The organism is Metabacillus mesotrionivorans, assembly GCF_052171315.1.
Classification (GTDB): domain Bacteria; phylum Bacillota; class Bacilli; order Bacillales; family Bacillaceae; genus Bacillus_P.
On the sequence record NZ_JBQMFF010000002.1, the window covers coordinates 457930 to 573272 of the forward strand.

Sequence of the window (115343 nt, forward strand, 5' to 3'; positions counted from 1 at the left end):
TTGTGAAAGGTATGCCGGCAGCGTCCTCTATTACGAGCTGTATAATGCAGTAACCTGCGTCTGAATAGCTGAAGTCGCTCCAAGGTTCATACTTCAGTTCAATTGGAGCTTTACAATAGGGAGTCCTTCCTGCCAATAGCTCTGCTGTCTCAGGGCTGCCTGTCATCGAATTTCGTTCGTAAAAACTATCCGGAGGATCAATTACGCCAGACTGGTGACAAAGTAAATTTCTTAATGTCACTTTTTTCTTACTATTAAATTCATTTCCAGGAACTTTCCATGAAGCGAGTTTTTCATTCACATCTTCATCTAAATCAAGTATGCCTTGTTCTGTAAGTAACATCGCAATTATTGATGTCACAAATTTACTGATCGAACAAGCACTGAAGATCGTATTCCTATTGACCATTTTATCTGTTCCGGCTTCAAGCAAACCGAAACATTCGGTGCTGCTTATTCGGCCTTGATCAATAGATGCCAAGCTTAATCCAGTTATCTGATAATCAGCCATACGTTTTTGAATGTTGACACTTAACGGCTTCACAATAATCCCCCCATAGAAAATACCTCTAATTCCCAATTATACAATACTATCGTAAATACATGTCCTTACCGTGCTGTAAAATGGTTCTTTCCTTGTCCGGGAGACATGCAATCGATGCCAATATCACAGCAGGCACCTCCTTTGCATGGAGATGCCCTTTTTTGACCTTGAAAAGAAAAAATTCATTCTTCTAATAATTAACAATATTTAACCTTGAAAACCGTTTAAAGCTCTGGCTCACGGGTATAAGGTTACCGTAATAAAAATACCGCATTTGCGAGGAGGAATGTGTCCATGACAAATCAAAATGACGGGAAGATGAGCCGCGAGGAAGCCGGAAGAAAAGGCGGGAAGGCAACCGCTGATGCACACGGGAAAGAATTTTTTCAGGAGATCGGCCAAAATGCTTCCGGCCAGCACGGGAATTCAGCAGAGAATCAGGGCAGCTCGAACGGTGATAACAGCACGATGAGCCGAGAAGAAGCAGGTCGTATGGGTGGACAGGCAACCGCAAATTCGCATGACAGTGACTTCTATCAGGAAATTGGCCGTAAGGGCGGTCAAGCCTCTTCGGCACAGAACAGCAATGAAAACCGTGACGAAAAAATGAGCAAAGCAGAAGCAGGACGCATGGGTGGAGAAAAAAGCAGACGGTAAAATATCAGGCACCTCCACTTTCATGGAGATGCCTTTTTTTGACCATTATCAGTCCGTAAGTTTTACATACCCAACCTCTTCAACCAGTTCCTGTCCCTGCGGCCCCTGCATCCACTCAAGGAATGGCTCAATCTGTTTGTTCTGATTGGATTTAAGAGTAATGGCATAAAGAGAAGCGGTAAATGGATAGGTTTCATTGCTGATGTTTTCAGGATCCGGCTTGATCCCGTTTACTCCAAGCAGCTTGATGCCTTCATCTTTCCTCATCCCTGTCGCAAAATAGCGGAAGGAAAAGCCGATGGCATTTTCAACATTTCTGTAATCTGCCACTTGTTCAATAATTCCCCCCATCCCCTGTACCACTTCTTCTTTCAGCGGTTTTTGAATGGGAGTGTTGCCCATAATTTTCTCAAGCAGCGTTTGGCTTCCTGAATTTTTCGGGCGCTGAAAGGGCATGATTTCTTCCTTATTGCCTCCTGCGTCTTCCCAATTGTTGATTTCACCTGAGTAGATTTTCTTTATTTGTTCAACATCCAGGTTTTCCACCGGATTGTCCGGATGAACAAAGAAAACAAATGCTTCTTTCCCAATTGGTGTCATGACAAGCTCTTTGCCGGCCTTTTCAGCCATCATCTGCTGTTCTTTAGAAGGCTCGGCACCAAAGTAAATATCAGCTTCACCGGAAAGCAGCCGCTCATATGCATAGATCGTGTTCGTAAAGCTGACAACCTCTTTCTCAGATGTCATGACGCTGCTGACATTTTTGTAGACTGCGTTCGCAAAAGCAGAATAAACCGGAAAAGCTGCCTCAGCTCCGTCAAGAACTGGCATTTCATCTGAGTTCTCAATGATGAACGTTGATTTACCTTTTAAAGTCGGCAGCTTGTGATAAGGATTGGTTACTTCATAAGGCGTCAAATCTGTAGTCGAATAGCCCCCTCCATGTTCATACCCGTATGTAGGAAGCACTGTTTTGCTTCTTTCAGCATCTATGTAAGTGCCTGCACTTAAGCTGATTACAATAACGGCAAACAGAGTAAATGCTTTCTTTGCAGCAGGAAACAAATGGTTTCGATGATTCCTCAGCATCAAAAGAATGCATGGGATGCTGAATGCCGATCCATATGCAATTGGAGCCCAAAAAAGCGTACTCAGTTCACCAGCGAAAGCTGACATGAAAAATCCCGGTGCATACGGCAAGTGCAAAATCCCATAGATTACCCAGCTGTCGTGTCCGTAAAAGCCTCCGCTGATCCACATAAAGATTGCCCAAAGCATCGCTGTGTACGCAAGCGGAACAAAGGCGAGAAATTCTTGTCCCTGAACACGATTTTTAAACCACCTATACCCAAAAACGAGTCCTCCAAAAGAAAATACTGCTATGGACGAATATAAAATGAAGTGAACACCCGCCATCATAGAAATGACCACCAGCAATGATAAACTAAATGGGATAAGCCCAAAATACAAAATCAGCTTTGCAGCTTTCAATCTTCTTCTCCTCACCTTCCTTTATTTAGTGTAATTTTACACTTTAATCCTATTTTTTACAATATATTTTTTCAGAATTTAAAAAATGCCCTTCATTTCGAAGGACACCGTCATAGTATTTCAGCTTTGTTTTTTTGCGAGTTCTTCTTTGCTGATTAATTCCGAAGCCGGTACATCCAGCACGGTAGAGAGTTTTAAGATGGTCTGCGTGTCAGGGATTTTTTCTCCTGCTTCATACTTTTCAATAGTCTGACGCCCAAGTCTCGCTTTAAAAGCAAGCTCCTCCTGACTCATATTCTTCTGTTCGCGGTAATGCTTTAATTGCTGGTGAAAAGCAGCCATCATCCATTCCTCCCTAAAATCATCCAATTTTATACTTTTAGTGTATCACTGCTGCAGCCATTTGCACCATTGTAAACGTGAACATTATGTTACTAAAATGCACTAATAATATTCCGCTTTAGGGGCAATCTAATTGGGAATAACCAATACAGGAGGTTTACGATGAATAATAAATGGCTAATTCTCATCATGGGTGTCCTTTTTTCAGCGTTTATGATGGCAGGCTGCAATGCAAATGACGACCAGGATCCGGCACCGCCAGAAAACCAGCAGGAAGAAGAGCAGGATCAAATGGATAAAAACAACGAAGATGAACCTGCACCAGGCATGGAAGAAGACGACACAATGATGAAAGACGATGAAAAAGACGCAGATCCGGATCCGGAAGATCCAATTGAAGATCCGGAAGATATGAACGATAAAGACCGTAAAGACGACTGAGTCTGGGAAAAGCCTTCTGCTGAAGGCTTTTTTTGACGGCTGATTTTGGGATGATCAAATGTGGTAATGCTCTTTTGGTGCCCTTTAGTTTGGTCCGGTGGATTTATACGGCAGCATTTTCTCTTTTTGGTGCCCTGTATTTTGGTCCGGTGAATTTACAGGGCAGCATTTTCTCTTTTTGGTACCCTGTATTTTGGTCCGGTGGATTTATAGGGCAGCTTTTCACCTTTTTGATGCCCTGTATTTTGGTCCGGCGGATTTATAGGGCAGCATTTTACCTTTTTGGTGACCTGTACTTTGGTCCGGCTCATTTATAGGACAGCATTTCTCCTTTTTGGTAACATGTATTTTGCTCCGGTCGATTTATACGGCAGCATTTTACCTTTTTGGTGACCTGTACTTTGGTCCGGCTCATTTATAGGACAGCATTTCTCCTTTTTGGTACCATGTATTTTACTCCGGTCGATTTATACGGCAGCATTTCTCCTTTTTGGTGCCCTGTATTTTGGTTCGGCGGATTTATAGGGCAGCATTTTACCTTTTTGGTTACCTGTATTTCCGTCCAGCTGATTTAAAGGGTCCCATTTTCAATTTTTGTGTCTCTGCCAAAACTCTCTCCTCCATCCTCATCCACGCAAAAAAGACAGGGTCTCCCCTGTCTTTTCATCAATCGTGAAAATTGGTTCCGTCTGTTACTGCTTTTACCGTCCCGGTCCGGACAACAAAATCTCCAAAGTGTTCTCCCGGCTCCCGCTCTTTTGCAAATTGGGCAATCAGGACGCGAAGCTCGCTGAGAATTTCTTCTTCTCCGATGTTTTCCCGGTATAATTTGCTCAGGCGGCTGCCGTCGAATGCGGCACCGAGATACATATTGTATTTTCCTGGCGCTTTTCCGATAAAGGCAATTTCGCCGAGGGCGTGGCGGGCGCATCCATTTGGGCAGCCTGTCATGCGAATCGTAATTTCCTCGTTGCGCAGTCCGTTTTCATCCACGATTTCTTCAATTTTATCAATCAGCCTCGGCAAATATCTCTCTGCTTCTGCCATCGCAAGGCCGCATGTTGGAAGAGCCACGCAGGCAATGGAGCTGCGGCGCAGTGCAGAATAGTGTTTGCCGTCTGTTAAGCTGTACTTCTCCATCAGATCATTTATTTTTTTCTTTTGCTGAGAAGAAACGTTTGAAATGATCAGGTTTTGATTTGGCGTCAGACGAATGTCGCCTTTCAGCACCTTTGCAATTTCGCGCAGGCCAGTCATCAGCGGGTACCCGTCGTAGTCAGCGATGCGGCCCCCTTCTACAAACAGCGTGAAATGCCATTTGCTATTCCCGCCTTTTACCCAGCCATAGCTGTCGCCATTGCTGTCAAAACGGAAGTCTTTTGCTGCGCCGAGACTGTAGCCAAGACGGCTCTCAAGTTCTTCTTTCACATTTTGAAGACCTAAGCGGTCGACCGTATATTTGAAACGGGCATATTTCCTGACAGACCTGTTTCCGTAATCACGCTGAATGGTAATAATCTTTTCAGCCACATCAACAATTTTGTCCGGTGCGACAAAACCGATTACTTTTCCAAGCTGCGGGTAGGTAGCCTTGTCACCGTGGGACATCCCCATGCCGCCGCCAATGACAACATTGAAGCCTGAGAGCTTATTATCTTCAACAATAGCGATAAACCCAAGGTCCTGCGAGTAGACATCAATATCATTTGACGGAGGTACAGCAATCCCGATTTTAAATTTTCTCGGCAGATAAAGCGGGCCGTACATTGGCTCGAGTTCTTCTGCATCGGGTGTGCCTGCCACCTTTTCTTCATCAAGCCAGATCTCATGATAGGCTCTAGTGCGCGGAAGAAGGTCATCGCTCAGTTTTCTTGAGAGTTCATACACCTCGGCATGAAGCTCAGATTGATAAGGGTTGACATTGCACATGACGTTTCTGTTTACATCTCCGCAGGCTGCAATCGTATCCAGCATGGAAGAATGGATTTCCTGAATCGTCTTTTTCATGTTCCATTTCAGAATCCCGTGCATCTGGAATGTCTGGCGGGTTGTCAGCTTAAGCGTTCCGTTTCCGTATTTTTGGGCAAGCTCATCCATGACCAGCCATTGGTCGGGTTTTGCTACTCCTCCCGCCATGCGTACGCGGAGCATAAACTGATAGGCAGGCTCAAGCTTTTGCTTCTGGCGTTCGTTCCGAAGATCCCGGTCATCCTGAAGATAACTGCCGTGGTGCTTCATCAGGCGATTATCATCGTCAGGGATGCCGGCGGAAATGCGTTCCTGCATCACTTCTGAAAGTGTCCCGCGCAGATAATTGCTTCGCTGTTTAATATCTTCTACATCACTAGGAGGGCCTTCAGGCGCACTCAGTACTTTATTTGACATGATGGTATCCCCTTTCAATCGTTCTCAATAGACGTCGCGCTGATAGCGTTTTTGCTGCTGCATGCCGGCAAGAACTTCTTCCGCTGCCGCGCGGCTCATGCCGCCCTCATTTTCAATAATGCTGATAAGCGTGCTGTGAACATCATGGGCCATGTGTTTTTCATCTCCGCAGATGTAAACATAAGCCCCTTCTTTCATCCATGCGTACAGCTCTCTGCTTTGCTCAAGCATACGGTGCTGAACATACACTTTTTCTGCTGTATCCCTTGAAAAAGCGACATCCATCCGTGTCAAATTTCCATTCTCAAGAGCCTTCTGCCATTCCGTCTGATAAAGGAAGTCTGTGACGAAGTGCTGATCGCCAAAGAACAGCCATGACTTCCCGCCTGCTCCTGTTTCTTCTCTTTCCTGAATGAAAGAACGGAACGGGGCGATGCCTGTTCCGGGTCCAACCATAATAATCGGGACGTCAGGATTTTCAGGCAGCTTAAAATTCTGGTTCTTCTGTATGTAAACAGGCAGGGTGTCGCCGGGCTGAAGCCGCTCGGCTGTTAAAATGGAGCAAACCCCGCTGCGCTTTCGTCCGTGTGTTTCATATCTGACTGCACCGATGGTCAAGTGCACTTCATCGGGATTTGCCTTCAGACTGCTCGCAATAGAATAAAGGCGCGCCGGCATTTTGCGAAGGTTTTGAACAAACTCCTCTGCAGATGCACTCCAAGGACCAAAATCTTCAATCAGATCAACAAGATCGCGGCCTTCAATGTACGCTTTCAGCTGATCTTCATTTCCTGGTGAAACAAGCTCCTTTAGCCCGCTGTGTTCCGAAATGCCCGCCAGTTTTTCTAAAAGCGGCTTTGAAAGCACGGTAATTTCAAAATGAGTCAAAAGGGCGTTCCGCAAAGACAGACGATTTCCATGTTTATTGATCGTCACACTGATTTCTGGATCCCAGTTCGTTTTTTCAAGCAAAAGATCAACAAGCACCGGATCATTCTCAGGAAAAATGCCAAGGCTGTCACCCGGTTCATATGTAAGACCTGAGCCTTCAAGGTACAATTCAAGGTGGCGGGTTTCTTTATTTGACCCGCGGCCATTTAAATTAATGTTTTCAAGTACTTCAGCACGGAAAGGATTTGTGCGCGAGTAGGAAGACGGCTGCGCTGACTCAGCAGACACTTCAGCAGCAGGAGCCGTATTGTCCCCCTGCGTTTCTTTTAAACTAGTAATCACACCACTGATCCATTCTGCAGCCGGCTCATCAAAATCAAGATCGCAATCGGTACGCGGATAGATTCTCGTCCCGCCCAGTTCTTCAAGCTTCTGATCAAAATCTTTGCCGGTCTGGCAGAAAAATTCATACGAACTGTCACCCAGGGACAGGACGGAAAAATTCATGCCCTCAAGCTTAGGTGCCCTTCTTCCATGTAAAAACTCATAGAATGAGAGGGCATTGTCAGGAGGTGTCCCCTCACCGTGGGTGCTGACGACAATCAAGAGGTTTTTTTCTTTTTTCAGCTGATTCGGTTTATAATCGTTCATAGAAGAAATGGTTACCTGAAAGCCTTGTTCGGACAGTGTTTTTGCTGCGTTTTCAGCAAGACTCTGAGCATTTCCCGTCTGTGAGCCGTAGAGAACCGTTATTTCTTTTGAAGCGGATGCGCTTTGAACAGGTGAAGCCTCTCCTGCATTAGGCGCCAAAACGCCAATAGGTCCAGCAGCCTGTGCGGCTGTCAAATATCCCGTCAGCCAGATCTTCTGGGTTTCTGATAATGTTGGCAGAAGGCGGTTAAGAAGCTCTGCCTGCTCCTGATTAAACGGACTGTTACTTACCTGAAGTTGCAACGATACCCACCTCGCAAACGTATTTAGAACTGCCAATATAATTAACCCTATACGCAAAGTCGGTTTTATGACTCTGCTTTAATAAACCTATAGATAAAAATACTATTTCTACTTTACCTGAAAACAGAAAATTAGTAAAATACATTTAATTTATGAAGATTATTAAGATTTCTAATGATAAGGTGGCTTTCTATTTTGTCCTATGATGCTTTGAAAACGTTTGTCACTCTTGCAGAGGTGAAAAACTTTACGAAAACGGCAGAAACGCTCCGCATGTCCCAGCCGAGCGTCAGTCTTCATATCAAAAATCTTGAAAAAGAATTTCAGACAAAGCTTTTTCTTCGGTCTCCCAAGTTTCTGCAGATTACTCCAACCGGTGAAATCCTGTATGACCGTGCAAAACGACTGATTTCTTTATATGAACAATCCAAACAGGATATTCTCGAACACCAGAATGCCATCCGCGGGGAATTGAAGATTGGCGCAAGCTTTACAATTGGAGAGTATATCCTCCCTTCCCTGCTGCTTGATCTGCAAAAAGATTATCCGGAACTTGAACTGGAGGTCCTGATCGGCAACACAGAGGAAATTGTACAGAGTGTGCGCATGCATGGTGTCGATATTGGTCTCATTGAAGGTCAAACGAACGAGAGTGAGCTTTCCGTCCACCCGTTTATGCAGGATGAGCTTTTTATCGTTGCCTCCCTGGATCATGAGCTGGCTTCAAAGAAAGAGGTCACTTTTGCTGATTTGCACAACCAGCCGTGGGTTACCCGCGAAGTCGGTTCCGGTACACGGGAGTATTTAAACCATGTGATACGGACGAACGGCCTCAAAGTAAAATCACTGCTTACCATCAGCAGCAATCAGGGAATAAAAGAAACGCTCATGAACGGAACGGGCCTGTCCTTTCTTTCAAGAAGCGTCATTGAACGGGATGTTGCCAATAAGGACCTTTCGATTATTCATATGAAAAATCAGCGGTTTACAAGGACCCTTTCCTACCTGTACTCGCCGGTCATTGAAGATAAGAAGATTGTAAAAACGTTTATTGATTCACTTAAGAAAAAGTGGCCGGATGAGATCAGTCTGGCAAAAGAATAACGGGGAATTAAAAGGACAGGAATTCGAGTTTTACGCCATACAAAAAGGCCCAGCATGTCTGGGCCTTTTTTGCTACTTCTTCTTTTTCTTGAAAAACAAAGCAGCTATAAGACTCAGCACACAGCTGAGCATAAGTGTCATTGTAAAATAAAGCGTCAGCAGCACATCATTCAGATCTTTGTCATTTCCCTGCAAAAAGGTTGGAATGACGTATACAAGAGCTGCTAAAATGGCGAGTGTCACAGGCGGTATAAACCTTCTGGTATAAGGCAGTTTCATTGTAAGAAAGACCGAAGCCGCCATCACCAGAAGCGGAAGGCCTATGCGTATAAAATTTGACATGAGTTCAGAATCCACTTGTACACCCTCCTTTCTGTTAATTAGGTTCAACGTGTACATGTACATTGTACACTTCATGCTTCTTCATTAAAATCGTTTCGACTTTAGTTGAAATATCATGGGCATCACGGATATCAAGGTTGGAATTCACCAGGATCACAATGTCTACTACTGTATTGTTTCCATAATTTCTTGCCTTAATTTCCTTTACCCCCTTTACCCCATACAGAGAGAGAGCCGTTTCTTTAAAAGCTTCTATTTCCTCTTCGTCAAATCCATCCGTCAAATGGTGCGAAGCTTCCCTGAAAATATCCCATGCCGTTTTGCAGATCAGTAATCCGACGATGACGGCTGCAGCCGGATCCAGCCATGGAAGGGAGAATTGAGAGCCGATAATGCCAACCGCAATCCCGATACTGACCCATGCATCTGACAAATTATCTTTCGCAGCCGCATTTACTGCCTGGCTGTTAATTTTTTCTCCAAGGCGTTTATTGTAGCGGTAAACAAGATACATAACAGCAGCACAGAATAAACCGGTCCATGCCGAGATCATGTCCGGTGATTCCTGTTTTCCTTCAAACACAGACAAAACAGCCCCGTACAATACTTGAAGTCCGACAGCCATCATGATGAAGGATGCCACAAGCGAAGCAACGGTCTCTGCTTTCCAGTGGCCGTAAGGATGATCCTTGTCGGCAGGCTTCTGTGACAGCCGCAGCCCTATCAGCACAGCGACTGAAGCCACGATGTCTGTTGCATTGTTTAACCCGTCCGCTTTAAGTGCTTCGGAGTCCGCTGAATATCCAATCAGCAATTTCAGAGCCGATAAGCACAGGTATGCAGCAATGCTGATGATTGCTCCCCGCTCGCCTCTTTTTAAGTCCGCATATTTTTGTTGTTCCATCTATTGAACCTCCGCGTTTTCATTCCTTGAACATCTTACCAGTCAAGGTTTGAGTGAGTCTACAGCAACCTTTTTTCGCGGTTCAACAAGAGTAACAAATGTCTAAAAAAGTTTGCTCAGACAAACTTTTCTTCTTGTACGCATCTATTTATTTCGTAAGCCGAAAGAACTTTCTCAAATCTAGGCAAAAGGTTGTCAATCCTTTTTAATTCCAATATTTTTCTGAACCTATAGCGCCATTTCTGTCAAAAAACAAGGAATCCCCTCTTTTATTGCAGAAAATTCTGATTGTTGAATCAAAAAAATGAAGAGGTGAGCGTATTTGAAGAAGAGAACATTCGTTAAAGCAGCAGGTACAGCATTGATGGCGGCTGCACTCGTATTTCCGCAGCCAGGCAGTTTCGCACCGCCTTCACCAGCTGCAGCAGAAACGCTTGAGACACAAGGATTTATAAGCTATGCAGAGCTCCAGAAAAAACTGAGACAGTTAGAACAGACAAGCGGAGGAAAAATTTCAGTTGATGTTGCCGGATATACCAACCAGGGACGGGAAATCTACACAGCCAGGGTTGGCACCGGAGAGAAAGTGCTTCTTGTTCAAAGTGAAATTCACGGCAATGAAAAGACCGGTACAGTGGCGCTTTTGAACATCCTTCAAAAAATCGGCTCAAGCAATTCGGAGGCAGCTAAGAAAATACGTGAAGAGATGACGATTGTTGCCATTCCGATGATGAATGCAGATGCATCTGAGCTCGACCGCCGCGGAAATGACCTGAGCTGGTCGGAGGTGACGGAGCGCTTCCCGCAATTAAGCTCAGCAACCCCTTCCTGGAATTACTATACAAGGGTTCTCCAGGGTGATGACTATGGAGCGAATCCGGGATTCGATGTAAACCGGGACTTCCACCCGGATTTAGATTATGTACCTGCTGCTTCAGACTTTCCCGGAGCTTCCAACAAACCCGGCTGGTACATCACGCCAGAGGCTCAGACTGTCAGAGACGTATATAAAGATCTGATGGCGGAATTCGGAAAAGTGGATGTCTTTATGGACATGCATCATCAGGGCTTCCCGTATGTCGGGGATACAGGTGAAGTCGCTACTATGTCCATTTCCGCGCAATTTGTACCAGATCCGGCAACTCCTGAAGGAGAAAAATATGCCCAATATGCTAATGGGTACGATTATGATTTTTCAAGACAGCTGAATGTTGCCGTCTATGATGCCCTGCAGGCAAAAGGAGATTCCGTATTTACAAACATTTCACTTTACCAGCAGGATCTCGACCTTCCTGGAACAGCACTTGGCTCCTTTGCATTAAACGGAAGCGGAACCGTTCTTTTTGAAGTCAAAGGCCAAACACAGAACTTTGGTCAAAAACAAAAAGGCATGCTAGTTAAAACAGTTGAAACCGGATTAATGGGTGTAATTAACGGCGTAACTGACGGCAGCGTTTACTCTCTCGATCCTGAAAAATATGAAGAAATTCCGGAATCCACTTATTAATATATAAAAAAGAAAAATCCGAACTTTTCGTTATGAAGTTCGGATTTTTTTATTTGTAAACGGGATTTGATTCCCGCGTTGTATGTTTATGACCCTTTAGCTCACTCAGCCCTGCATGAAGGGCTATTTCATGGCTTCTTATGACCCTTCAGCTCACTCAGTCCTGCATGAAGGGTTATTTCATGGCTTCTTATGACCCTTCAACTCTCTCAGCCCTGCATGAAGGGTTATTTCATGGCTTCTTATGACCCTTCAGCTCGCACAAACTTGTATGAAGGGTTATTTCACGCCTGCTTATGACCCTTCAGCTCGCACAAACTTGTATGAAGGGTTATTTCACGCCTGCTTATAACCCTTCAGCTCACTCAGCCCTGCATGAAGGGTTAAATCATGGCTTCTTATGACCCTTCAGCTCGCACAGCCCTTCATGAAGGGTTAAATCGTGGCTTCTTATGACACTTCAGCTCACTCAGCCCTGCGTGAAAGGTTATTTTACGCCTGCTTATGACCCTTCAGCTCTCACAGCCCTGCATGAAGGGTTAAATCATGGCTTCTTATGACCCTTCAGCTCGCACAGCCCTTCATGAAGGGTTAAATCGTGGCTTCTTATGACACTTCAGCTCACTCAGTCCCTGCATGAATGGTACTTTCTCAGCACCCATGCCCTGCAGCCAGCAATCAGACCCTGACAGTCTCCTGATTCTCAAAGTCAAACTCCACTTCAAACCCGAGGTCTTTCAGCATGTCATGGTCACTCGTGCTTTCTTGTCCCCTGGTCGTTAAATAGTCTCCCACAAAGATCGAGTTGGCTGCATAGAGCCCGAGCGGCTGCAGGGATCTTAAATTGACCTCTCTGCCGCCTGAAATACGGATTTCTTTAGTCGGATTGATGTAGCGGAAGAGTGCAAGCACCTTCAGGCAATACCTTGGATCAAGTTCATCCGTTCCTTCAAGCGGAGTACCGTCAATGGCGTGAAGAAAATTTACAGGAATACTGTCTGCGTCAAGTGCGCGGAGGCTGAATGCCATATTGACGACATCTTTTTTTGTTTCTCTCATGCCGATAATCACGCCAGAACATGGAGAAATGCCGGAAGCCTTTACAGCTTCGATGGTATGTACGCGGTTATCATATGTATGCGATGTTGTAATCGATTCGTGGTGCTCTTTTGATGTATTAATGTTGTGGTTATAGCGGTCGACTCCGGCTTCTTTGAGCCGTTCAGCCTGTCCCGGCTTCAACAGCCCAAGGCACGCACACACCTTCAGACCGAATTGATCTTTAATGTCTTTTACGGCTGATACAACTGTGTCCAGTTCTTTTTCAGAAGGCCCTCTTCCGCTTGCTACAATACAGTACGTCCCTACCTTCAGGTTATAGGCGCGTTCAGCTCCTTCTAAAATGCTTTCCTTATTCATCATCCGGTATTTTTCTATAGGGGCGGTTGAAATGCTTGACTGAGAGCAATAGCCGCAGTTTTCAGGACAAAGTCCTGATTTTGTGTTTACGATCATGTTCAGTTTTACTTTTTTCCCGTAATAATGCTTTCTGATCAAAAATGCTCCATGAAGAAGACTCAGAATCTCATCATCTTCGCTTGTTAAAATTTCAAGTGACTCTTGCTCTGTTAATACCTTGCCGTTTATGACTTCATTTGCCAGTGCGGACCATTTCATTGCATTCCCTCCATCTCGTTCTTCTCTTCCATGGTAAAGAATAGCAAGGATTTATGTCAACTTATTTTTGTTTAAGTTGACATAAATGTGTAAACGTTCTCAAATTGTTCACTTCATACAAATTATTACATTTATTTAAATGGTACGATAAAATCAGCCAATTATTGGGAGGGAAAAATCATGCTAAAAAGAATGATGAATACCCCAAAGAAAAAAACAGCCGTTTTTTTCGCTCTATACGCAGCTCTAATGGCATGGCTGATTTTTATGGCCGTAAATTTCACAACGGTTAAAGAACAGAGGACTGAATTTGCAGGAGAATTTGCAGAGCAAGTCAAGGCACAAGAAGCCAAAAGAGAAGAAGAAAAAAAGCGAGAGGAAAAGCCGCTTTGGGAAGTCTCAGACCGAACAGCCATTATCGCCGTTACAGCTGGAGCAATCGCAGATATCCTGGTTGTTTTATGGTGGGCTAGAAGAGAAAACAGACGAATGGATGAGAATAAGGATGTTTCGACTAAAAAAAGATGGCGGGACAGTAAATGGTTTTGGTACATTGCAGCAATGGGTGTTATTCAGCCCTCAGGGAGCCGCTACATCATTAATTGGAAAAACATGATCGCCTCGGCTGTGCTTATTCATGTACTGCTTTATTTCCTTATAAAAAATGCGTAAAAAAAGAGAGGTTTCCCCCCTCTCTTTCAGCTCTCCATTGAATTCTCAATTTCATATTCTTCTTTTTTCTCTTCCAACCATCCGGTATAGGCTGTCTGCATTTTCTGATCAAAAAGAGCTTCCTTGATTTCCTCTTTTTTCTCAGCATATACAGCCGGAACTGCCGCTTTTTTGTCTTCGAATTTGATAATGTGATATCCAAATTCTGTTTTTACGGGATCGCTGATTTCCCCTTCTTTCATTGAGAACGCTTTTTCTTCAAATGCGGCCGTCATCTCGCCTTTTCCAAAGTAGCCAAGCTCTCCGCCGTTTCCGCTGTTAGATGTATCTGTTGAATATTCTTTGGCAAGCTCTGCAAAATCAGCTCCTCCATCAAGCTTTCCTTTGACTTCTTTTGCCGTCGCCTCATCCTCCACTAAGATATGGCTGGCCTTAACCTGTTCCGGCTCAGAAAGACTCTCTTTGTTTTCTTCAAAATAGGTTTTCATCTCTTCTTCTGTCATGTCAATCTCAGGTTCCAGCAGCTTTTCAATTTTTAAATTTGTTTTTAATTCTTCTCTGACTGCCTCAGCGGAACCGCCGGAAGCTTCAATCTGCTGGATAAAAGCCTCTTCCCCTCCATATGATTCCGCAATAGATTGATACTCGTTGTCAACATCTGCATCAGATACTGTTATTTTCTTTTTTTCCGACTCCTGATTAATGATTTCTTCTGTAATTAAATAGTCTACAAGCTCCGTTCCGCCCTGATCTGCAAGCAGGCCGAAAAGCCTGTCCTGGCTGATTTTTTCGCCATTCACACTGGCCACTGCCCCGTCATTTTCTGCAGAACCGACAGCCCAGCCGATTCCGCCGCTGAGCAGGCCCGTCATTAAGAATGCGTACGTAAGTTTATTTGCAAGTATGTTTTTCATATTTATAACTCCTTACTATTTTCATCATGTCTTTTGCTGAACACATTCCAGTATAGCGGGCAGATATGAATAAACTATGAACAAAGAGAGAAGAAGATATGAAAGTGATCTTCCAAGGATTCCCTTCGTTAATTAACAGGTGATTATCAAACCCTAAAAAATAACAACGTTCCGGGAGTTTTACTATGCTGAAAAAAATGATCATTTTGCTTGGATTATGCACGACACTTATGATCTGCACGTTTTTGGTTCTGCAGTGGGATGTAAAAAGCGGATATAAAGATTACACCAATGAACACGGCATGATTAAGACCCCCGTCTACCACGGGGATTTGACCCTGTTTCCAGAAGGTGACAGCCTTTATAAATCACTCTTTCAAGATATTAAAGGTGCTCAAGACTACATTTATATTCATTTCTTTATCATTCGGGACGACCCTGTCAGCCTGAATTTTTTGTCCCTTCTTCAAAAAAAGGCCGAAAGCGGAACAGATGTGATGCTTTCTGTCGACCGCATCGGCGGAAAAGAGATTAAAAGAAAACTCATTAAACGTCTAGAAGCGAGCGGTGTGCACTTCACGTTCAGCAGAAAAAACGGGATCACTCATCCTTTTTACAGAATGAATCACCGGAATCACAGAAAGCTCGCCATCATTGACGGCAAGGTGTCTTATTTAGGCGGATTTAATATGGGAGAAGAATATCTGGGCCAGGATAAACGCTTTGGCTACTGGCGGGACTATCACATGCGGATTGCCGGTGAAGGAGCGTATGAAGTCGAGGAGCAATTTCTGAAAGACTGGGAAGAAGACACCGGGCAGAAAAAGCTTCCTAAAAAACATCAGCCTCTTCGGACGGACGGTTCTGAATATCAGCTGTTTTTCTCAACCGGAGGAGAATGGGAGAAAGAACTCCTGACTTTAATAAGAAGTGCAAGAGAGCAGCTTGTTATTGCAACTCCCTATTTCATTCCAAACAATGAGATGATGGATGCGCTTATTGATGCCCGGAAAAATGGCGTCAAAGTTGAGATCCTCGTCCCTGACCACACAGACGCATGGTTTACAAAGCCCCCAAGCTATCCGAAAACAGAAAAGCTTTTAAAACGCGGCGTTGATATTTATTTGTATACAAAAGGATTTTTCCATGGGAAAGTGATGCTGATTGATGGTGAAACGGCGAATATCAGCACAGCAAACTGGGATCCGCGAAGCTTTTATTTAAATGATGAAGCAAGCTGCCTGATCTATGACACAGAAGTCATCAAAACCATTTCAGCTGAAATTGAAGAGGATAAAAAAAACAGCCGGAAGCTGAACGAAGCGATTATAAAAGAAATTCCATCCTGGGAGCGTTCATTTATGAAGACCCCAGAATGGATTTATTATTATTTTTAAGCCGGAACACGTGAGGGTTTTCTTTTTCCGAAAGCAAGCCCAACAACAGCTCCAAGTAATGCCGGAACAAGCCAGCCGATGCCTTCCCCGTAAAGCGGAAGGAAGCTCAGGGCAGGTGTCAGTGCTTCACTGAGGAACGTTTTATTTATCGTATCTGCCAGACTGAAAAGGCCGGTAAAAAGAACCGAAGTGACATAGATGTACGGGCTGTTTTGGATGAAAGAATGAACCAATGCAAGAATAATCAGGACGATGGCGATCGGGTAAATCATGCCCAGTATCGGCACAGAAACTGTCAAAATCTGCGTGAGTCCAAGATTTGCAACGGCTGTGCTTGCCAGACATAAAATCAATACCCAGACCTTATACGGCACTCTAGGCACAGCCCCTGCAAAAAACTGGCTGCATGATATAACAAGGCCAATGGATACGCAAAAACAAGCCAATGTAAAGACAAGACCAAGGATGACGCTCCCGCTTGTACCGAAGAGGCTCGTCATAATGTTCGTCAGAATCTGGGCGCCGTTTTCAGATGTTCCAAGAGATGCGCTCGCTGCACCCATTGTGCCAAGAAGAATGTAGATAATGGTTAAAAGCAAGCCTGCTCCAATTCCTGCATACATCATATAACGGGACAGTGCTTTTTCATTTGTTACACCCTGTGATCTGATAGCAGTCGCAATCACAATACCGAAAGCAAGCGCGGCCAGTGCGTCCATCGTCAAGTATCCATCAAGAAACCCCTGGAAAGCAGGACTCGTTCCATAATTGCCTGATGCCTGTCCACTTTCTCCAATCGGTGTAATCAAAGACTTCACAAAAATAGCCAGAATCAGTGTAAGCACAATTGGCGTAAGCAATTTGCCGAATAAGTCTACAAGCTTAGACGGGGACATGCTGAGCCAATACACTAAGCCAAAAAAGACGGCTGTATAAATGAACAGCGCCGCAGGAGCACCCGCAGCCTCAGCGGGAAGAAAAGGCGCTGCCCCCATTTCAAAGGCCAGGCTCCCGGCTCTTGGAATCGCGAGTCCAGGTCCGATCGAAACGTAAATAATAAACGGAAAAATAAGAGCAAATACCGGGTGGACCCTTGAATTTAATACATGAAAGCTCCCTGCTTTAGCAACCGCGATCACCCCGAGGATGGGAAGACCAACCGCGGAAAGAATAAAGCCTGCAAGAGAAGGCCAGAGATTGTCCCCTGCTGCCTGTCCGAGAAAAGCCGGGAAGATTAAGTTCCCCGCTCCAAAAAACATGGAAAAGAGCATAAGACTGATAAACATGATCTGTTTTGACGAAAATTCCTTTGCCATACAAAAACTCCTTTAAAATGAAGGTTCTATGATGAAAATAATAGTTCAAAGTATAACAGCTAAAAAATTTATTGACTAGTTCCTTTTTTCAGCATTTTTAAGCACTTTTTTTCAAACCCTGTTCTAAAGGCAATGAATGCGTTTACCAGCTTTTTATTAATTTTTTTCCAGAAGAAAAGACAATACATGATCGTATTGTCTCATTTGAATGGAACCGTTATTTTCTGAGCTTTGCTTTCTGTTTTCTGATCGGCATTCAGCACTTCACTTGTCAGCAGGGTGACATTTTTTACTGGCTTGTTTGAATGATCGAGGATAAATCCGATATTTCCTTTTTTCGTCTGATTTGCACCGAGTTCTCCGTTCAAATCCTCAAGGTAAATGTCGGATTCCCAGTCCACTTGCTGGCCCGTGTCTGTCTCAAGCATGGCAACAGGAGAGAAGTAGACGGGCTGATCTGACGTGTTTTTCACCTCTACCTCCGCTTTGATGATGTCAAACGTTTCATCATGTGTGAAGGTGTGAAAAAAATCAATCATGCTGTAGGCAGGTGTATGCTCGATAATTTTCACATCTTTTATCGTTAGTTCTACATCCCCTGCTTTGTATGTTTGATTCAGGCTGCTGATGGCTTTCAGCTCAGCTGCGCCTTTGTCATCTTTCACGGTTTGACCCGGTTTAAGGAGTGAGCGGTCATCCGTTATCTGCGGGTTTGGCACGTAGCTGTCTTCAGTGGCTTTTTGATTAGAGGGTGATGGTGCGGATGTTTCAGTCTTCTGCTCTTGTTTCTTCTCATTTTGGGCAGGTTCTGTCGCCTGTGCAGAACAAGCAGAAAGTACGATTGTCAGAGATAGCATAAGCCATGCATGTTTCATCGTGTAGTCCCCTTTCTCCATTTGCCAATCTGCCATGATCACAGACTCCGCCGCTCATGCGGCAGAGTCGTGATACAGCCTGGTTATTTCTTTTTGCTTTTTTCTAGAATATCAAAGATGATTTCTGCGTGATCTGTGTTGTCTTTATGACCTGCGAACAATTCTTTGCCTGGTCCGTAAGCAAAGACAGGAACGTCTTCACCTGTATGTCCGTCTGTTGTCCAGCCAGTATTGGAGCGCTTATTAAAGATGGCTTCTATCGCATTATCAACACGGAGAATTCCTTTATCTTTGTCTGCTTTTCCTTTTTCTGCTGCATCTTTGACAGAATTGATTTCTTCAGCCGTTAATTCAAGATCGATATACTTCTTTAATGTTTCTTCAGGATCTGCGCCTTCTTCAACGATTTGGGATGCCATAAAGTCAGGTGTGCGCTTTGCAGCTTTGATCGGCTCTCCAAACCAGTTGTAATCACCTTCAGCCCCAATGGAATAACCGCCTGTTGAATGGTCTGCTGTAGCCACAACAAGGGTATGCTTGTCCTTTTTGGCAAATTCAATCGCTGCTTTGTAGGCTTTCTCAAAATCCTGCATTTCACTCATAGCTCCTACAATATCGTTGTCATGTCCAGCCCAGTCAACCTGGCTTCCCTCAACCATCAGGAAAAAACCGTCTTTATCTTCATTCAGTCTTGAAAGAGCTGAGCTTGTCATGTCTTCAAGAGATGGTGTTTCTTTTTCGCGGTCAATCATTTTTGGAAGGCCTCCATCAGCAAACAATCCAAGCACCTGCTGGTTTTTATCCTTCATCATTTCTTCTTTTGATGTCACATAGCTGTACCCGTCATTTTGGAATTCTTCTGCAAGGTTGCGGTCAGCCCGTTCAAAATTGCTTAAGCCTCCGCCCAGCATGACATCGACTTTGTGTTTGCCGTTGATCAGTTCATCGTAATAATCATCAGCAATAGCGTTCATGTTTTTGCGGTTCATATCATGCGCACCGAATGAAGCAGGTGTAGCATGCGTGATTTCAGAGGTAGCAACAAGACCTGTCGCCTTTCCTTTTTCTTTTGCCGATTCTAATACTGTTTTAAGCTCTGTACCGTCATTGTCTACGCCAATTGCAGCATTGAATGTCTTGTATCCTGTTGACATCGCTGTTGCAGCCGATGCTGAATCTGTTACATTTTCCTTGGGATCTTCAGGGTAGGTCATTTGATTGCCGACAAGGTGCTGATCAAATTCTGTACGCTCAGCCTGCGGTGTAGAAGGGTCGTCTTTTAAATAGCGGTATGCTGATGTATAGGATACGCCCATTCCGTCTCCGACCAGAAAAATAACGTTTTTTATTTCATTCGGTTTTTTCCCAGCAGCTTCCGCTTCACTTGCCTTTGCATTTGGAAAATTCCCAATAACACTTGCGGCAACTACAGCTGAAAGTACTGCAACCGGAACTGTAATTTTTCCTAGCTTTCTATTAAACAATCAAAAAACCTCCAATAGAATGTTTTTGCTTACAAATACTAGTGTATGGGATGAGTTTTAAGGAAGTTTTGAGAGATTGTAAAGTATGTATGTCCGTTGTTTACAGTTTTTTTACAACAAATATACATAAAACGGTTGCATTTTTAACCTTTTATAGACGTTTGTGCAGGAAGAAAGCTGATCTGCTTCTAAATACCATAAAAAGAAGTCCTCCCCCCGAAACTGTGCAAATGATGGCACCTATTGAAAGAAAGAGTGCCTCTATGCCAAATTGGGATGCACATGCCGTACCGTAAACAATTCCAAGCGGCGCAGCTGCCTTTGTCAAAAGAAACCTTACTGAGAAAACCTGCCCTAGAATGGACTGCGGCACAAGCTTTTGATATAGCGTGGTGCTGTAGACATTCCAAAATGGCATAGCTGCACCTGCTGCGATTTCAATGATGATCGCCATTGCCAGAGTTTTTGCAGCTCCAAGTGCAAGGTACGTGGAGCCTCCGATAAAAAGCGCAAGCATCATGACCTGATAAATGGATGATTCCCTTACTTTTACCCTGGATGCCGCAAAACTGCCGGCTATGTAGCCAAGAGGAAAAGAAGCGGCAAACAGGCCATACTCAATAGATGACCCTCCCAAAACTTCTGCGACAAATGGAATATACATTGTCTGTGCAGCAAACACGCCAAAGCTTGTGATGGAAACAAGCCCGCCAAGGAACAGGAGCATCTTATGTTTTCGGTATATGAGCATGCCTTCTTTGAATTTCTTTATCCATGGTGCTTTATTCTCAAATTCTGCAGGCTTTTCTATTAAAAACCCTATCGTGATAAAAGAAAGAGAAAATGCACAGACAACAAGAATAAGAGAACTTTTATTATTCAGGATCGATACAAGAAACCCTGCTGCGGGCAGCGTTAAAAACCGCATCAGCTGCACACCGCCTGAAATTCCTGCATTTACTTTAACCAATTCCTCCTTATGCACAAGCTTTGGAACAAGTGCTGCCGCAGCAGGGTCATATGCAGTAATGGAGGTAAAGAAAGCGGCGGCATATAAAAGGGCCGCCTCATTGAATCCTGCTGTAATAAAAAGCAGAAGCAGCAAGTAAACGAAAGCCCTTAACGCCTCTGACCCTCTCATAACAGATGTTCTTTTAAAATGGTCTATGCAGGGTCCCGCTATAAACTGAACAATCATCTGGCCGGAAATACTGACCAGCCATAAGGTTCCCATCGCAAGCTTTGAACCGGTCTCTTCATACAGAATCCATGAAAGAAGGAACGTTCCGAACGTGCTAGCAAAGACCGACAGAAGCTGATTATAATAAAGCAGCTTGACACCCTTCATGTTTCCTTATGCAGAAAAGTGAAGATTTCCTTTTCTATCCCTTTCATTGAGTCTCCAGCTGCTTTATAAACACTGCCTTTCACGTGAACAAGTCCAGCTGCTTTCAAGAGGGTCAAATGATGATGGACGGTCGTTTTCCCCATTCCGACAAGAGCAGTCACTTCTTTTAAAGTCAGCTCTTTCTTAACAAGAAGCTTGAGGATCCTGAGCCTCTTTTCATCCCCAATTGCTTTAAGCTTCTGCACAAGCTGTCCTGACGGTTCAAAAGGATCCTTACTCTTCATCAAGCTGCTGTCGCTTACAGGGTAGTAAAAAACTTTTGCAGCAGGCAGGTCTGCCTGAATCGTCCATGGCCTGTAAGCCACGTGGGGAATTAAAATCACATCGGCAATCCCCTGTTCGGGCTTATAATCAATTCCAGCAGCTTTCAGGACCGTTTTATGAGGACTTTCTAATTGGCTAATGCGTTGCTTTTCACGAGCATCCCGTTCCAGAACCCCACCGGTCCATTCCCTTTTAGGGAGAATAACTTCGTTATACCACCCATCCAATATCGCCTGAAGGTGATTGAGCAGTTCGCTTTGCCTGCTGCTGCATACAAAATGAATCATTTGTGGAAAGAAGGCATGTCCCTTGCAGGACAGAACCAAATCATTTTCGGCTTTCTTATCTCCTTTAGAAGCTGCGAGACGGTTATTTTCCTGCATGATATCCACAAACGGCAGTGCGTAATACTTAAGCTCACTCTCTGAAAGTGACCTTAAAAACTGATAAAATTCCAAGGGACTTGAGAAATCCTTGAAATGAAGCAGCTGAAGCAGCATTTTCCACGTGTTGTGCTCCTGGCAGTAATCCAGCTCTGCTTTCAGTTCACTGGAAAGACCTGTCTTGAGCTCATCCAGCTCCACTCTGGTCATTTCAAGCCGGTCATGAAGCTTCGGATAGGTAATCATGGCAATGCCAAGAGCACATTCAAACAACAATGATGTTTTGATCTGAACGCTGTATGATACCCGCTCAAATGATGTATTTAATAGATTCATATTTTTTCCAACTCCTTTCTTATTATTCTAAATAAATAGAATGAATAATTCAATGCATTTAGAATATATCACCTTGCAAAAAAAGATGATATAACACCTTTTCCTGCAGAATGGCATGTTTTTTGACTTTGTTTGTCTGTTTCGCTCGAATGGAAATTCTTTTCCTGTTAATTAGAATCAAGTATGTTACACTGAAGGCAGGTCACATGAGATCGGAGGAAATCATCATGACAATCAGTGTCTTTATGGATGATTACCGGACCTGCCCCAGCGGATATGTTTTGGCGGAAGATATAGACCAATGCATTGCGCTTTTAGAAACTAATCGCGTAGACCATCTGTCCCTTGATCACGATCTGGTCAGCAAGACCAGAAACGGGCTCATGCTGGTACAATACATGGTCAGGCATCATCTTTATGCAAACCGCATTACCATCCACTCGGCCAATGCAGCCGGAAGCAAGGCGATGTACAGGCATTTTAAACAGGCACAGGAAGACTTCGAAATGCCAAAATCAATAAAAGTGATTCTTAAACCCATGCCTCTCCATGCTTCGGATAGAAAAATGCGATAACATACTAAAATTATTGAGGGACCCTACGGGGTGCCTCTTTTGTTTTGTCTTAAGAAAGATACCTTCTTCCAACTGCCTTTTTGATAGAAAGGCGCACTGTTCGGAGAAGGTTTTGGGCATTCAACGCTTGAAAACGAGAATTGGGGGCAGTTTCGAGGTCATTACTTGCCATATAGGGCAGAATACTTGCTTGAATGCCTCTTTTACTTGAAAAAGAGAATTCGTTCCTTGCCGGAAACAGATGTTCACTTGAAAATTCCCATCTGCAGAGACATAGTCCACTTTCAGTAAATGTGCACTCCTCGCAGAAGGTTTTGAGCATTCAACGCTTTAAAACAAACCCTATGCGCTCCACATAAAAAAGACTGCCATCAGCAGTCCTTCCAAAGCTTATTTCTTCTTTTGCTGGCTTTTTGCACGGTTGCTGTCAAGCTCAGCAGCATATTCTTCCTGCGTTTTTCCTTGTTTCTGGCTTTCTGACTCAATCTTTCTGAACTTATTGTCATTGCGGTTTGGCATGTGTCTCCACCTCCCCTCTAAAGAGTATGGTGCTCATACTCCCGGGTATAGATTCATTAAAATATCTCTTTGTTTATTGTATCTTTCTTATGTAAACCAATTTGTTGAAAGTGATGGATTTAACTTTTCTTGGCAACTGGATTGTTTCTTTCTAATATGATTATTTGGAACATAGTTTTTTTAGTTCATTATTTTGAAATTTGTGTATTAAATCAGCATTCAAGTTTTTAGAGAATGCTTTCGTTAGAACATAATTTATTTAAAGTAACAGGCCTTCAGTTTGAATAGAATTCACTCTATTTGCTTTTAGAACATATATTAATTTGAAAAAATCTGCACTGCAGCTAAGCTTATTTTCCCAATAAAAAAATTCCAGTTTCTTCAACTGGAATTTTTTCGCACGATCGATTTATTCTTTGCTTTAAATTACCTGGATTTGAAACCTATAAGATCTTTTCGCCGATATACACTCAGCACGATCCCGGTTAGAGCTGAATTTAAAAGGACAGGCATCAGTCCATAGCTGATAAACGGAAGAGACATTGTCATCAATGGAAGGAGCCCTAGAGCCATACCAATATTGACGGCAACCTGTATCGTAAAAAGTGAGATTGCTCCTGCCAACAGCAATCTTCCAAATGAATGTTTCATCCTCGGCACATAAACCGCAAGACGGAAGCTGAAAAGGAAGAGCAGGATGACAATTGCGCCGGCAACCAGCCAGCCGAAGCTTGCTGTAATTGAAACAAAGACAAGATTTGTCAGTGAATCACCCATTAGAAATTCATTTTGCGGCTGACCAAACCAGCCTGCATCCCGAATCAAGTCTCTGATATAAAGGATGGGAGAACCTCCTTCATGTGAATGCTTTTCCGGGTTAAGAAAAGCGTCAAGACGGCTTTTTCTTTCAGGTGATGAGAAGACAAATACGGAAAAAAGTAAAAGGCCTGCGAGAACACTCCCCGCTGTCAATAATGATAGTATGACTTTTTTTGAAAACTTGCTGAAGCAAATCATTGCACTGACCATGACCGTGTATAATACAGCGGTTGATACAGCAGGCAGCTGGGCAAAAAGAAGTATTGGCACGATATACAAAAGAATGGCTTGCCAAACTTTTAATCTGAGGTTATTCAGAAAAGACGCCCACCCCATTAGAAGAAATGGGATGCTTATAAGACTTTCCAATCTGAAGAAACCAATCTGTACGGATAAACTTCCATTAATAATTTGGTTTGCAAAAGCTGGTATCACAAGCAAAAAACCTATTCCCAGTATGTAAAAAACCCAGCCAACCCTTTCGAATCTGCGGTAGTCGACCATCATAAACGCGAATAGAGTGATTGCTCCGATTATAGAAATCAGGATTTTATTAATAAGCATAACCTGCTCTCCAATAAAAACTGGAAGAAATCCTGCTCCCATACAAAATGTGAATAAAAGAATCAGGACCCAATCTGTTTTTGGCCGGTGAATCTTATTCATATCTTTTCCGATTCCTACAGGATTCCCCATTTGAGCAATTGCATTTGTTTCTGCTTCATCTGCGGTGAGACCATTCTTCACCCCGTCTTCCTTTATGCTTTCTATATGAGCATTTAATTCCATTTCAACCATCATTCTTGCATCTTTTGACTTTATTTGTTCTTTTACTTTACTAAGGTAGGAATCCCTTGTCTCTATCATATTTTTATCCCTCCAATAGTTCACTGAGGGAAATTTCAGTACCTGCGGCTTTTCTTTCTTCACGCTTTAAGATCTTCTTTCCACGGGAAGTAATCACATAAAATTTTGATTGGTTTCCATGCCAGGACGCCTGAATCCATTCTTTTTTTTCAAGCTCGTGAAGAAAGGTGTAGATGGCTCCCTCATTTTCATCAAAAACAGAATTGCCTCTTGCTCTTAGATGAACGCTCAGTTCATACCCTGTTTTCTCATGAATCAGAAGCTGCAGAACATCTTTCAGGAGACAGGATGGTGATTTCTCCAGTTTGCTGATGCGTTTCCATACGCCTGCTCTGTGTTTTTCTGTAAACGTCAATTTGTCAAAATTCTGGTTCCTGGAACTTTTACTCAGCTTTCTTAATTGTTCTTCCACCTACAATTCCTCCTTCATGCCTGCTTTTAAAAGCTGTTTTGAACGTCGCATTCTTGTTTTTACCGTGCCTGGCGCACAGCTTGTTATCCTGGCAATTTCATCTATGGAAAGCTCTTCAAAATAATAGAGATAGATGACCTCCCGGTAATTTACAGGAAGGTTCATTACAGCAGAAAAGAGCTCAGACTCTTCTTCTTTTTTTATCACGGCGTATTCTGTTTCCTCACTTGAAGGTGCATCTGTCCAGTGATCATTTGACGGAGTTATATGTTTATAATCCCAGCTTTTTAAATAATCCTTGCACTTATTAATTGCAATCCGCCATAACCATGTTCTAAGCTTCGATTTTCCGTTATATGTATGAAGCGACCTGTAGCATTTGACAAATATGTCCTGAGTCAGGTCTTCAGCTGTCTGCTGATTTCGGACATAAGTGTACACAAGCTTTAGAATTTCAGTTCCGTATTCATGCATGATTTCATCTATGAGAGTTTCATAATCTTTTGCTTCTATGAAATCTGCTGCCCAATCTTCCATTTATCTCCCTCCTTTCCTTTACTTAGACGATTCTGGATGCGAATTGGTTTTTGACTATGAAAAAATAGTAGCCGCATTTGCCTGAAACCGAAAAAAATGCTCAGCTGCCTCGCTGCGCATTCAATTACTCTTTCAAAAAAATGTTTGAAATCAAACGGCTATGGCCTTTTTTGGCTTACACCTATTCATTCCCCCGTTTAAAATTCCCTGTTAGTTTAGCCATGATCAGCTGCTTTGCTTTTTCATCTGCTGCAGCCTCCATCTTTTTCAGGAATTGCTCCGCTTCTTTTCCTTTTAAGATTTTTACCTGTTTGTGAAAGTAGGATATAAACACGCTTCCGTTTTTCGTGCTGCTGCAGCTGAATGGGAGTTTATCCAGCTGATTGTGTTTGTCAACGCCGGTTTGTTTTTTGCTGCTCATAAAAACACCCCTTGTCCCTGATAAAAAACACGCCATATGTCATGACGTGTTTGTTTAACTATCCAATCTTATTGATTTCTTCCACAAGGATGCCGATCGCATCTTTTTTATTCAGCCTGTTCATCGTATCTTTCATGTCCATTTTGTTCGTTTTCAGATCGGCCAGATGGGTAAGAAGAGATTCTTCTGTCAGGTTTTCTTCTTCGAGCATCATGGCATAGCCTTTTTTCTCAAACGATTTGGCGTTCATAATCTGATCTCCCCTGCTCTGGCTTCTTGTCAGGGGGATAATCAGCATCGGGATTTTCAGTGCCAAAAACTCAAAGATTGAGTTAGATCCGCCTCTTGTGATGACATAGTCAGTGGCTGCAAGATAATGGGAAAGCTCGCCGTGAACATATTCAAACTGTCTGTAGTCCTTGTTGCCGATAAGGGATTCGTCCACGTTTCCTTTTCCGCAAAGATGGATGATCTGATAGTCTTTCAGTTTCGGCAGTGCGGCTCTGACCGTTTCGTTGATTTTTCTGGCACCAAGGCTTCCGCCCATTATTGTGAGAACCGGTCTTCTTCCATCAAAACCAAGAAGTTCTCTTCCCTTGATTGGTGATCCCTTTAGCATTTCGCGGCGGATCGGAGAGCCGATCGAAACGGTTTTTTCTTTAGGAAAATAAGCCAGTGTTTCTTCAAAGGATGTGAAAATTTTAGTTGCAAAGCGCTGGGCAATTTTATTGGCAAGGCCTGGTGTCATATCACTCTCGTGGATGAAAACCGGGATATTGAGAGATTTCGCTGCAATAATGACCGGAACGGTGACAAAGCCGCCTTTAGAGAAGACAACTGCCGGCTTCAGCTTTTTTAAAACTCTTCGCGCATCGAGACAGCCTTTCATGACACGGAATATGTCTTTTGCATTTTCAAGATCAATGTAGCGTCTCAATTTCCCGCTTGAAATGCCGTGGTATGGAATTTGGATGTTTTCAATCAGTTCTTTTTCGATTCCTTTTTTTGAACCAATGTACTGGATGTCCCAGGCACTGCGGTCAAGCTCATCAATGATGGCCATATTCGGTGTAACGTGGCCTGCAGAGCCGCCTCCTGTAAAGACAATCGTTTTTTTCATCAGGCGTAAGCCCTCCTTCAAATTCTGAATTGCGCTAAAAAAGCAAGAAATTCTTTCTGTTTTTTATATACGTCTTTCATAATGGCATATGTACAGGCTTCAGGCAATGGAAGAAATGGACAGTCCACTTCAAGCAGTCTTCCTTCAAGCAATTCTCTGCGCACCGTTGAAGCAGGGAGAAAGGAAACGCCAAGCCCTTCTGCGATAAAACGTTTTGTGATGTGGATCTGAGTGACTTCCATCATCCGTACTCCGGGAATTTTCATTTTAACGGCTCGGCACAGAGAATCCCAGTATACAGGATGATTATGTGTGAGAAGGTAATTTGATGTCAAGAGCTCTTCAGGGTCAAGCGGCAGCGCACTCTCTGAATCCGCACCGTCATGAGGAGCTGCAAGAAGAACCCTGTCCCTGTATAGGATCTGCGATGTGATTTCACTGTGAAGGCTGTCCATACAGGATAGACCAAGATCTGCGCTCTCACTCAGCACTGCATGTTCAATTTCTGCCGATTCTACTATTTTAACGGAAATTTCGACCTGTGGATACGTGGAAGTATATCTTTTTAATACAAACGGAAGGATCGTATCTGCAATCAAGGGAGATATCGCAAGTGAAAGGTGTGAAGTATATCCCTGCTGAAACGAGTTAAGCTTGAGGATGCCCTCCTGATAAACAGCCAGAAGTTCTTTCGCATGGGTAAGGTACACCTTCCCCTCTTCCGTCAGCCTGACCTTCCTTCCTTCGCGATGAAAAAGCCGGATGCCAAGCTCTTTTTCCAAAAGCTGAATATGAACCGTCACAGATGGCTGTGAAATAAACAGCAGTTCTGAAGCCCGCCTGAAATTTTGACATTCGGCAGCTGTTACAAATGTTTGAATCCAGGAAAATTCCATTTGCGCCTCCCTGATTAATTTTCTTAATCAATCTAATTAAAAAGATTTAATTTTCTTAATAATTATTATTTTATAAAATAGATACATCAAAGGAAAGGGGAGATTTTTCATGATTCATTATGGATTAAAGGGAGTAACGGCAGCCGAAACACGAATCAGCTATATAGATGGTGCTGAAGGAAAACTGATTTACAAGGGGTATGACATCAGCGAGGTTTCACAGCGCACATTTGAAGAGGCCGCTTATCTGCTTTGGTATGGGGAGTGGCCGGATGCGGAACAGCTTTTGATCTTAAAGGAAAAATTACAAATGGGCCGGGAACTGCCTGGTCATGTGGCGTCTCTTTTAAAAAGTCTGCCGCGTGAGATGGATTTGATGAGTGTGCTTAGGACAGCTGTATCTGCATTAGGGTCTGCTAAACCGTCTATAGAAGAAGCCATTCGTTTGACCGCCGTCGTCCCTGTGATGATTGCTTGCCGAAAAGCCTGGATGGAAGACCGTGCTCTTCCTGATCCCGTTACTCATCTTGATCATGCAGAACATTTTCTATATATGCTCTTTGGCAGTATGCCGGCTGAATCACAAAGAAGGGCTCTTGAAACGTATATGATTTTAACGATGGAACATGGAATGAACGCATCTGCTTTCTCTGCCAGGGTTACGGCATCAACGATGTCAGACATCCATTCAGCTGTAACATCTGCTATTGGGACGATGAAAGGGCCTCTTCACGGAGGAGCGCCTTCTGAGGTTCTTTCCTTTTTGGCTGAAGCAGCAGAAAGCAGCGATATTGAAGAATTAATCAGGAAGAAAGTGTACAGAGGCGAACGGTTAATGGGGTTTGGGCACAGAGTCTATAAAACCAGGGATCCCCGGGCAGAAGCACTGAAAGCGGTTTTGCTTTCAGAAGCGGGAGATGATGAATGGCTGAATCTTTCTTTGAAAGTGGAGGAAGCATCGATAAACATTCTGTCGGAGCTGAAACCTGGAAGAGCGTTATATACAAATGTTGAATTTTATGCTGCAGCCATCATGAAATCCATGAACATGAGGGCTGAACTTTTTACGCCGGTCTTCACTGCTGCCCGGATGACCGGCTGGACTGCCCATATTCTTGAGCAGGCAGACAACAACACTTTGTTCAGACCGGAAGCGCAGTATATTGGTCCTTGGCGTGTGCCGAACGGGCAATCTTCACCCTAATTCTAAATTTCTATTGAAAAATAGCTTCCTCTTCTTCTGGAAGCTTTTTATAAAAATCATCAATAAGAGGATAAAGATCAGGCTCTGTTTGATAATAGGTTCCGTCTACTTCATTTAAAGAGAAATGAAAAGTTTGTGTCTCGCCTTCAAAGAATGCAATGGCATACCTGAATCCTGAGCGTTCCTCCTGATTCTCTTCTTGAATGAAGGTGACATTTTGCATCCTGTTCATCAATTCTTTTATCTCTTTTTGTTCGCTGATGGTTTTTCTATATCCTGAACTGCCGTCTGTGATGACGGCTTTTGTTACTTCATCCAGTGTTCCTGTATAAAATTCGGTCAGATATTTTGGCTCCATAGAGCAGCCGGATAGAAACAAAACAATTGCCAATAAGAGTTTCTTCATTTAAATCCCCCTCAAACATATGACGTTTTTAAGAAGGATATCGTTACAAATAAGCAGTCAGAAAAAATAATTCTTATTTCTATTGTTCCAGGTGACGTTCGTCAGCGCCCTCTCCCAGAGCCCTTTAAGTAACGGAGAATTTTTTTTATAGTAAGCATGAGGATTCTCCTTTGCTCCTTATTCTCCTAAACAATACCATACATTCAGCCTTTATGGACAGTTGGAATGCAAAAAAGACGCGCCTTTTCGGGAAGGCGCGCCATTTACATTTTATTTTGAAGCAAGCAGGTCTGCAATGAGGATATATCGCTCTGGTGCTGGACCCGCAAAGGTAAACGGATAGCAGGTTGAAACCGTAAGGACTGCTTTTGGTTTCGGCACAATGACGGTGCGGTCATCTTTGTCAACAATCCGGACCTGCCTCACTGCATAGGTGAATTCTCCTGCAGATGTGGTCACAATCAGAAGATCCCCTTTTCCAACTTCTCCGAGCTTTCGAAAGACAGTGTCCCTGTGGCCGGATAGAACAGAGTTGTCCTTTTCGCCAGGCAGTACGCTTCCGGCGTAGTGGCCGACTCCCTGTTCTAATTCTTCTTCAGCCGTTCCATGGTAAATGGGGAGGTTTGCTTCAAGCTTTGGAATGTAAAGGTCTCCTATTCGCTCACCTTTTGCCGGTCTTTTCGGATAGAGAAGATTCTCGGCTGCAGCTGTCTGTTTTTCTTCATTGTTTTTCTGTATGGTCTCTGCCTTTGGTTCAGAACTGATTTTATAGATAAAATACCCTTTGGCTATTGTGGCTGAATTTGTGGTCATCAGCCATATTCCGCTGCTTATTAGAAGGACGGAAACAAGCAGGAAGAGATTCTGTTTTTTCATGACTGGCGTGATTGCTTGCTGTATTTACGGAAAAACCAGGTTCCTGCAAGAATCAGCATTATACCCCCAAATGCATATCCGGGAGCATTTGCTGCTGTTTTGGGAAGCTCTCCGCCTTTTACGGTCTTGACCGCAGGCTTGGTTTCAATGACAGATTTCGTATAGATTGGATGTTCTTTAACGATTTGATTTGCTTCCTTTAGATCTCTCCCTGTTTCCTGAATGAGATCTGAACCAAACATTTCAGCCGTTACAAGAATATCTGCCAGTAACTCCTCCTGCAGGTTTGAAAGTTTAATAAGCAGACGGGAGCCTTTCTCAACATTAACTGTAAAAATGCTTTTCAAAGATACCGGCTTCATATTGCCGTCCTTCACTATATAGTAATCTGTCTTGATCTGAAGAAGATCAAGCATGCTTTTGAAAATGTCCAAAAGCTCCGCCATTTGTTCAGCCGACAGATCGTTCAATGACTCAAACTCTTCAAATGCCATCATTCTCTCGCTGAGCTTAATCATTTCCTCTTCCATCACAGGATCATCAAGTTCCAACGTAGAAAGATAGTTGAATAGCGCTTCTATCTCTTCATCGGTCAACCCTATTTCAGAAAAAAGATCCGAAATGGCATCCTCCGCTTCGGAACCGTTTATATAAAAATCAAGCGAATAATCAAGATCTTCAATGTACTCATAGTTTTCGATTGAGTCATCATGTTCTCTTAAAAACTGCTCAAGTTCTTCTCTTGATTGGAATCCGTAAACGTCCAGAAGTTCTGCCAGATTTTTCTCATCAATAGGCGTTCCTTCCCATCCATTCATGTAAAAATCAACATACGTGTCCACATCTTCAGCAAAAATAAGATACGTACCTTCCAGAACATCCTGCCCCTCTTCGATGTCACCGTTTTCACTCAGCAGCTCGTTCAGCTGCCCGCGGGTCAATTCATATGTATCCATCATTTCCAAAATTGATTCTTCAGTAAGAGGTGTCCCCAGTTCATCAGCCGATTCAAAATCAGCAAGTGACCACCCTTTGCCTTCAAGATAGTTTAAGTAGTCCTTTTTCTCCCATCCGATCTCTTTCAGATGCGCTTCAAAATCAGGTTCATCCGGTTCGATCGCAAATGCTCCTGCCGGCACCAGAAAAAAGCTTGCAGCTATAGTCAGTAAGAACGATATGATGTGTTTCATGGCTTCTTCCCCAGTCATAGTAAAATAGTATGAGATCAACTAGAATAGTATAATCTCAGCAGATGAAAAAGAGTATCAGTATAATTTTCCTCAACTGGTTGCTTTTTCATATTACAAATACCGCTTTGACTTTTCGCAGCCTATATTTCAGGGACTTCAATTTATAGGGATGCATTTTCACTACCTTCTAATACTGAAAAGAGAGGTTGGTTGTAAAATTAAGAAAGTTGGTAGTTACGCAATGATTGTTGGTAGTAAATCAAATGAAGCTGGATGTATTCTCCGGATAGTTGGTAGTAATACACCCTGCCAGGATAGGCGGTCCGTGCCGTCACGGATTTAGTTGACATACACAGTCCAGGACCACAAATTAACTGACGAATTCCCAGGATCTTGCTAGAAAAAGAGGTATTTATCAACGAATCTAAAAAAAAAACCGCAGAAAAAAGCAGCCCCAATTCTTCAGGACTGCTGAATGTGCATCATTCATTTTTTGGTGCTTTATACGATTTCGGAAGCTTGTACCCGCGATCTTCCATGACGCTCCGCAAACGGTCAGGATAGTCTGTAATCATCCCGTCCACACCGTTATCAATAAGTTTGTTCATTGTCGGAATGTCATTTACTGTCCATGGAATAACCTGCATTCCTGCTTTGTGTGCACGATCCACCATTTCTTTTGTCACATAGGGTTCATACCCATTCTCTGTAACAGCTCCATTTTGCGGAAAGCCGTGCACAGGCGAGATGGCGTCTGCTCCAAATGACTTGGCTGCGGCTACAAGGTCTCCGGCATAATCATCGATATCAATGCCGCCGAGCCACGGCGAAGCCCCCGGCTGACCGGGCTGCAGAAATTGAGGGCCGTTTGTCAGCGCCACGATCGGCAGGCTTGGCTCTACCTCGCGCATTCTCATGAGGGAGCCCCAGTCAAAGCTTTGAATCGTCACTCTGTCCAGCATATCCGCTTCGCGGACCTGTTTTGCCACAATCTGCACAAATTCTTCTCTTGGAGCCGTTTCGTGAGGAGCACCCGCCTCTACTTTTGTTTCAATGTTCATTTTTACTTTTTTTGCTTTATATGAATCTACTAAGTCAAACACTTCAGTAAGCAGCGGCATTTTTGCTCCGGGACTTGTTTTTTGACCCGGATACTGCGGTTTGGTAACTGAGCCGCAGTCCATTGTCCGAATTTGTTCAAGTGTCAGATCTTTTATGTACTTTCCCACATACGGAAATTCCGGATCACCGGGAAAAGCAGGTTCCGTATCGCGGCAGTTTCCGCCTGAAATTTTTCGGTCATGAGTCACAACGGCCTGTTGATCCTCTGTGATTTGCACATCGAGCTCAAGCGTATCCACGCCAAGTTCTAAGGCATGTGAAAATGACGCAATGGTTGATTCTACTGTCAGTCCCATTCCCCCGCGGTGAGCCTGGAGATCAAATTCTCTGTCCGCTGCCGAGGCGCTGCTCTCTGGCATTATTCCCGCAGAGGTTAAAAGCATGGCTGCAAGTGCTGTTCTTGTCCATCTTTTCATCGTATGTTCATCTCCTTCATCAGATTCACTTTCCAGTGTAAAGGTCAATTGTTAACGGCAGATAAAGGATTTAATAAGTTGCGTTAAAGAATGACGCAAAAAAAAGAAAGTGCTTCAAAAGCACCTTCATTTCACCATTCCGCTGATAATCAGCCTGATTTTCTGTTCGTTTGTAAATGATTTCAGCGTTTTCTTTTCAAGATAGTGATGATTCATCGGGATAAATACTTTCATGTTGTTTTTAAGGTCTGGAGATGGCTTTGTGACGATGCGTTCTCCTTTTTCAAGACCTTGAAGGACTTCATTTCGGCTGTATATTTTCAGGCCGACATCAAGCTTCCTTTTTTCGAGTTTCCCTTTTTTCAGCACATAAACGTATTGGCTGCCCTTTTGTTTTTTCATCACTGTGTCGTCGATGACGATGACCCCGCTCCTCTCTTCAAGCACAATGTCCATGCCGACATGAAATCCGTGATGCCAGTTTTCAGAGGGTTCAATCAATTCAGCGAGAAACGGATAATAACTCTCGTTCTGATCAACAGAAGGCTTATCGATTGGCGTCATCGTCACTTCTTTTATGACAGCTTCTTTTTCTGTATTTGGAAGGGCTTCTGCTTCGGCAGTCGCCTTTTGACCCTCTTTTACTTGCACAGCGTCTTTTTCGGACAGTTTGCCTTCTATTAGAAAAGGCTCACTGGATTGAATGACGATCATCGGATCTTCGGGGCTTTGAGGAAAAGGATTGACGGCTGTTACAATCCCGTCCATTTTGCTCGTCACATTATAAGCTTCTTTTTGTGCTTGCAGTCTTGTAATCTTCTGCTCGTTACTGTCAATCTGCTGATTCAGGTAGTCAATTTGATCTTGCTTGTCGCCGATTTGACTGCTTATGGCTTTCTTGCCTGCGGTATCATCCAGATAGACGCCTTCTTCCACTTCAACAGGAACGCTTGCCTCATCTAAATCGTCCTGCAAATCGGACAGGTCTGATTCTGCAGAGGTTATTCTGGACTGAAGATCCGTATTTTGATCCTGGAGTTCTTCCATTTCAGCGTCCAGGTGGCCGGTTTCATAAGTGATGAGAGGATCTCCTGTCACTACGGCATCACCTTTGCTGACGAGTACTTCCTGAAGCGTTCCAAGGTCTTTGCTGTACATGACCTTATAATCTGAAGCAGGAACAACCACCCCTTTAGTAAAAAGAAGTTTCTGCAGGTCCCCCGTTTCCGCTTTTGTAAACTGACTGATTGATTTCGATCTCTCGATTTTATCTGATGTGAAAATAACGGCTATATTAACAGCTATAAATACAACGGCTAAAGATATGATTCCAATCATTGCTTGTTTTTTCATACGTCCCCCTGAAGCGAAATCCCGATATCCTGCACAAGTACTATAAAGACAGCTACAAGCAGAATGTAGAGAAGGTTTGAGAAGATTACGGTTCCTGCAGCATACTTCCATGATTTATCCGAAAGCATTTTCAGTCCAATCATCTGCACATATGCGCTCCATATGAGGAACACCGTTATGCAGCTGACAAACGTTACGGCGAAGGTCTGATCTGTCAAAAGCTGAATCAGAACGCCGAATCCAAATGGGGAGGAATCGCGCTGCACGCCAAGCAAATGAAAGAACGGAAAGTTCAGCAATTTTTCCATTGTCATTAAAAACAACGGAAACAGCTGAAGCGTGATCAGCTTGTCCCACTCTATATCTCTATAAAACACTTTAAATACGAAGGTGAAAAAGAGAACCATAACAAGAGGAGCAGTAATTGAGGCAACGATTCCGCCGATGCCGAATAACAGCTTGGCAAACTCGAATTTCTCCCTTTTTATCAGATCAAGATAAGCAGTTATGGCCTCTGTATGTACACCGAGGTACGCACTTGCTGCTGCAAGAAGCACGCTAAGCACGATCAAGGCTGCAAATCTTGCGTAAAATCCTTTAATGGCTTCAGCTTCTTTCAATTTTCCAAAGTAAGCAGAGGGTTCTGTTAAGCCTTCTACTATACGAACGTGGTGCATTCTATTTCCCCCTGTCAAAAAAAAAACGATTACTAGAAATTTATAGCATATTTCCGGCATGGTTGATAGTCACTTTTGGCATATTATGAAAAATCAGCTCAGATTCTGGTCTATTTTTAGACATTTTCCAGCCACCTGCGACGAGTTTTTTCAGTAAATTGGATTGGCAGATAACCTCACACTATGCATCTTTATACGTTTTATGGTAAACTTATCATTATTTTAATTTTCAAAAAACATCTTCAATCAGAGATGGAATCCATTCCAGTAAAGAGGTGCTAAATATGACAGCTAAAACAGAAACGATCAAGGAACGCGATCATCACGCTGCTTTGAGGCGCGATGTGAAGTTTTTAGGGAATATGCTTGGAGATGTCCTTGTTCATCAGGGCGGTCATCCGCTGCTTGAAATGGTAGAGAAGATTAGAGAAATGACAAAATCACTTCGCAGCCATGCGGATGAAAGCATATACGCAGACTTAAAAGCTGAGATTTCGACACTTGACCCGGAGCTCAGAAAACAGGTGATCAGGGCTTTTGCTGTTTATTTTCATCTGGTGAACATCGCAGAACAAAATCACCGCATCAGAAGAAGACGCGAGTATCAATTTCAGGAAGATTCAGGCAAACAGCCGGGCTCCCTTGAACATGCTGTAGCTTCGCTGAAGGAAAACGGGGTTTCATCAGAAGTGATTCAGCAGCTTTTGAAAACTCTTTCCCTTGAACTGATTATTACCGCCCACCCGACAGAAGCGACACGCCGCAGTGTTCTTGAAATTCATAAACGCATTGCCGGTCTGCTGCACAGTCTTGACCAGCCGATTCACACAGAACGCGAGCGTGCAGAACTTGAGGACAGACTGTTCAATGAAGTGGTTATTCTGTGGCAGACGGATGAACTGCGTGACCGTAAGCCTACTGTAATGGATGAAGTCGCAAACGGACTTTACTATTTCGATGAAACACTCTTTGAAGTGCTTCCGCACATTCACCAGGAGCTGGAGCTTTGCCTGTCTAAAAATTATCCGGGGCAGGAATGGCATGTTCCTAATTTCCTCCGCTTTGGTTCATGGATTGGCGGAGACCGCGACGGAAATCCCAACGTTACACCTGAGATTACGTGGAAAACCTTGACGAAACAGAGAGCGCTTGCGCTTAGAAAGTACAGAGAATCGCTGAAGATCCTCAGAAAACGCCTTAGCCAGTCGACCAAACGGGTTGCTGTCAGCGATGAACTGCTTGCGTCCGTGCAGGAGGAAACGCCTCTTTTAAGCAAAGGAGAAAGATGGCAGGTGGAGCATGAAATCTACCGCTGCAAGCTGACAATCATGCTGAAAAAACTTGATCAGCAACGGGAATGGTGCTATACAAGCTCAGAACAACTGCTCGAGGACTTGAAAATGATTAAAAAAAGTGTCCTTCTCCATCATCCAAAAGGGTACGAGCTGAAAAGCCTGCAAAAACTGATTAGGCAAGTGGAGCTGTTCGGCTTTCACCTTGCAACGCTTGATATCCGAAACCACAGCGGAGAGCATGAGGCTGCTATCAAAGAGATTTTCCATTCTGTTAACCTAGCAGAAGACTATTCAAGTCTCACAGAAGAGGAAAAAATGAAGCTGCTGCAGGACGTGCTTCAGGATCCGAGGCCTCTCGTTTCGTTTAAAGAGAACTATACAAAAGAAACTCAGGACGTTCTGGACGTTTTCCATATGATCAGACGTGCCCATAAAGAATTCGGCAAACGTTCCATTGAAGTTTACTTAATCAGCATGACCCAGTCTGCAAGCGATCTTCTTGAAGTGATGGTGCTTGCAAAGGAAGCGGGCATCTACAGGCTTCATCCGGATGGAAGAATCGAAAGCAGGCTGAACGTCGCTCCCCTGCTTGAGACGATTGACGACCTGGTGGCAGGACCAAAAATTATGAAACAGCTGTTTCAGCTTGATTTTTACCAGAAGCACCTGAGTGAACAGAATAATCTGCAGGAGATCATGCTTGGCTATTCAGACGGCAGCAAAGACGGCGGAACGCTGACAGCGAACTGGAAGCTTTACAAAGCACAGCAGGAAATTCATGACATGGCTAAGCATTACAATGTGAGGCTGAAATTTTTCCATGGACGCGGTGGTTCCCTTGGACGCGGCGGCGGCCCGCTTAATAGAAGTCTTCTTTCTCAGCCGGCTGAAACACTTGGTGACGGGGTGAAAATTACAGAGCAGGGTGAAGTTTTATCCTCCCGCTATGGCTTGTATGATATCGCCTACCGCAGTCTTGAACAGGCGGCATCCACACTGATTACAGCTGCAGCACATGTCTCATCAGAAGCCGAACAGTCCAACATCCGGACCGGGGAGTGGGAAAAAGAAATGGATGAAATTTCATCTGTATCCCTGAGCAAATATCAGGAGCTGGTCTTTAAAGATCCTGACTTCCTGACCTATTTCAAAGAGGCAACACCGCTTCCGGAACTTGGAGCCCTCAATATCGGCTCACGTCCAATGAGCAGAAAAGGCAGTGAACGGTTTGAAGATCTACGCGCAATTCCATGGGTATTTGCCTGGACTCAAAGCAGACAGCTCCTCCCTGCCTGGTATGCAGCCGGCACCGGACTGTCTGAAGGAAACCTTGATAATTTGAAACAAATGTACAAAAAATGGCCGTTCTTCCGTTCGACCATTGATAATCTACAAATGGCCCTTCTGAAAGCAGATTTGATGGCTGCTAGAGAATACTTGGCGATGGTGGAAAATAAACAGGCTGCCGAACGCATCTTCAACGATATCGAAACGGAGTATGTTCAGACAAAAAAGGCGCTTCTTGCGATTACAGGCCAGAATGAACTGATGGATCACATTCCTAACATCCAGGAATCTGTCAGACTCCGCAACCCTTATGTCGACCCGCTGAGCTTTTTGCAGGTGGATGTGATTTCAAAGCTTCGCAAAACAGATGAAGAATCAGATGCAGGAGAATTGTTGAGCGAAGTGCTGCTCACAATTAACGGCATTGCCGCAGGACTTAGAAATACTGGCTGATTGCCCAAACCGGACGCGTCATGCGTCCGGTTTTTTCCGCGCTTTTAAATACAGCCAGATCACAAGGCTTAAAAAGACAAAGCCAAAACTGGCATAAATAAGCGACCACTTTATAAAGGAAAAAACAGGCGTGAGTTCTGCGGCGACGGGCGTTTTGGCAGGAAACCTTGCCATGACCGCAGAAGCACTGATGTTTTCCAGAAAGTCAAAGACCGCTCCTCCAAACGGAAGAAGATTAGCCGATTTTAACAGCTGCGGTTTGAGGCCGCGCAAGAAAAACGTGATAACGGATGCAAGAAAAAACAAATAAACAAGAGGCCAGATCACATCAAACGTGAACCGTGCTTTAATGTAATAGTCCCTCCCCTTCTCACCATAGCTTTCAGCTATTTCATAAAGTGTCTGAGCTGAATAAAGGTATGACCCGTCAGGCGATTCTCCTGTGCCTGTTGCTGCCCTGCTCGATTCTGCAGCATTCGGCAGGACAAAAATCATAAAGAGTATGAAGACAGCTAAAGCAGCAAGCACGGTTTTCCAGCCGATTTTTTTGTAGAGCCAGCCTGAAAACACATGTAGGCTTTTCATCTCTAATCCCTCCTATTGCTTTTTTAGAATTTATTCAAGGAATAGCGCACTTTTTCCTTACAAACAGATTAACAGTCCAGATGTGTTTTTTGACAGTCCCAATACTCTCTCTTACAATCCGAACATGTACACTAACAATCCAAATGCACGCTTCACACGATAAAAGAATTTCCTTAAAACAGTTGCTTTTTTACCAGTTAACTGTCAAGCTAGGATAGGTACAAAAACGCAGCAGGAAAGAGAAATAGGTGACAGAATGATTGAAATCAAAACATCCTCCCTGAGTGACGGGGAATTTAATAGAGGCGTTTTTGCAACGCGTGACATTAAAAAAGGCGAGATTATCCACGAAGCACCGGTAATCCCCTACCCTAACGCAGAGCATGCCCACATTGAAAAAACAACATTAGCTGATTATGCATTCGAGTACGGCAAAAACCACACCTGCATTCTCCTTGGCTACGGAATGCTCTTTAACCATTCCTATACACCAAATGCCACGTATGACATCAGCTTTGAAAAACACGTGTTTATTTTCAGCGCCTACAAAGACATCAAAGCCGGAGAAGAAATTCTCATTAACTACAACGGCGATGAAGAAGATCAGGAGCTCCTTTGGTTTGACCGCGAAGACGAATCATAATGAGTAAAAACTGACTCTCAGGATAACGGGTTCTGTTTTGGAGTGCAAACTTCTAATAAACAAAAAAAATGCAGAGTTATTTGTAGTAGAAAAAACAATTATATTTGCATGAAAAAAGGTCAGTGGCTGATATGCCTCGGACCTTTTTTTATTCCGATTCTTTAATTAAAGCCCTCGATTGTTGAAGACCATTTATATTGTCTTATCGAAGAATAGCGTCCGATTGTTGAATTAGTATCTTTTAATAACTGGAATAAAAAACCCAAGTTTCCTATTGACTTTCGCTCCCTGACCAAGATGAATAACATGATCCAATATTAATAAAAGTAACGATGCCTTTTTTTCAAAAATCAAAATAACTATTTTAAGTGAACAATTACTATATGTGAATCACCTGAGTTTTACTTTTATGGTTCGTACTCCAATTGAAAATCTTTTTCCCATTTACAACAAAACTCTTTTCTTTATTTAGATGGCTGTACGGCCTTCTCCATATTCTCTACGATCAGCTTCAGCTCCGCCAGATCAGTTATCTCATAATTGGCTGCCTCTGCTTCGTCCCAGTGTGGGCTTGTTTTTCCAGACGTCTACCGTTCCGGTGTTCTTCGAGGCTTCTACGTTATATTTCGGATGGTCGCCTACGAAGATGGGCATAATTGTAGCGTCTAGTCCAATCCATACATCATAGCCAATAACAGTATCTCCCTTTAAAGGAAGCATATCTAACGTAGGTGTATGCTTTTCCCATCCGTTTCCAAAGATATTAAATGGAGAAGTGGAGCCATCTATACGATGATTAGCTCCGTTCATTATAAAAGTGACTCCAGGACCAATAAAACAAAATTTCCCAGTGGTCAATTGATCCCCTATGACTTCATAATGAGATAAAACCTGATCCTCAAAAAGCTCTCCGTTCTTGCTATCTTAATAAGTGTAATCGCCAACTATAATATTCGTCCTCGTTAATGATGGCCTAATAAAATGAAGATTTTCATTTCCATCTAGCGGATAGGTTTTGTTCGGGTTCGGTCCTTCTAATTTTTTTACGTGCACACACACCTTTTTATGAGTTATTTCTAATACAACCTATTTTATTACACTCTAATGCAAACCAGATATCACCATTTTTGTCAGATGTGATACCATGTGGTTCCGCTGATAAAGACGGAATTTTATACTCGTCAATTTTTCCATCAATAACAGAAATTTTTCCAATCTTATTTGCCCCCCATTCAGTAAACCACATTTCGTCATTCTTTCCAGCGGTAATTGCGTGTGGACGTGAATCTAAAGTTGGAATATCATATTCTCTAATCTCCCCAGCAGTAGTAATTCGACCAATTTTATTGCCCAAAATTTCCACAAACCAGAGTGCACCATCGTTACCATTAGTGATACCCACTGGAGCTGCCGCATTTGTTGGTAGAGGGTATTCCGTTAATTTCCCTGTATCTGTAATCCTTCCAATTGAATGATTTTGATTCTCCGTGAACCAAAGTGCGTTATCTGGGCCTAAAGTAATAAAGGCAGGAAAGGAGCCCTTTCTTGGCAATTCATACTCATAAATATTACCTTCAACCGTCAATTTTCCTATACGGTCTCCATTCATTTGAGTAAACCATATTTCACCATTTAGACCTTCAGTTATTCCGTAAGGACCTGAATCAGGCTGCGGCAATGGATATTCTGTAAAATCACCTGTTATTGTGAGTTTTCCTATTTTATTGGCACCATTCTCTGTAAACCATATCTCACCCCGGGAAGAAACAGTTAAGCACATCACTTTAGCATTAGGAGTAGGGACTGTAAACTCTCTTATCCCACCGTTTTGATCTATACAGCTGATTTGGTTTGCTTTATGTTGAGTGAACCATACATTTCCATCTTTTGCTGAAGCTATACCATAAGGGCCAGAGCTAGTTCTTGCAATTGTATATTCTATTATATTAATACTCATACTAGACCTCCCACTATTTGTTTAATTGCCTCCTTAAATTATTTCGTTTATTAGTAAATATTTGGAATTCTTGTTCTAATTTATCTGAAGACATACCAATAAGTCCACCAATGATTTCAGTCAGCTTGATTAGCAGTTCATCTTCAGAACAAAATTTTCTTTTAAGAATTCGACTATATAACTCTTACTTCCTCTTCAATTAACCAAAGTTTGTAACAGAAATTAAATAAGAGCGATCGCTTTATTCTGCAAACGCCCCCTTTAAATGAATAAATGCTATGCTCAGTTACTAAAAATAAAATGTTCATATAACCAACATATAGCATCCTTAAAATCATCAGCTATGTAGTCAATATTAAAGTCTCTTAATTTATCAAAGTGTTCATTAAGTGCAGATTCTCCAGCCCCTGTTCTAACCAATATCTTAATGCACCCTACCTTTGCCGCTGCAACAATATCACTCCAACGGTCCCCGATTACGACACAGTTTTCAAGAGTTAAGTTATAAATCTGCTGAGCTTCTGTTAACATTCCTGTATTTGGCTTTCTACAAGAGCATCCCTCTCTATGACTGTGTGGACAAATAAAAATATCATCAAAACCAAACCCTCTTAACTCCTCTTCAAAATCTTTCTCTTTTGCCAATCCTCCTGAAATTCCAGGTTGATTTGTAAAAGAAAATATTTTTACATTATCTTTTTTTAATCTGTTGATTTCCATAGCTGTATAATGAAAAAGTTTAAATTCTCCGGGGTAATGAACGGTATCGTCACCACCAATTGTTCCATCTCTATCTAAAAAAATGGCTTCTATTTGTTTCACATTAATTTCCCCTGTCTTAACTAATTAAATTTCTTATTCCACATTCCTGCCCAATTCCTCAATAAGAAAAGGCGTTCCACTTTGTTGCAAACGCCCCCTTTAGCTGAATAACAGGATTCATTCATTTAGACGTAAATACAATACTTCATTTGCATCAGGAGTTTTTTATTGCAAATTAGAGTATTTGGTTAAACATACTACAATAAAATCTTCTTCATCACTAGTATCGATTTTACCATTGAATTTTTCAGGCAAAAATAATATATAATCTCCAGCAGTTCTTTCCCATAAACCCTGTAAATATTTCAAATCATATTTGCTAATGATTCTTGTATAAGGATTACTTATGTTTTTATCATTCAGGCAGCTTGGTTCGTACCACCAGAGAATAGTGCATTTTTCTGAACCATAAATACCTGTTATGTAGTCAAATAAGCATAGTAACAAGTCTGTTTTCGGCTCTGCTAATGGGAATTTTATCAATACCCTTAAATCAGCTTTTTGTCTAATATCCTTATTCAAACCGATTACATCTAAAAAGCCTTCCCAAGAGCCTCCCATATTTACCCTCCCTAGATTGGTTAACATTAGAAAACGCTTTTTAACTATTCTGCTCGTTTTAAAAACCTAATACCTTATTCAGCAAATGCCCCCTTTAATTGAATAAGGATTGCACCTTTAAAGCAACTTCCTTAGGTCTAACATCAATAGTCGATAAATTTTCTATATCTACCCACATTGGCAAGTAAGTTCCTCTATCTCTATTTTCGTCAGTGTATTCTTCACCTTTCCCAGTTCCAAATGTTCCAGCAATGATTTGAGAAAGAAAAAAATATTGTGTTCCGTTAAATTTAACTTCTGAAATGCACTCGTTAACTTTGACTTCTACTCCTAATTCTTCTAAGGCTTCCCTTTTGGCACCAGCCTCTGGTGTTTCTCCATTTTCCATTCCACCACCAGGAAAAACATAATAAAAAGAACCATCCCTAATTCTTTGAATTAGTACAACCTGTTTATTTTCAATTATTACTAGTGAACTTCTATCTCTCATACCTGCCACCACATTATCAAAAGCCTCTTCCTCAATTAAAAAAGCGATCACACTTTGCTGCAATCGCCCCCTTATATGGAACAATGAATACGCTTAATCCAGTATCAGACAAAGTGAAGAGATTTCCTCAATATATCTTTGGTAGGCACTGTTCAATACTTTTCTGAAGTGAAAGCAATTTAATATTGCTGTTTATTTTTATGTGAAAACTTTTTAAGAATGTTTTAATATTAAACACTAAGAACCAATAATTTTCATTCTCAAGCTGCTCCTTTTGAGACTTCAAATCATTCGGTAAATTCTGAATTAATTCTTCTATTTCCTTTAAGTCCATTCCTCTTTCCAACATTTCAAGTATAGGGATGATTATCCTTTCATCTTCATTGTGTACATAGACACTGTTAGATATTAGAATCTTACTCCACAATGTCTGTAGTATTTCTGGATAAAATTCTGGGTCTAATTTTGGATTTTTTACTAACTCTTCAAAAGTGTCAGCTACGTGTGCAATACTGTGTGCCCACCCTTTACCAGCAATATATCCTCTTAAATCTCTCTCAAGGTTTATGTATTTAATTAACTTCTCTTTAATGCTATAGACTGTGCCAGGTGATAAGAAATTTGCTTGATTATCTCTGTACAATATTAAGGCTATTAAAAGTGTAGTAAACGCTCTTGTGAAGACTGTATCCGTTTCTTTTTCTCCGATTCCTTTAAAAATTAATTCACTCAAACATATATCTAATAGTTCTTTTAAAAGTTCAGGTTCTAGTTGATTGCTCTCAATTATCAATCTATAAAAAGAGGTATAAATCAACTGGTCGCGGAGTTCACCATCTGTTGAACCGATATGCTCAATCATAGACTTTATTAATAATAATTTATCGACCTTTTGCCAATCACTTTCTCCATATTTAATCTTAGTTAATATACTTTTTAGTTCATTTTCACTCATAGAAACTTTTACTAATGATAAACTCATAAATATCCCCTTATACTATGCAATATTAGTTATACAGAAAGAAAACTGCCCAATTCCTCAATAAGAAAAGCCGATCCACTTTGCTGCAAAAGCCCCCTTTAATTGAATAAAGAATATGTAGTACATCTCCAGTGGTTAGAGTTCGTATTCCTTCTTCCTATCCAACCTTTACTTTGTAGTTCTTTTGCTATCATCATATTGAAAAAACCGTGACCAACTAAAGCTACTAAACGATGCTCTTCAGCATTTTTAATTAATACTTCTGCCGCCGTTATTGCTCTATTTTTCGCACATTTAAAAGACTCACAGTTACTTGAGTATCCAAAAAACCATAAAGTCCGAAGAATTACTGTCCAAATATTCGGACTCAATTTTAAGCTCAAAGATTTCAGTATAGGAGAAGGTAGTTCTACTTCGCGAAACATAGGATCAGAAATAATATGTGAGTTTGAGTTTAAAAGATGAGCTGACTGTATAGATCTCTTTAAATCACTTGTGAAAACAACGCTAACTTTTGAAATTTTTTCTATAGATTCGGAGGGATAAGCGTCTTCTTCAAATACACCTTCACTATCGTACTTTTCAATCCAGTCTTTAAAGGAACAGATTGTAACTGGGCTATTTTCAATACATTTGGATTTTCCGTGCCTGATAAATGAAATTTCCATAGTTAGTCTCCTGTAAAAGGAATAAATGTGTTATTCCGTAAAACTGCCCATTTCTTAAATAAGAAAACGCGATACGCTTTGCTGTAATCTCCCGATAGTTGAAAAAAATTCAAACACTAACAATGCCGAATATGATTTTAAAGTTTTTACGATTTTTCTTTTGTATTTTAGAACCTTCTTTGAAGTCTGCTATTAGAACGGTTTTACCAAACCAAATTCTTATATAAAAGGAGTGAAATTTGATTGGACCTATGATGCCTTTCTCCTCATATTCAGTGCCATCTTCCAACTCTGTTTCAGTCCTTATTAACCAATTGTTTCCTAACCCAATTTCAATAAATTTCAAAATTTACTCACCCCAATGAACCTGATTGAGAAGTTCCATAATACTTCAACACTTCAGGAAGGGGCGACTGTTACGCAATCGCCACCTTTAGCTGAATAGATGTCTATTTCTTAACAAACAGTTTACCTAAATCGGCTTCTGAAAAAGATTTTGTGTAATTGTCTAACTCATAAGAAGGAAACCAATCAGCAGTGCTGTCTGTTTTCCCGCATTTAATCGTATGAACAACTGAATTGGATGACATAAAAACGTTGTGATGGACCAAAGGTGAGACAGTTACACTCTCTCCCTCTTTTAAATAATTCAATTTACAATTCCTATTAAGGTCTATCTCTCCGTAAACAATCCAGCCAGACTGGACTATGTAAATTTCAGTAGCTGCTTTGTGATAATGACTGTTCTGCCAAGCACCTTTATTAGAACCTAGTGTCCGGCAATAGCCACTGCCATCAGATCCTACTAATCTATATCGTTTTTCGCCATTTTCCATTTGATCAAAGTTTATTTTGATTCCGTCTTTTTTTGCTTCTTCAAAACTTATTTTTTGCGGACAGAATTTCAATATCAGATCCCCCTTACCTTATACCTGTTTGATAACCACTTCTATCTTATTTGTGACTCTAAATTCCTCTAATTTTCTCGACTAATAATCTAACAGGAAAATAATATCCCTTCTCTCCAAAATGGAGCCCATCGTTTCTAATTCCTTTAAGTATCTGGGGATAGTCATCTAAAATTAATAATAATGAAAACAAATCGATGAAATGACTGCCAGTGTCAACAGATACATGTTTTACTGCTGCGGCATACTCAGATAAGACTTCATTGGTTCTAGCAAGTTGGACCTTCTCATCGACAGGGGCTGGTGATATTTAAATGGTTCTTTCGGGTTTAATTAATTGAGTAATATTGTAAATGTTATCTTTAAAAACTTCCACATTCACCATCTTATGAAAGGCTGCATCATTTGCACCAAATAACACTGTTACTAAATCAGAATTATGTTTAATCACATCATTCTGAATTCTGGATATTGCTTCAATGGTGTTATCCCCAGGTACACCAGCATTTATAATTTCCATACCTTTCTAGCTGAAATACTGTCTCCGAAACACACTAATTTAAGCAACTCTGTTCTCCTTATTTATACATCTAAAATCCTACCTGATTCCTTAGTAGAAAAGGCGATCCGCTTTGTTACGATCGCCCCCGATTGTAAAAGATTCATTCAAGTAATTATTGAGACCGCTACAAAATTTCAGCAATATTATCAGAGTTACTTAGTGGCCAAAACAAGTACGTTAACTCCATATTCTTTTAACACCCACTAGTTCCTGATAATTAAATTCAATTCTATATATATCAGGTTTTGATGTACTATGTAAAAAATCCAAGTCGAAATTACTATCGAAATATCCCATCATTAAAGTCATCACAGCCCCGTGAGAACCTATTACTACTCTTTTATCTCTAAAAACATCTAATATATCTTTTAAAACCTTAATAGCCCTTTTTTGACAATCAGCATTTGATTCTCCTCCGACTAGAGCGAAATTTGAGTCTAAAAAAGACCTCTCCAACAGTGGAACCAATTCATTATCAGATATTCGATCGTCTTCAGAAGAAAACATCCTCTCTTTTAAATCTTCAAATATTAAAACTTCTTGTCCTAATTGTTTTGCTAATTTTTCGACAGTTAAAATTGAACGAATGTAAGGGCTTGAAATAACTGCATCAATTTTCACATTTGTCAATTTGTCATACACTCGTTGAGCATCGAAAAGCCCTTTTTCGGTTAAACCTCTTGTTCTTTCATTTCCTTCTCTTGGTGAGTCACCGTGTCTCACCATATAAACAAATGTGCTCATTTTCCCCTCCAATTTGGTTCTCTCCGTTCAATAAGAAACGAACCATTTTTTATGAACTGTTTAATTAATATACTGCTCATCGGCGAAAGAGTGACTGCCTCTGTTAAACAACTCTCGTTATAATACAACTGCAACTATGGCATAGAAATTTATCCTAGATATATTAAACCTAAGCAAATACTTACTACTCCAAAATCCTGCACAATTTCTCAATAAAAATTGGCGATCCACTGTGCTGCAATCACCACCGGTTGATATGTATAAAGCTCTAATTCATTGAGTTCATAATAATAAATATACCAATTGTAACTACACTTAGAAAAACCATAAAAAGATTCGATGCTATTAAAAGTCTATATATTGTTAACTGCTTATTCATCTGTTTTTGCACAAAAAAAGCAATTACAATTGCAGTAAACCATATTGCTACTCCGAACAAAGAAAAAAGGTAATCCGAGTCAGCTATCCAAAGCACAAAGATACCAAAATGAATGATTAATAATAACCAAGCTATTATTTTCAAGGACATCACTCTTGCCAATTAATTTAACAAATTTCAATCATTCTTCTAATGGCCTCTACAACTAATGCTGGTTCATCATTTTGTATGTAATGTGTACTATCTTCAGCAATTATAAATTCACTGATAAAAGATATTTGAAGAAGTTCTTCTTGCATTGTATTCCATAAATCTTGTGACTTGGGGGAATAGTGATTTTTTTGCCTGCAGAAAGGACTGTTAATGGAATGTTTATTTTCTTTTGGTCTTCTTTTAATTGATTTAAACTTTGCATAAATTCTTCATAATTACCTTCGTGAACGAATTGCTTATTGTAAGCTTCTTGAAACTCTTTGGACATAGTGGGAAGAAATCTTTCTCGGTAATCCTCAGGTGTAGAGTCTACTAGAAGCAGTCCACAAACATCGTCAGGATATTTACTCGCAAATAACCGTGCATTTATACCCCCAAAAGAGTGTCCTACCAGTATATATGGAGGAATTATATTCAATTTATTTAAAAGTTCTTTCAGTTCCTTTACCATCTCTCGGCTATTTCCAGGATTAGAACTTGGCTCGCTGCCTAGACCTGCTCTATCAAATACAATAACTTCTGTTAGCAAAGACACTTCGGAAATTATCATTCCACCCTTTTGAATAATCCCCATACCCAGCATCCATAACAACGGTTGGTTTCCCCTTTTTTTTCTCCAAGCAAATTAGCAAACATTAAAACATCACATACTTTTATATACAACTCTTTAGACATCTCAATAAGATCCTCACTTTTATATTCCTTTACTCTATAACACTTTAGCTTATTCCATTAAATTGCCTAATTGTCCAATACCAATTATTTCAAATTTAGTGATTAGCTCAATCATTAATTAAAAAGGACACTTATCTAATTATAGATAAACGCCCATTAACTGAAAAAGTATTGCTTTTATCTAATTTGTTCCTGAATCTTTTGAATAACTTCTCTGTAAAAAGTAACTTGATGTGGGACGAATTTATCCCTGTTTACACTTTCTTTAATTATTTGCTTTTGTCCTTCATTATTTATTTTAAATCCACTGATTTCGATTTCATCTTTTTCTCCAGACCAAAGTTGAGTGAAATCAATAAATTTGGTTTTTACTATTCCTGAAACCTCGTCCACTTGAAGTGTGAAGTCATCAAAGATATTTGCGCACTTGTATAAAAAAACGTTTGCTAATTCTTTATCAATGAAACCTTCTTGCACAACACAATAATCTATTACACCTAACCTTATTAACTCCTTAAAAGCTAAATCTATACCAATTTCTTCTTTAATTTCCCTTACTCCGTCCTCAACTGTTTCATCAGCTAGTAGATGTCCAGCAGCAGTTATATCAAATAAGTTAGGGTAGTCTTTTTTACTATTACTACGAAGCTGTAAATAAATATAATCTATTCCTTGTTCATTACTGATAAACCAACAATGAAACGCTTCGTGCCAATATCCAATCCTGTGAACATCACTCCGAGTAGCTACACCTATTAGATTCTTATTATCATCAAAGATCTTTAATTTCTCTTGCTCTCCCATAAAATGCCCCCAAAAGTCACTTATCTTTCTATTTCTGGTTCTTTAACTATTCGACTAAATAGTGAAAGGCGTATTCATCTTTACTTAATGTACGTTTCACAATCTATCTTCCAAACGAAAAATAAACATCTTACTATTCTGCTCTGCTCCGACACATATACAGTGTGATTGCATTTAATATTATTGTACCGATGAGAAGGATTGCTGGAACAGAAGAGCACCCCAATCCTTGCATCTGGTCAGTAGAATTTTGAGTTTTTGGCCAATTTAAAGAGTACTTTTGGCCATGTTTTTGAAATCTGAATCAATCAAGAGACCTTTAAGTATTAAGTAATATAGAACTGAAATTAAGAAAAAAATCGCTGATTGGTGAGCCTATTACTCTTATAAAGTGCTTTTCGGCTTCTTAATTGATATTTTTTTTAATATGTTCCTTCCAGCTAACAACGCAACATATAAAGAAATTGTGACAAGTAATATTACATAAAGGTCTCGTCCAGCAAGGTAAGTGGCAGAGTGAAGACCTTTTATAAGTAAGTGAGCAAACAGGTACGAGATAGGCAATAGAATCATTTTTTCTAGTCCATTTCTTATTTTTTCGTTCTTGCGGAATATGACCAATCCAATTCCACAAATAAGTAAAAATCCTATAGCCAACAACACATAGTAGCTTAAAACAAGCCGAGGTAACGTCATGACAGAACCATCAGTTATTGGATCTCCATAAATTAAAGTATTTTCACTTCCATCGGTATTGTAATAGTAGATCGAAGCGACCGTTTCCCCATTCGGGTTTAAGACCGTATTTTCCAGGTTGTTTTTGTTTATTTGCTGTTGCCAAATCGTTTCCCATGTTGTTATATCATAGACATAACCTGAATTGTCTGCTGCTGGATAGTGATTTACATTAAATCCAGAGACTTCTTCACTAAAATTCAAAAGTACAGTTCCGTCATCCTTTTCAATAATTGAAACCGCATTTTCATTATAAGAGATGTATGCTGGGGTTGTCAGATAAGCGATTGTAACCACTGCAAAAACCAATGTTACCATGACTGAAAGAATAATCGTTTGCAGCTTTTTCTTTCGCAATGTATTTTGTATGTTTCTTAAGGGAGCTATATCGGTATCTACTGGCGGTTCTTCAAAAGTCCTCATTTCTTCAAGTCGTTTTTTACAGTTCTCACAAGAAGCTATATGTTCTTCAACTAGATCTCTAGTATCTTGACTTGCCATATCCTCGACATATAACGGCAGTATATCCCTAATCATATTACAGCTAATTTTCATCGATAATCCTCCGATCGCGCTTTAATTTTTTCTCTAGCACGGTGATAAGTAACACAAGCCCAGTTTTCACTTTTTCCAAACAATTTGCCAATTTGCTTAAATGACATTTCTCCAAATGCACGGAGAGTAAAGACCTTTTTGTATGGCTCTTTCAAACTCTGGATAACTTCATGTACCTTCATAGACGCTTCTGAAATGGCTATTTCTTTTTCTACATTGTCTCCACTAGCTGATTCTGGAACCGACTCAAGATCCACCGAGCTTTTATTCTTACGCAAATAAGAGTAATAACTGTTTTTGGCAATTTGGCATAACCAAACACGGATATCACTATTCCCTCTGAAACTGTCTAGCGATGTTAATGCCTTCATAAAAGTTTCCGAAGTGATATCTTCAGCGATATGCTTATCGCCAGATAAACTATACACATATAAAAATACATCTTTAAAGTATGTATTATAAATATCCTCAAGCTGTGTCACCAACTCACCTCCTTACATATAAGACGCGATAAACTCAAATATCTTACAAAAATATAAAAAAAAACCGAACAAAGTACGTCCGGTCCATTTTTCTTCTACCCTAATTATTGGGGACTGTAGTCGATACATCTTCCCATGTATCCCTTTATAATATTCATGAAACATTTCTTCTCGACTTTGTTCACAATGAGATCGGCTTAGTTCAAGTGAAATATATACATCTATATATTAACTATTAACTTATTACTAAGCGATCTTCAACAATCTGGCCCGATTGTTGAATAAAAAGTTGAAACCATTCTTCAATTAAACTGCCCTTTAATGTAATAACTGTTATTTCCATTTTATCATAATTGTCCAACATTCTGTTTTAATTATATAAGTGAAAAGCACACCATTTAAATGTTAAATGATGTGCGGATTGTATTGAGATTTTCTGTTTTGCACCTTTGAACCGAACCTGTTATTCATAAATTTCTATTTTTTCATTATGGGTGTAGTACTAACAAGCTGTCATACAACCTCACCCCCAAGATAAAGTTATTACTTTTAATCTCTTAATGAATTACGGTTGAGTTTTCAAGGCATAACACGTTCGCAGTTACATAGGTGCTTTATCGTAAATTTAGGACCGTTCTATTCTACATTAAACTGTCGTTTCATTTTCAAGATTGTTAATACTGATGGAATTATACCTGCAAGTATCCCTAAAATTGCTGATGCTATAGTAGTGAAGTAGAAAAGATACGCATTTACCACAAAGTCAAATTCCCCAGAGTTTGCTGACGAATAAAAACCAACGCATAGAAAAAGAATTGCTAGTCCAATTATCAAGCCAGTCGCAACTACAATTAGAGTTTCAATGAGTGTCATTTTAATGAGTTGTCCCTTTTTAGCTCCCACTATTCTGAGGTTTCCAAATTCTTTTTTTCTTACTGACATAATAACAGCAAAGGTATTAAATAAAGCAATTACGGAGAGTGTTATGCCAATTGCACCTAATAAGAGCGAAGCTCCTAGCTGAGTGTTGTATGCAGGCGACGTTCGGTAAAAATCAAATCGATTTTCTTGGGAACCTACTAATAAATCGTGTGAGTATACATTGGTAAAGCGCTTATCGTAGAGGCTTTTTTCCACAAAGAAACAGCTTGCTTACTCACTCCGAAATGATCTGCTACGTTCGATTGTGTTCTTCCTTTAAGCTTTCTTAAACTAGCAAGTCGTTCCCCAACAAAAATAGTATCCATCTTCACTTACCTACTCTTTCTTATGATTGTTCCTTTTCATTTGTTCCATTATTTCAGACCAAATGATGTATTAACAATATACTTGGAGTCAACCAGTGGTTGATTCCAGTATAAACAACACTCGATTGATGTACTCGTTAGGCAAAACAGTAAAAAATTACGTGATATTATCAAATAAAGCAGGTCTAATTCTTGTTTAAAGCCTGCTATTTTTTGTTATTTTCATTCAGTGAAAACAAACACCTAATTTCAAACATCCTTCATTATCTTTGTCAGCTTGTGAAGGATAGTCAGTTAATAAAATTACTGATGAACTGATTGCAATCTTTTAACATCTATATACACTGCAATATTATGTTCACTCCTTATGAAAACTAAAGTAAGGGTTGTTTATGTTTATCATAAGGAACATTCATTAATGGGCTAGCGAGAATTCATCCTCTATATTTTATGCACTTATCAATTATTAACAATGAAAGAATGGAATTATCGGATTATTTGTTAAAAACTGAACAGGAAAATCGATATTTATTAAACATCATTTTTCGTAGCCTTTTCAATTATAAAGCGTGCATGTTCCGTAATTAAACATTCTGAAAAGACTGCATTCTGCCTTGGCACTAACATACACCCGAAACCATGCCAGGGACACCAATAAAGCAGATGGGATATATTCTATAAAGGGAACCTAGATTGGAGCAAACTTTAGAAGATATAGCTGCATACATTTTGAGAGAAGAACTAATTCAAATGGTCAGTATTTACGGATTAATCAACCCAAAAACCTTAAAAGCACAGTGAAAAGTTAGATATTCTTATAATAAAACATCAAAAACTTAATCTGCCTTGTTTAACCCAATCAAACAACAACTGAGTTTCTAAAAATATTTATACCTACTGTTATTCAGTTCAGGATTAAAGAATAAAGTTTATTTAAACCAGGAGAAAGATGCCGCAATGACAGCAATTCAACAAGCAAGAGAAAAGACTCGTCTTAGTGACGAGTCTTTTCATTCATATAGCAGCTGGAAACTGTAATTGTATTAAAATCCCCTACAGTTCAGGTACATCGTCTCAAAATCTTGATGTCCATCTAAGTTCACTTACATTTCAAGTAACTAAACATGATTTACAAATATGCAGTTGCTGGCTCATTATCCAGCTCTTCAATTTTTATAAAATCAAAGCGTACTTCTTGTTCTTTCCCTTGAGGACTACAGGCATATATGCCTGCTAAAACAGTTGAATTTTTTTCAGGCACATCTAGGTGAGCGATTCTAATTTGATTCCATACTTCTCCGTTTAAAGAAAAATCGACATAACAATTTTGTCCAATTTTTGATATACGGTAATATAAATGAACATTTTCATAGTCAACATATTGTGTAGACCAATCCGAATAGCCTCCATTAGTTACAACTGCTCCTAGCTTGCTTAAACCATCTGGAATGTATTCGAGGGAAGTTTTCACCCATATGTCTTCCGAAAACCTAATCATCAGTCCTGCTTGGTCATACTTGGATTTTGGCAACGCCTCAACTCTTGTTGTCATCCTGAAGTTTTTATCAGTTTTGATATAGAGAAAATGTCCATTATCAACCTGAAAACCATAGTGAGTTCTTTGCCAATAATCAGTTTCTTTATCAGTTTCTAAAACAAGCTGAGAAGATTTTTTGTCTAAGTACCACTTCTTGGGTTCGCAACGCCATTCCAGCATTTCATTTAAACTTGCAGTACTAAAATTCTCGTTTAGTATCCAATTTTTGTTCAAAGTCCGTCCCCCTTTTACTTTATGCTAAGACCTTCGGTCGAGTTATCACAACTTTTTTTGGATGTTTAAATTGAAATAAACTACCTACTAACCTCGTTTGTTCAAAATGGAAGCATACTGCTTTATATCAGGAATAAAATTAACGGAATAAAGTCTAGTTCTTCTTTATTATCCCCACTTCGGTATAATAAAATCCCGATATGTAATCTACTTTATCATAATTGTCATTTTGAATTAGTTCCCTAATCACTGATCAATTTGATAGTCTCAAACCCGATGAGTACCTGATTTGCGAGCAAGCACATGCTTAAAGAAAGTTCCTAACTCTCTAAATATACATTATATCGCTTAATAGTTTGACTGAACTAACTGATTGTCTCGTGGATTATAACCCCATATTATATTAGCATTGAAAAAGCACACCATCATACTCTGCATGGTGTGCTCTTACCTTTTTTAGCTCGCTACTTTTATCTTATCATTAATCTATTTTGCGTATAGTAATACCATATTATTCATTAAGCTTGTTTTTTGTTGCGTTCTGTGATGACAATTATGGCTGGCAAGATAATTAAAGCACTGATCAAACATAGCAATGTATCTATGACTGTTGTTATACCGAAAGATCTAAGCATAACAAAATCAGAAAAAATCAAGGTGCTAAATCCAGCTGCAACTGTCAGTCCAGATGCCGTTATAGCTCTTCCAGTTTTTGAAATGGCTCTAATCAGGGCATCGTCACGCTCTAATCCAGCTTTTCTTTCTTCTTGATAACGTTCCATAACGAGTATTGTGAACTCACTGCCTATCCCCAGAACCAATGAGCCTAAAACAGCTGTTAAAGGGTTTATTTCTACATTAAGCAGATACATAATGCCCGAAGACCAGCCAATGACTAAAAGAATTGGGATTACAGGATACAGTGACATTTTTAGGCTTCTATACACGGCAAGTAGTCCTGCTATGATTGCTGCTACTCCTATCAATGTAGAGAAATGACGATTTTCTGTCATAGAACCGACGGACTCGATGTTAATGATTTGAGATCCTGCCGGAACAATTGTGATTCCCTCTGGAGTATCGATGTTTTCTGTCATCTCATCTAAAAGAACTTTTTGTTCTTTCATGCCGATGTCCCCTATTGAGAAAGAGAGAGAGGCAGTTTTTCCATCATCAGACACGATGTTTCCTTTTAGTTCTGAAGGAATTCTTTCGAGTGCCATATCGATTTTTTCTTGGTCTGATGGTACTTCACCAGCATTACCCTGCTTCACTGCACCAACGATGCTTGTTCCTTCTTCCAGCTCAGGATGACTGGAAAGCTGGCTTTGCTGAAAGCGATCCATCCACTGAATGACTTCTGTTTTGGTCACATCGTCCGCTTTGACCATAAAAGTTAACTCATTCGTAGCTCCTACTATTTCTCTTATGGAATTCAGTTCTTTTAACTCTGGGGCATCCTGCGGCATGAGATTCTCAAGATTGGTTTCAATTTTAAGAGAATGATCCATTGAAAAGCCTGCAACTGCAAGGGAAAGTCCAAATACGATTAGAATGACCGGTCGCTTTACAACACGATTGGCGAGCTTTTTCATAAAGTGTTCAATTTTACTTGGTGCTGCAGAGCTATAAGCCACACTTTCTTTATCTCTAAGTTTAAAGATGGCAAACATGAGAACCAAACTAAGTGAATAAGACACGATGACACCAACCGAAAGCATAATCCCGAAATGCTGAATCATCGGCACCTTTGAGATCAGCAGCGTGACAAAGCCCAGTGTCATTGAAAAAACAGCAATTCCCACTGATGGTCCCATCTTGCGAATTGACTTTGAAATGGCTTTATGAACAGTCTTTCCTTCTTTTAGTTCTTCATCGTAACGGTTGTGAAATTGAATAGCAAAGTCTGTCCCAAGTCCAATCAAGATTGGCAGAATGGCCATAGTCACCATACTCATTGGCACGCCCAAGTACCCCATGATTCCAACAGTCCAAACCAGAGAAATTAGGACAACCGGTAAGGAGAGAAGACGCCATTTAACCGGGAAGATAACAAATAAGATAATGGCCATAAGAACAACTGATAAACCAAGCATGAGGGACATATCACTGATCATGCTGTTATAAATAGCTCCGTAAATTTTTGGAGTTCCTGAAATTTTTGTTTCGATTCCCTCCAACGATGCATCACTTACGTTGTTTTCTACCTTTTTCACAAGTGCAGGAAGTTCGCTGTAAGGAATTCCGCCTTTTATTTTCATGATGATCATGGCATGTTCGCCATTTTGAGGCATCAATTTTGTCAATTCTTCTCTTAAATTTCCATCTTGATTATAAATCACACCTTGGACGAATGCAGGATTATCTAATCCCGGCTCCCCTATTCTTTGAAGCTCCTCAAACTGCGTTCCATATGTCTCTTTCATTTCACTAAAATACTGTGCTTGCACACGCTTAGCTGTCTCCTGTTGTTCACTAGGAGAAGCTCCTTTTTCGGCTGCTTCTTTCATTGCTTTCGAAACAGCTTCTTTCAAATTCTCTTCTGCAGTCACTTTCATCGCTGCAGCTTCTTTGACCGAGTTTTCTAGTAGATTGACGTAACTGAAAGTAGTTTGTATTTCTTCTATACCCTTAAGTTCCTGTTGAAGTCCACTGATTTTTTTTATTGTTGAGTCATTTAATAGTGAGCCTTCTTTTTCGGATAAAAGAATAAATAATGTATCACTCCCAAACTTATCCTGATACTCCTCAGTCGCTTTGTATATAGGGTCATCATGCGAAATCATTGTTTCTTGCCCTAAATCAACTTTTATCTTGGAAGCACCAAATCCAACTATAACCGTCGCAATCAAAACCCATATTATCATCTGTTTTGGTTTTGAGTTGACTGCCGTAGCTATCCCCTTAAAGAATTTATTCATTCTTATTCCTCCTATTTTATTAAACATTATGTTCAATAAAATAGTATAATTTAGTTTTAAAAAACACAATATCCACTTTCACTTTAATTGTTATTTAATAGACAAATAACAGTTATTCGTCTCATATTTGCAGTTATTTTCACAAAAAAGCTGATGCATTTTCTGCATCAGCATCTCAATTATTTAACAGTCAACCAAAGTTCTTTTAGTCCAAACATTACAGGATCAGATAGAGGCTCTAATATTTTCCCTTCTTCCAATTCCATCATGCTAAACCTCTTGAGCAGCTCTTCAACGGCGATGACCGCCTCTAGTTTTGCTAATGGTGCACCCAGACAGTAATGAATTCCATGTCCAAATGCCGTGTGCTTGATATTGACTCGTTCCAATAAAAACGTATCTGGACGCTCAAACACCTCTGGATCGTGATTTGCAGACCCCAACCATAAGAGAACTCTTGAATCCTTTGGTATAATCACGTCCTCAATTGCAATATCAGTTTTTGCTGTTCGAATAACCGCTTGAACAGGTGAATAAAGCCTCAATACCTCTTCTACAGCCTTAGGAATCTCCTCTGGATTCGTCCTTAATCTATTTTGTATTTCAGGCTTTTCAATCAGACAGCGGACGAAATTAGACAGCAAATTGATGGTAGTCTCATGTCCAGCGATTAACAGCAGCATACAAAAACCTAGCAGCTCTTCTTCTGTAAGACTCTTCCCATCGACCTCAGCGTCTAGGAGGATTGATATCAAATCATCTTTAGGAAAAGATCTGCGTTCTTCAAAAATGGTTAAAAAATACTGAGTCATCTGTTTCTGGGCATCCATAAAGTTTTTGATTTGTATATCTGACAGACCCTTCCCACCAACTTGCCCGGCAACACTAATGATATGTGTAGACCAGTTCTTAAATTCTTCTCTTTTGGACGGTTCTACCCCTAGAAGTTCTGCAATCACGATAACCGGCAAAGGATAAGCCAGATTTTGTACAAATTCCATGCTTTGGGTTGGTGTACATGAATCCAAAAGGTCTTTCGTAATTTCCCGGATTCTAGGTTCAAGTTTCTGGATAGATTTAGGAGTAAATGCTTTGGAAACGAGCCCTCTTAATTGTCGATGATTTGGCGGATCCATCATGATAAGACTTGATGCAATTGGTGATTGTTCCGTAAATTGCTTTTCTGAGGACAACCTTTCATAATCTGAAGCAAGTTGCTTCACGTGTTTCATTTTAAAGACATTCCAAGTGTTTGATTGTGGGTCGTAAGCAACTGGATTTTGTTCCCTCATCATTTGATAGTATGGGAACGGATCTAAAGGATTTTTCAAAGGTACATTCTTCAAAATTATCTCCTCCATTTTCATGACTTGAACATCAGTTATAATAATAAACGCAATGTTCATTTTTATGATATAATGATAAATAGGATCACTCAATGTCCAGAATAGTAGTAAATGTTTTTTATAAAACAAAAAACGCATCATTTGTTTAATAAAACACTCATTTATGAACAGGAGGAAAAATATTGTCTAAAGAAGATCTTAGAGTCATTAAAACAAAGGCTCTCATTCGCAGCGCGTTTATCAGTCTTATTGATTCAAAGGGATTTTCCCCCATAACGGTTCAAGATATAGCAACGGAAGCCCAAATTGGACGGGGAACCTTTTATCTCCATTATCAGGATAAATATGATTTACTTAAGAAACTGACAGATGGAGTCTTAAATGATTTGGCATCTTGCATTCAAACATCTTTACATATTCAAAACGGTGTTTTCTATGCAAAAGCATTAGAAGGCATGTTGGTGATCGTTTTTGATCAGATCAGAGACAATTCTATGTTTTATAAGACAATGCTGACGGCAGAGGATATTCCTAACTTCCAGCAGCACCTTACCAAATTTTTATTTGATAAATTCAAAATAGAATTTCTTAAATTAGAAATAGATGCGAATCGATTGGATTTCCCACATGATATGCTATTCAGTTACCTCTCTAGTTCCGTAGTCGGTATTATTGATTGGTGGCTTAAAAATAACATGATGTTCTCAACTGAATATATGGCTGAGAAAATGGCTGTACTTTTTTCTCAGGGACCATTGAATCTGATTGGGATGCAAGTGAAATTCGATTAGAAAAAGCTCACTGACGTCAGTCAATGAGCTTTTTAATCAGTTTTCATTTCCAGGATTTATTTTATAAAGTTCCAGAAATTCTTCTATTTCTCCTGAGTCCTGATCGGGAGTTGCAACAGATATATACCCGTCAGGTCTTATTAAATATGCTGCATCTTTTTCAATTCCCGACTCTCTCATGGTCGGTGTCCATTCAAAACAGTTTATAGTGATGTTCCGGTAATCCGCAAGTTCTTTGAGATTTGAATGAATCGTTCCGTAAACATGTATTTGCCAATCCAGACTCTTTAAGGGGTCAAAATTATTGTTTTCACCCTCAATCCAAGGAAGACGATCCCCACCACGCAATTTGCCTGCTTTCCCCCGACTTATTTCACTGTCCCGGTAGTTAACACGATTTTGAGATAGCATGTTGAACGCTCTCTTTTTTGTAATTGGAAATTCGAGCAAAAATGGAACGACATATGGCAGGAACAGATTTAAAAGAAATGGGTTTTGAGAATTGCGTCCTACGAAACGCTTAAAGGATTGATCTGTCGTCGCGACCAATTTCTTTGCAAAGGCTATTCTTTCCGTTTCGTACGTATCTAAAATATCTATGCTTGCTTTCCCTTTTAGCACAGCTGCAATTTTCCATGACAGGTTTATAGCATCACCAATGCCTGTATTCATTCCTTGTCCACCTACTGGACTGTGAATATGTCCTGCATCTCCACATATAAACACTCTGCCTGACTGAAACTTATTACTGACCAGATGATGCACTTTATATGTCGAAAACCAATCGGCGCGAATGATTTCAAGTCCAGTCTGTTTTTCAATAAAGGGACGTAATTCATCAAACCCTGTCCCTTCTTTATCCAATGAAGAAGGAATCAATCCCAATAATCTTCTTATTCCTGTTTTTCTGACTGGGATAAATGCACAAAACCCTTCATCATTGAAAAATGCATAGAATTCATGATTTGAAACATTCATGCCGGAAAATTCTACGTCTGCCACAAAAAATGCTTCTTCATGTGTTTCTCCCAAGAATTCAAATCCTGCTTGCTTTCTTACACTACTCTTAGCGCCGTCACAGCCGCAGATATATGCAAAGGTATTATTCTCAACTATGTTGCCGTTACTTAGAACCGCCTCAATGACATCGCCGGTATCTTTAAATGAAATTAACTCTGTTTCCCATTCTATATGGATATTCATTTTTGACAGTATTTGTGTTAGAAGTTGTTCATGCTCATCCTGAGGTAATATCAGCATGTATGGAAATGGACTTAACCCTTCACCAAGTTCTTCAATTTTTAAATACGCTTTTTCCTTTTTATTCTCATAAATGTGAACCCCATTCATAATGAATCCCCTGTCAACCACTACATCTGATAATCCCAATTGTCTGTAAAACTCCAATGTTCTAGCATGTACCACCAATGCCCTTGATGCATTGCCTGGTCCGCTCTTTTTATCAATAATTCTAAATGGAATATTTTGCTTTGCTAAGCTGATGGCCAAAATTAAACCCGTAGGTCCCGCGCCAACAATCAAAGTGCTATTCTTATCCAAATGAACTGCCTCCCTGATGTGATGCATAATTTGTGTTTTATTAAACAGTGTGTACAGGAATAGAGATTCCCTACATTAAAAGAATTATACAATTGATTTTTTGCTATTTCTCAACAGTGGAGAGCCAAAAATAAAAAAAGTCCCCCATCAAATATTATTGTATATGGAGAATTCCCTATAAGAATTTTATTTTGGTGTAAATTTACAGAATACACAATTGTAATTATAACAACCGATATTATTAAAGAAAATATATCAGAGCAACTACCAAACTAAACCACTTATTTAATTTTAAAAAAGACATTAAATACTCCTTCTTGATCTTAAAAAAGTATTGGGTTCTTCATTTATCCAGTTTTTTCTTAATAAAAGTGGTGATCCCTATGCTGCAATCGCCCCCGATTACTGAAGATAGTTATTTAATTTACACTTGATTTTGTAGGAAGATGGCAACGCCTATTAATTCCTTTTTTAACTTTCCTATATCTACTTCTCCTTCACTGCAACAGTCAAAAATAGCATTTGACGAAGCTTCATCATCTAAAGGAAAACCACAGAATTTTTTTAGCTCTTCTTCGAAAAATATGTAATTGTAGTGATTTCTAAATTCATCCACAATCTCTAATCCAATATTTTTTAGTAATCCGTTTACATTTTTATCTTCTGAAGTGTTTCTATTTAGTACAGTGGTCACGATCTTTTCAACATTCAGCAAGCTTTCAATAGCTTTTATTAAGATTAAAGCTTTTTTACTTGTCTCAATGGTATTTATACGGCTTATTTGTTCCATTGTAGTAAGACTCATAACATTCACCTTTTTAATTTTGATATTAACCTGGGTAAATGAGTTTTGCATTAAAGGGAGATTAAAGTTTGATTAGAAAAAAAGATATTCACTTTTTAGTTGGTTACTTCTTTGGCAATCTGCAATTTTATGCATAAAAATAATAGTGCCCAAAGGGTGTGAGATCCTTTTGGCACTATTATATGGGATATTTCACTTAACGAATAGTATTAATTAGTCAATTAAAGGCCAAAAAACTATGCTGGTTGTTCCGACCACATCTTTCATTGCAACGGCTCCTATATGACGGCTATCCTTGCTAAATCTTCTATTATCACCCATTACAAATAAATGACCACTTGGAACTGTCTCGCTTCCCACCGGAGTATCTAATAATGTAAACGATTCAGTTAGTGTTCCATCAATGCTGTTTTGTTCATACTTATTTAAGTATGGTTCATCATATGCCTGACCATTTATATATAATGTATCGTTTTTGAATTCAACTCTATCACCGGGTAATCCAATTACCCGTTTTATGTAGTCTTGATTTTCATTTGCCTGAAACACTATGATGTCAAATCTTTTTGGCTGGTCTATTTTAGCTACAATCATACGGTCTTGATGGTGTAAAGTTGGTTCCATAGAAGCTCCATCTACTACAATCGGAGTAAAGAAAAAAGTACGAATTATAAAAGCTATGATAAACGCAATAAAAAGGGCCTTAATCCATTCCCAAATTTCACTTCTTTCTTTTACCATTCTATTCATCCTTTCTTAATCAGAGAGACATCAGATCATCTATGACTAGTTCACCTATTTAATTAATTTTAACAAAAAATCAAAAAACCCTTCTTTACATACTAAATAATTCACAGCAATTAGAGTGATGCAGAAGCATTTATGAAACTAACAAATGAGTATTCCTGCGATAGCCCTTATTCCATTAAACTGACCAGGCTATCCACTTTGCAGCAATCGCCCCCGATTGTTAAAGATTACGGAGATTTAAAAATGAATTTCCTTTAAGAATTTCATTGTGAACTTTTCTAACTGATGTGGAGTTAAATGATTTACATCTACCACTCTCGTATTGAATTGTTTAAACCACTCCTTCTCAAAACTATATATTTTCAAGCTTTGCTCAAACGTGCTTCTACCTCTTGTTTTGTCATTTTGTTTTCGACTTCGCAGGGTTTCTTCATTCGCATCTAAGTATAAAATATAGTCAGATCGACATTCTCGTAATTCTTGAAGTTCATTTTGAAGCTCGTTTTCTACATCCCATACATATTCATTTGCTAGAGGATAATGAAGTGTATAAAACTCGATATCTTCTGGCCCCCTATCAAATATTATCTTTCCATCAGGTAAATTATTAAATCGATTAATTTCTGAAGCAATAAATATTCGTTGGTTTTCAACGAATCCTTCTCTTGTACTTATGTCGAGGTTCATACCATTTCTTCTTTCAAGATTTGGATATGGATTTTCATATAAGAAAAACACATCCTGCATCAATTTCTCTAATCTTTTCGCTAGAGTTGTTTTCCCCCCAGCCATACCACCCTGTATTGATAGAATCTTTTTCAAATTTTCACCTTCCCCTTGTGTCATTACGCACAGATATCAATAGTTAGTTGCTAAATGAGGATGAAAAAGCGAATGCCATTTACAAGAAATGAAATGTAATCATTTTTTGCAGCAATCGCCCCCTATTCTGTAATGATAGTTTTTCGTAAGTTGACAACATTATTAGGGTTTGACAACCATTTGCTCATTAGTTCCTTTTGTTTCATTCTTAAGTCATCATACGGTTCTTCAATAGCTTCACTCTCTTTAAATTTTTTATCGAATATGTTTGCATCTTTAAATTTTTTATACCCACCAAAACCTAAATCGTCATTTAATATCCATACTACTTTGTTTATTTTCGCAAAGAGAATTCCGCCTGTACACATTGGGCAAGGCTCTAATGAAGTATACATTGTAAAATTTTCACGGTTAATTTTCGCTTTAAAAATAGCATTCCCAGCGTTACGAATAGCCTCAATTTCAGCGTGGGCAGTTGCATCCTGAGCTGGGTGAACTCTATTACGACCTTTAGAAATTATGTTTTGATTTTCATCTACTATAACAGCACCAACGGGATAGGTGTTCTCATTCAATGCTTTTTCCGCTTCTTCAAGAGCCAACTCTAAGAAATATCTATCTTTATTAATATTCATTTTTTCCCCCTAAGACTGAATTCAATAATTAATTTCCCGATTAAAAACTTAATACCAATTATTTCAAATAGAAACAAGAATAACAATAACTGTTACATAAAAAGAAGACTTATCTTCCAGATAAGCCCCCTTTAGTTGAGTAAAATATAATATTTCATAAAATTTAATGATTTTTTGTCTTGCTACCTTTTGTCTTTGTAAATGGGTGAAACAGTAGGTCTTCATACTTTTCATAAACATCTATTATCTTTCTTGTTCCATTCAGATTAGGCACTATTAAATAGATGCTAATTGCGGCTGCAAAGCTTAAAATCATCCCAGCTATAACATCAATAGGATAGTGTACTCCTACCCAAATACGGGATATGCCTACAAGCACTGCTAACAGTATCCAGAATATCCACCATCCTCTTTTGAAGAGCCAAAAAGAAAAACAATAGGAGAAAAAAAGAATAGTGTGATCACTAGGAAAGGAATTATTTTTTTCTTTCACGACTAACTTGTTTACATCAGATAACTCTACAAAAGGCTGATAATTCGAATGAAATACCCCTGAAACCTTCCCTAATATAAAAGCACAAGTAAAAGTAATTGTTGCACAGAATATCATTATTCTGCTTTCCTTATTCCGTGTAAACCAAATAAAGAGAACACTGAGCGCAAGTAAAAACACCATATATTCTGCAAGAAAGGTGAAGATTATATTTAATTGTTCGTGCTCTTTTCCTAAATCATTTACTAATCTAAATAAGTCTGTATTAACTTGTGAGAAATTCAAACCCATTCACCATCCAAAATGTTTTTCTTTTCATCATAAAAAAGAACTTGGATAGCTTCCATCGATTCAACTTACAATATTTGGTCCGTTGTGACAATATTGTAAGATTGTTATTGTTCCGCAATTGCCCCCTTTAATTGAATAACTAATTTCTTTTTGAAATAAGTACATCTCTGTGAAAATCAATAATATGTTCAATGAACCAGGTATGTTTTTCTCTCACTTCTTGAATTGTTTCTTTAACTTCAAAAGAGAACTTTATATCAGTCTTAACATATAAAATGAACAATTCATTCTTTAATTTAAATACATTAAATGTGAATGCCACGTCTGAATTATCTCTAGTGTCTTTTACGCTCATTGAATAATAAAACTTATTGATAACCTCAACATTTTGTAAGGTTACAGCTTTATTGTTCAAGGATTTCACTTGACCTTCCCCTAGATATTACTCAAAATCTTATATGTATCGACATCAATATCAGTCTTTGCTTTTAAAGTAATCTCATTAGAATTCAATAATAAATCCCCCATCTCTTATCTTTAGAAACTGCGATCATACACACAATTAAACTTAGTTCTTTCAATAATCCTGCTCATTTCTTTAATTTAAAGAGGAGGCGGCACTTTGTTAAGCAATCGCCCCCTTTAATGGAATAAAGGTTATACTTTGTTACTTAGCATAAAATTTTTATATAACCAACTTATAGCATCCTTCAAGTCATTAGCTATGTAGTCTATTTTAATATCTTTTAATTTTTCACAGTGTTCACTAAGTGAAGATTCACCTGCCCCCGTCCTTACCAAAATCTTAATGCATCCTACTTTTGCTGCTGCAACAATATCACTCCAACGGTCCCCGATTACGACGCAATTTTCGAGATTTAAGTCATAAGTTTGCTGAGCCTCCGTTAACATTCCTGTATTTGGTTTCCTACAAGAGCATCCCTCATTGTGACTGTGTGGACACATATAGATATCATCAAAACCAAACCCTCTTAGCTCATTTTTAAAGTCTTCCTCTTTCGCTAATCCCCTTGATATTCCAGGTTGATTTGTAAAAGAAAATATTTTTATATTATCTCTTTTTAATCTGTTGATTTCCAAGGCTGTATAAGGAAATAGTTCAAATTCTCCAGGGTAATGAACTGTATCGTCACCACCAATTGTTCCATCTCTATCTAAAAAAATTGCTTCTATTTGGTTCACATTGATTTCCCCTGTCTTTATTAATTTCATATTTTCTCTTATTCCTCAATCCTGCCAAATGAATTTATACCAATTATTTCAAATAGAAACTAGAATAACAATAACTATTTCATAAAAAAAGACTTATCTTGTGCCAGATAAGCCCCCGATTGCCGAAGATGGAAAATCGTTATTGAAAGACCAATATCATTACAAACCTCAAAATAGCCCACAATTTCATTTACACAATATGGATTATAGTGTAAAATTACACATAGAAATATAATCTAGGAGGGCTAAAATGAAAAAACGATGGTTAATTTGGTTGTTAAGTATTCCAGCATTTATGGTTATTTATTTAGAATCATTTTTTACAGAAGGTAATGCTTTAGCATACAACTCTCAAGCAGAGTGCATTCCTAAATTTATATTCACGCCAAAGACTGTTCAGTATTGCAGCGAGGTTTATCCAATTGATGTTTTCCTAATTGCACTAAAAAATCCCCTTTCGTATATTTGTATAATTTTAGGTTTTTTCATTATTTTTTATCCTGTATTTAGATTGTCAAAATCTCTTCTTTATCGGCCTAAATAATCTTATTTGTTTGACTAATACTCTTAATTAAGTTGATCAATTATGCTGCACATTTTTAAACGATCCGCTTTGCTTCAATTGCCCCCTTTAACAGAATAAATAACCAATTCCCTTTTTCTTATTAACAGTTCGTCTTCTTCAGGTTTTCTATTGTTTTCTCTATATCATTTGAATCAAAAATGGTTGAACCAGAAACTAAAATATCAATTTTATTTTCTGCACAGATTTTCGCAGTGTGCTCATTAATTCCTCCATCCACTTCAAATAGTAAATGATCTAATTTGTGTAATTCTCTGTATCTGTTTGCTTCTTTCATTTTTTCTACTACGCTATGTATGAATTTTTGCCCACCAAAACCAGGATTTATCGTCATAAATAATAACAAGTCGATTTTAGGAAGATAAGGTAGTACGACATCCAAACTAGTTTCTGGATTTAAGGCAATGCCTGCCTTAGCTCCATTGTTCTTAATCAATTCCAAGCAATATTCCAGTTGATTGGTAGCCTCTGGATGAATAGTTATATAGTCTGCTCCTAAATCAATAAACTTAACTATAAAATTTTCAGGATTTTTAATCATAAGATGTACATCTTTTGGTAAATCAGCGTAAGTATTAATTGCTTCCATAACAGGTATCCCTAAACTTATATTCGGTACAAACTGCCCGTCCATAATATCTATATGTAATAAGTCTGCTCCTGCATTTATTACCTTATCTATCTCATTTTTTAAATACCCAAAATCGGCTGCTAATATTGATGGTGCTATAAGCATAATAATATCACTCCAAAAAATATATAATATAATTCATTTTTTTTACTTTATACAATATCCTGCCTACCAGTAAGTATAGAGCAGTTTCCCTATGCTACAATCGCCCCCGATTGTTAAATAAGACTAATTGAGTTTTTTATGAAACTGCCGCAAATTATAAGTTCTAAGTATTTTGATATGCTGCACATTAATTAAAAACTATCTCTTGTTCAATTCCTGCAAACTTAATAAGGTTAACTCCTTCGCTTCCCTGTTCTTACTATTTTTAAGTTCTTCTAATACTTCAGATAAATATTCGTCTCTTTATATCCCTTTGTTGTGACCTTGAGCACAGGATAGTAAAACTTCTCTTTCTTTATCTCCTTTACTTGGACTATGAACGCTAACTTTTTGTGAATTAATGCACCAGATATTGAAGGTTAAAATCATTTATCTGCATTCTGTAAATATTCAAACATTTATTCATAATCATATGTTTTTAAAACCAGACCATTTTCAAAGAATACAATAAAAGCAGGGTCTTTTTTAATTCTAGTTTAGGATTTTGTTTATTTACTGACTCAAATGAGGATGTATTTGTAATAGGGCACATTGGTTATTTGGTTCTCCTGCAGTAAATCAAATGTGATTTCTTCCCCAATAGCTTGAAGAGCATACTGGTGACCTTCGCTAGGTAAAAGATCTGGATGAACTCGAGCGAAATCGTCTTCATTCGTACAGGCTTGGAGCGCTTATATCTTTTGATTATTTCATAAACGGCTCCGATACTCTCCGCATCAATGTTTCTAAAGGGCCTTTATGTCCCAATCGAGCCCAAAGATTGGTTCCAATAAGGGCGAAAATGATATATCCAAATGAAATGAACGTTGCATGACCGAGATTTAATTTTAATGTGTGAGAAAGAATAGTGAATAATACAGCGTGTAAACTATATACAGTCAAAGGCATTCCACCGGTAACGGCTATCAACTTACTTAATAAAGAAGTTCCTTTAACTTTCAAACAAAGAGAAAGGATTAGGAAACAAAAACCAAAGGCTGAAATTCCACTTAAAGCTATTAACGTGGGACTACCTTTTTCAACTCCTAATAAGCTTCCTTGTTTTAAATAAAGACCCACTAAACCAATAGTTTCTAATATGGCCCCTGCCATCAATAATTGATTTTTTGTTTTCATGTTACGCAGGCTCTGCCTTCCAACGACCAAACCTATTAAGAAAAAAGACACTTGAGATAGGATGTAGCTTGTCCCGTAGAAACCACTTTCTATGGTGAATGGAAATGGAAGTACAAATAATAACAGGGATATGAATATAAGAGTTCCAGACCTTAATCTGTAGATTCCTGCAGCCAGAAAGAACATAAACCCATAGATACATAAAATGATATCACTCCATCCTATAATAACGAGGATGATACCTAGAGATAAAAGGTAAACTGCCCTTATGACTAACACTTTTGCTTTTCTACCTTTGCGGGACATCAATACAGAAATACCAATTCCTGCTAAAAAGATAAATAATGGCCTCGCTCTTTCAGTAAATATAATTTGTAGGTAATATGCCCATAGTGGAGTTTCTGGGGGAGTGATTGACATATCCGGATGTAATCTTTCAATCGGTAACACTACTAAATCGGTGGAAGCATGAACAATGACCATCCCTACAATGGCAATAAACCTTGCAATATCCAAACCGACTATTCTTTTAGTATCAATCATAACGTTCTCCTTGATTGTGAACTTATTATACAGATTTTTTTCTTATATAAAACTCAATGAATTTACTAATCCATAGTATATGAACTTAGCAAAGAAAAAAACGGACGAGAGAACGACTCTGGGAAGGTCTTTGGCCGTAAATACGAGAGCACATCTCTAAAGCCTGACCATATTCCGAAGCATTTCAAAGTTAAAATCAAAACGCGTAATGAATTCTGTTTAGAAGTACAAACTTCTAAATGGTAGGGTTATTTGTAGCAGAAAAAGCAATTATATTTGCATTAAAAATGGTCAGTGGCTGATGTGCCTCTGACCATTTTTTATGGCTCAACCAGCCTCAATCATATTTCTACAAGTAGGGGGCGAACATTTTTGCGGACGGGATCAAGTCCCACGGGGGCTTCCGTTCTACCCCGGCTACCGTAATCATATATCGATATAAAAAATGGTCAACCAGAAAGATCTGGCTGACCTTATAATACGATCGGGGGCTTTAATTGAAAAAACCTTTACCACACCCACATTCTAAGCCTGCATATATACATTGATCTGTTTCTTCAGTACAAAGAGCATCTATCAAAGTTGGTAGCTGAAATAGATGCTCTCGCTAAAGAAGTAGAGGAATCTGGCAGGAATAATCTATCTAAACTATTACCGTTACACCAAATAATAACCAGTAAGCAGCAATTAAAGATACTTTCCATAGTGACTTTCTCACAATAACAGCAATAACTATACACAGTATGGTAAAGACTGAAAATCCAAGATATCTAAGTTCACCAGCTAACGGTCCAGTCCTATTAAGAACGCCAATGATGCTTGCTATAATAAAAATTAATATAAATATACCAGTGTGTTTATTTTCATCCTTCAAATGCTTAACCTCCCTTTATTAAAATTCTCTAAAATTATTATATTAAAATTTTGAAAATTATGATATCCTTAAAAAGTAACAGAAGTTACAAAAATATAGAAAAAATGGAGGAATAAAGTAATGTCATCAAAGAGTATCAAAACTTTCGTCGCATCTTCAGTAATATTTGCTGCATTGGTATCACCTGTTAGTACATTTGCAACAGAGGAAACAATAGCGCCTGTGACTGAAGAACAGAGTAACCTATTGGATTTAACTCAAAATGAAGCTGATGGAGTTGAGAATCTTGTCATTGTCGAGGATTATGATACAAGTGGTAATGTAACATCTACTACTACATATGATGATGGTGAGATGACCACTGTAGATGTAGTTCCTGTGTTTGGACCAGATGGAAAGAGAATTTCTGGACAACCTTCGAGCATCCCTGTTACAGAGCCGGGCTTAAGCTATACACTAATTGATACTTTCACTGGTGATTCCAAAGTGATTTCAACGTTAGGCAACTGGACTTACCAATTTGGAGCAGCTGTTATTCCTGCATTGATCACTAAAAATGTATGGACAGGAGCAGCAGCCGGTGCTACATATAATGTTTTCTTACCACCACCGAGTACGAAGTATTATAAAACATGGATTTATCAGACAAGAGATTCATATTACTATTACGGAAAATCAGTAGCAAAAAAATACTCGGATTCTGCCAGAACTAAATTAGAAAAAACCGTAACTCATATATCTAGAGTTCCTAGATAAAACTAAAAAGATTTTCACTTAATAACGGGTTCTGTTTTGAAGTACAAACTACTAATAAATAAACAAAATGGAAGAGTTATTTGTAGCAGAAAAAACAATTATATTTGCATTAAAAAAGGTCAGTGGCTGATATGCCTCTGACCTTTTTTATGGAGATTATTCAATTAAAGCCTTCGATTGTTAAACAATAATTTAGAGTATTATCTGAGTAATGTCTTTAAAGTTTCTTCAATATCATTTTCAAGGTCATTCTTAGATAAGTCATATAAAGTTCCAGAGCCTTTGAAGTAACCACCAAAGTAATACCATAACTCAATAGCAGCATAAAAATCATTATCAAATTCCGGACCGTCGTAATTTATTGCTATTTGAGACCGATACTCTTTTTCAAGGCACTTCTCAGCAGTTATATCGTCAATTTCATCACCATCAATATCTCTACAAATCCATATTCTTAGATTCTTCTTTCCTTGATTTTCAAATATCCTTGAATATTTTATTTTAAGAACTTTAGATATTTCTTCTGCTATCCTTTCCAATTCACCAATTATTCTTTGCAACTCTTCGTTTATCTCATTTTCTGATACTGAAATATATTTTTCATCCATCTCATTCTGCCTCTGTTTCATAAAAAACCTTCTAAGTTTTTCAAGCAAATTGCTCCCTCCAGTTACGCAGTATCAGTCAATTCACTTAGTAAATCGTCAATTTACTAATGGAATAAACGCCCCCTATAACGGAATAACGATACTCTTATTTTTGCCATTCGTACTCTAGAACACTAAATAGTAATGAATCCCTCCATCCATCTTTTAATTTCAAAGCATCACGGATTATGCCTTCTCTAATCATCCCAACTTTCTCCATCACCCTAAATGAACCTATGTTTCGTGGATCACAAGTAGCGAATATGCGATGAAGTTTAAACTCTTTAAAACCTAATGTAATCAGTAAATTAGCAACATCAGTCGCAATTCCGTTTCCCCAAAAATCTGGATTTACTATGTATGAAATTTCTCCTGCTTTATTGTCCCTATCTCTTATATTTAATTCGCCTGCACCAATCATCTTGTTGTCTTCTTTATTAACTATTGCAAATACATACCTTGTTCTATTTTCCTGACTAGAGTCTTCTAAGACTTGCTGGACAAAAGCCTTAGTATCTTCTTCTGAATTAGGTCCCCAAGGTTGAAACAAGCTAACTCTTTCTTGAGAAGCATATCTATGAACATCTACCCAATCTTCTTCGTTCATTTCTCGCAAAAAAACTCTATCACTTGATAAATCAATATTTAATAAATCCAAACCTTTTCCCCCTCTCTGCTTATGCCAATAAACTGCCCAATTCCTCAATAGAAAAGGCGATCCACTTTGCTGCAATCGCCCCCTTTACTTGAAGAAAGGGTATAGCTTTAACTACTGTTGTAGAACTGACTTGAAATAAGATTCTTTCACATATATTGTATAAGTTACTACAATGATTGAGAAAATTAGATTACCTAAATAAGGCTGATATAATTGATTAGTTATAAGTGAAGAGCTGATTAATCCAAAGGTAATAGAATAAGCTATCATTATCCAAAAACCCCATTTTTTCAGCCTGAAATAGCCATAGACCATCAAAAGTGAGAAAGATGCTACCCCTACTCTCATCAATCGTTCAGCCACATTTGGCAGTCCGAACCTCTCAGCAATACTAATTGAATTAGCATCTGCATTATAAAAAACAACTGAAAATAATAAAACCACAGCACCAAAAACATAGAAGAAACTTATTAATGAAACTCCTAACGGTCTTCTCACTTTTATCCCACCTTACAATACGTAAATCAAAAGATATTAATTTTATTATAGATGTCCTATAAGTTAATAAGATGCTCAACTTTGTTAAGCAATCGCCCCCGGAATAAAGGATTTGCTAGTTTTTGTTCAATATGAAGGCGTGTATATTCTGTCCGTATCGGTATCAATTACAAAATCCACTTGTATATCTTCATCAAAAGGAAATATTTCAAATTTATTTATTCTGCAAAAGATGCTAGGTAAATCACTAACATCAACAGTCATTTGTTTTGCACTTAAATACATCTGCTTTAATTCTTGTTTTGAACATTTTTTACCCGTGACCAAAATTTGATGACAAAAACCATCAATTTCAACAATCATTATATTCACGATTGGTTGCTAGCCAATCTATATAGCTCTATTTAGATAGAATTGTTAATGAGGTGTATGTGAATCCTTCTTTTAGTTAACGCCTCCGTTAACTTAACAACCACGGAACATTCATTTCAAATTGAAACTGAATTACTGGCCTGGGAAATGAACTTGGGACTAATGCTAAATCTTTATTGAACCCTATCTCCATATCATTACGACCTAGAGTTGGGAAATCTACAGTCTCCTCAGATGGTTTCCATATATCTGGACCATCGATTATCTTGCCAACAATATGATAAAAGCCTCCATACAGATGTGTTCCATCTTCGTTATCAATAAGTTCATAGACCTCGCCCTCTTTACGTGGATCAATACCAAGCAAATTAAAGGTGTTCTTAATATTTTTTGGGAAGGAATCACAAGCTAATACGTAATTGGAACAATAATCACAGCCACAGTCTTCAGTGATTAAATGAAACTTTTGATAAAATTCTTTTGTCTTTATAAGATCAATTTCAATTAACCAAGAACCAACCTTTATTTGTTCCATAATTAATATCCCCCCAATTACGATCACTTTTAATTCCATCTAATCAATGCTTTACTTAACAATTCTTTTTTTCACTATACTGCCCTTTACTTGAATAAAAGGCGGCTGCTTGTTCAGCAAACGCCTCCGTTAGCGAAAATCAACAGTAGGTGTTCACTCTAATCCAAATTAAACAATTCCGAAATGATTTCAGCACTCCCTGGAGAAAACATAAATATTGAGAACGCAGTACATAAAAGTCCTACAATTATCAAGCTGATTTTTTTATTCCCACGTAGCCCTTTAACAACTAAAAATATTCCTACAAATAATATTAAGAAATACCAAAAGCCCATAAATCTCACCCCTCAATAAAATGATGTTACCTTTCACTCTTGTTCAACTAACCTGCCCTTTCGTATTATAAGGTCAATCAGTTAATTCTGGTTGGCCTATTTCTTTTAGGTTATGTTTAAGTAGCCGGGGGAGGACGTTCCTGCCCTTGGGACTAGATCCCGTCCGTTATACTGTCCACCCCCTACTTACAGAAACATGTTTGAGGCTGGTTGGGACCAAGATCCCGTATAACAAGCGAAGCTATGAAACTGTAAGATAGACAGGGGCTACCGGTAAATTTATACAGAGGAGATGTGATAAAAATGAATCCAGTCATTGGCCTGGATGTCGCTAAAGGAGAAAGCCAAGTACAAGCATTCCTAGAAAAGAAAATGCCTTTCAGAAAATCATTTAAGTTTAAGCATAATAATGAAGGCTTAGGTATGTTTAATGCTTTTTATGAGGATGTTAAGCATACAGCAGAAGCAGATCCTGTTGTAATCTTTGAGTCTACTGGACATTATCATGAGCCTATCCTTCAATTCCTAGAGGAAAGAAGGATAACATACTATCTTATTAATCCAGTAGTTTCTTACGAAACAAAAAAGACAGGGCTTCGAAAAGTAAAGACAGATCCACATGATGCTAAACATTTATGTGAGATTTATTATAAAGAGGATCTAGAGAGCTTTCAAAGGAAGAGCGTTAGAACAATGAATTTAAGAAACTTATCACGGCAACATGAGTCTTTAACAAAAAATCATGTTCAATTAAAACTACAGTTCCAAACCATTCTTGACCAAGTGTTCCCTGAATATAAGAGTGTTTTTGGAAATGTATATTCACCCGTGTCACTAAAAACATTACTTCTATATCCGACTTCCAAGGATGTATTACAAGTGAAAACAGAAGAGTTGGCTAGTGATATATATAATCTAGGAGCGAAAAGATCGTACTCTTGGTGTATGGGTAAGGCAGAAAAACTAAAAGAAGCAGCAATTAACAATCCATTCAAAGAAACCTTGTATAAAAGCCATTTAGTCAGTATGAATATGTATATGAATTTACTTCTTCAGCAAAAAAAGTATCTGCTAATCCTAGAGGAAGAAATTGATCAGCTTGCACAGGAGTTTGAAGAGTATACAATCATTCGTTCCATTCCCGGTATCGGAATGAAAATCACAGCTACTCTGATTTCAGAAATTGGAGAAATAGATCAATTCAGCAATCCTAAAAAACTAGTTGCCTATGCAGGCATAGACCCGAGGATATTCCAATCTGGGAAGTTTAAAGCGTCTATTAACCGAATTACGAAAAGAGGATCTACGCGGCTTAGACAAGCCTTGTATACAGCCGTCCAATGCGGAATAACGAGAAATCGAAACGCAAAATTAAAAGAGTTTTATGATAAAAAAAGAAGTGAGGGCAAGCCTCACAAAGTAGCAATAATAGCCTGTGCCAACAAGCTCTTACACTGGATTTATGCAATCCTCACACACAAAGAGACATTTAAAGTATAAAAACGAGTTGGAATTACATTTTTTACCATAACTTCAAACTACCATTTGGAGTCTCTTTGTCATGCCTAAAATTATTATAACACTGTGAATAAAACTAATTTAGTCAAAAATGTATTGACTTATATTAGCTGGTATAATGGAATAACGAATATTTCCATTTTATCATACATACTGCCCCCAGTTTCTTATTTAGTGTGCCTTAATGTGTATAAGAAATCGCATCACATAATTTTGAGGAACAGAAAGTTCTGTCATCTAATTTTAGGGTGCATTTTGTATGACAAATTATGAAGATTTATCTGCAAAAACGCCGGTATATCAAGAAAAAAGGAGTTGCAAAATCAATACGATTTAGCACTCCTTTTGATGTGTAATTTTTAGTATTGCACTTGAAAACCGGACCCGTTACTCTCAGAAGTCAGTTTTTTTACATAGTCTCATAAAACACAATCCGGTTTCCGAATGGATCCCCAACACGTACCTCACGGGTATGCCATGGCGTCTCTTCAATTCCAGGCCTTGCGTATTTATACTGTTTGGCTGTCAGGCTGGCATGAAGCGCCTCTATATCTGAGACTTCAATTCTCACTGCTGCCCCCGGACAGCAGTCCCCGTAGTTTTCTGAAAGATGAAGAATACAAGCACCGAAGGATATTTGCATGTAGAGAGGCAGTTCATCTTCAAAACGGTGCTCCCAGTCCACTTTAAATTCCAGAAATGAGAGATAGAACTCTCTGGCTTTTTCTTCATCAAAAATGCGAAAAATAGGGGTCGGACTTCTCATTTCAAATGCTGAACTCACTATTTCCTCTCCTTTTTCAGTTGACTTCTCCTAAACCTTTTCTTATGTGAAATCCCTTCGGTATTGTACGGCCATGTAAATACCCGCTGCTAAAAAGGCCAATGCATATTTAAACATAAAAAAGATATTCCACATATAGTCTTTCGGAAAAATCATGTCACATAAGATAATCGCACACAGCATGTAGTAAAAGCTTTTTAAAAAGATTTTATTTGTGCGTTCATCGTCTTTCCCAATTCTTTTGTAGTAAACATACACAAAGATCATGCTCGCGATCAGCAGCAGCCCTCCGGCTCCAATAAGAATATTCCAATTTCCCGAAGATTGTTCAGCCCAGGACTTCAAAGGATAAAAGAGTGCGTCCGGAATATCTGAAACAGACTTAATTTGCATTTTGACCATTTCCTTTCTCATAAGTGAAAATTTCGGTTACATCAACATCAAAAAAATCGGCAATCCGGAAAGCCAAAAGCATTGTCGGTACATAATTTCCTTTTTCCATGACAAAAATGGTTTGTTTGGAAACTCCGACTTTCTCTGCTAATTCTTGCTGAGACATTCTTGCAAGTACGCGATACTCGTAAACCTTGTTGGATATGGAATCCCCAAAATCTTTCTTCATCATCAACACCTCTTAAGTCAAATTATAAACTTTGTTTTTATAAAAGTAAAGTAAACTTATACAAAATAATTAAATGTTTTTACTTTTTATTTTTTTGCTTTGATTATATAAGACTTATTATGCAGAAAGAACCTGACGATAATTTATCGTCAGGTTCACATTAATTTCCCATAAATGAATATTTACGTTTTTTCTACTCCACATTACTGTGCTTTAAAAAAGCCTGCTCATTCGTAACCTTTTTAAGTTCAGCGTACTTCAGGCATATTGCATCAAAAAGAAGATGAACACACTGATCGAATAACGAACCCAGAGGCTGAACCGTCGGCTGTTCGCCTTCATTGCGGTACTTAGTGGCTGCCGGTGCATGGAGAACCATGGAAGCTGTTTCTGCAAGCGGACCTTCCAAATCAGCTGTGACTGCCAGAACGGAGCAGCCTAATTCCTTTGCTTTTTCAGCTGTCCACAGAACACTTTTCGTTTTTCCTGAACCGGATACGGCAACAAGCATATCATCATCCGACATGCCTGGTGTAATCGTTTCTCCGACAGCATACACCTCTGCACCCAGATGCATCAGGCGCATGGCAAACGATTTTGCCATTAGTCCCGAGCGACCTTCTCCTGTGACAAAAATCCTCCTATTTTTGTTTAATTCCTCTGAGATGGCGATCAGCTTATCATCGTCTATTTTGCCTAATACGGTCTCTATCTCTTTTAAAATCGTGTCCGTTCCGCTCATTTCATTGCCTCCTTTTCAAGGATCAGGGTTCTCAGGTTTGCAGCTGCAAGACCAGGGTTTTCTGCTTTAGTAATGGCCGACCCTATGATGAGAATGTCAGGAAGCTCATTCATCCTGCTGATGGATTCCGGTGTCAGTCCGCCAGCTGCAGCTGTATTAAGCCTTCCTTCAGTAAAGGTAAGTCTTGCTCCCGTCAGTTCCTGTTCATCCTTGCTCACATGTTCGCAGAAAACCGCATGTTTAAATACAGCAAGTTCTTCCCGCTGTTCTGCCGTTGTGTTCAACAGGTCAATCATCACCTGTTTCCCTCTTTTTTCAGCTTCTTTTACGCATGCTTCCACTGTTTGAATGGGACTTGCCCCCATCACTGTCATGATGTCAGCTCCCGCATCAAAGCACAGACCGCACTCGTATACCGCGTTGTCCATGGTTTTCATATCCGCTGCTACCTGCTTGTCCGGAAAAGCTTCTTTCAATTTTTGAACGCTGGTCATTCCAAATTCCTTTATAAGGGACGTTCCGGTTTCAAGAATATCGACATATGGTGCAGCTTTGGATGCCGTTTCTATTGCTTCTTCTATCGTCATTCGGTCTAGCGCGAGCTGTATCTTCATTTTTCGTCCTCCTAAACCGGTTTAGTTATTCCGTTTTAAAAAAAGAGAATCATCAGGAAGACTCTCTTATGATTAATTCGCAGTCAAACACTTCTTCTGCAGGAGCAGTATGTTCACCATTGATTTTTTTCAGGAGCAGTTCTGCAGCTCTCTGTCCCATTCTGTAACCGGGCTGGTCGATCGTCGTCACTCCTGTTTCAGCCAAATGCGCAAGCGGAATATTATCGAATACGACCAGTGCCGCATCCTTTCCGATTTTCAGCTGATTATCTTTGAAAAATTCAAGAGTTTCCATAAAGACCAAATCGTTTCCAGCAAACAGCGCGGTTGGCGGATCCTTTAGCGAAAACAGCTTTTTAAGTTCTGTCTTCATCTGCTCTCTTTCTGCATGAATCATATATTCCTGTTTAAGCGGAATGCCTGCCTCACGAAGGGCTTCTTTGTATCCGTTTAGTCTGTCGATCCTCGGACTGATGACAAGCGGCTGGGTTGCTATCGCGATTTCTCTGTGCCCGCCTGCCAGCAGATGCCTGATGGACTCTGCGGCAGCAGCCTCATTTGCTGCCAGCACGTAGTTTGCTTCCAACCCTTCCACTCTGCGGTCCATAAATACGACAGGATAGTTCTCTTTGATCAATTTTAGGTACAAATCCAGATTTCTGCCGGTCGGAAAAATGATCAGACCGTCCACCTGCTTGGCATGAAGCACTTCTATGTACTTCCGCTCTTTCTCCGGATCATCGTCTGCATTGCAGAGAATAGCGTGTATATCATGTTTATGGCAATAGTCTTCAATCGAACGGCTGACTTCAGTCGACAGCCTGTGCATAATGTTCCCTACGATAATGCCGATCATGGACGTGCGTTTTTGCTTCAGGCTTCTGGCCAGATAGTTCGGCTGATAGCCAAGGTCCTTAATTGCTGATTCTATTTTCTTTTTTGTGTCTTCTCCCATATATTCATAGCGTTTGTTAATAAACTGGGAGACGGTGCTTTTGGATACTCCAGCTTCTCTGGCAACATCCGCCATTGTTATACGTGCCATTGTCATCACTCTTTCAAACATGTCTTCCCCTTCATTCTATCTGATAGAAGATGGGGAATCCACTGCTTTAGACGTTTCAGCCTCCCCTGACTTGCGTGTATTTATCCGTATTGCGGGCTTTGTTCACCTCTTCTATAAAAGCTGCAGCTTTCTCTGTCATCTGAAAAAGAACCTGGTCAGTAAGCTCCGCTTTTGTATTGACAAGTGTGCTGCCCACTCCTACTGCAATTGCGCCTGCTCTGATGTAATCCCCTGTGTTGTGAAGATCCACCCCTCCTGTCGGCATTAGCGGAATGTGCGGAAGCGGTCCGGCAATATTTTTTAAGTAGCCAGGTCCTATTGAATCTGCCGGAAACACTTTAATCAGGTCGGCTCCATATTCAAATGCCGTCAGTATTTCGGTTGGTGTAAAGGCGCCTGGCACGCTAATGACTCCGTATCTTTTCGCCATGGCAATTGTTTCTTTTTTGACGGTTGGGGAAAAGATGAATTTTGCTCCTGACATAATGGCTGCTCGCGCTGTTTCGGGATCAAGAACGGTTCCTGCTCCCACAAGCACATCACTTCCGAAATGAGATGCTGCCGCCTCAATCACATGGCTTGCTTTCGGTGTTTCCATCGTGATCTCAAGCGCCGTTACCCCTCCTGCTTTCAAAGCCTTTCCGATTGATAGAATCGATTCGGGTGTAGCCCCTCTGATGACTGCTACAACTCCGCGTTTTCTGATTTCTGCTGCTCCCATAACAGTTGCCTCCTTTTATTATGAAACGTTTAATGCATCGTTCTTCATCTGTTTTTTACCAGACTGCTTTGTTGCCAGAATGGTTAAGATGGCTGAAATGAGGAGCGAACCTGCCATAAATAGATAAGAAGCTCCAAATCCGCCAGTAGATCCGTTCAAATAACCCACGACATATGAACCTACAAATGATCCCAGGGCTCCCATGGAATTGATCAGGGCCATGGCGCCGCCGGCAACATTTCTCGGAAGAATCTCCGGAATAATGGCAAAAAACGGACCGTACGGAGCGTACATGGCACCGCCCGCCAGAACAAGCAGACCGAAGCTTAGCCAGAAATGATCAGGACCGATTAAATACGATGCGTAAAAGGCAATGGCACCAATGAAAAGAAAGGGCCAGACAAACTCTTTCCGTTTCTGAAGCTTATCTGAGTAATGGGAAGCAAGCAGCATCAGAGCTACGGCCAGCACATAAGGAACAGCCGATAGCCATCCTGTTTGGACAATGCTCATATTCGGAGCTGCTTTAATAATAGAAGGCAGCCACATAACAAAACCGTATAGTCCGACGCTCCAAAGAGCATATTGTGCCGCAAGTAAAATAACAACTTTCGATTTAAACGCTTCTTTATAATTTTTAACCGGCTTAATGCCCTGCTGCTCTTGCTCCAATGCATACTGAAGATCCGCTTTTTCTTTTGCGCTCAGCCATTTAGCATCTTTTGGATGGTCAAATACGAGTTTCCACCAAAGAAACGCCCAAATGACTGCAGGAAGGCCTTCGATAATAAACATCCATCTCCATCCGTATGCTTCAAGCAGGTAGCCAGAAACAATCGACATCCACAGCACCGTCACAGGATTTCCAAGAATCAGGAACGTATTGGCTCTTGAACGCTCTGCTTTTGTAAACCAGTGACTTAAAAAGACCAGCATGGCAGGCATAACGGCACTTTCAACTACTCCGAGCAAAAAACGAATGGCGAACAAATAGTTGACATTAGACACCATTCCAGTAAGAGTGGCAAGTATTCCCCACCCGATAAGCGACCAGAAGATCAGTACCTTGGCACTCTTTTTTTCCGCATAATGTGCACCGGGCACCTGAAAGAAAAAGTACCCGAGGAAAAACAGAGAACCGAGCAGAGATGAAATGGCAGGCGTAATCTGCAGATCTTCTGCAAGGCCTCCCGCTGCTCCAAAGGCGTAGTTCGCCCGGTCAAGATACGCCAGACTGTAAGTAATAAAAACGATGGGAATAATTCGGATCCATCTTTGCTTTGCAAGCGGCTGATTCATAGGAACGTCCTCCTCAAATTGTCTGATTCATATAATCTAATAAAGCATGTCTGTCAGGGTAGCCATCATTGTCTCCCTGGGACTGAACGGCAAGTGCGCCAATTGCATTTCCCCGCAGAACAGCATCGTGCAGGCTGAGGTTTTCAAGCAGGCCGCTGATGAGCCCGACTGCAAATCCGTCTCCCGCACCAACGGTATCGACAACGGTTTCCACCGGGAAAGACTTGACAACCCCCTCTTCTTTAAAGGATTTATAATAGGCCCCTTCTTCTCCAAGCTTGATGACAACTGCTTTTACGCCTTCATTCAAATAAAACGATGCTATTTCCTCAGGACTGTTCAAACCGGTTAAAAGCTTTCCTTCCGCTAAACCGGGAAGAACATAATCTGCCTGAGCAGCCATTCTGTTCACGGTTTCAATCATTTCCTCTTCGGAAGCCCATAATGCCGGCCGCAGATTTGGATCAAATGTTATGCTTCTTCCAAGTGTTTTCATGTGCTTCAGTGCTTTTTCCGCAAATGACCGGGTATGGGAAGAAACGGCAAGCGGAATGCCCGTCATATGTAAATGCAGCGCACGGCTGAAATAGTCAGGCCTGAAGTCTCCTTCGTTCATATAGCTTGCTGCCGAGCCTTTTCTGAAAGACTGAACAAAAGGATCACCCGACAGAACTTTTTCCTTCAGCTGAAACCCTGTAGGATACCGTGAATCTTTAATCACATGCTCGACATCCACTTTTTCCTCTGCAAGCCTTTTCATAACATATGTGCCAAATGTATCTTCCCCGACCTTACTTGCCCATCCGGCATTGAGACCCAGCCTGGCAAGTCCGATTGCTACATTCGTTTCTGCGCCTGCAAGCTCACGGGTAAAGTGCTTTACTTCATCAAGCGGTCCCGGCTCATCAGCCATGAACAGCGCCATCGCTTCACCAAACGTCACAACATCCATTGGTTTCATACCCTCTCACCCTTCCGTCTGATTTTCTCTTGCTAAACCGATAAATTCTTTTATCCTTTCATAGGGATGTATTGGAAATTCCAGTGCAGCCGGGACAGATTTCCCCGTCCTGTTTTGAAACGTCCTCCACCCGGCCTTCTCTGCTGCTGACAGTTCGGATGGATGAAGCTCGCCCCCTCTTAATGCCACTTCTTTTAGATGCAAATAGGAAATGTGCTCTTGTAATCTGGTGAAAGCTGATTCAGGCTCCTCACCTGTAAAGTGCCAGTTTCCGATGTCAAATGTCATCCTGACTGAAACCCTCATCTTCGAAGCGCTTTCAAAAAAGTCCGCCAGACGCTCCACTTTGCCTCCATGAGGTGTCTGATCATTTTCAATCAGGAGCTGCATCCCTTTATAATCCTTTAAAAACAGATCCAGTTCTGTAAGATCGGAAACACCCTGTAAATAATGACCGAGAGAAAGTTTCAGCGATTTTGCCCCTACTGCGAGAGCTTCTTCGAACACTTTTACTAGTTCAGAAGAATGTAAGATTCCACCCTCCCCCCATACCTCTGCCGGAGCGGAATAGACCGTAAACATGGAAAGGCGATTGAGTTCTTCTTTCAGATATGTTAATGAATCACGTTCTGAAAGCAGTTCCTTGCGTATCTCAATTCCGTCCGCTCCTGCTTCAGCTGCAATTCGGATAAAATCAAGCTGCCCTTTCTCTAAAACTTCTTTTCTGTCAAAAACATTCATCGGAACGATAATCAAGTAGCGGTCAGCCTCCTATCTTTTTAATAAATCGGTTTAGTAAATCGGTTTAGTGAAAGTATAATCCTTTTGAAAGCGTTTTACAACTTTTTTTTGCACAGCTTTCACAAAGTCAGCTGCACTGGGATCAATTGTATTTCTGAGATCGAAGGTATTTATATAAAAAAGCCCACTTCAGTACTTGACTGAAATGGGCTCTTCTCCATTATTTTTTCATTTCTTCTCCATTGAAAACTTTAACCTCAGGCGGTGCAGCAAAAAACTGCATCGCTTTTCCTGAAAATGCCTTAAAATGCTCGCTGCTGTTATGAAGTTCAACTGCTTCTGCATCCTTCCACAGCTCAATCATTTTATACGCGCCTGCTGTTTCAGTGTCTTTCATTAAATCATAGGAAACATTGCCTTCTTCTTCTCTTGAAGCTGCAACAAGCGGACGAATTTCGTTTAGAAAGTCAGCTTCTTTTTCAGTTAACACTTTAAAACCTGCATGTATAATAATCATTTTTCCATCATCCTTTCGGTTACTTCCACTCTGTAATTTTTTCAACTGGCAATCTTACCGACTGGTAGCCTGCATCTGCTGCTTTTCCGATCGAGAGAAGCATAACCGGATAATAGCGCTCTTTATCAAGTCCATATGCTTCTGCAATCTGGTCTTTTTCAAAGCCGCCGATCGGATTTGTATCATAGCCGTGAGCTCTTGCTGTCAGCATAAGCTGCATAGAAACAAGTCCTGCATCAATTAAGTTCATTTCCTTAAGCTGATCGAATGTCATCACTTCAAAGAAGCCTTTAATGGCTGCGACTTGCTGATCGCGGACCTCTTCTGGCATAAAGCCTTTTTCTACAGCTGTGCTGTAAATTTCATCAAGATACTCATCGCTTTTCATATCTGCAAATACAGCTATAACAGCTGCTGATGTTTCAACTTGTCTTTGATTAAACTTAGCAAGAGGGGCAAGCGTTTCTTTTCCTTCTTTCGAATCAATGACAACAAAGCGCCACGGCTGAAGGTTAACCGAAGACGGCGCAAGAGTCGCTTCTTCAAGAATCTCAGTCATTTCCTCTTTGCTTATTTTAACAGACGGATCATATACCCGGATGGATCTGCGTCCTTTAACAATTTGCTGGTAATCATTTGTTTTTGTTGTATTCATGATGAATTTCCTCCTTGATGCTAGTTAGTAATTTTTTCAACATTTTCTTTAATGCGGGATAGCATTCCCATAAGAGCTTTGCGCTCCTCTTCCGAAAAATCTGCCATTACATTTGAGATAAACCGCTTTTTTTCAGCGCAATATGCAACAATTTTAGACTTTCCTTCAGCTGAAAGACTCACAAAGGTAAACCTGTTGTCATCAGGATTTTTCCGGCGGACAACCATTCCTTTTTCTTCGAGCTGTTTAAGATGTCTTGTTACGGCAGCATGATCGATGCGAACCCTTTTTTGAAGCTCTCTTTGACTAATCTCTTCTACATCAAAGAGTTCATGAAGAATATCAAGCCTTGCCTGACTGATGCCGGTACAGCTCTCAAACTTGCTCATAGTCTGTTTTGTGATTTCGAACACTCGGTATAAAATCTCTTCTTCTTCTTTGCAGTGGTCAGTCAATCGCATCCTCCGCCTTTATATAATTGATAAGTCAACTATTGACCTGTCAACTACTATAAAGGACTCTTCATCAAAAGTCAAAAAAGATGCATACATCTTGCTTTACAATAGAAAAAGCGCTTCTGGTCGAAGCGCCAAAACAGCTATAGAAACCAGCCCGCTAATGATTTCTTTTCTGAATTTCCTTGTAAAGATTTACAAATTCGGTTTTTCCTTTGCGAAGGTTTTTCGGACCTCCTTCTCCAGTTGGATAGAGCTCCAGATGTTCCACTATAACATCTGGTGCTCCTAATTGAGGCAATTTATTGATGACTACCATAGCCTTTGCTGTTTCAGGCGGTGCAGGTGATGCAATCCAAACCCACCATCTGCTTTTCTCATCTGTTAGTCTTCCTGAAGGAATTGTTCTGATTAACCCATGTCCAAGCAGTTTATAAGCCGCGTTATAATAAGCAATGGATACACTTATCTGAGGACTGTTAAAGGTTCCGCCATTTGTCAGTGCTGCATTCAGTTCAAAACTTTCACCCGGTTCAGCTTTTACATATTGAGAGATATAACTGTTCAAATCTCCGCCAAGCAAACGAACGCCATCTAATCCTTTTCTTTTTGCAATGACTGCATGAAATCCTGTCCAGGGAGCAAGATCGCCTGTTTTAAAATTACCATTTACAATCCGATTATCTATCACTCCGGTTCCCCCGAATCCTTTAAACTTACTTCTTGTACTAAGTTATGACTATTCACTGGAGTTGACAGTGTTTTTGACTACTTAAAAAAGGTGATTGTCAAAAAAGCCTTTAGATCTTTAGCGATAGCGGATCATATCGAGAATTCGGCATATTGAACCTGAATGGCCGTTTCCGCATAAACGTTCATGCAGAGCAATGAATTCGGGAAGCATGGCATGAAGGATGTGAAGAATTTGTTCCTTATCCCTGCTGCTGTGCCAGCTGCTGAGCAGCAGTTTTTGTTGTTCAGTGAGTCTGCTCCTAACCCCTTCAAGCTTAGCCCAGTCTCCGGGATTATTCGACGGATATCCTTTTTCCATATACCAGCCGGCAGCAATCGACCATCTCATCATGTCCAAACAGTGTAAAGCATAGTAAAATTCATTCCTCATACATCTCCGGTAAGCTTCATGTGCATAGGCAAAAAACTTATTTCTCCAGATGTCGAATTCAGCCTCACTAGCCTTATATTTTAGCGGTTTTGACTGGCTGCGAAGATCTTCCAGAAAACCCTCATGATCTTTAACTATTTCAATATCCCTCAACCCCACAGAAGGAGATAAGTTGCTGCTCTTGTAATAAAAGGAATCAACTTTAATAAAACAGTCAAAGTGAGCAATACTGTATGTTGCATCCGGAAAATCTTCAAAAAACAAAACATGTCCCCATTTTTCTGCCCTATTTTTTTTATTTTGCCGGTACTGCTCAAACACGTCATCTTTAACCACAATACGAAGGTCGATATCTGAATAGAGATCTGTATTTCCGGCTCCTATTGATCCCCCGTAAAAGACTCCTGACACATTCTCATCGAGAAGAAGATCCTGCTCTATTTTCACCATCAATTCTTCCCGCCATTTTGGCAGATTTGAATCCCTCTCTTCAAAATTCATAAATGAACCATTCATAAAAAGTGATCCCTCCCCTATATGCCTTCCATTCAGTTTAAGGATTAAACTGCGAGATAAAAACTCATAAACAGACTCATTATGCCTGCGATGAGTAAGAAGATAAAAAACAGCCTGCGCCATAATCCGCCGAGAAAATATAGAACAAGAAAGAGAAAATATATCCCGGCACTAATTCCTAAAAACAACAAAAATTCAATTCGTTCATTTGGAGGAAGAGGATTCGTCAGTGTTGTCAACGCTGAACCTCCAAAAATGACGATGCCAAAAAGCATCAATAGGTTCTTCATACTTTGCTCTGTGGATGTATTCATTTCATAAGTCTCCCAGTTTCTCAGTTTTCCATTGTTGAACAATACTATTTGCTTTTTCCAATTATTTCAGATATTGGCGTCGTGAACAATCCTTAATAGAATGAATGGTCTTAAGTAATTTACAACTGTTGAGATGGTAAAAAACGCATAATAAAAAGCCACTTCAATAAAAGTGACTCTATCGTTTCATGGCGTATTCCAAAATAAAGTAGAAACAATTGGGATTACAACAGCCCATAAAAGCACAAACGAATTCCCAACCAGCCCCGCTACTTTAAGAGATGTTATCTTAGTAAGTAAGGCAGTAATGATTCCTATTATCGGCAGTACACCTGCTATAATCATTGCAGAATTTGAGAATAAATCTTCGTTAAAAAACCAAGATGCATACACGATTAAAGAAATTAAAAAAGCGGTAATTGATATAATGCCTGACTTTCTCATAACCATCCCCCTCTCAGGATTAAATCATATCGATAACCTTACTTATTTTACCACTTGTTATTTGTTATTAAAATCAAAACAACAACAATTTTCAAAAAACAGTCTACGAAAAACATAAAAAAGCCCGTCACATGGATGACGAGCTATTCCTGACTAAAATTCATTCTTTTTCATTTTCAAGCACCTTAATATAATGCTCCAGTTTCTCCCTGTTCTCCTGTGAAATTTCAGGGAACTGCGGATCTATTTTTTCCAGGCATTTTATCATGACTTCAGAAATGATGTAGCGCGAAAACCATTCATCATCTGCAGGGAGTATGTGCCAAGGGGCGTATTCCGTCGATGTATGGTTCAGCATGTCTTCGAAAATGTCCTGGTAGCTGTCCCAGTGCTTTCGCTCCTCTACATCGCTGAAGGAAAATTCCCAGTTCTTCTTTGGGTTTTTCATCCGCTCGAGAAGTCTTTTCCTCTGTTCATCTTTCGACATGTGAAAGAAAAATTTCACTACCTCAAAGCCGTTCTCCGTTAAATAGCGCTCAAAGTCATTGATTTGTCTGTAGCGGACTGCCCATGTTTCTTCTTTCTCTTTTTCATCCGGCACTGCTTCCTCTTCAAGCAGATCATGAACTCTCGGTGCAATAACCTCTTCATAATGGGAACGGTTCAGAATCCCGATTTGTCCTCTTGCAGGAAGTGCCTTGTGAATTCTCCAGAGATAGTCATGCTTTTGCTCTGAGTCCGACGGCTTTTGAAAAGAAGTCGTTTTCAGGCCCTGGGCGGTTAAGTTAGAAAAAATATAGCTGATGGCTTCATCTTTTCCTGCAGCATCCATGGCCTGCAGCACAACGATTATGCCTTTCTTCTCTTCCGCATGAAGGCGCCAGTGCAGTTCCTTCAGCCTGTCTATGCTTTCAGGAATAAGCTTCTCCAGCAGTTCTTTTTCTGAGAAATCATGCTCCTCGCTCGGAGAGTAATCTCTTAATTTTAATTGTTTATTGCCTTCAATCCTGTATTTGTTTACGTTCATGTTTTCCTCCTAGGTCTGCTGAACAACCATTTCCTGATGCCGCTTAAAAACAGCGCATTTTGTGTTCATTCCATCAACTTTACCCAATTTTTTGAAAGCGTAAACGGTGAGATCCCTATTCATTTACTCCTTATTTAATTCCTTATAAAGATGAATATCATTTGTCATACTCTTCATCGATTTCTTCCAAAATTCTGACTCTGTAAGATCAATCTTAAAATGTTTTTTTACCAGCTGCTCAAGCGGAAGTGTTCCCGTTTCACCAAGAAACTTCAGAAATTTTTCATCAAAATCCTCATCTGTTTTTGACCTCTCCAATAGACCTGCACTCAATAAGAAGCCAAATGTATATGGATAATTGTAAAAAGGAACATCTGCCTGATAAAATTGCCCATATTTTATCCACACAAAAGGTTCGTATTCACTCAAAGCACTGCCATACGCTTTTTCCTGGCACTGCAAAGAAAGCTGCTCCACTTTCGCTGCACTAACGTCTTCAGTCTTCCTGAGCTCGTAAAAGCTTTTTTCGAATAGAAAAGCCCCTCTGATTGACATCAGATAATTTAAATTGCGCTCAATTTTCCAGCCGAGAATGGCTTTTTTTGTTCGACTATCTTGTGAGTTTTCAATGACGTAATCAATAAATACGGTTTCAAAAAAGATGGAAGCCGTTTCGGCAGAAGTCATCTCAAACGTTTCTTCTGCAAAATACATGGTTGGAGCAGCTTTCATCTGCTTGAAATGCCAGGCATGGCCTAATTCATGAGAGAGTCTTCTCGCACTTTCTAAGCTGTTGTCAAACGTGAGTGAGATCCTTGACTCACCTTCTGCAAGAAACGGAGCACAAAATCCCCCCGGGGGCTTTTCCTTCCGCTTTTCCAAATCCATCCACCCATTGGTGATCACATGATGGATGAATTCAGGAATATCACGGCCAATCCTTTCTAGAGACTTCGAAATAGCGGCTACTGCGTCAGAAACAGTAAATTCAAGCTGTACATCATGTGTTGAAGTCATCACCTCATGCCATGTGAGCTTCTCCTTTTTAGCTTCCTCCGCCTTTACCAGTAAATACTCTGAAAGTTCAGCTGAACAGTCATCGATCGCAGTCCACATTGCATCGAGTGAGCGGTTCGATATTCCATTCTGTTTGAGAGATTTTTCAAGGAAATGGATATGTTTCAGCCCATATTCCTTCAATCTTACTTCAGCCATTTGGCCATAGATAGCCGAAAATTCTTCTGACTGGTTTTCCAGTGTTTCATTCAGGCTTTTAAATGCCTTGGTTTTCAATTTCAAATCTGAATGAGACATAGCCATTTGGATGGCTTCCCCAAAAGTCAATGTTTCTTTTCCAGTACCATGATTTATGTTTATTACTAAATGATTTCTCAGCTGTTCATAGTCGTTTTGAAGCCGTCTCAATGATTCACTGGCAAGATGAATATTCTTATCTTCTTCTCTATTGACCTTTATCCGCCTTAATTGATCTATTAAAAAACCTTTTTCAGTCATATGTACCGGCTTCTCTGGCATGTCCAAAAAGATTTCTTCCAGAAGAAATCGGATATGAGGAAGTCTCGTTTTCAGCGCTGAAATTCTGCCGTTTACAGCGGCTAACAGAGAAGGCTCAACTTTCTCTGTTTTCAGACAATAATAAAATGATTCCAATGATTCAATTTGACGGATGCTGTTCGAAAAATCGGTCAGTGTGCTTTCATTCACACTTTCCGATTTAGAAACTAATTCCAGAAGCGATACTGTTTCTTCTATATTACCAATATACATGCTTACCTTTTCCAGGTCTGGCCCAGTAAGAAGTGTATCTAAATTCCAGCGGGTTTTAAAATCAGCGGTCTTCATTCCAACCCCCCCATTTAAGCGTTATCATTTTCATCCAGTTTAAAAAACGCATAACACTTTATGTCATGCGTTCTTAAGAGTTAAATTTCCCCATGTATATACACTCAGTTATTTCTGACAAATAAACGATTTAAAATCTGATCTGCTTCCATTAAATCGTCCACCACAAAATGAGCCTGCGCTAATTCTTCACTGTCGGAAAAGTCAAACCTGCACCCAATTGCTTTTAGGTGATTGTCTTTCGCAGCAAGGATATCTGACAATCTGTCGCCGACAACAGCGCCAGCATTCAGATTGTATTTATGCAGGATTGACCTTACGAGGTCTGATTTGTTTTGGGAATCAATCTGCTGGATGCTGAAGGTTTCTATGATCCACTCTGATAGACCATAGTGATCAACGATCGTCTTAAGGTAACCAGTCAGCCCGTTGCTTGCAATAAACAGCTGAAATCCGGAGCAAGTAAGTTTCTCCAGCAATTCCTTCGCGTTTGGATATAATGCCCCTTTATCAGTTTGTATGGCCAGAATCAGCTTATCGAGAAAATAGCTGTCTGCAAAATCACGGTCTTCCTGCGTATGATCCGGCAATAATGTCTCCCATACAACCGGAAGAGGCACACCCATGATCTTTCTGTAAAGAGTAATGGGAGTCTCTATCTCCCATTTTCCAAGCGCTCTAAGCTGGACAAACGTTTCATGGAGAGCCCATTCCAAAATAAGATCGGTTTGAAAAAGTGTTCCGTCCATGTCAAAAATCACAGCGGTCATATGTATACTCCCTAAGCTTTTTTATTTAAGTCTTCTTTTTCAGCTGCAAGCAAATAGAGAATTCCTGCGATCAATGCCAGAATGCTGAATGTGTTCAGCGTAAATCCCACGCTTTTAATCATTGCATCAAAGATTTTTTCATCCCATGTGGTTACCCCTGACCCGAACATGGCTGCGCTGATATACTTTGCAGCCAGCAAAAAAGCGGAAATAGCCAAAAAAGAAACACCGGCACCTCGTTTGTTCATGTCACATTCCCCCAGCACGTTTATAAAAGACTTATTTTCTTTTATTATAGCATTTATTTCCACTTTATCTTCTAAATATTTTTAAGAGAAAGAGCAGTGACATGGTCTTAACAGGTCTAATTCAAAGGTGCAAACAAGTAAATATCCATTTAAAACACTATATTTCACATAGAATACTAGAAAAATATGTTAAAATATAGATTCGGCATATTCTTGGCACAGTTCAATAAACGTGCAGGATAACTGGATCTTTTAATATTCCACTTAAAAATACAATGGAGGCTAAAAATAATGTGGTTACTTTTAGGACTTGTTGCCATTGCAGCAACTCTTTTAAATCTATTTTTATATAAAACAGGAAAAGATTATAAACTTGCTATGGCTGCAGGATTATCATTTACAGCATTCACACTTTGTGCTGAATACAGTGCAGTGTCCCGGTGGGTAAAAGTGGAAGACTGGTCAGCTTTATTGGATGTAGTACCTGGTATGGAAAAAGCATTATGGTTTTTGACAGTTGCTTCGATCTTGCTGAATATAGCACCTGTACTATTAGAAATGAAGGATAAAAAATAATGACTTATCGGCTCATTATTTATCCTTATATACTTCACTGGTTCATTGAATTATAGAAATAGGCTTAGAGGGAAAAACCTCTAAGCCTTTTTGATGTGAGAAATAGTGTGATTTGCCCTGTGAATTGGTTGCTTGCATCTCATATGGAAACCTGTTACCATGTTCTTGTTTTTTATCATACAAGGAATTCATCAAAATTGTTCTGATCTCATCCCTGTCTCCGTTCTTTCTATCATCCGATTAAAGATCTGTTTCAATTCCGAGCAGAGCGTTTCTCCCCGCTTCTAGCAATCCTTCGCTGTAGAGCTTGTGATAGTCTTCGGAAAACTGGATTTTTGGCACAGCTACTTCGGGAACCCTTTGTTTGCATGCGTCAACAATGTCCGGGATGAGTTTTCGGACTGAATCATCTCCGGATAAAATAAGTGTTTCCGGATTCAGCATGATGCTGATAACTGAAATGAGGTGGGCTGCATGGTATACAGATTCTTCTTGTGTTTGAGGCTGTGTCATTTTATCCTGCAGCGTATCCCACTCACCGATTGGAAGAAATCCGACTTCGCCTGCGAAAGCAGAAAAGCCCCTCAGGATTCTCCCATTAATAAGAGAAGCAGCACCTGGACCGTCATCCGTGAAGATTAAAAGCGATACATTTTTAGTTTTCTCGCCGTCAGCTCCAAGCACCCACCCCTGCAGCATGGCATTCACATCACGTTCCACTGTAATCAGCACGCGGAATTCTTCTTCAAGGATCTTTTTCAAATGAAGTCCCTGCAGATCATCATAGTAGTTCATATATTTGATTTCACCGTCCATCACGCCTGCCGGAACACCGATGGAGATGACGTTTAAATCTGTGAACCTTGCTTTCATTTCTTTTATGATGGCTTTTATCGTTGACAGGTAATCCTGCCCGAGTGTCCGCTCCTCTTTAAAAAGAACTTCTTTTTTGGCATTAGCGACTAGAATCCAAAAGCAGGAATACTGAATATACAGGACAAGGATGGATCCATAAGCAGGGTTAATTCCGTAAATAGAAGCCCGCCTTCCGTTGCTTGATGAAGCCATGCCTGTATGCATAATCACATTTTTTTCTTCAAAATCATCCAGCATTTTGCTTACGGTAGGAAAACTCAGACCGAGCTTTGCAGCCAGATCTTTTTTAATAAACGTTTCCTGCTGAACAAGTTCTTTCAAAATAAGCTGTTCATTTGCCCGTTTTATGAGATGCGCTGAATCGTGCGATGGCATCGTTTCACCTCTTAAGTTAATCGATTTAATGTTTTGATAACGAGAGCAAGGGCTGCTACACTGATTGCAGTAAACACCGGTATAAATTCAAGCGACGTGCGGCTTGCGATATATCCGATCAGCGGAACAAATGTCAGCAGGCTGATATAGGAAAACGCCACCTGATAACCTATGACTTTTTTCGACTGCACGGTCCCGAAGCGCTTTGATGTTTCATGCATCATCGCCGGATAAAGCGGAGCAAATCCCAGACCTAAAAGAAAGATTCCCGTTCCATAAATAAAAGCGTGCTGCTGAGAGAAAAAAGCAGCTGAGCCGAGGGCAGAAATCACCAATCCGAGGACAATCAGCTTACGGTTGCCCAGGCGGTCAGCAATAAACCCCATTAAAAACCTGCCAATCATGATGCTGCCAAAAAAGCCGCCTGTCAAAAATCCGGCTGCAGATAGATTAAGCCCCCTGCTTTCAACAAGCAAAGCACTCAGCCACAAACCCAGTCCGCCCTCAACGGCAACATAAACGATATAAGCCAAAACAGACAAAAACGGAGCAATCCCTCCAATCCATGGCTTGTCCTCTCTTTCTTCCTCTAATGCACCGCCCTGCTTTGTCTGCTTCCAGAAGGACAGGGTCATAAAGAAGGACAGGGATAAACAAAGAATGACCACTCCTATAAAGCCATACCCAACCTTCCAGCTTCCAAAGTTCGATATGCCAACTGTTAAAATGATAGGGCTTAAGGTGGCACCGATGCCCCATGAACTGTGAAGCCAGTTCATATGTTTAGATGATAGATTTTCAGCTGCATAGCTGTTAAGACCGGCATCAACTGCCCCGGCTCCTAACCCCAGCGGCACCGCAAGTAGAAGAATCAGCCAGTAGGATTCGCTTACCGCAAAGCCAAGGATGGCAAGAGCTGTCATTGTACAGGATACAGCGGTCACCCTGCCTGTACCGTACCGATTAAGCAGCGAGCCGTTTACAAACCCTGAGATGGCCGAACAAACAGTGATTGTCATCGTAATAAATCCTGCGTATTCAAGAGGCACACCAAAGTCCTCCCTCATTTGGTTCCACGCCACCCCAAGACCGGTATCAGGCAGGCCAAGTGCTATAAATGCAAGATAAAGGAGCATCAGAAACAATAAAGCAGGTTTTGGCTGTGCATTTTGGATCAGTCCCTGACTTGGATGTACCTTCTTTTCCCTTTGGGTCATATATGGTTCTCTCCTGACCATACGGATGGCTCGAGCTTCATGCATGAGAACACTGTCTGGAAGGAAGAATCTTTCGGGCTGCAGGCATATAATCCAAATTGGATTCCATGAGACCCTTTGAGTAAATGGGACATTCGCATTTGTCTGAACGTATTTCCATCACGTGAAACTTCTGTGAGAAAATCGTTATGTTTTCTTGTCAGTCTGTACCAAATAGCGGGTTCATTTGTTTTTCCCTCTTCCGCTACCGCCCAGTCTGAATAGCCGTAATTTGTGCGCTGCCAGAAGTCCGTATACGGCATTGAAGTAAACGTCAGGCTATGATTGGTGATTTCAAACTCTGCTGGAGCATTAAGCCATTGACCGTCTTTTATGTCTAATGTAAACATTGTCGTCTCCTTTTATTAAAATAGTTATTAAAACCATTTTAATAACTATTCAAGGAACTGTCAAAAAACTTCTGATTTTATTAAGTCAGTATCTTTTCCTATAACCGTCATAAAAAAATGACCTATCCCTGTAAGAGACAGATCATTTTTCCAGCTGCTAAACGAGCTTTAAGCCTCTGCGCCAGGCTTCAATAAAGGCAAAAGCAAGGAATGTGAATGCTCCCCATAAAATCCAGGCTGCACCAAGCCCGATCAGACCAGCATCTTTTCCGTAAAACTGCGTTCCCCATGTAAGTACAATTCCATCTAAAAATGTGGCTGTCAAAAGACCAAGACTTACACCGGGTATGATTTGATCAGCCTTTAATTTTGCAGCTTTCATAATGAGCAAGACAGAAATCCAGGATACCGGCAATGCTATAAGAAACAAAAATACACTCCCTGTTTTTCCAAACATACCAATTTCTGAACCAAATCTGACGGCCATGGCTCCGCATAACCAAAAAGCCATACCCAGCACGACCAAAACGACGGTCTGCTGTTTACTGAATAAACGCTTCAATTCACTATTTTCTTTTTTTAATCCCATACTATTCTTCCCCCCGGATCAAATTATGTAGCACTTGCTACATAATTAAAATGTAGCATATACTACACAATAAAAGCAATGAGGAACATACAATGAAAAAAGGTGAACTTCGCAAGCAAACGTTTAAGATGAAAATGGCAGAATATATCCTTCATCACGGGCTTCATGCAGCAAGCCTGCGAAATCTGGCAGAGGCAGCAGAGACAAGCGACAGAATGCTGCTCCATTATTTTCACGACAAAGAACAGCTTCTCACAGAGGTTTTGACGCTCATATCCGACAATCTGATTACGATTCTAAAAAAATCGCCGGCAGATCCTATGCCTTTCAGCAAGCTCGTTCCACATATGTACTACTTGATGAAAGAACCGGAAGTAAAACCATTTATGAGACTATGGCTCGAATTAATTGCGCTTGCATCCAAAAAAGAAAATCCGTACTTCTCTGTAGCAAGAATAATAGGGGAAGGCTTTCAAAACTACTTTGCTCTTCTTCTCGATGAGGAAAATGATGAACAAAAAGAACAGCTGGCAGCCCTGACTCTTGTCACAGTTGAAGGAATTGCACTGCTTGATGCCATTGATTTTGACGCAAGCATTGAAAAGGCAATCGAGAGCATTACTTCCTATCATGAAAAAAACACATAACACAGCAAAAGGGTTTCTGCTTGAAGCAGAAACCCTTTTCTATTCATACATATTCTTCAGTTATAGGAAGCGACAATGTAAATATCAGCCAGCCTTCCTCATAGTCCGCTTCTAAGTGTCCCCCATGCAGTTCAGCAATTCGCCTTGCAATGGCTAAACCTAGGCCTGTTCCCCCATCCTCTTTTCTTGATTGATCTCCTCTGTAAAAACGTTCAAATAGAGTATCAAGGCCTCCTACGGGCATTGAGTTTACACGGTTTGCCAAAGTAAATACTGCCTGATGACCGCTTGTTTTAAGACTCAGTTGTATGACAGACGGTTTAAGACTGTAATTAACCGCATTTGACAGCAGGTTTTCAAAAACCCTGATGATCTGTTCAACATCAACTGGGGCTGTCACTTCTTCTTCCGGAATGTCTACCTCCATTTTTAGGCTGCGGTCCTCCAGAATCGGAATATATTCACCGGCAAGCTGTCTAATAATCCCTGCAAGATTCACCTCATATTTCTTCACCTGAATATCAGGACTTGTCAGTTTGTTATACGTAAACAATTCGTCCAGTAAATGCTTGAGGCGCTGGGATTTAAACCGGAGAATGGCCAGGTATTCCGCTGCCTGATGCTCAGTCAAATTCCCCCTGTTCTCCAGAAGATCAAGATAACCAATTATGGAGGTTAAAGGTGTTCGGAGATCATGCGAAATGTTCGTGATCAGTTCATTTTTATTCTTTTCAAGCTCCCGCTCACGAAGAAATCTCGCTTCAAGCTCTTTCGACATCTGATTGATATTTTCTCCAAGTCTTGCAAGTTCGTCCCTGCCCTTAACTTCAATAACATGACTGAGGTTTCCGCCGGCTATCGACTGGACCCCATCAGATATTTCATTCAGGAAGATTATTTTTTTCTTAATAAACAGCCATAAGCTGATGATAAAAAGAATGATAGCACTTGAAAAAATGACGATAACCAGAACGTTGTAAAGAAGAATGTTCATTTCTTCTATAGGTTCAGCGAGTACAAACCTTACAAGGATATTCGAAAGGACTGATATCCCTGCAAGTGAGACGATAAAACTGACAGCCACAGCAAAAAACAGCTTCACACTGAGTTTATTCCAAAACCGGATCATATCTTATAGCCAACTCCCCAAATCGTCTTTATATAAATTGGCTGTTTAGGATCCAACTCAATTTTTTCTCTGATTTTCGTAATATGAACCATTACCGTACTGTCTGATTTGAAAAAGTCTTCATTCCAGACAGATTCATAGATTTGCCTGATGCTCATGACCGTTCCTTTATTTCTGGCAAGCAAAGAGAGGATATCAAATTCTTTCGGAGTCAGCCTTATCTCCCGTCCTCTGGCCATGACCTGCCGTGTGTCTGTATTGATATTTAGACCGTCAAGTTCAATTACAGGTGCGTCAGACTTTTGCTGATCATTGTATTTTGTAAATCTTCTAAGCTGCGACTTGACTCTGGCCATCAGCTCAAGGGGATTAAACGGCTTTGTCACATAATCATCTGCACCGGAAGCAAGCCCATGAATTTTATCCATATCCGCAGACTTTGCTGATACCATAATGATGGGCATGTTTCTTTCTTCGCGGATTCTCATGCATGCCTCAATTCCATTCATTTCCGGCATCATAATGTCCAATATCACTAAATCAAATGATTCTTTTTCAAGCATAGTAATAGCTTCCGAAGCAGTTTCCGCCCCTGCAGCACGAATTCCCTCATTTTCAAGATAAATCGTAATCAGTTTTCTTATTTCTCTGTCATCATCAACGACTAATACGTTTGAAGGCAAAGCTTTCATTCCTTTCACCATTCGTGCACGCCAGTACATAGGCAGGCGGCAGGTTCTGATATTCTCTCGATACGCGTATGGCAGAAAAATACCTCTTAAAAAGAGCTTTTTTTAACAGCGTATACTGAAACGTGATGAATTTCCCTTCGGCACCAAGAATGAATGCCGTTTCTGATAAGATCAAATCTGCTGCATCACTCGGAATACTCGCAAAAGGGAGTCCTGACAGGATATAGTCTGCCCTTTTAAACCCATACTTCTTCATATAATAAGAAGTGTTCTCAGCAGATCCATTTACAATGACTAGATCTTTCACATCGCTGTATTTATCCTTAAGAAGCCTGCAAAACACTTCATTTTGTTCAATTAAAAGAATACGGGTTCCATTTCTTCTTTTATGAATCAGCTTTTCTGTAAAAACGCCTGTACCAGGACCATATTCTATAATATACTCAGCTGTCTGAAAATCAATAGCTGCTGTCATGTGTTCTGCAAGCTTCGGGGAACTAGGCAGCAGAGCACCTGTAGATCTGGGCTTATTTATATATTCTAATAAAAAGGCTAAAGAATTCATCGTTATCACTCCGTGTTCAAGTTGAATGATCTCTATGATAGAGACCAAACCTTAACCTTTACACGGGGAAATCCTTAAGAATTCTTAAGACTGCATAAAAAACAGACCGATTCATTTTATCGGCCTGAGTGAAGACACCTTTTTAATTGTCATCTATGACTATTTTCCACTCTACATTTTTATTTGCGCAAAACTTTTTTCAACAATTTTATTATGTAAACCGTTTTCACTGTTTCCTTAACCATGCCTTCTGCAGACAGAAAGTCTCTGATTTGCCGTTTTCGGTTCGGCACCATCAACAGCGGCAGTTTTTCCGGATCAAACCATCTTGTCTGTGCTGTTTCAGGTCCTTGAGCAATTATTTCTCCGCCTGCCTGCTCAGCTGAATAGATATGCTGCATATCATTTTCATCAGCCAAATGATATTCACCTATTTTAGCTGCAATCTTAATGCAGCACCCTGTTTCCTCTTCTGCTTCTCTAACCGCACATTCCTCCAGGAGTTCGCCCGGATCAGCCCTCCCCCCTGGCAGATCCCAGATTGGATAATCGCGGCGCTTTACTAATAGAATGTTCCCTTCGTTATTTTTAATGATTGAAAAACATCCTGTTGTTGCATTTGCTGTCAAGTCGTTTTCATCTCCTTACGTCGCTTACCTGTTTGTTGAGTTTGCGGATTATAGCCGGAACCTCTTCCAAATCTTGAATGATATGCTCTGCATAAAATTCACCCCATCCATCATCTTTCTTCCATACTCCATGCATCCCCGAATTAACGGCAGCCTGTACATCATTACATGGATGATCACCAAGGTACATACATTCTGCCGGAGTCACATTTAAGTGGTCTGATGCTTTTTTAAACAGACGGGTATCCGGTTTTTTCATCCCTTCCCATTCAGAAATAAGAATCACATTAAAATATCGTTCAATGCCTAATGACCGAATCGATTTCATTTGAAAATCCCCATAGCCATTTGAGATGATTCCCAGAGACAGATCCATGCTTTTCAGTTTTTCAAGCATTTCGATAAGACTGCTAAATGGTTTGCAGCAATCTTTAAACGATTGTATATAGTCCTGAAAAAGGCATTCCCATCCTAATCCTGACACTCCAAACTCACTGACCAGCTGCTGATAAACTTTGTCCTTCCATACATACCCCCGATCTTCAAGTTCTATAAATCTGGAAATATAGGTTTCTCTGGGAATATGATTTAGATAAGAATTGTACGCGTCATATTGTCTTTCAATAAAAAACCTGACAGATTCCTCTCTGTTTAAAAGTGTCCCGTCAAGGTCAAACAGAACCGCCCTGATCATACAATTTGCCTCCTTGACCAGCTTATTTAATGACTGGTGCAGATGCTCCTCTTAACCAATCTTCTATAAATGGAGCCTGATGGGGATTCAGCTGTTTAGGCAGGTCGTGTTTATCTAAAAAAACAAGTCTCTTACTCTCTTCATTTTGGGATAATTGCCCCGAAAACTTCTTTGTAAAAAAGATGACTTGCACGCTGTAAACCCTGTCTCCATTTTCGTATTCTGCAAAGCCTTTTTTTCCAGAATATATGCCAAATAAATTCAGGTCTTCCAAGGTTAATCCTGTTTCCTCGCACACTTCTCGTTTGACAGTTTCTTCAAAGGTCTCTCCGAGTTCGAGCAATCCCCCGGGAATTCCCCATTCTGAGCGGTCTGTTCTTTGCTGCAGAAGAATTCTGCCTTTTTCATCTTCAATAATGGCACCGCAGCCCACGGTTAATAACGTCTGGTTGCCGATTAAATTTCTCATCGTTTGAATATAGTTGCTCATCATTGGTTCCTCTCAAAAAATGATTTCCAGTTCCAATTTTAGCATAATTACCCATCTGCTCATCAAAAAAAGACACATCATATTAAATGATGTGCCTCAGTGTTGGTTAATAAGCTCCTTCTGAGTAGGTGAGCTCATAGCTATGTGTATAAATTTCAAAAATGTTGCCGAACGGATCTTCCACATAAACCATTTTGAATGGTTTTTCGCCAGGATAATATTCCCGGATCGGCATGCGCTGCTTACCGCCATGTTCAATGATTTTCTGCACCATTCCCTCGATATCAGGATCCTGTATGCAGAAATGAAAGATGCCTGTTTTCCAGTATTCAAAATTGTTCTCAGGTTTTTTATTGTGTGGAAACTCAAACAGTTCAATTCCGATTTTGTCTCCGGTCGATAGATGGGCTATGCGGAATGTTTCCCACTCATTTCCGAAAACGTCCCTGCACATTTGCCCGATTGCAGAGTCATCGTTTTCTACTTTAGATGGTTCCATCAGGACATACCATCCGAAAACCTCTGTATAAAATTTGACTGCCTGGTCCAGGTCAGGAACAGAAAGTCCGATATGTGAAAATGATCTTGGATACGTCAGCATTGATTATATTCCTCCTCAATTGTACGATAGAGTTCCTTACAGAATTAGTGTAACGAATCATTTCCAATGATGTAAGTATGCACTTTTTTGTCAGCTGCTATCATAAAGGTAAGAAAGGAAGAACCGTTTTGGATTCAAATGAAGGAAAACTAAAGTGCTCCATTGAATATACACTAAATAAAATAGGAGGAAAATGGAAAACAGTTATCCTCTGGCATCTCGGGACTGATGGGACGCTTAGATACAGTGAAATCAGAAGGCTGTTGACAGGAGTAACCCACAAGGTATTAAGCCGGCAGTTAAAAGAACTTGAAGAAGATGGATTTGTGGAACGCAGACAATATGATACGATGCCTCCGAAAGTAGAATATACCATGACCTCCAAAGGGCATACATTGATGCCGATTCTTCAGCACATGCATGTGTGGGGCAAAGAAAATTGGGACCAGGATTAAAGGAGGAATGAAAGTGGGATGGATCATCGGCTTGCTGGCTGGAACATTAGGGCTGGGTTACTTGATTGACCGGAAAAGAACGAACAGAAAAACCGTATCTCACAATCCGGGTGAGGAAAAAAACGTTACAATGGGCGACAATCGCTATTCCAGCGGCGGGGAATAGCGATTGTCTCCCTTTAAGCGAATCTATTGCAAAAACATTGGTGAGCAGCAAAAAGACGATAATCATCCGATTACCGTCTCTTCTGCTTTACATACTATTCACTTTCTTCTTTTTATCCCACTTAAAGATTTTGTTGAGGAACAAGTAAATTCTTTTGGACTCTTTTGTCATTAATGGGCCTATAATCGCCAGAATCAGAACATACAGTGCTGAGAATGGCTTCAGCATCGGAGTAAGACCTCCGGCTATGCCGAGATTCGCTACAATAATGGAAAACTCGCCTCTTGATACAATAGTCAGACCAATGTTTGTGGACGCTTTATGGGACAAGCCCGCTCTCCTTCCGGCAATCATTCCGGCAATAAAGTTTCCGAGTATGGTCAACAGGACCGCACCGAGTGCAAGCCATACAGCGCCGCCGAGGGAGAATGGATCAATACTCAATCCAAAGCTGAAGAAGAAAATGGCGCCGAAGAAATCCCTGAAAGGAACGACCAGGTGCTCAATTCTGTCACTATGCTCCGTTTCAGAAAATACAAGTCCCAGTAAAAGAGCGCCAATGGCTTCTGCAACGTGAATCAGTTCTGAAAAACCGGCCACGAAGAACAGGGAGGCGAAAATGACGATGATAAATACTTCATCAGAGGAAATACTGATCAGTTTGTTGATCAGAGGTGCACCTTTTCTGGCTGCAATGAAGAAAAGAAGCATGTAGCCAAGTGCAGTGAGAATGGAAATAAGCGCTCCGCTGAACGATGTAGCATCCCCCAGTACAAGACCCGAAACAACAGAAAGATACACAGCGAGGAAAATATCTTCAAACATAATAATTCCCAGAATCAGCTCTGTCTCATTATTTCCTGTCCGCCTTAAATCCACAAGGACTTTTGCCACGATGGCACTTGAGGAAATTGTTATCACTCCGGCAAACACCAAAACTTCAACCGGAGTAAACCCATTGATAAAGCCGTATAGTAGGCCCAATGTAAAATTGATGCCAATATAAATGGTACCGCCGGTTACAATCGATCTTCCTGATTTGATCAGTTTCTTAACAGAGAACTCCAGCCCCAGATAAAACAGCAAAAACAGGACACCGATTCTTCCAAGAAACGAGATAATCGCTTCACTTTCAATAAATCTCAGATCAATTACTCCTATATGAGGTGCATGCGGTCCTACAACCATGCCGAACACGATTAAAAAGGGAATAATAGAAAACTTAAATTTATTTGCAAGCAGGGCGGCTGCTGCAACAATCAGTAATGCGGTTCCAACTTCAAATACTAAATGATCCATTTAATCACCCCGGTTTGTTAATAGTTCGCTGATTACACGTTTAACTTCCTCTCTCTTCCCTGAAATGACAAGCGTGTCCCCTTTTTCAAGAATCTCATCAGGACCAGCATTCAGCAGTTCTTTCATGTTGTTTTTCAAAATGGAAATTACAGTGACACTGAAGTGGTTGCGGATATCGAGTTCGCCGATGCTTTTCCCTTCAGCAGCTGCCCCGGGTTCGATTTTGAACCATTCAATGACAAGTCCCGAAAAGGCCATTTCAATTGTTTCAAGAGCTTTTGGCTTGTAGGCCATACCGCCAAGAATTGCCGCAATCTGTCTTGCTTCTGAGTCACTGAATACAATCGTTGAAACCACTTCCTCATGATCCTCGTCAAAATGATAGATTTCTCTTCTTCCGTCATCATGGATGACGATTACCGCTTTTTCCTGATTTTTTGTGATGACCTCAAATTTGCATCCAATTCCGGGAAGTTCGCTTTCTCTGATTTTCATCTGGATTCCTCCTGACCATTTTTAAAGATTCACATCGATTTGCGTGACAATCTGTTCATCTTTTTTTATTCCTAAAAACTTAAGGGTTTCAGACGGTGTTGCATGATGGAAATGCTTTTGCAGAAGGGCAAGTGAGACCCCTTTTTTGTATGCGTGGTAGCCAAACGTTTTGGCCAGGGAATTGGTTCCGATTTTCTCATTCACCCCGGCATGAACGGCAGCGTCATGGATGATTCTGTATGCCTGCTGCCTAGTAATGGGCTTTTTGAATTTGCGGGATTGAAACAAGTAGCACATATCGGAATTCGCCTTCTTCAGATACTCAGTGATTGCCAATCTGAGTTTTTTATTAATATAAACAGATCTCCTCCTTTCGTCTAAATCGGAGTAATGATAAAATTCTGCAACATTTCCGTTTTCATCCAGCAGATCATCCTTTTTTACTGCAGTCAATTCTGACACCTTTAAACCCGTATTAATGCCAAAAACGAATAGAAGATAGTCTCTATCGGATTGCTGTATAAGATAATCTTTTATTGCCTGAATATCATTTACGTTTCTGATTGCACTTACCGTTTCCATTTTATCACTCTCCAATGTTACTTAATATTAGTTTATCATATAAATAAGTTACATTCAAATATACAGGCTTCTTACAATCTTCTTAGTAATTCCCAAGAATGGAATTCATCCTGCAGTCCTTTATGCCGGCTGCAGGATTTGAAATTCCCCATAAAAAAACAGCCCATTAAACGTGAGCTGTAACAGTTATACAAGTATACATTGCAGACCTGATGTTCAGTTTATTGGATCGGCACCTTCTTAAACCAATACTCCAGAGCCTCCATCGGCTCCTCCCTCACGTGCGCGTAATAGATCTCCAATTCCTCCGGCTTTACACCATCAGGCAAAGTAAAAGAAAATTGAAAATCTTCCGCTGTTTTCAAATCATAGATCTGAGGCTCCAGGTCTGAAAAACCTTCTGTTTTAATCGCATGTTCAACATCTTCAACGAGGTATTTCCAGTCCATCTGGGTGTGCAAATCCGCTCGGCTGCGGGAAACAGAGCCCGCACTCTTATTTTCAGGAATATAGAAGATAAGATAATCAGTTGGAAAACGGTAGTAATCAAGTCTTTCTGACCAGCTTCCGCTTACATGCACCCTGCCGTTTTCTGCGGATGTTTCAAAAATCAGAGAATCCCGCTTTACCCGATCAACGGAATGAAAAAGAAAGAAACTGACAAATACGATGCAGATGAATATGGGACTGAACAGCAATAGTGCGGCCAGTTTGTTTTTCTTCCATTTGCGGATACCTGATACTAACAGAATAATCAAAACTAAACCTATAATCAGTGTCATTGCACAGGACCTCAAACCGTCATTTCATTTTCGTATTTACAATGGAGAGCATGGACTAACTGAGCATTAAGTACGTCTGCAAAAAAGCCAATTGAGAGTGAAGCGAGAAAAATAGTGCCCCCCATTAAGGCTAAACTAGGATGAAGAATGCCAATGATCATAAACAGCAGTATCCCTCCCGCGTATATAAAGGCAATCATACAAGCGCATCCTTTAATTCGGCGGAGATCTGTTAAAGCCGCTTCTGAAAAAGCCTTCCTTTTCTCTATAAGCGACAGTAAATGCACAGCATGCTGCAAAGCGACGGCAAAAGGCAAGACAGTTAAGTAAATTCCAGCAAGCACGATTCCTTTTAAATAGGCAAACTCCGGATATTGCTCAGCTGACAACTCAGCAAGACCAGGAAGCCAGAAAACACTCAAACAAAAAATAGCTACCCCGATCAGGAGCACAGAAGCTTTCAAAAAAAGGATATATCCATTTTTCATATTGCACCTCATATCAATGTTTTTCTATATTTTACCTCTGTATTTATTGTAAATCAATAAATTTTTGTTGATAAAACTAAAAAAACAGCCAACCTCCATGAAATAGAAAGCAGCTGTTTTTTGGTACGAAGCATGTGAATAAGCTCATCTTAACAGTTAAAAATAAAAAAAACAATTTTAGCGAAGGAGCAGTCTATGATTTTCCTTTACACTCTTTTAGCATGTTTTGTTATGCCCCAGTCTGATGCTAGTGATATATATCCTTTACAGCCCACTTCCTCTGAAACGCAAGAGAATTATCAACTAACAGAATTTTTCTATCATCATAACCAGATTGCCATTTCCTACCCCCAGCTATCCGGTATAGAGGATTCATCTAAGCAGGAAAAATTAAATAAGAATATCAAAACCGATGCCTTAACGGTCCTTCACTATTATCCTGATGGAGCCATGACGGATGGATTGACTTTAGACATCAAGCACACGATTAAAAGGATGGACCGTGAACTGCTGAGTATACAGTATGATGGACTCGCCAATGTGTCAGGCACAGCCCATCCCTCTCATCATTTTTATACCTCAACCTACCTGCTGACTGATGGAAGCCGGGTAAAATTAAAGCAGCTCGTGACCCTGAACGAAGCTTTTGCCGAAACGCTTAAGAAAAAAAGCAAGGCACTATCCCCTGCCCTGCAAGGTTACCTTGAGGAATTATCGAATCAGGACCTGCTTTCTAAACTTCAAACTGCAGATCAGCTTGAAAGTATCGGAGAAAACGATCAGTCTGATGTTTTCAGCTATTGGACAGAAGATTCCCTAGGCATCAGCATTGGAGTAAGCCATTCACAGGGTGACCATGCGGAATATGAAGTGAAAACAAAAGATATCGTTCCTTTTTTGAAGAAACCTCTATAGCAGAAAAAAGAAATTTTTTTGACGTGTCAGAGCACATTTCCATTAAGCATTGATTGTGCGGTTTGATTTTTCATCAAAATATGAAGCCTTAGAAGGCATCATTACTGTCACAAGCAGACCAGCTGCAAACAGGACGCTTGCACCTGAAAAGACGAGACAGACTGTCTGCAGGGTGAACCATTCTGCTGATAATCCTAACAGGAGCGTCAGCACAATTTGCACGATTCCCTGAAGCATATCAGCAGCGCTCCCAAACCTGCCCATAATGGCGACAGGAACATTCATCTGAAAGAAAGTCGCATAGCCCGAATTGGCGAACGCCATAAAAAAGCCTAGAAAGACAAAAGACAGAGTAGCTGTCATGAATCCGTTTGAGCTGTAAAAAAACAAATACCCGGCAGAAGTCATCAGCATGCCTGTTCCCATATAGAAGCCAAGCTTCAATTTGGAAGCAAATGCTGCTGATGCGGCAGCGCCGGCGAGCACACCGAGTCCTGTCAGACTGACAATCATTCCATAATCCCTGTCAGAAAGCTCAAGATGCTGCTTAATAAAGGTTGCCTCCTGAGAATCAAGGGCAAAGCCAATCAGCATCGCAGCCTGAAAGAAAACGTATACTGCCATAAAGTAAGCTGCTTTTTTTCCAAATTGAAAGACAGTCTTCCAATCATCGACAATCGTTTGAAATTTGCCGCGTTTATTCGATTGAATCGGCTCTTCCTTAAGCTTCGGCAGGAAACAGAGAATAAATCCGCAGACAATAAAGGACACTGCATTAATAAAAATGCAAATGTCTGTTCCAAAATGCATAATCAGAAACCCTGCAACAGCGGGACCGGTCAAAAATGCTCCGGAACTTGCCATCCCCATAACGGAATTAAATCTCTTTCTCTTTTCAGAAGGAATCATTTTCGTTATGTATACAGAAGAACTTGGACCAAAAAAAGAACCTGCCATATTAATAAGCAGAACAGCCAGATAAATAAACCAAAGTGAATCCAAAAACGGGATGACAGCCACCATACCGCCTCTGAAAACATCTGTGAAAATCATCAGCTTCTTTTTATCCATCCGGTCAATGACACTGCCTGCCCATGTGTTTGTAATCAGTATGGCAATCGGCCTGATCATATACAGTCCTGCGACCGCTGCAGCCGATCCTGTTAAGTTTAAGACAGATAAATTGATGGCAATCAGGTAGATCCAGCTGCCCAAATTTGATATGCCGATTCCTGTAATCAGCAGAGACGGCACTTTCCATGCATTCATTAACCCACCCCGTATAGAAGAATTATGTAATGATATCGTACCACTCTTCATCAGTTGTTTTTTCCTTCAATTGTGAATCTTCTCCAAATTTTAGTATTTTTTTCAAACGAACCTTGCTGATTCTTAATGCACAGTTTCAATACCTTTTTTTCAGACAAAAGAGAAGGTACAATAGAGCAAGAAAGGATGTGCTAAAATGGCTGTCGTTTTGCCGCATATTGAAGATGCCAACACAACGGGCTATATCCCTCCTGCTGGAGATTATGAAACATTTGAAAATGAAACGGACTATGAAGAAAAAGTAAAAGAATGGGGACTGCGCGTAAAAAAGGAGTACTGGTATAAAGAACGTACACACCAGAGACTTGTTGCGATTAAAGGATACCAGACTTTCGGTGCATCACATACAACGCTTGTCATCGAGTTTCAAGACGGAAATCTGTCTTGCATTCACCCGGCTTACCTGAAAGAAATGCAGTCGGGAAATTTCGGCAAGGAAGTAAAAGAGCCTGCTCCTGATGCTGCTCCTGCTATGAGTACAGAAGAAACTGCATTAAAGGCTCCTTCAGAACCTGCCATGACACCTTATGTCAAGCAGGCTGAACCTTCTGAAGAACCTAAAAAGCCTGCCGCTAAAAAAGCTAAGCAGCCAAAGCTTGCCCTGCCTGATGACAAGGTTCATTTCACGGCAAAAGTAAAGCAGCTGGCGCTCAGCTGGAATCATTTTAATGAAGAAAACGACGAGGTAGTGATACTCGAAGATGTCGCGATTGTTGGTGACGATGCCCTTGAAATCGGACTTGCCTGGTGCTCCCACAGCAAAACCCTGAAAAAATATGAGCTTGCAGCGGATGACATCCTGAACTTTAACGGGAAGATTGTCAAAAAAACATTGCCTAAAGGAAAAGACGTAGAAGATGAATCTATGCTGCTCGACGTTTCCGTTCCTTACAAGATCAACAATCCGTCTAAAATCGTCAAAGACTGATCAGCGCACCGTTACTGGTGTGCTTTTTTTATTTCAGCGCCTCTGCTATGGCTGATTTTTCCCGGGAGAGCTTGCAATATTTCACCTCCATTTGCGGATACTAACGTTTAGAAAAGCACGCGAGGGGTATTTATGCTACATCAATGCTTCCGACTACTAATTCAAGAGGTGACGACAAAAAGATGAGCATGAATCGTGGAATCATAACAGCAGTTGGTGCAATTGCCATTGCACAGGGATTAAAAATATTCACCTACAAACGCCTTTCAGGAAAATGGGATGTGAAGCAACTTGTCACGACAGGCGGAATGCCGAGTTCCCACTCAGCAGGCGTTGCTGCTCTTTCTACTTATGTTGCAGCTAAAAACGGGACAACTTCCATTGAAACGGCGATTGCCGTTATTTTCGGCATCATTGTGATGTACGATGCACAGGGTATCAGACGGCATACCGGCGAAATCGCCAAACTGATCAATGACATTGACGGAGAGATGGCCGTTATTTCAGAACACCTTCCCGGACTTGGCCACATTAAACGCGAAGAAGAACTGAAAGAAGTGCTGGGACACCAGCCTCTTGAAGTTGTTGGCGGAGGTATTTTAGGTGTGGTTCTTGGGTTAATCAGCGCAAAACTTGAGGATAAATAAGAAAGAGAGCAAAATCGCTCTCTTTTCTTTTTGTGAAGATTGAACTCGTTAAGAAAAACACTTACTAACATGGTTTACTTCCAACTACCACGGTTTTACTGCCAACTTTCATTCATTTACTGCTGACATAAACCGAATAACTGCCAACTTCATTGCATTCTCTGCCAGCCGGCTTCCGCTTATGCATCATCATTTCAGCTCAATTCCCGCTTCTCAATCTTCTCCCTGAGATGATCCGCCAGCTCTTCAATCTCTATTGACAGAGACTGTTTCTCCCCGTGTTTCCTGACATTAACATGGCCCCCACTCATTTCCTGATCACCAAGTATCAACATGTAAGGCACCCTGCTTTTTTGCGCCTTTCTGATTTTATAGCCAAGCTTTTCTCCGCTTGCATCTATTTGAACGCGAATGCCTCTTTCTGCAAGCTTATTTTTAACTTCTTCAGCATAGCCGCGGTGCACTTCTGCAACTGGAAGAATCACAGCCTGAACAGGGGCAAGCCACAATGGAAACACACCTGCAAAGTGTTCGATAAGAATGCCAAGAAATCTGTCAAGAGAGCCTGCAATGGCGCGGTGAATAACAACTGGCCGCTCTTTTTCATTTTTCTCGCTGATATAACTGCAGTCAAACTTTACAGGCATCTGAAAATCAAGCTGCACTGTCGCACACTGATGACTTCTCTTCATGGCATCCTTGATGTGAAAATCAATCTTAGGTCCGTAAAAAGCTCCGTCGCCTTCATTTATACGGTAAGGCATCCCCATCTCGTCCAGCACTTCCTGAAGTGCCGCTTCCGCATCCTGCCAAAGCTCATCATCCCCCATTGAATTTTCCGGTCTAGTCGAAAGCTCGACTGAATAGTCAAACCCAAGAGTACGGTAAACATAATCAATCATGTCAAGCACACTTTTCACTTCATCCTGTATTTGATCCGGACGCACGAACAAATGAGCATCATCCTGGCAGAAAGTCCGGACTCTCAGCAGCCCGTTTAAAGCTCCGCTGTACTCATGCCGGTGCACCTGCCCGAATTCTGCATATCTGACCGGCAGATCTCTGTAGGAAAAAAGCTGCTGGTTGAACATGATCATGTGTCCCGGACAGTTCATCGGCTTGAGCGCAAATGTTTCTTTATCTACATCTGAGAAATACATATTTTCGTGATAATGATCCCAGTGGCCGGATTGTCTCCATAGCCGCTCATTCATCATAAACGGGGAAGAAACCTCCTGATAGCCTGCTGCACCCTGAACTTCCCGGAGCAGCGACTGCAGCTCGCTGCGCATGATTTGACCATTTGGCAGGAAAAAGGGCATGCCTGGTGCTTCTTCAGAAAACAGGAAAAGCTCCATCTCTTTACCAATCTTGCGGTGATCCCGTTTCTTTAGTTCCTCCTGTTCTTTTTCAAACAAAACCATTTCTTTTCTGCTTGCAAATGCTGCACCGCTTATCCGCTGAAGCACATGTCCTGACTTATCACCCTTCCAGTACGAGCCAGCAACTGCATGAAGTTTAAAGGCTTTAATGGCAGAGATGGAGAGGGGTTCATTCGATATGTTCATATACTCCCCTTGTCTGCAAACTAACACACTCTCCTCGTCCATCCCACACAGCTGCTCTGCTTTTAAATACTCTCCCTTTTCTGAAAATAAAGCGATGGCTTCTTCAAGGGATAACGAAATATGCTCCCACTTTTCACCCTGTCCTAAGATGCGCTCCATTTCCGCTTCAATGTCTTTCAGTTCTTTTTCTTTTATGCTGTGCGAAAGTAGAAGCTCTGCATAAAAACCGTTCTGATGAGAAGCCTCGCCCCCAAGGACTGCTCCCGGATACAGTCTGCTGACTGCCCTTGCAAGAAGCTGTGCACTAAAATAATTGATGACCTCCTGATTTTTTTCCTTTTTCTGATTTTCCATCATAATCCCTTCTTTCGCAGAAATATAAAAAAGCGCACTCATCCCTATAGCAGGGACGAGCGCGCTTTGCCCGTGGTTCCACCCAGATTTCTGATTTAGAAAAGTGCAAGTGTCCGTTCAGCTCCGAAAGACAGATAAGAAATCCGGCGAAAAGTCCGGTTCCCGCCTTTTTCGCGGATTTTATTCTGGCAGAGGAGTTGGACACTGAAGCTGGACAAAGATGCTAGATCATTTACCCATGCTTTTCTAAAAACAGCTCGAGCGCTTTAACGCAGCGGCTGCGGCACGGCATTTCCTCCGTGCGGTTATTCTAAGGCGGTAAGTTCATGCTCCTGCGCCGGGAAGTTCTCAGCCATCCTTCCCTCTCTGTTGCGCGGTGTTCATGCCTCGTGTCCTTGTCAAAACCTATAAAATATAAAAAGCGCACTCATCCCTATAGCAGGGACGAGCGCGCTTTGCCCGTGGTTCCACCCAGATTTCCGGTTCAGAAAAGCGTAAGTGCCCACATCAATGTGCAAACCTTTATCCAAAATCTCCTAAACAACGGCTCCAGCGCTTTAACGCAGCGGCTGCGGCACGGCATTTCCTCCGTGCGGTTCAAAGGCGGTAAGCACATTTTCCGTGTTGGGAAGTTTCCAGCAGTCCTTCCCTCTCTGGCAACCGGTTAAAATGGCTCGTCTCCTTCTCATCACGTTTTCTAAATTAACATGATTTTACAATGTGACTGAAATGATTTCAACTGTTTTTTTAGTTTATGTAAAACATTTCTGATCAGTGTTGCGAATTTTTTACTGTGCCAACCAGTCTTTTCAGGTATTTTTGTCAACGGTTCTTTGCCCTCTTACAGGCAAATAAATCTCAACTTCCTCACCGTTTTCAGCAGGATGATAAGTCTCAACGATGTAAGCTTCTAAATCTCTTTCATAGCCTTGTTCTAGAGCCCAGGCTGAAAGTTCCCGGTGAAGATCTGCAATCTGTCCAAGGCTTCCCCTGACCGTCACATAATCCTGTTCCTGCATCTCCAATCGTTCCATATTCTCCGGATGCTGATCATCTACAAGCATGCCTGCAAAAAAATAGCCTTCCAAATGCTGGTCATCCCTCTTTGGCTCATAAAAAGCGGCTTCAGTCGCTGGTTCACAGCCTATTGTTTTCAGCTGTTTCAGAAATTTCCCGGCAAGTTCAGGAACCTCACTCCCAAAATCAGCAAAAGCTCCAAATCCGTGCATTCCCGCAGCTTTAAACGTTTTCCTCACTCTTTTCATTCCAATCCCCCTGAATATTCGTTTTTTATCTTATTCCATTTCTCCCGGATTCTGCAGATTCCTCCTGCGAACCTGCTTTTTCTCCTTTTTTCAAACTAAAAAAGACGCATTTCTGCGTCGTTTTTTCCGGCTAGGAAGCCAGATGCGTTTCAAAATTTTTATAAAGGATATACCGCTGAAGACCTCTTGTCTGCTCGAATGCCATTGCGGCGCGCTCTTTGGCTTCGCTCGTTTTCCCTTGTTTTTCTGCCATTTCTGCAAGAATGCTGTTTTTCATCCAGCCTTCCGGCAGCCTGTCTGCATGCTCTTTGGCTTCTTTAAATTTTCTGCTTTCAGCTGCAATCAGTCCCTCATAGTAGGCCCTGTATGCCGGAGCTTTAATCAGATGGACGTGTTTATTCGCTTCGGACGGCTGCTGTTTATATAAAGCATAAGTCGTTTGAATCAACGCCCGGCGCTCTGAGTTTTTATATTTTGACTGGAATTTTTCCATTGCCTCTTCGGCTTCAGCATCCAGGTTGTTCGCGATAGCATAATAAAACTGATACATTGGATTACTCTGATGCTTGAGAATATATGATTCAGACTTCCGGATATCCTTTGAAAACAGGACCGGACTTATCTGGACATACATGTACCACCCCATTGACAGAGTAAGCAGTAATCCAATCAGGTAAATAGGCGCTTCGAAAAATCCGAGTAAAAAGCATCCGAGAAAGATAACCGTATAAAAAATGATGTGCTGTTTCAACATTGTGCCTCCCCTTTATGTACACTAGCTTCATCATAAAGTGTGACGGAAAGGGAAGCAATAGCATTTATTCCAAAAATCGAATGAGTTCCCGGTTGAACTTTTCCAGTTCATCATAGAAAAGGCCATGACCGCTGTATTTAAACGGAATGAGTTCAGAATCAAGTATGCCTTTATGCATCAGCTCTGCGAATACAAACGGGCAGATTTGATCTTTCATCCCGTGGAAAATAGCTGCTGGAACAGTAATTTTTCTTAAATCCTCTCTCAAATCCTCATCACGGAGGGACTCGGCTGTCTGTGCCGTCCCATGTCCGGACGCATCAAGCCCAAGGCTCTGGAACCAGTTTTTAAAGCTTTCTGAAATGTACTTGGCGAAAAAAATCTGCCCGAATCCTGTCAGCATGTCCGGTCTGTCGGTATAGGTCTGCTGAATCAGTTTTGTGACCTCAGATCTTGGCATTCCATACGGATAGTCAGGCCGCTTTGTAAAGGATGGAGCCGCTGCCCCAAATAGGGCGAGCTTTCTGACTTTGTAACCTGAATGCCTCGCCATATACCTGATGGCAATGGCACCGCCCATAGAAAAACCGCCCAGTACAATGTCTTTTAGCTGGAGGGTTTCAATAACGGCCTTAACGTCATCAGAAAGCCGATCATAGGAATAACCAGTATAGGGTCTGTCTGATTTTCCAAATCCACGCAGGTCGATGAGAACGCACCTGTAACCAAGCTTAGGAAGCTGACCCAGCTGATATTCGTACATCCTGTGGTCAACCGGCCAGCCGTGGATTAAAAATATCACCTGGCCATCACTTGGCCCCACATCTTCTACGAAGATCTTTACAGCATCATCCGTCTGAATAAAATATCCCATGTTTACTCCTTTCCCGGCTACGAGAAATACCCTTTTTCCTCATTTTCCAGTGCGATATGACTTGGATAGTTCTGCTCTGTCATCGTAATCCAGTCGGCAACTTCCTGAAGCATTGCCTGAACCTTTTCCCGCGGCAGTCCTTCTTCGGCTGCCCGGTACCAGATATCCTCCATGATGGTGCTTAAATTTCTCGGATAAGAAACTTGATCATATCTGAGAACGTAGCTCAGGATCGGCTCAGCATCCCTTCCTCCCTGTTCTGTTTGGGATGAGTGCCTGACAAGCCATCCCTCCTCATTCCGGATCAGAGTATACTTGTCGCTTTTGCCCCATTTGCGGGTGAACACATTTAGATAAAACGTCTCGCCCAGTGTCTGATCACACGGTTCATCATTCGCCTGCTGATTATTTAAATAATTCAGGAGTTCCTGAACAGGCCGGATGTGCTGGTAAAACTGGGGATCTCCCGGTGTCATTTTGCGCAGCCGGACTGTTTTCTTCAAGTGTTTTGGTTTTGGATTCAGGGAGAGATACAGAGAGTGGGCGGCTATTCCCATTTCGTCATAAATTTTCTCAATATGACGGTACGACTGAACCTGTCTTTCTTCTCTGGACAGCGAAAGAAAGTGCAGGATTTCCTCAAGCTTAGATTGAATCCTGTTTTTCAGCTCTTTCTGTTCGGCACTTAATTCTACTTTCATTCAGTTACCCTCCTAACTAGCAGCAGCCCTCTACCAGACATCTCTGCTGAATTTCAAATCAACCGTTTCTCTCTGATGGATGTAAGGTTCATAGTTTGAATCACCGATTTCCGCAGAAAGAAAAACAATTTTATTTTCCTTGCTGTAAAGCTTTAGATTCGCTGGCTGCAACGTTTGTGAAAAGGTTTCGCCGTTTTCATCCGCCGCCTCTATTTTAATGACATCGACCCGGATATCGAACTCTTCCGGATTCGAAAGCCTCAGCCTGAACTGAAATTTACTGCCGTCTTCTGGATCCAGACGGATGCCTTCAAGTCGGCAGCCTGCCATTTTCCTGTTTCTGCGTTCATCATCTGCAAGCTGATTCACGTGTCTGACTGCCTGCTCGCATATTTTCACAAGAAATGTGCCGGTCTGTTTTTCTATTTTAAAGACATCTCTCGCGTTTTCAAGAAACTCATAAAGCCTGTCCAGGTCATTCAATTTGAAGGATATCTGGTTTGGATTGATTGCGCCCTTCATCTCTTTGTAATCGAATGAAGGCGTCAGGATTGCCGTGTACTTTTTGTTTAAGATCCAGCATGCTCCCATTTCATTCAGGCAGGCAGGGCTCTTGTAATAATGGTCAGACAGCACATAGATAACCCACGAATTTCCGCTCAGTTTTTGATGGAGATAATCATAAATATCCTCATCGTTAGGAATGTGATAGCCGGGATACGAACTGCAGACAATATTCGGCACCTTGATCATTGTCAGCAGATTTACAAGCTCTCTGACATATGCCTCATCACGGTGCGCATGGCTGATAAAAATGGTATCAATCAAATGCAGTGTCTCCTTCCTCCTAAACTCTTACATGCAGTCTTCTTGACATTCTATTCATGTTTTCCGGCAGATATGAACGGAATTGGACATGCCCGGAACAGTAAAAAGCACTCCCCGGTAAAAGGGGAGCGCACATGTTTCGCACAGATTTGATGATTTTTGGAGATAAAGCTCAGAATTTGACCGACCGGCGGTTTGTTTTTACAATTTTCCTTCTTTTTTACAATTTTATGAAACAATGATTCTCTTCCCTTCGTCTCATGCATGTATAACGAAATAAAGGGGAGAGAAAGAATGAAAAAATGGAAAGTTGTATCAGCATCTGTCGTAACCGCCGCAGCTCTATGGATGTCAGTGCCTCAGGCAAGTGCACAGGAAAATGTGCCATACATCTTCACACTTCCTGAATCAGGTATCATCAAAGAAGGAGCAAGAGGAGAAAATGTGAAAATCCTTCAGCGCGGCTTGAACGAAGCAGCAGAAGCTTCACTCACAGTAGACGGCGTTTTCGGGCCGAAAACAACCAATGCCGTATTCTTTTACCAGAAAGCAAAAGGCCTGAAGGCAG

At 40.4% G+C, this 115343-nt stretch carries 127 protein-coding genes and 3 pseudogenes (2 of these 130 only partly in view); 23 read left to right on the forward strand and 107 right to left on the reverse strand.

Annotation, left to right across the window (positions count from 1 at the left end):
- A protein-coding gene (locus tag ACTSEZ_RS07160; protein WP_369733482.1) for a serine hydrolase domain-containing protein crosses the window boundary here: on the reverse strand, positions 1-544 show its 5' portion. It extends 500 nt beyond the left edge of the window; 544 of the gene's 1044 nt are visible here — the first part of the coding sequence; the start codon lies at positions 542-544; the stop codon falls past the left edge of the window.
- A gap of 294 nt (positions 545-838) precedes the next feature.
- Between ACTSEZ_RS07160 and ACTSEZ_RS07165 the strand changes: the two genes are divergently transcribed.
- Complete coding sequence (locus tag ACTSEZ_RS07165) at positions 839-1201, forward strand: KGG domain-containing protein (RefSeq protein WP_369733483.1); 363 nt, start codon at positions 839-841, stop codon at positions 1199-1201.
- A gap of 48 nt (positions 1202-1249) precedes the next feature.
- On the opposite strand, the gene ACTSEZ_RS07170 is transcribed toward ACTSEZ_RS07165, so the two are convergent.
- Together ACTSEZ_RS07170 and ACTSEZ_RS07175 are read right to left on the reverse strand one after the other, a co-directional pair.
- On the reverse strand, positions 1250-2692 hold the full coding sequence (locus ACTSEZ_RS07170; RefSeq protein ID WP_369733484.1) for a PstS family phosphate ABC transporter substrate-binding protein: 1443 nt from the start codon (positions 2690-2692) through the stop codon (positions 1250-1252).
- A gap of 120 nt (positions 2693-2812) precedes the next feature.
- The gene (locus ACTSEZ_RS07175; RefSeq protein ID WP_369733485.1) at positions 2813-3034 is read right to left on the reverse strand and encodes a helix-turn-helix domain-containing protein; all 222 of its coding nucleotides are present in this window, start codon (positions 3032-3034) and stop codon (positions 2813-2815) included.
- A 162-nt stretch (positions 3035-3196) separates the two neighbouring features.
- Here ACTSEZ_RS07175 and ACTSEZ_RS07180 point away from each other — a divergent pair, with 162 nt between their 5' ends.
- On the forward strand, positions 3197-3475 hold the full coding sequence (locus tag ACTSEZ_RS07180) for a hypothetical protein (RefSeq protein ID WP_369733486.1): 279 nt from the start codon (positions 3197-3199) through the stop codon (positions 3473-3475).
- A gap of 666 nt (positions 3476-4141) precedes the next feature.
- On the opposite strand, the gene cysI is transcribed toward ACTSEZ_RS07180, so the two are convergent.
- Together cysI and ACTSEZ_RS07190 are read right to left on the reverse strand one after the other, a co-directional pair.
- On the reverse strand, positions 4142-5860 hold the full coding sequence (gene cysI, locus ACTSEZ_RS07185) for an assimilatory sulfite reductase (NADPH) hemoprotein subunit (RefSeq protein WP_369733487.1): 1719 nt from the start codon (positions 5858-5860) through the stop codon (positions 4142-4144).
- 24 nt (positions 5861-5884) lie between these two features.
- Complete coding sequence (locus ACTSEZ_RS07190; protein WP_369733488.1) at positions 5885-7705, reverse strand: assimilatory sulfite reductase (NADPH) flavoprotein subunit; 1821 nt, start codon at positions 7703-7705, stop codon at positions 5885-5887.
- Between the two features lie 195 nt (positions 7706-7900).
- Between ACTSEZ_RS07190 and ACTSEZ_RS07195 the strand changes: the two genes are divergently transcribed.
- Positions 7901-8809, forward strand: coding sequence for a LysR family transcriptional regulator (locus ACTSEZ_RS07195; protein WP_369733489.1), 909 nt, complete (start codon positions 7901-7903; stop codon positions 8807-8809).
- Between the two features lie 72 nt (positions 8810-8881).
- On the opposite strand, the gene ACTSEZ_RS07200 is transcribed toward ACTSEZ_RS07195, so the two are convergent.
- On the reverse strand, positions 8882-9166 hold the full coding sequence (locus ACTSEZ_RS07200; RefSeq protein WP_369733490.1) for a hypothetical protein: 285 nt from the start codon (positions 9164-9166) through the stop codon (positions 8882-8884).
- A gap of 19 nt (positions 9167-9185) precedes the next feature.
- The gene (locus tag ACTSEZ_RS07205; protein WP_369733491.1) at positions 9186-10055 is read right to left on the reverse strand and encodes a cation diffusion facilitator family transporter; all 870 of its coding nucleotides are present in this window, start codon (positions 10053-10055) and stop codon (positions 9186-9188) included.
- Between the two features lie 364 nt (positions 10056-10419).
- Here ACTSEZ_RS07205 and ACTSEZ_RS07210 point away from each other — a divergent pair, with 364 nt between their 5' ends.
- Positions 10420-11562, forward strand: coding sequence for a M14 family zinc carboxypeptidase (locus ACTSEZ_RS07210; protein ID WP_369734074.1), 1143 nt, complete (start codon positions 10420-10422; stop codon positions 11560-11562).
- A gap of 678 nt (positions 11563-12240) precedes the next feature.
- Here ACTSEZ_RS07210 and bioB read toward each other — a convergent pair.
- Positions 12241-13239: a biotin synthase BioB gene (bioB, locus tag ACTSEZ_RS07215; RefSeq protein ID WP_369733492.1), complete on the reverse strand. Its 999-nt coding sequence runs from the start codon at positions 13237-13239 to the stop codon at positions 12241-12243.
- Between the two features lie 180 nt (positions 13240-13419).
- Here bioB and ACTSEZ_RS07220 point away from each other — a divergent pair, with 180 nt between their 5' ends.
- Positions 13420-13911: a hypothetical protein gene (locus ACTSEZ_RS07220; RefSeq protein WP_369733493.1), complete on the forward strand. Its 492-nt coding sequence runs from the start codon at positions 13420-13422 to the stop codon at positions 13909-13911.
- Positions 13912-13937: 26 nt separating this feature from the next.
- On the opposite strand, the gene ACTSEZ_RS07225 is transcribed toward ACTSEZ_RS07220, so the two are convergent.
- Positions 13938-14825, reverse strand: a complete 888-nt coding sequence (locus ACTSEZ_RS07225) for a peptidylprolyl isomerase (protein ID WP_369733494.1) — start codon at positions 14823-14825, stop codon at positions 13938-13940.
- A 185-nt stretch (positions 14826-15010) separates the two neighbouring features.
- Between ACTSEZ_RS07225 and ACTSEZ_RS07230 the strand changes: the two genes are divergently transcribed.
- Positions 15011-16222, forward strand: coding sequence for a phospholipase D-like domain-containing protein (locus tag ACTSEZ_RS07230; RefSeq protein ID WP_369733496.1), 1212 nt, complete (start codon positions 15011-15013; stop codon positions 16220-16222).
- On the opposite strand, the gene brnQ is transcribed toward ACTSEZ_RS07230, so the two are convergent.
- From brnQ to ACTSEZ_RS07255, 5 genes are all read right to left on the reverse strand, one after another.
- Positions 16219-17538, reverse strand: a complete 1320-nt coding sequence (gene brnQ / locus ACTSEZ_RS07235; RefSeq protein ID WP_369733497.1) for a branched-chain amino acid transport system II carrier protein — start codon at positions 17536-17538, stop codon at positions 16219-16221. The two genes, ACTSEZ_RS07230 and brnQ, sit on opposite strands and share 4 nt — an antisense overlap.
- Before the next feature lie 200 nt (positions 17539-17738).
- Positions 17739-18449 (reverse strand): DUF4352 domain-containing protein, encoded by a 711-nt coding sequence (locus ACTSEZ_RS07240; protein ID WP_369733499.1) that lies wholly within the window; start codon positions 18447-18449, stop codon positions 17739-17741.
- A 47-nt stretch (positions 18450-18496) separates the two neighbouring features.
- Positions 18497-19897, reverse strand: coding sequence for an alkaline phosphatase (locus tag ACTSEZ_RS07245; RefSeq protein WP_369733500.1), 1401 nt, complete (start codon positions 19895-19897; stop codon positions 18497-18499).
- Between the two features lie 151 nt (positions 19898-20048).
- Positions 20049-21245, reverse strand: a complete 1197-nt coding sequence (locus ACTSEZ_RS07250) for an MFS transporter (protein WP_369733501.1) — start codon at positions 21243-21245, stop codon at positions 20049-20051.
- On the reverse strand, positions 21242-22288 hold the full coding sequence (locus ACTSEZ_RS07255) for an ArsR/SmtB family transcription factor (RefSeq protein WP_369733503.1): 1047 nt from the start codon (positions 22286-22288) through the stop codon (positions 21242-21244). The genes ACTSEZ_RS07250 and ACTSEZ_RS07255 overlap by 4 nt, the downstream gene beginning before the upstream one ends.
- 206 nt (positions 22289-22494) lie before the next feature.
- On the opposite strand from ACTSEZ_RS07255, the gene ACTSEZ_RS07260 reads away from it, so the two are divergent.
- The gene (locus ACTSEZ_RS07260) at positions 22495-22863 is read left to right on the forward strand and encodes a cyclic-phosphate processing receiver domain-containing protein (RefSeq protein WP_234703398.1); all 369 of its coding nucleotides are present in this window, start codon (positions 22495-22497) and stop codon (positions 22861-22863) included.
- Between the two features lie 390 nt (positions 22864-23253).
- Here the strand turns inward: ACTSEZ_RS07260 and ACTSEZ_RS07265 are convergent, their stop codons facing one another.
- From ACTSEZ_RS07265 to ACTSEZ_RS07295, 7 genes are all read right to left on the reverse strand, one after another.
- Positions 23254-23382: a hypothetical protein gene (locus tag ACTSEZ_RS07265; RefSeq protein WP_267881646.1), complete on the reverse strand. Its 129-nt coding sequence runs from the start codon at positions 23380-23382 to the stop codon at positions 23254-23256.
- Between the two features lie 426 nt (positions 23383-23808).
- Positions 23809-25068, reverse strand: a complete 1260-nt coding sequence (locus ACTSEZ_RS07270) for an FtsW/RodA/SpoVE family cell cycle protein (RefSeq protein ID WP_369733504.1) — start codon at positions 25066-25068, stop codon at positions 23809-23811.
- A 4-nt stretch (positions 25069-25072) separates the two neighbouring features.
- Positions 25073-25480: a PadR family transcriptional regulator gene (locus ACTSEZ_RS07275; RefSeq protein WP_369733505.1), complete on the reverse strand. Its 408-nt coding sequence runs from the start codon at positions 25478-25480 to the stop codon at positions 25073-25075.
- Entirely contained in the window at positions 25481-26017 is a 537-nt protein-coding gene (locus ACTSEZ_RS07280) for a sigma-70 family RNA polymerase sigma factor (protein WP_369733506.1), read from the reverse strand.
- Positions 26018-26198: 181 nt separating this feature from the next.
- Entirely contained in the window at positions 26199-26438 is a 240-nt protein-coding gene (locus ACTSEZ_RS07285) for a hypothetical protein (RefSeq protein ID WP_369733507.1), read from the reverse strand.
- Positions 26439-26496: 58 nt separating this feature from the next.
- Positions 26497-27561, reverse strand: a complete 1065-nt coding sequence (gene murG / locus ACTSEZ_RS07290; RefSeq protein ID WP_369734075.1) for an undecaprenyldiphospho-muramoylpentapeptide beta-N-acetylglucosaminyltransferase — start codon at positions 27559-27561, stop codon at positions 26497-26499.
- Positions 27562-27575: 14 nt separating this feature from the next.
- Positions 27576-28454, reverse strand: coding sequence for a LysR family transcriptional regulator (locus ACTSEZ_RS07295; protein WP_369733508.1), 879 nt, complete (start codon positions 28452-28454; stop codon positions 27576-27578).
- A gap of 109 nt (positions 28455-28563) precedes the next feature.
- Here ACTSEZ_RS07295 and ACTSEZ_RS07300 point away from each other — a divergent pair, with 109 nt between their 5' ends.
- On the forward strand, positions 28564-29658 hold the full coding sequence (locus tag ACTSEZ_RS07300; RefSeq protein ID WP_369733510.1) for a citrate/2-methylcitrate synthase: 1095 nt from the start codon (positions 28564-28566) through the stop codon (positions 29656-29658).
- A 10-nt stretch (positions 29659-29668) separates the two neighbouring features.
- Here the strand turns inward: ACTSEZ_RS07300 and ACTSEZ_RS07305 are convergent, their stop codons facing one another.
- From ACTSEZ_RS07305 to ACTSEZ_RS07330, 6 genes are all read right to left on the reverse strand, one after another.
- A complete protein-coding gene (locus ACTSEZ_RS07305) occupies positions 29669-30064 on the reverse strand; it encodes a hypothetical protein (protein ID WP_369733511.1) in 396 nt (131 codons plus the stop codon).
- A gap of 270 nt (positions 30065-30334) precedes the next feature.
- Positions 30335-30940 carry a class D sortase, LPxTATN-specific gene (gene srtD / locus ACTSEZ_RS07310; protein ID WP_369733512.1) on the reverse strand — a complete coding sequence of 202 codons (606 nt, stop codon included), beginning with the start codon at positions 30938-30940 and terminating at the stop codon, positions 30335-30337.
- Complete coding sequence (locus ACTSEZ_RS07315; protein ID WP_369733513.1) at positions 30937-32130, reverse strand: processed acidic surface protein; 1194 nt, start codon at positions 32128-32130, stop codon at positions 30937-30939. Before ACTSEZ_RS07315 ends, srtD begins: the two co-directional genes overlap by 4 nt.
- Before the next feature lie 482 nt (positions 32131-32612).
- Positions 32613-33668, reverse strand: a complete 1056-nt coding sequence (locus ACTSEZ_RS07320) for a glycerophosphodiester phosphodiesterase (protein WP_369733514.1) — start codon at positions 33666-33668, stop codon at positions 32613-32615.
- Between the two features lie 126 nt (positions 33669-33794).
- A complete protein-coding gene (locus tag ACTSEZ_RS07325; protein ID WP_369733515.1) occupies positions 33795-35021 on the reverse strand; it encodes an efflux RND transporter periplasmic adaptor subunit in 1227 nt (408 codons plus the stop codon).
- A complete protein-coding gene (locus tag ACTSEZ_RS07330) occupies positions 35018-35698 on the reverse strand; it encodes a YIP1 family protein (RefSeq protein WP_369733516.1) in 681 nt (226 codons plus the stop codon). The genes ACTSEZ_RS07325 and ACTSEZ_RS07330 overlap by 4 nt, the downstream gene beginning before the upstream one ends.
- Positions 35699-35982: 284 nt before the next feature.
- Here ACTSEZ_RS07330 and ppc point away from each other — a divergent pair, with 284 nt between their 5' ends.
- Positions 35983-38733, forward strand: coding sequence for a phosphoenolpyruvate carboxylase (gene ppc / locus ACTSEZ_RS07335; RefSeq protein WP_369733518.1), 2751 nt, complete (start codon positions 35983-35985; stop codon positions 38731-38733).
- 18 nt (positions 38734-38751) lie between these two features.
- Here ppc and ACTSEZ_RS07340 read toward each other — a convergent pair whose 3' ends face one another.
- Positions 38752-39318 carry a hypothetical protein gene (locus ACTSEZ_RS07340; protein ID WP_369733519.1) on the reverse strand — a complete coding sequence of 189 codons (567 nt, stop codon included), beginning with the start codon at positions 39316-39318 and terminating at the stop codon, positions 38752-38754.
- 256 nt (positions 39319-39574) lie between these two features.
- Between ACTSEZ_RS07340 and ACTSEZ_RS07345 the strand changes: the two genes are divergently transcribed.
- The gene (locus ACTSEZ_RS07345; protein WP_369733520.1) at positions 39575-39961 is read left to right on the forward strand and encodes an SET domain-containing protein; all 387 of its coding nucleotides are present in this window, start codon (positions 39575-39577) and stop codon (positions 39959-39961) included.
- Positions 39962-40609: 648 nt separating this feature from the next.
- On the opposite strand, the pseudogene ACTSEZ_RS07350 reads toward ACTSEZ_RS07345, so the two are convergent.
- The 19 genes and pseudogenes from ACTSEZ_RS07350 to ACTSEZ_RS07440 form a co-directional block, all read right to left on the reverse strand.
- Positions 40610-41014 (reverse strand): annotated as a pseudogene (locus ACTSEZ_RS07350) (LbetaH domain-containing protein); the annotation flags it as partial.
- A 10-nt stretch (positions 41015-41024) separates the two neighbouring features.
- Positions 41025-41918: a Vgb family protein gene (locus ACTSEZ_RS07355; protein WP_369733521.1), complete on the reverse strand. Its 894-nt coding sequence runs from the start codon at positions 41916-41918 to the stop codon at positions 41025-41027.
- A gap of 282 nt (positions 41919-42200) precedes the next feature.
- Positions 42201-42740, reverse strand: a complete 540-nt coding sequence (locus ACTSEZ_RS07360) for an HAD-IIIA family hydrolase (protein ID WP_369733522.1) — start codon at positions 42738-42740, stop codon at positions 42201-42203.
- Positions 42741-42905: 165 nt separating this feature from the next.
- Positions 42906-43301, reverse strand: a complete 396-nt coding sequence (locus ACTSEZ_RS07365; protein ID WP_369733523.1) for a hypothetical protein — start codon at positions 43299-43301, stop codon at positions 42906-42908.
- A gap of 94 nt (positions 43302-43395) precedes the next feature.
- On the reverse strand, positions 43396-43791 hold the full coding sequence (locus ACTSEZ_RS07370; protein ID WP_369734076.1) for an NUDIX hydrolase: 396 nt from the start codon (positions 43789-43791) through the stop codon (positions 43396-43398).
- 127 nt (positions 43792-43918) lie between these two features.
- A complete protein-coding gene (locus ACTSEZ_RS07375) occupies positions 43919-44773 on the reverse strand; it encodes a DUF2785 domain-containing protein (protein WP_369733524.1) in 855 nt (284 codons plus the stop codon).
- A 98-nt stretch (positions 44774-44871) separates the two neighbouring features.
- A complete protein-coding gene (locus ACTSEZ_RS07380; RefSeq protein ID WP_369733525.1) occupies positions 44872-45441 on the reverse strand; it encodes a histidine phosphatase family protein in 570 nt (189 codons plus the stop codon).
- Positions 45442-45550: 109 nt separating this feature from the next.
- Positions 45551-45787, reverse strand: coding sequence for a DUF3977 family protein (locus ACTSEZ_RS07385; protein ID WP_369733526.1), 237 nt, complete (start codon positions 45785-45787; stop codon positions 45551-45553).
- A 103-nt stretch (positions 45788-45890) separates the two neighbouring features.
- Complete coding sequence (locus tag ACTSEZ_RS07390) at positions 45891-46349, reverse strand: cupin domain-containing protein (RefSeq protein WP_369733528.1); 459 nt, start codon at positions 46347-46349, stop codon at positions 45891-45893.
- 310 nt (positions 46350-46659) lie between these two features.
- The gene (locus ACTSEZ_RS07395) at positions 46660-46869 is read right to left on the reverse strand and encodes an SGNH/GDSL hydrolase family protein (RefSeq protein ID WP_369733529.1); all 210 of its coding nucleotides are present in this window, start codon (positions 46867-46869) and stop codon (positions 46660-46662) included.
- Between the two features lie 219 nt (positions 46870-47088).
- Positions 47089-47655 (reverse strand): histidine phosphatase family protein, encoded by a 567-nt coding sequence (locus ACTSEZ_RS07400; RefSeq protein ID WP_369733530.1) that lies wholly within the window; start codon positions 47653-47655, stop codon positions 47089-47091.
- 546 nt (positions 47656-48201) lie between these two features.
- Positions 48202-48922: pseudogene (locus ACTSEZ_RS07405) on the reverse strand (alpha/beta fold hydrolase).
- Positions 48923-49099: 177 nt separating this feature from the next.
- Positions 49100-49726, reverse strand: a complete 627-nt coding sequence (locus tag ACTSEZ_RS07410; RefSeq protein ID WP_369733531.1) for an NUDIX hydrolase — start codon at positions 49724-49726, stop codon at positions 49100-49102.
- A gap of 384 nt (positions 49727-50110) precedes the next feature.
- Positions 50111-51016 (reverse strand): zf-HC2 domain-containing protein, encoded by a 906-nt coding sequence (locus ACTSEZ_RS07415; protein ID WP_369733532.1) that lies wholly within the window; start codon positions 51014-51016, stop codon positions 50111-50113.
- Positions 51013-51498, reverse strand: a complete 486-nt coding sequence (locus ACTSEZ_RS07420; protein WP_369733533.1) for an RNA polymerase sigma factor — start codon at positions 51496-51498, stop codon at positions 51013-51015. The genes ACTSEZ_RS07415 and ACTSEZ_RS07420 overlap by 4 nt, the downstream gene beginning before the upstream one ends.
- Positions 51499-52134: 636 nt before the next feature.
- Positions 52135-52635, reverse strand: coding sequence for an FtsX-like permease family protein (locus ACTSEZ_RS07425; protein ID WP_369733534.1), 501 nt, complete (start codon positions 52633-52635; stop codon positions 52135-52137).
- A gap of 1239 nt (positions 52636-53874) precedes the next feature.
- Complete coding sequence (locus ACTSEZ_RS07430) at positions 53875-54516, reverse strand: DUF1349 domain-containing protein (RefSeq protein ID WP_369733535.1); 642 nt, start codon at positions 54514-54516, stop codon at positions 53875-53877.
- A gap of 518 nt (positions 54517-55034) precedes the next feature.
- Complete coding sequence (locus ACTSEZ_RS07435; RefSeq protein WP_369733536.1) at positions 55035-57437, reverse strand: efflux RND transporter permease subunit; 2403 nt, start codon at positions 57435-57437, stop codon at positions 55035-55037.
- A 179-nt stretch (positions 57438-57616) separates the two neighbouring features.
- Positions 57617-58783 (reverse strand): cytochrome P450, encoded by a 1167-nt coding sequence (locus tag ACTSEZ_RS07440; RefSeq protein ID WP_369733538.1) that lies wholly within the window; start codon positions 58781-58783, stop codon positions 57617-57619.
- A gap of 182 nt (positions 58784-58965) precedes the next feature.
- Here ACTSEZ_RS07440 and ACTSEZ_RS07445 point away from each other — a divergent pair, with 182 nt between their 5' ends.
- The gene (locus ACTSEZ_RS07445) at positions 58966-59574 is read left to right on the forward strand and encodes a TetR/AcrR family transcriptional regulator (protein WP_369733539.1); all 609 of its coding nucleotides are present in this window, start codon (positions 58966-58968) and stop codon (positions 59572-59574) included.
- A gap of 36 nt (positions 59575-59610) precedes the next feature.
- Here ACTSEZ_RS07445 and ACTSEZ_RS07450 read toward each other — a convergent pair whose 3' ends face one another.
- The 8 genes from ACTSEZ_RS07450 to ACTSEZ_RS07485 all read right to left on the reverse strand — a co-directional run bounded on the left by ACTSEZ_RS07450 (position 59611) and on the right by ACTSEZ_RS07485 (position 66133).
- Positions 59611-61134 (reverse strand): FAD-dependent monooxygenase, encoded by a 1524-nt coding sequence (locus tag ACTSEZ_RS07450; protein WP_369733540.1) that lies wholly within the window; start codon positions 61132-61134, stop codon positions 59611-59613.
- Between the two features lie 424 nt (positions 61135-61558).
- Positions 61559-61939 carry a hypothetical protein gene (locus ACTSEZ_RS07455; RefSeq protein ID WP_369733541.1) on the reverse strand — a complete coding sequence of 127 codons (381 nt, stop codon included), beginning with the start codon at positions 61937-61939 and terminating at the stop codon, positions 61559-61561.
- A gap of 213 nt (positions 61940-62152) precedes the next feature.
- Positions 62153-62680, reverse strand: coding sequence for a signal peptidase I (gene lepB, locus ACTSEZ_RS07460; RefSeq protein ID WP_369733543.1), 528 nt, complete (start codon positions 62678-62680; stop codon positions 62153-62155).
- A 246-nt stretch (positions 62681-62926) separates the two neighbouring features.
- A complete protein-coding gene (locus tag ACTSEZ_RS07465) occupies positions 62927-63511 on the reverse strand; it encodes an AAA family ATPase (RefSeq protein WP_369733544.1) in 585 nt (194 codons plus the stop codon).
- A gap of 122 nt (positions 63512-63633) precedes the next feature.
- On the reverse strand, positions 63634-64146 hold the full coding sequence (locus tag ACTSEZ_RS07470) for a nucleoside deaminase (RefSeq protein ID WP_369733545.1): 513 nt from the start codon (positions 64144-64146) through the stop codon (positions 63634-63636).
- A gap of 163 nt (positions 64147-64309) precedes the next feature.
- Complete coding sequence (locus ACTSEZ_RS07475; protein WP_369733547.1) at positions 64310-64924, reverse strand: undecaprenyl-diphosphatase; 615 nt, start codon at positions 64922-64924, stop codon at positions 64310-64312.
- Positions 64925-65069: 145 nt separating this feature from the next.
- Positions 65070-65354: a hypothetical protein gene (locus tag ACTSEZ_RS07480; protein WP_369733548.1), complete on the reverse strand. Its 285-nt coding sequence runs from the start codon at positions 65352-65354 to the stop codon at positions 65070-65072.
- A 233-nt stretch (positions 65355-65587) separates the two neighbouring features.
- On the reverse strand, positions 65588-66133 hold the full coding sequence (locus ACTSEZ_RS07485) for an HAD-IIIA family hydrolase (protein ID WP_369733549.1): 546 nt from the start codon (positions 66131-66133) through the stop codon (positions 65588-65590).
- A 280-nt stretch (positions 66134-66413) separates the two neighbouring features.
- Between ACTSEZ_RS07485 and ACTSEZ_RS07490 the strand changes: the two genes are divergently transcribed.
- Entirely contained in the window at positions 66414-66707 is a 294-nt protein-coding gene (locus ACTSEZ_RS07490) for a DUF4306 domain-containing protein (RefSeq protein WP_369733550.1), read from the forward strand.
- Positions 66708-66828: 121 nt separating this feature from the next.
- Here the strand turns inward: ACTSEZ_RS07490 and rpe are convergent, their stop codons facing one another.
- Both rpe and ACTSEZ_RS07500 read right to left on the reverse strand, forming a co-directional pair.
- A complete protein-coding gene (rpe, locus tag ACTSEZ_RS07495; RefSeq protein ID WP_369733551.1) occupies positions 66829-67482 on the reverse strand; it encodes a ribulose-phosphate 3-epimerase in 654 nt (217 codons plus the stop codon).
- Between the two features lie 744 nt (positions 67483-68226).
- Positions 68227-69201 (reverse strand): DUF418 domain-containing protein, encoded by a 975-nt coding sequence (locus ACTSEZ_RS07500; protein ID WP_369733553.1) that lies wholly within the window; start codon positions 69199-69201, stop codon positions 68227-68229.
- Between the two features lie 501 nt (positions 69202-69702).
- Here ACTSEZ_RS07500 and ACTSEZ_RS07505 point away from each other — a divergent pair.
- A pseudogene (locus tag ACTSEZ_RS07505) lies at positions 69703-69825 on the forward strand (IS110 family transposase); the annotation flags it as partial.
- A gap of 19 nt (positions 69826-69844) precedes the next feature.
- On the opposite strand, the gene ACTSEZ_RS07510 reads toward ACTSEZ_RS07505, so the two are convergent.
- Entirely contained in the window at positions 69845-70075 is a 231-nt protein-coding gene (locus ACTSEZ_RS07510; RefSeq protein WP_369733554.1) for a hypothetical protein, read from the reverse strand.
- Between the two features lie 120 nt (positions 70076-70195).
- Here ACTSEZ_RS07510 and ACTSEZ_RS07515 point away from each other — a divergent pair, with 120 nt between their 5' ends.
- On the forward strand, positions 70196-70831 hold the full coding sequence (locus tag ACTSEZ_RS07515) for a hypothetical protein (RefSeq protein WP_369733555.1): 636 nt from the start codon (positions 70196-70198) through the stop codon (positions 70829-70831).
- Between the two features lie 200 nt (positions 70832-71031).
- Here ACTSEZ_RS07515 and ACTSEZ_RS07520 read toward each other — a convergent pair whose 3' ends face one another.
- From ACTSEZ_RS07520 to ACTSEZ_RS07540, 5 genes are all read right to left on the reverse strand, one after another.
- Complete coding sequence (locus tag ACTSEZ_RS07520) at positions 71032-71487, reverse strand: hypothetical protein (protein ID WP_369733556.1); 456 nt, start codon at positions 71485-71487, stop codon at positions 71032-71034.
- A gap of 97 nt (positions 71488-71584) precedes the next feature.
- Positions 71585-72136: a GNAT family N-acetyltransferase gene (locus tag ACTSEZ_RS07525; RefSeq protein ID WP_369733558.1), complete on the reverse strand. Its 552-nt coding sequence runs from the start codon at positions 72134-72136 to the stop codon at positions 71585-71587.
- A gap of 111 nt (positions 72137-72247) precedes the next feature.
- Entirely contained in the window at positions 72248-72634 is a 387-nt protein-coding gene (locus ACTSEZ_RS07530) for a hypothetical protein (RefSeq protein ID WP_369733559.1), read from the reverse strand.
- Between the two features lie 126 nt (positions 72635-72760).
- Positions 72761-72997, reverse strand: a complete 237-nt coding sequence (locus ACTSEZ_RS07535) for a hypothetical protein (RefSeq protein WP_369733560.1) — start codon at positions 72995-72997, stop codon at positions 72761-72763.
- 97 nt (positions 72998-73094) lie between these two features.
- On the reverse strand, positions 73095-73541 hold the full coding sequence (locus ACTSEZ_RS07540; RefSeq protein WP_369733561.1) for a hypothetical protein: 447 nt from the start codon (positions 73539-73541) through the stop codon (positions 73095-73097).
- 638 nt (positions 73542-74179) lie between these two features.
- Here ACTSEZ_RS07540 and ACTSEZ_RS07545 point away from each other — a divergent pair.
- Complete coding sequence (locus ACTSEZ_RS07545; RefSeq protein WP_369733562.1) at positions 74180-75376, forward strand: IS110 family RNA-guided transposase; 1197 nt, start codon at positions 74180-74182, stop codon at positions 75374-75376.
- A 427-nt stretch (positions 75377-75803) separates the two neighbouring features.
- On the opposite strand, the gene ACTSEZ_RS07550 is transcribed toward ACTSEZ_RS07545, so the two are convergent.
- From ACTSEZ_RS07550 to ACTSEZ_RS07650, 21 genes are all read right to left on the reverse strand, one after another.
- Positions 75804-76160, reverse strand: a complete 357-nt coding sequence (locus ACTSEZ_RS07550) for a glyoxalase superfamily protein (RefSeq protein WP_369734077.1) — start codon at positions 76158-76160, stop codon at positions 75804-75806.
- Positions 76161-76220: 60 nt separating this feature from the next.
- Complete coding sequence (locus tag ACTSEZ_RS07555) at positions 76221-76571, reverse strand: DUF2178 domain-containing protein (protein ID WP_369734078.1); 351 nt, start codon at positions 76569-76571, stop codon at positions 76221-76223.
- Positions 76561-76800: a helix-turn-helix transcriptional regulator gene (locus tag ACTSEZ_RS07560; RefSeq protein WP_369733563.1), complete on the reverse strand. Its 240-nt coding sequence runs from the start codon at positions 76798-76800 to the stop codon at positions 76561-76563. Before ACTSEZ_RS07560 ends, ACTSEZ_RS07555 begins: the two co-directional genes overlap by 11 nt.
- A 193-nt stretch (positions 76801-76993) precedes the next feature.
- Positions 76994-77542, reverse strand: a complete 549-nt coding sequence (gene hxlB / locus ACTSEZ_RS07565) for a 6-phospho-3-hexuloisomerase (protein WP_369733564.1) — start codon at positions 77540-77542, stop codon at positions 76994-76996.
- Entirely contained in the window at positions 77539-78156 is a 618-nt protein-coding gene (gene hxlA, locus ACTSEZ_RS07570; RefSeq protein ID WP_369733565.1) for a 3-hexulose-6-phosphate synthase, read from the reverse strand. The genes hxlB and hxlA overlap by 4 nt, the downstream gene beginning before the upstream one ends.
- A gap of 52 nt (positions 78157-78208) precedes the next feature.
- Entirely contained in the window at positions 78209-79222 is a 1014-nt protein-coding gene (locus ACTSEZ_RS07575) for a LacI family DNA-binding transcriptional regulator (protein WP_369733566.1), read from the reverse strand.
- 55 nt (positions 79223-79277) lie between these two features.
- Positions 79278-79943: a bifunctional 4-hydroxy-2-oxoglutarate aldolase/2-dehydro-3-deoxy-phosphogluconate aldolase gene (locus ACTSEZ_RS07580; RefSeq protein ID WP_369733567.1), complete on the reverse strand. Its 666-nt coding sequence runs from the start codon at positions 79941-79943 to the stop codon at positions 79278-79280.
- Positions 79944-79961: 18 nt separating this feature from the next.
- Positions 79962-81242 (reverse strand): MFS transporter, encoded by a 1281-nt coding sequence (locus ACTSEZ_RS07585; RefSeq protein WP_369733568.1) that lies wholly within the window; start codon positions 81240-81242, stop codon positions 79962-79964.
- Positions 81243-81255: 13 nt separating this feature from the next.
- Positions 81256-82203 (reverse strand): sugar kinase, encoded by a 948-nt coding sequence (locus ACTSEZ_RS07590; protein WP_369733569.1) that lies wholly within the window; start codon positions 82201-82203, stop codon positions 81256-81258.
- Positions 82204-82209: 6 nt separating this feature from the next.
- Positions 82210-82959: a sugar phosphate isomerase/epimerase family protein gene (locus ACTSEZ_RS07595; protein ID WP_369733570.1), complete on the reverse strand. Its 750-nt coding sequence runs from the start codon at positions 82957-82959 to the stop codon at positions 82210-82212.
- Between the two features lie 205 nt (positions 82960-83164).
- The gene (locus ACTSEZ_RS07600) at positions 83165-83461 is read right to left on the reverse strand and encodes a putative quinol monooxygenase (protein ID WP_369733571.1); all 297 of its coding nucleotides are present in this window, start codon (positions 83459-83461) and stop codon (positions 83165-83167) included.
- A gap of 19 nt (positions 83462-83480) precedes the next feature.
- A complete protein-coding gene (locus tag ACTSEZ_RS07605; protein WP_369733572.1) occupies positions 83481-84116 on the reverse strand; it encodes a nitroreductase family protein in 636 nt (211 codons plus the stop codon).
- Positions 84117-84136: 20 nt separating this feature from the next.
- A complete protein-coding gene (locus ACTSEZ_RS07610; RefSeq protein ID WP_369733573.1) occupies positions 84137-84577 on the reverse strand; it encodes a MarR family winged helix-turn-helix transcriptional regulator in 441 nt (146 codons plus the stop codon).
- A 154-nt stretch (positions 84578-84731) separates the two neighbouring features.
- The gene (locus ACTSEZ_RS07615) at positions 84732-85262 is read right to left on the reverse strand and encodes an NTTRR-F1 domain (protein WP_369733574.1); all 531 of its coding nucleotides are present in this window, start codon (positions 85260-85262) and stop codon (positions 84732-84734) included.
- A 117-nt stretch (positions 85263-85379) separates the two neighbouring features.
- Positions 85380-86210 (reverse strand): hypothetical protein, encoded by an 831-nt coding sequence (locus tag ACTSEZ_RS07620; RefSeq protein WP_369733575.1) that lies wholly within the window; start codon positions 86208-86210, stop codon positions 85380-85382.
- Between the two features lie 44 nt (positions 86211-86254).
- Entirely contained in the window at positions 86255-86524 is a 270-nt protein-coding gene (locus ACTSEZ_RS07625; protein WP_369733576.1) for a hypothetical protein, read from the reverse strand.
- Positions 86525-86710: 186 nt separating this feature from the next.
- Positions 86711-86968: a hypothetical protein gene (locus ACTSEZ_RS07630; protein WP_369733577.1), complete on the reverse strand. Its 258-nt coding sequence runs from the start codon at positions 86966-86968 to the stop codon at positions 86711-86713.
- A 160-nt stretch (positions 86969-87128) separates the two neighbouring features.
- Entirely contained in the window at positions 87129-87995 is an 867-nt protein-coding gene (locus tag ACTSEZ_RS07635) for a PPK2 family polyphosphate kinase (protein WP_369733579.1), read from the reverse strand.
- Between the two features lie 123 nt (positions 87996-88118).
- On the reverse strand, positions 88119-89858 hold the full coding sequence (locus ACTSEZ_RS07640; protein ID WP_369733580.1) for a M3 family metallopeptidase: 1740 nt from the start codon (positions 89856-89858) through the stop codon (positions 88119-88121).
- 104 nt (positions 89859-89962) lie between these two features.
- Positions 89963-90628 carry an HAD family hydrolase gene (locus ACTSEZ_RS07645; protein ID WP_369733581.1) on the reverse strand — a complete coding sequence of 222 codons (666 nt, stop codon included), beginning with the start codon at positions 90626-90628 and terminating at the stop codon, positions 89963-89965.
- An 11-nt stretch (positions 90629-90639) separates the two neighbouring features.
- Positions 90640-90876, reverse strand: a complete 237-nt coding sequence (locus tag ACTSEZ_RS07650; RefSeq protein WP_369733582.1) for a hypothetical protein — start codon at positions 90874-90876, stop codon at positions 90640-90642.
- A 291-nt stretch (positions 90877-91167) separates the two neighbouring features.
- Here ACTSEZ_RS07650 and ACTSEZ_RS07655 point away from each other — a divergent pair, with 291 nt between their 5' ends.
- Entirely contained in the window at positions 91168-91452 is a 285-nt protein-coding gene (locus ACTSEZ_RS07655) for a hypothetical protein (protein WP_369733583.1), read from the forward strand.
- A 240-nt stretch (positions 91453-91692) separates the two neighbouring features.
- Here the strand turns inward: ACTSEZ_RS07655 and ACTSEZ_RS07660 are convergent, their stop codons facing one another.
- The 4 genes from ACTSEZ_RS07660 to ACTSEZ_RS07675 form a co-directional block, all read right to left on the reverse strand.
- Positions 91693-92703 (reverse strand): ROK family transcriptional regulator, encoded by a 1011-nt coding sequence (locus tag ACTSEZ_RS07660; RefSeq protein WP_369733584.1) that lies wholly within the window; start codon positions 92701-92703, stop codon positions 91693-91695.
- Between the two features lie 11 nt (positions 92704-92714).
- Positions 92715-93920, reverse strand: a complete 1206-nt coding sequence (locus ACTSEZ_RS07665) for an MFS transporter (protein ID WP_369733585.1) — start codon at positions 93918-93920, stop codon at positions 92715-92717.
- A complete protein-coding gene (locus ACTSEZ_RS07670; protein WP_369733587.1) occupies positions 93917-94309 on the reverse strand; it encodes a DUF1349 domain-containing protein in 393 nt (130 codons plus the stop codon). Before ACTSEZ_RS07670 ends, ACTSEZ_RS07665 begins: the two co-directional genes overlap by 4 nt.
- A 157-nt stretch (positions 94310-94466) precedes the next feature.
- The gene (locus tag ACTSEZ_RS07675) at positions 94467-94898 is read right to left on the reverse strand and encodes a hypothetical protein (protein ID WP_369733588.1); all 432 of its coding nucleotides are present in this window, start codon (positions 94896-94898) and stop codon (positions 94467-94469) included.
- 92 nt (positions 94899-94990) lie between these two features.
- On the opposite strand from ACTSEZ_RS07675, the gene ACTSEZ_RS07680 reads away from it, so the two are divergent.
- The gene (locus ACTSEZ_RS07680; RefSeq protein WP_369733590.1) at positions 94991-95545 is read left to right on the forward strand and encodes a TetR family transcriptional regulator; all 555 of its coding nucleotides are present in this window, start codon (positions 94991-94993) and stop codon (positions 95543-95545) included.
- Between the two features lie 43 nt (positions 95546-95588).
- On the opposite strand, the gene ACTSEZ_RS07685 is transcribed toward ACTSEZ_RS07680, so the two are convergent.
- The 7 genes from ACTSEZ_RS07685 to ACTSEZ_RS07715 all read right to left on the reverse strand — a co-directional run bounded on the left by ACTSEZ_RS07685 (position 95589) and on the right by ACTSEZ_RS07715 (position 100342).
- Positions 95589-96674, reverse strand: a complete 1086-nt coding sequence (locus ACTSEZ_RS07685) for a HAMP domain-containing sensor histidine kinase (protein ID WP_369733591.1) — start codon at positions 96672-96674, stop codon at positions 95589-95591.
- Positions 96671-97357, reverse strand: coding sequence for a response regulator transcription factor (locus ACTSEZ_RS07690; protein ID WP_369734079.1), 687 nt, complete (start codon positions 97355-97357; stop codon positions 96671-96673). The genes ACTSEZ_RS07685 and ACTSEZ_RS07690 overlap by 4 nt, the downstream gene beginning before the upstream one ends.
- Positions 97332-97931: a class I SAM-dependent methyltransferase gene (locus ACTSEZ_RS07695; protein ID WP_369733592.1), complete on the reverse strand. Its 600-nt coding sequence runs from the start codon at positions 97929-97931 to the stop codon at positions 97332-97334. Before ACTSEZ_RS07695 ends, ACTSEZ_RS07690 begins: the two co-directional genes overlap by 26 nt.
- A gap of 179 nt (positions 97932-98110) precedes the next feature.
- Positions 98111-98560, reverse strand: coding sequence for an NUDIX hydrolase (locus ACTSEZ_RS07700; RefSeq protein WP_369733593.1), 450 nt, complete (start codon positions 98558-98560; stop codon positions 98111-98113).
- 7 nt (positions 98561-98567) lie between these two features.
- Entirely contained in the window at positions 98568-99254 is a 687-nt protein-coding gene (locus ACTSEZ_RS07705; RefSeq protein ID WP_369733595.1) for an HAD family hydrolase, read from the reverse strand.
- Positions 99255-99276: 22 nt separating this feature from the next.
- Positions 99277-99744: an NUDIX hydrolase gene (locus ACTSEZ_RS07710; protein ID WP_369733596.1), complete on the reverse strand. Its 468-nt coding sequence runs from the start codon at positions 99742-99744 to the stop codon at positions 99277-99279.
- 106 nt (positions 99745-99850) lie between these two features.
- Complete coding sequence (locus ACTSEZ_RS07715; RefSeq protein ID WP_369734080.1) at positions 99851-100342, reverse strand: lactoylglutathione lyase family protein; 492 nt, start codon at positions 100340-100342, stop codon at positions 99851-99853.
- A gap of 131 nt (positions 100343-100473) precedes the next feature.
- On the opposite strand from ACTSEZ_RS07715, the gene ACTSEZ_RS07720 reads away from it, so the two are divergent.
- Positions 100474-100800 carry a winged helix-turn-helix transcriptional regulator gene (locus tag ACTSEZ_RS07720; RefSeq protein ID WP_369733598.1) on the forward strand — a complete coding sequence of 109 codons (327 nt, stop codon included), beginning with the start codon at positions 100474-100476 and terminating at the stop codon, positions 100798-100800.
- A gap of 13 nt (positions 100801-100813) precedes the next feature.
- Positions 100814-100966: a hypothetical protein gene (locus ACTSEZ_RS07725; protein WP_369733599.1), complete on the forward strand. Its 153-nt coding sequence runs from the start codon at positions 100814-100816 to the stop codon at positions 100964-100966.
- An 87-nt stretch (positions 100967-101053) separates the two neighbouring features.
- Here ACTSEZ_RS07725 and ACTSEZ_RS07730 read toward each other — a convergent pair whose 3' ends face one another.
- The 5 genes from ACTSEZ_RS07730 to ACTSEZ_RS07750 all read right to left on the reverse strand — a co-directional run bounded on the left by ACTSEZ_RS07730 (position 101054) and on the right by ACTSEZ_RS07750 (position 104612).
- Complete coding sequence (locus ACTSEZ_RS07730) at positions 101054-102265, reverse strand: cation:proton antiporter (protein ID WP_369733600.1); 1212 nt, start codon at positions 102263-102265, stop codon at positions 101054-101056.
- Complete coding sequence (locus ACTSEZ_RS07735; protein WP_369733601.1) at positions 102266-102760, reverse strand: cation:proton antiporter regulatory subunit; 495 nt, start codon at positions 102758-102760, stop codon at positions 102266-102268.
- A 21-nt stretch (positions 102761-102781) separates the two neighbouring features.
- Positions 102782-103342 carry a tyrosine-type recombinase/integrase gene (locus ACTSEZ_RS07740; RefSeq protein ID WP_369733602.1) on the reverse strand — a complete coding sequence of 187 codons (561 nt, stop codon included), beginning with the start codon at positions 103340-103342 and terminating at the stop codon, positions 102782-102784.
- 221 nt (positions 103343-103563) lie between these two features.
- Entirely contained in the window at positions 103564-104124 is a 561-nt protein-coding gene (locus ACTSEZ_RS07745) for a hypothetical protein (RefSeq protein WP_369733603.1), read from the reverse strand.
- 11 nt (positions 104125-104135) lie between these two features.
- The gene (locus ACTSEZ_RS07750; protein WP_369733604.1) at positions 104136-104612 is read right to left on the reverse strand and encodes a DUF2975 domain-containing protein; all 477 of its coding nucleotides are present in this window, start codon (positions 104610-104612) and stop codon (positions 104136-104138) included.
- A 195-nt stretch (positions 104613-104807) separates the two neighbouring features.
- Between ACTSEZ_RS07750 and ACTSEZ_RS07755 the strand changes: the two genes are divergently transcribed.
- Positions 104808-105527 carry a polysaccharide deacetylase family protein gene (locus ACTSEZ_RS07755; protein WP_369733605.1) on the forward strand — a complete coding sequence of 240 codons (720 nt, stop codon included), beginning with the start codon at positions 104808-104810 and terminating at the stop codon, positions 105525-105527.
- 42 nt (positions 105528-105569) lie between these two features.
- On the opposite strand, the gene ACTSEZ_RS07760 is transcribed toward ACTSEZ_RS07755, so the two are convergent.
- Positions 105570-106796 (reverse strand): MFS transporter, encoded by a 1227-nt coding sequence (locus tag ACTSEZ_RS07760; RefSeq protein ID WP_369733607.1) that lies wholly within the window; start codon positions 106794-106796, stop codon positions 105570-105572.
- Between the two features lie 196 nt (positions 106797-106992).
- Here ACTSEZ_RS07760 and ACTSEZ_RS07765 point away from each other — a divergent pair, with 196 nt between their 5' ends.
- Both ACTSEZ_RS07765 and ACTSEZ_RS07770 read left to right on the forward strand, forming a co-directional pair.
- Complete coding sequence (locus ACTSEZ_RS07765) at positions 106993-107784, forward strand: hypothetical protein (protein WP_369733608.1); 792 nt, start codon at positions 106993-106995, stop codon at positions 107782-107784.
- Between the two features lie 188 nt (positions 107785-107972).
- Complete coding sequence (locus tag ACTSEZ_RS07770) at positions 107973-108431, forward strand: divergent PAP2 family protein (RefSeq protein ID WP_369734081.1); 459 nt, start codon at positions 107973-107975, stop codon at positions 108429-108431.
- A gap of 194 nt (positions 108432-108625) precedes the next feature.
- On the opposite strand, the gene thrS is transcribed toward ACTSEZ_RS07770, so the two are convergent.
- From thrS to ACTSEZ_RS07800, 6 genes are all read right to left on the reverse strand, one after another.
- Positions 108626-110353, reverse strand: a complete 1728-nt coding sequence (gene thrS, locus ACTSEZ_RS07775; RefSeq protein WP_369733609.1) for a threonine--tRNA ligase — start codon at positions 110351-110353, stop codon at positions 108626-108628.
- Between the two features lie 809 nt (positions 110354-111162).
- Positions 111163-111618 (reverse strand): GyrI-like domain-containing protein, encoded by a 456-nt coding sequence (locus tag ACTSEZ_RS07780; RefSeq protein ID WP_369733610.1) that lies wholly within the window; start codon positions 111616-111618, stop codon positions 111163-111165.
- A 130-nt stretch (positions 111619-111748) separates the two neighbouring features.
- On the reverse strand, positions 111749-112369 hold the full coding sequence (locus ACTSEZ_RS07785; protein WP_369733611.1) for a hypothetical protein: 621 nt from the start codon (positions 112367-112369) through the stop codon (positions 111749-111751).
- Positions 112370-112436: 67 nt separating this feature from the next.
- Positions 112437-113246: an alpha/beta fold hydrolase gene (locus tag ACTSEZ_RS07790; protein ID WP_369733612.1), complete on the reverse strand. Its 810-nt coding sequence runs from the start codon at positions 113244-113246 to the stop codon at positions 112437-112439.
- Between the two features lie 17 nt (positions 113247-113263).
- A complete protein-coding gene (locus tag ACTSEZ_RS07795; protein ID WP_369733613.1) occupies positions 113264-113947 on the reverse strand; it encodes a hypothetical protein in 684 nt (227 codons plus the stop codon).
- 30 nt (positions 113948-113977) lie between these two features.
- A complete protein-coding gene (locus ACTSEZ_RS07800; RefSeq protein WP_369733614.1) occupies positions 113978-114775 on the reverse strand; it encodes a toll/interleukin-1 receptor domain-containing protein in 798 nt (265 codons plus the stop codon).
- Between the two features lie 294 nt (positions 114776-115069).
- Between ACTSEZ_RS07800 and ACTSEZ_RS07805 the strand changes: the two genes are divergently transcribed.
- On the forward strand, positions 115070-115343 hold the start of the coding sequence (locus ACTSEZ_RS07805; protein ID WP_369733615.1) for a peptidoglycan-binding domain-containing protein. Its footprint extends 281 nt past the window's final position; 274 of the gene's 555 nt are visible here — the first part of the coding sequence; its start codon is at positions 115070-115072; the stop codon falls past the right edge of the window.

Coding starts and splice junctions, on each gene's coding strand:
- ACTSEZ_RS07600 (WP_369733571.1), bottom strand. CDS start 83,461: ATGATTATTATACATGCAGGTTTTAAAGTGTTAACTGAAAAAGAAGCT.
- ACTSEZ_RS07300 (WP_369733510.1), top strand. CDS start 28,564: ATGATTCATTATGGATTAAAGGGAGTAACGGCAGCCGAAACACGAATC.
- lepB (WP_369733543.1), bottom strand. CDS start 62,680: ATGGTAAAAGAAAGAAGTGAAATTTGGGAATGGATTAAGGCCCTTTTT.
- ACTSEZ_RS07745 (WP_369733603.1), bottom strand. CDS start 104,124: ATGACACTGATTATAGGTTTAGTTTTGATTATTCTGTTAGTATCAGGT.
- rpe (WP_369733551.1), bottom strand. CDS start 67,482: ATGCTTATAGCACCATCAATATTAGCAGCCGATTTTGGGTATTTAAAA.
- ACTSEZ_RS07365 (WP_369733523.1), bottom strand. CDS start 43,301: ATGGGAGGCTCTTGGGAAGGCTTTTTAGATGTAATCGGTTTGAATAAG.
- ACTSEZ_RS07410 (WP_369733531.1), bottom strand. CDS start 49,726: ATGGGAGAGCAAGAGAAATTAAAGATCTTTGATGATAATAAGAATCTA.
- ACTSEZ_RS07535 (WP_369733560.1), bottom strand. CDS start 72,997: ATGATTGTTGAAATTGATGGTTTTTGTCATCAAATTTTGGTCACGGGT.
- ACTSEZ_RS07660 (WP_369733584.1), bottom strand. CDS start 92,703: ATGCCATCGCACGATTCAGCGCATCTCATAAAACGGGCAAATGAACAG.
- ACTSEZ_RS07380 (WP_369733525.1), bottom strand. CDS start 45,441: ATGGAAATTTCATTTATCAGGCACGGAAAATCCAAATGTATTGAAAAT.
- ACTSEZ_RS07490 (WP_369733550.1), top strand. CDS start 66,414: ATGAAAAAACGATGGTTAATTTGGTTGTTAAGTATTCCAGCATTTATG.
- ACTSEZ_RS07685 (WP_369733591.1), bottom strand. CDS start 96,674: ATGATCCGGTTTTGGAATAAACTCAGTGTGAAGCTGTTTTTTGCTGTG.
- ACTSEZ_RS07605 (WP_369733572.1), bottom strand. CDS start 84,116: ATGAATACAACAAAAACAAATGATTACCAGCAAATTGTTAAAGGACGC.
- ACTSEZ_RS07670 (WP_369733587.1), bottom strand. CDS start 94,309: ATGTTTACATTAGACATAAAAGACGGTCAATGGCTTAATGCTCCAGCA.
- ACTSEZ_RS07750 (WP_369733604.1), bottom strand. CDS start 104,612: ATGAAAAATGGATATATCCTTTTTTTGAAAGCTTCTGTGCTCCTGATC.
- ACTSEZ_RS07470 (WP_369733545.1), bottom strand. CDS start 64,146: ATGAATATTAATAAAGATAGATATTTCTTAGAGTTGGCTCTTGAAGAA.
- ACTSEZ_RS07395 (WP_369733529.1), bottom strand. CDS start 46,869: ATGGAAATTATAAATGCTGGTGTACCTGGGGATAACACCATTGAAGCA.
- ACTSEZ_RS07675 (WP_369733588.1), bottom strand. CDS start 94,898: ATGGGATTAAAAAAAGAAAATAGTGAATTGAAGCGTTTATTCAGTAAA.
- brnQ (WP_369733497.1), bottom strand. CDS start 17,538: ATGGCAAAGGAATTTTCGTCAAAACAGATCATGTTTATCAGTCTTATG.
- ACTSEZ_RS07625 (WP_369733576.1), bottom strand. CDS start 86,524: ATGAATACATCCACAGAGCAAAGTATGAAGAACCTATTGATGCTTTTT.
- ACTSEZ_RS07250 (WP_369733501.1), bottom strand. CDS start 21,245: ATGAAGGGTGTCAAGCTGCTTTATTATAATCAGCTTCTGTCGGTCTTT.
- ACTSEZ_RS07655 (WP_369733583.1), top strand. CDS start 91,168: ATGTGGTTACTTTTAGGACTTGTTGCCATTGCAGCAACTCTTTTAAAT.
- ACTSEZ_RS07770 (WP_369734081.1), top strand. CDS start 107,973: ATGAATCGTGGAATCATAACAGCAGTTGGTGCAATTGCCATTGCACAG.
- ACTSEZ_RS07705 (WP_369733595.1), bottom strand. CDS start 99,254: ATGATCAGGGCGGTTCTGTTTGACCTTGACGGGACACTTTTAAACAGA.
- ppc (WP_369733518.1), top strand. CDS start 35,983: ATGACAGCTAAAACAGAAACGATCAAGGAACGCGATCATCACGCTGCT.
- ACTSEZ_RS07265 (WP_267881646.1), bottom strand. CDS start 23,382: ATGCCAAACCGCAATGACAATAAGTTCAGAAAGATTGAGTCAGAAAGC.
- ACTSEZ_RS07415 (WP_369733532.1), bottom strand. CDS start 51,016: ATGAAAATTAGCTGTAATATGATTAGGGATATACTGCCGTTATATGTC.
- ACTSEZ_RS07730 (WP_369733600.1), bottom strand. CDS start 102,265: ATGGATCATTTAGTATTTGAAGTTGGAACCGCATTACTGATTGTTGCA.
- ACTSEZ_RS07205 (WP_369733491.1), bottom strand. CDS start 10,055: ATGGAACAACAAAAATATGCGGACTTAAAAAGAGGCGAGCGGGGAGCA.
- ACTSEZ_RS07455 (WP_369733541.1), bottom strand. CDS start 61,939: ATGAGTCTTACTACAATGGAACAAATAAGCCGTATAAATACCATTGAG.
- ACTSEZ_RS07240 (WP_369733499.1), bottom strand. CDS start 18,449: ATGGCAGATTGGCAAATGGAGAAAGGGGACTACACGATGAAACATGCA.
- ACTSEZ_RS07735 (WP_369733601.1), bottom strand. CDS start 102,760: ATGAAAATCAGAGAAAGCGAACTTCCCGGAATTGGATGCAAATTTGAG.
- ACTSEZ_RS07295 (WP_369733508.1), bottom strand. CDS start 28,454: ATGGAATTTTCCTGGATTCAAACATTTGTAACAGCTGCCGAATGTCAA.
- ACTSEZ_RS07740 (WP_369733602.1), bottom strand. CDS start 103,342: ATGGAAACGGTAAGTGCAATCAGAAACGTAAATGATATTCAGGCAATA.
- ACTSEZ_RS07695 (WP_369733592.1), bottom strand. CDS start 97,931: ATGAATTCTTTAGCCTTTTTATTAGAATATATAAATAAGCCCAGATCT.
- ACTSEZ_RS07260 (WP_234703398.1), top strand. CDS start 22,495: ATGAGATCGGAGGAAATCATCATGACAATCAGTGTCTTTATGGATGAT.
- ACTSEZ_RS07500 (WP_369733553.1), bottom strand. CDS start 69,201: ATGATTGATACTAAAAGAATAGTCGGTTTGGATATTGCAAGGTTTATT.
- ACTSEZ_RS07515 (WP_369733555.1), top strand. CDS start 70,196: ATGTCATCAAAGAGTATCAAAACTTTCGTCGCATCTTCAGTAATATTT.
- ACTSEZ_RS07710 (WP_369733596.1), bottom strand. CDS start 99,744: ATGAGCAACTATATTCAAACGATGAGAAATTTAATCGGCAACCAGACG.
- ACTSEZ_RS07545 (WP_369733562.1), top strand. CDS start 74,180: ATGAATCCAGTCATTGGCCTGGATGTCGCTAAAGGAGAAAGCCAAGTA.
- ACTSEZ_RS07575 (WP_369733566.1), bottom strand. CDS start 79,222: ATGTTTGAAAGAGTGATGACAATGGCACGTATAACAATGGCGGATGTT.
- ACTSEZ_RS07345 (WP_369733520.1), top strand. CDS start 39,575: ATGATTGAAATCAAAACATCCTCCCTGAGTGACGGGGAATTTAATAGA.
- ACTSEZ_RS07645 (WP_369733581.1), bottom strand. CDS start 90,628: ATGACCGCTGTGATTTTTGACATGGACGGAACACTTTTTCAAACCGAT.
- ACTSEZ_RS07280 (WP_369733506.1), bottom strand. CDS start 26,017: ATGGAAGATTGGGCAGCAGATTTCATAGAAGCAAAAGATTATGAAACT.
- ACTSEZ_RS07640 (WP_369733580.1), bottom strand. CDS start 89,858: ATGAAGACCGCTGATTTTAAAACCCGCTGGAATTTAGATACACTTCTT.
- ACTSEZ_RS07555 (WP_369734078.1), bottom strand. CDS start 76,571: ATGCAAATTAAGTCTGTTTCAGATATTCCGGACGCACTCTTTTATCCT.
- hxlA (WP_369733565.1), bottom strand. CDS start 78,156: ATGAAGATACAGCTCGCGCTAGACCGAATGACGATAGAAGAAGCAATA.
- ACTSEZ_RS07315 (WP_369733513.1), bottom strand. CDS start 32,130: ATGAAACACATCATATCGTTCTTACTGACTATAGCTGCAAGCTTTTTT.
- ACTSEZ_RS07680 (WP_369733590.1), top strand. CDS start 94,991: ATGAAAAAAGGTGAACTTCGCAAGCAAACGTTTAAGATGAAAATGGCA.
- ACTSEZ_RS07320 (WP_369733514.1), bottom strand. CDS start 33,668: ATGAAAAGATGGACAAGAACAGCACTTGCAGCCATGCTTTTAACCTCT.
- ACTSEZ_RS07650 (WP_369733582.1), bottom strand. CDS start 90,876: ATGAACAAACGAGGTGCCGGTGTTTCTTTTTTGGCTATTTCCGCTTTT.
- ACTSEZ_RS07305 (WP_369733511.1), bottom strand. CDS start 30,064: ATGAAGAAACTCTTATTGGCAATTGTTTTGTTTCTATCCGGCTGCTCT.
- thrS (WP_369733609.1), bottom strand. CDS start 110,353: ATGGAAAATCAGAAAAAGGAAAAAAATCAGGAGGTCATCAATTATTTT.
- ACTSEZ_RS07760 (WP_369733607.1), bottom strand. CDS start 106,796: ATGAATGCATGGAAAGTGCCGTCTCTGCTGATTACAGGAATCGGCATA.
- ACTSEZ_RS07255 (WP_369733503.1), bottom strand. CDS start 22,288: ATGAATCTATTAAATACATCATTTGAGCGGGTATCATACAGCGTTCAG.
- ACTSEZ_RS07285 (WP_369733507.1), bottom strand. CDS start 26,438: ATGAGCAGCAAAAAACAAACCGGCGTTGACAAACACAATCAGCTGGAT.
- ACTSEZ_RS07755 (WP_369733605.1), top strand. CDS start 104,808: ATGATTTTCCTTTACACTCTTTTAGCATGTTTTGTTATGCCCCAGTCT.
- ACTSEZ_RS07635 (WP_369733579.1), bottom strand. CDS start 87,995: ATGAACGTAAACAAATACAGGATTGAAGGCAATAAACAATTAAAATTA.
- ACTSEZ_RS07375 (WP_369733524.1), bottom strand. CDS start 44,773: ATGAGTTTATCATTAGTAAAAGTTTCTATGAGTGAAAATGAACTAAAA.
- ACTSEZ_RS07630 (WP_369733577.1), bottom strand. CDS start 86,968: ATGAGAAAGTCAGGCATTATATCAATTACCGCTTTTTTAATTTCTTTA.
- ACTSEZ_RS07590 (WP_369733569.1), bottom strand. CDS start 82,203: ATGAAACCAATGGATGTTGTGACGTTTGGTGAAGCGATGGCGCTGTTC.
- ACTSEZ_RS07325 (WP_369733515.1), bottom strand. CDS start 35,021: ATGAAAAAACAAGCAATGATTGGAATCATATCTTTAGCCGTTGTATTT.
- ACTSEZ_RS07370 (WP_369734076.1), bottom strand. CDS start 43,791: ATGAGAGATAGAAGTTCACTAGTAATAATTGAAAATAAACAGGTTGTA.
- ACTSEZ_RS07435 (WP_369733536.1), bottom strand. CDS start 57,437: ATGAATAAATTCTTTAAGGGGATAGCTACGGCAGTCAACTCAAAACCA.
- ACTSEZ_RS07165 (WP_369733483.1), top strand. CDS start 839: ATGACAAATCAAAATGACGGGAAGATGAGCCGCGAGGAAGCCGGAAGA.
- ACTSEZ_RS07795 (WP_369733613.1), bottom strand. CDS start 113,947: ATGAAAGTAGAATTAAGTGCCGAACAGAAAGAGCTGAAAAACAGGATT.
- ACTSEZ_RS07790 (WP_369733612.1), bottom strand. CDS start 113,246: ATGGGATATTTTATTCAGACGGATGATGCTGTAAAGATCTTCGTAGAA.
- ACTSEZ_RS07540 (WP_369733561.1), bottom strand. CDS start 73,541: ATGGAACAAATAAAGGTTGGTTCTTGGTTAATTGAAATTGATCTTATA.
- srtD (WP_369733512.1), bottom strand. CDS start 30,940: ATGAAAAAACAGAATCTCTTCCTGCTTGTTTCCGTCCTTCTAATAAGC.
- ACTSEZ_RS07610 (WP_369733573.1), bottom strand. CDS start 84,577: ATGCGATTGACTGACCACTGCAAAGAAGAAGAAGAGATTTTATACCGA.
- ACTSEZ_RS07210 (WP_369734074.1), top strand. CDS start 10,420: ATGGCGGCTGCACTCGTATTTCCGCAGCCAGGCAGTTTCGCACCGCCT.
- ACTSEZ_RS07230 (WP_369733496.1), top strand. CDS start 15,011: ATGCTGAAAAAAATGATCATTTTGCTTGGATTATGCACGACACTTATG.
- ACTSEZ_RS07560 (WP_369733563.1), bottom strand. CDS start 76,800: ATGAAGAAAGATTTTGGGGATTCCATATCCAACAAGGTTTACGAGTAT.
- ACTSEZ_RS07270 (WP_369733504.1), bottom strand. CDS start 25,068: ATGATAGAGACAAGGGATTCCTACCTTAGTAAAGTAAAAGAACAAATA.
- ACTSEZ_RS07580 (WP_369733567.1), bottom strand. CDS start 79,943: ATGGGAGCAGCAGAAATCAGAAAACGCGGAGTTGTAGCAGTCATCAGA.
- ACTSEZ_RS07780 (WP_369733610.1), bottom strand. CDS start 111,618: ATGAAAAGAGTGAGGAAAACGTTTAAAGCTGCGGGAATGCACGGATTT.
- ACTSEZ_RS07665 (WP_369733585.1), bottom strand. CDS start 93,920: ATGACCCAAAGGGAAAAGAAGGTACATCCAAGTCAGGGACTGATCCAA.
- ACTSEZ_RS07400 (WP_369733530.1), bottom strand. CDS start 47,655: ATGAGCACATTTGTTTATATGGTGAGACACGGTGACTCACCAAGAGAA.
- ACTSEZ_RS07585 (WP_369733568.1), bottom strand. CDS start 81,242: ATGAATCAGCCGCTTGCAAAGCAAAGATGGATCCGAATTATTCCCATC.
- ACTSEZ_RS07220 (WP_369733493.1), top strand. CDS start 13,420: ATGCTAAAAAGAATGATGAATACCCCAAAGAAAAAAACAGCCGTTTTT.
- ACTSEZ_RS07180 (WP_369733486.1), top strand. CDS start 3,197: ATGAATAATAAATGGCTAATTCTCATCATGGGTGTCCTTTTTTCAGCG.
- ACTSEZ_RS07620 (WP_369733575.1), bottom strand. CDS start 86,210: ATGAATGGTTCATTTATGAATTTTGAAGAGAGGGATTCAAATCTGCCA.
- cysI (WP_369733487.1), bottom strand. CDS start 5,860: ATGTCAAATAAAGTACTGAGTGCGCCTGAAGGCCCTCCTAGTGATGTA.
- ACTSEZ_RS07340 (WP_369733519.1), bottom strand. CDS start 39,318: ATGAAAAGCCTACATGTGTTTTCAGGCTGGCTCTACAAAAAAATCGGC.
- ACTSEZ_RS07175 (WP_369733485.1), bottom strand. CDS start 3,034: ATGGCTGCTTTTCACCAGCAATTAAAGCATTACCGCGAACAGAAGAAT.
- ACTSEZ_RS07355 (WP_369733521.1), bottom strand. CDS start 41,918: ATGAGTATTAATATAATAGAATATACAATTGCAAGAACTAGCTCTGGC.
- ACTSEZ_RS07225 (WP_369733494.1), bottom strand. CDS start 14,825: ATGAAAAACATACTTGCAAATAAACTTACGTACGCATTCTTAATGACG.
- bioB (WP_369733492.1), bottom strand. CDS start 13,239: ATGAAATGGTCCGCACTGGCAAATGAAGTCATAAACGGCAAGGTATTA.
- ACTSEZ_RS07550 (WP_369734077.1), bottom strand. CDS start 76,160: ATGAGAAGTCCGACCCCTATTTTTCGCATTTTTGATGAAGAAAAAGCC.
- ACTSEZ_RS07330 (WP_369733516.1), bottom strand. CDS start 35,698: ATGCACCACGTTCGTATAGTAGAAGGCTTAACAGAACCCTCTGCTTAC.
- ACTSEZ_RS07765 (WP_369733608.1), top strand. CDS start 106,993: ATGGCTGTCGTTTTGCCGCATATTGAAGATGCCAACACAACGGGCTAT.
- hxlB (WP_369733564.1), bottom strand. CDS start 77,542: ATGAGCGGAACGGACACGATTTTAAAAGAGATAGAGACCGTATTAGGC.